109 protein-coding genes and 1 riboswitch (2 of these 110 running past the window's edge) are annotated in these 113,589 nt (G+C 71.9%); of the genes, 89 read left to right on the top strand and 20 right to left on the bottom strand.

Annotation, left to right across the window (positions count from 1 at the left end; translation table 11 throughout):
* The 4 genes in view from carB to pyrF are tightly spaced (at most 29 nt apart) and all read left to right on the top strand, a layout consistent with a single transcriptional unit that may run on beyond the window.
* Positions 1–149, top strand: the 3' portion of a protein-coding gene (gene carB, locus ACFWY5_RS07165) for a carbamoyl-phosphate synthase large subunit (RefSeq protein ID WP_379616476.1). Its footprint begins 3,139 nt before the window's first position; only the last 149 of its 3,288 coding nucleotides appear in the window; its start codon lies off the left edge, out of view; its stop codon occupies positions 147–149.
* Positions 150–172: 23 nt separating this feature from the next.
* Positions 173–1,045, top strand: coding sequence for a dihydroorotate dehydrogenase electron transfer subunit (locus ACFWY5_RS07160; RefSeq protein ID WP_379616737.1), 873 nt, complete (start codon positions 173–175; stop codon positions 1,043–1,045).
* A complete protein-coding gene (locus tag ACFWY5_RS07155; RefSeq protein ID WP_184960638.1) occupies positions 1,035–2,003 on the top strand; it encodes a dihydroorotate dehydrogenase in 969 nt (322 codons plus the stop codon). Before ACFWY5_RS07160 ends, ACFWY5_RS07155 begins: the two co-directional genes overlap by 11 nt.
* Positions 2,004–2,032: 29 nt before the next feature.
* Positions 2,033–2,725: an orotidine-5'-phosphate decarboxylase gene (gene pyrF / locus ACFWY5_RS07150; RefSeq protein WP_379630792.1), complete on the top strand. Its 693-nt coding sequence runs from the start codon at positions 2,033–2,035 to the stop codon at positions 2,723–2,725.
* A 367-nt stretch (positions 2,726–3,092) separates the two neighbouring features.
* On the opposite strand, the gene ACFWY5_RS07145 is transcribed toward pyrF, so the two are convergent.
* From ACFWY5_RS07145 to ACFWY5_RS07135, 3 genes are all read right to left on the bottom strand, one after another.
* Positions 3,093–3,527: a PIN domain-containing protein gene (locus tag ACFWY5_RS07145; protein ID WP_379630791.1), complete on the bottom strand. Its 435-nt coding sequence runs from the start codon at positions 3,525–3,527 to the stop codon at positions 3,093–3,095.
* Positions 3,524–3,745 (bottom strand): type II toxin-antitoxin system VapB family antitoxin, encoded by a 222-nt coding sequence (locus ACFWY5_RS07140; RefSeq protein WP_379630790.1) that lies wholly within the window; start codon positions 3,743–3,745, stop codon positions 3,524–3,526. Before ACFWY5_RS07140 ends, ACFWY5_RS07145 begins: the two co-directional genes overlap by 4 nt.
* A gap of 136 nt (positions 3,746–3,881) precedes the next feature.
* Positions 3,882–4,265: a VOC family protein gene (locus ACFWY5_RS07135; RefSeq protein ID WP_379618710.1), complete on the bottom strand. Its 384-nt coding sequence runs from the start codon at positions 4,263–4,265 to the stop codon at positions 3,882–3,884.
* 166 nt (positions 4,266–4,431) lie between these two features.
* Between ACFWY5_RS07135 and ACFWY5_RS07130 the strand changes: the two genes are divergently transcribed.
* The 32 genes from ACFWY5_RS07130 to ACFWY5_RS06975 all read left to right on the top strand — a co-directional run bounded on the left by ACFWY5_RS07130 (position 4,432) and on the right by ACFWY5_RS06975 (position 38,658).
* Positions 4,432–4,677 carry a hypothetical protein gene (locus ACFWY5_RS07130; RefSeq protein ID WP_379630789.1) on the top strand — a complete coding sequence of 82 codons (246 nt, stop codon included), beginning with the start codon at positions 4,432–4,434 and terminating at the stop codon, positions 4,675–4,677.
* Positions 4,678–5,212: 535 nt separating this feature from the next.
* Positions 5,213–5,536 (top strand): integration host factor, actinobacterial type, encoded by a 324-nt coding sequence (gene mihF / locus ACFWY5_RS07125; protein WP_157244637.1) that lies wholly within the window; start codon positions 5,213–5,215, stop codon positions 5,534–5,536.
* Positions 5,537–5,588: 52 nt separating this feature from the next.
* Positions 5,589–6,224, top strand: coding sequence for a guanylate kinase (gmk, locus tag ACFWY5_RS07120; RefSeq protein ID WP_379618706.1), 636 nt, complete (start codon positions 5,589–5,591; stop codon positions 6,222–6,224).
* A gap of 5 nt (positions 6,225–6,229) precedes the next feature.
* Positions 6,230–6,499, top strand: coding sequence for a DNA-directed RNA polymerase subunit omega (gene rpoZ, locus ACFWY5_RS07115; RefSeq protein ID WP_184960643.1), 270 nt, complete (start codon positions 6,230–6,232; stop codon positions 6,497–6,499).
* 138 nt (positions 6,500–6,637) lie between these two features.
* Positions 6,638–7,828 (top strand): bifunctional phosphopantothenoylcysteine decarboxylase/phosphopantothenate--cysteine ligase CoaBC, encoded by a 1,191-nt coding sequence (gene coaBC / locus ACFWY5_RS07110; RefSeq protein WP_379630788.1) that lies wholly within the window; start codon positions 6,638–6,640, stop codon positions 7,826–7,828.
* 113 nt (positions 7,829–7,941) lie between these two features.
* The gene (locus ACFWY5_RS07105) at positions 7,942–9,903 is read left to right on the top strand and encodes a TPM domain-containing protein (RefSeq protein ID WP_379618699.1); all 1,962 of its coding nucleotides are present in this window, start codon (positions 7,942–7,944) and stop codon (positions 9,901–9,903) included.
* 33 nt (positions 9,904–9,936) lie between these two features.
* Complete coding sequence (locus tag ACFWY5_RS07100; RefSeq protein ID WP_379618697.1) at positions 9,937–10,680, top strand: PspA/IM30 family protein; 744 nt, start codon at positions 9,937–9,939, stop codon at positions 10,678–10,680.
* 317 nt (positions 10,681–10,997) lie between these two features.
* Positions 10,998–11,360 carry a hypothetical protein gene (locus ACFWY5_RS07095; RefSeq protein ID WP_379618695.1) on the top strand — a complete coding sequence of 121 codons (363 nt, stop codon included), beginning with the start codon at positions 10,998–11,000 and terminating at the stop codon, positions 11,358–11,360.
* A gap of 120 nt (positions 11,361–11,480) precedes the next feature.
* Positions 11,481–12,668, top strand: coding sequence for a methionine adenosyltransferase (gene metK / locus ACFWY5_RS07090; RefSeq protein ID WP_379618693.1), 1,188 nt, complete (start codon positions 11,481–11,483; stop codon positions 12,666–12,668).
* A 562-nt stretch (positions 12,669–13,230) separates the two neighbouring features.
* Positions 13,231–15,507 (top strand): ATP-binding protein, encoded by a 2,277-nt coding sequence (locus ACFWY5_RS07085; RefSeq protein WP_379630787.1) that lies wholly within the window; start codon positions 13,231–13,233, stop codon positions 15,505–15,507.
* A 150-nt stretch (positions 15,508–15,657) separates the two neighbouring features.
* Positions 15,658–16,908, top strand: coding sequence for a LuxR C-terminal-related transcriptional regulator (locus tag ACFWY5_RS07080; protein WP_379630786.1), 1,251 nt, complete (start codon positions 15,658–15,660; stop codon positions 16,906–16,908).
* A 146-nt stretch (positions 16,909–17,054) separates the two neighbouring features.
* Positions 17,055–18,206: a globin domain-containing protein gene (locus ACFWY5_RS07075; protein WP_379630785.1), complete on the top strand. Its 1,152-nt coding sequence runs from the start codon at positions 17,055–17,057 to the stop codon at positions 18,204–18,206.
* Positions 18,207–18,215: 9 nt separating this feature from the next.
* Positions 18,216–20,294, top strand: coding sequence for a primosomal protein N' (locus ACFWY5_RS07070; RefSeq protein WP_379618685.1), 2,079 nt, complete (start codon positions 18,216–18,218; stop codon positions 20,292–20,294).
* A gap of 49 nt (positions 20,295–20,343) precedes the next feature.
* Positions 20,344–21,933, top strand: a complete 1,590-nt coding sequence (locus ACFWY5_RS07065) for a hypothetical protein (RefSeq protein ID WP_379630784.1) — start codon at positions 20,344–20,346, stop codon at positions 21,931–21,933.
* 38 nt (positions 21,934–21,971) lie between these two features.
* Positions 21,972–23,303, top strand: coding sequence for a hypothetical protein (locus ACFWY5_RS07060; RefSeq protein WP_379630783.1), 1,332 nt, complete (start codon positions 21,972–21,974; stop codon positions 23,301–23,303).
* 34 nt (positions 23,304–23,337) lie between these two features.
* On the top strand, positions 23,338–23,886 hold the full coding sequence (gene def / locus ACFWY5_RS07055) for a peptide deformylase (RefSeq protein WP_379618680.1): 549 nt from the start codon (positions 23,338–23,340) through the stop codon (positions 23,884–23,886).
* 2 nt (positions 23,887–23,888) lie between these two features.
* Positions 23,889–24,818, top strand: coding sequence for a methionyl-tRNA formyltransferase (gene fmt, locus ACFWY5_RS07050; protein ID WP_379630782.1), 930 nt, complete (start codon positions 23,889–23,891; stop codon positions 24,816–24,818).
* On the top strand, positions 24,815–26,254 hold the full coding sequence (locus tag ACFWY5_RS07045; RefSeq protein ID WP_379630781.1) for an RsmB/NOP family class I SAM-dependent RNA methyltransferase: 1,440 nt from the start codon (positions 24,815–24,817) through the stop codon (positions 26,252–26,254). The genes fmt and ACFWY5_RS07045 overlap by 4 nt, the downstream gene beginning before the upstream one ends.
* A 73-nt stretch (positions 26,255–26,327) precedes the next feature.
* A complete protein-coding gene (locus ACFWY5_RS07040) occupies positions 26,328–27,299 on the top strand; it encodes a phosphatase PAP2 family protein (RefSeq protein ID WP_379618674.1) in 972 nt (323 codons plus the stop codon).
* A 61-nt stretch (positions 27,300–27,360) separates the two neighbouring features.
* Positions 27,361–28,032 (top strand): ribulose-phosphate 3-epimerase, encoded by a 672-nt coding sequence (rpe, locus tag ACFWY5_RS07035; protein ID WP_379630780.1) that lies wholly within the window; start codon positions 27,361–27,363, stop codon positions 28,030–28,032.
* Positions 28,033–28,245: 213 nt separating this feature from the next.
* Complete coding sequence (locus tag ACFWY5_RS07030; protein ID WP_379630779.1) at positions 28,246–29,055, top strand: oxygenase MpaB family protein; 810 nt, start codon at positions 28,246–28,248, stop codon at positions 29,053–29,055.
* An 82-nt stretch (positions 29,056–29,137) separates the two neighbouring features.
* A riboswitch (FMN riboswitch) is annotated at positions 29,138–29,268 on the top strand.
* 101 nt (positions 29,269–29,369) lie between these two features.
* Complete coding sequence (gene ribD, locus ACFWY5_RS07025; protein WP_379630778.1) at positions 29,370–30,719, top strand: bifunctional diaminohydroxyphosphoribosylaminopyrimidine deaminase/5-amino-6-(5-phosphoribosylamino)uracil reductase RibD; 1,350 nt, start codon at positions 29,370–29,372, stop codon at positions 30,717–30,719.
* Positions 30,719–31,309 (top strand): riboflavin synthase, encoded by a 591-nt coding sequence (locus tag ACFWY5_RS07020; protein ID WP_379618666.1) that lies wholly within the window; start codon positions 30,719–30,721, stop codon positions 31,307–31,309. Before ribD ends, ACFWY5_RS07020 begins: the two co-directional genes overlap by 1 nt.
* Before the next feature lie 32 nt (positions 31,310–31,341).
* Positions 31,342–31,992 (top strand): nicotinamide riboside transporter PnuC, encoded by a 651-nt coding sequence (locus ACFWY5_RS07015; RefSeq protein ID WP_379618664.1) that lies wholly within the window; start codon positions 31,342–31,344, stop codon positions 31,990–31,992.
* Entirely contained in the window at positions 31,989–33,200 is a 1,212-nt protein-coding gene (locus ACFWY5_RS07010; RefSeq protein ID WP_379618662.1) for a bifunctional 3,4-dihydroxy-2-butanone-4-phosphate synthase/GTP cyclohydrolase II, read from the top strand. Before ACFWY5_RS07015 ends, ACFWY5_RS07010 begins: the two co-directional genes overlap by 4 nt.
* Positions 33,197–33,667, top strand: coding sequence for a 6,7-dimethyl-8-ribityllumazine synthase (gene ribH, locus ACFWY5_RS07005; RefSeq protein WP_379618660.1), 471 nt, complete (start codon positions 33,197–33,199; stop codon positions 33,665–33,667). Before ACFWY5_RS07010 ends, ribH begins: the two co-directional genes overlap by 4 nt.
* 119 nt (positions 33,668–33,786) lie before the next feature.
* Positions 33,787–34,239: a PH domain-containing protein gene (locus ACFWY5_RS07000; protein ID WP_379630777.1), complete on the top strand. Its 453-nt coding sequence runs from the start codon at positions 33,787–33,789 to the stop codon at positions 34,237–34,239.
* Between the two features lie 69 nt (positions 34,240–34,308).
* The gene (locus tag ACFWY5_RS06995; protein WP_379630776.1) at positions 34,309–35,046 is read left to right on the top strand and encodes a phosphodiesterase; all 738 of its coding nucleotides are present in this window, start codon (positions 34,309–34,311) and stop codon (positions 35,044–35,046) included.
* Between the two features lie 21 nt (positions 35,047–35,067).
* Positions 35,068–35,958: an AAA family ATPase gene (locus tag ACFWY5_RS06990; protein WP_379630775.1), complete on the top strand. Its 891-nt coding sequence runs from the start codon at positions 35,068–35,070 to the stop codon at positions 35,956–35,958.
* Positions 35,951–37,003 (top strand): VWA domain-containing protein, encoded by a 1,053-nt coding sequence (locus ACFWY5_RS06985; protein WP_379630774.1) that lies wholly within the window; start codon positions 35,951–35,953, stop codon positions 37,001–37,003. Before ACFWY5_RS06990 ends, ACFWY5_RS06985 begins: the two co-directional genes overlap by 8 nt.
* Entirely contained in the window at positions 36,996–38,105 is a 1,110-nt protein-coding gene (locus ACFWY5_RS06980; RefSeq protein WP_379630773.1) for an XdhC family protein, read from the top strand. Before ACFWY5_RS06985 ends, ACFWY5_RS06980 begins: the two co-directional genes overlap by 8 nt.
* Entirely contained in the window at positions 38,092–38,658 is a 567-nt protein-coding gene (locus ACFWY5_RS06975; protein ID WP_379630772.1) for an NTP transferase domain-containing protein, read from the top strand. The genes ACFWY5_RS06980 and ACFWY5_RS06975 overlap by 14 nt, the downstream gene beginning before the upstream one ends.
* Here ACFWY5_RS06975 and ACFWY5_RS06970 read toward each other — a convergent pair.
* A complete protein-coding gene (locus tag ACFWY5_RS06970; RefSeq protein WP_379630771.1) occupies positions 38,655–39,545 on the bottom strand; it encodes an endonuclease/exonuclease/phosphatase family protein in 891 nt (296 codons plus the stop codon). The genes ACFWY5_RS06975 and ACFWY5_RS06970 overlap by 4 nt on opposite strands.
* Before the next feature lie 94 nt (positions 39,546–39,639).
* Here ACFWY5_RS06970 and ACFWY5_RS06965 point away from each other — a divergent pair, with 94 nt between their 5' ends.
* From ACFWY5_RS06965 to ACFWY5_RS06955, 3 genes are all read left to right on the top strand, one after another.
* A complete protein-coding gene (locus tag ACFWY5_RS06965; RefSeq protein WP_379618644.1) occupies positions 39,640–40,680 on the top strand; it encodes an LLM class F420-dependent oxidoreductase in 1,041 nt (346 codons plus the stop codon).
* 673 nt (positions 40,681–41,353) lie between these two features.
* Positions 41,354–41,437 carry a putative leader peptide gene (locus tag ACFWY5_RS06960; RefSeq protein WP_379618716.1) on the top strand — a complete coding sequence of 28 codons (84 nt, stop codon included), beginning with the start codon at positions 41,354–41,356 and terminating at the stop codon, positions 41,435–41,437.
* 89 nt (positions 41,438–41,526) lie between these two features.
* Positions 41,527–42,822 carry a dicarboxylate/amino acid:cation symporter gene (locus ACFWY5_RS06955; RefSeq protein ID WP_379618642.1) on the top strand — a complete coding sequence of 432 codons (1,296 nt, stop codon included), beginning with the start codon at positions 41,527–41,529 and terminating at the stop codon, positions 42,820–42,822.
* Between the two features lie 61 nt (positions 42,823–42,883).
* Here ACFWY5_RS06955 and ACFWY5_RS06950 read toward each other — a convergent pair whose 3' ends face one another.
* Entirely contained in the window at positions 42,884–44,293 is a 1,410-nt protein-coding gene (locus ACFWY5_RS06950; protein WP_379630770.1) for a rhamnulokinase family protein, read from the bottom strand.
* Positions 44,290–45,264, bottom strand: coding sequence for a LacI family DNA-binding transcriptional regulator (locus ACFWY5_RS06945; RefSeq protein WP_379630769.1), 975 nt, complete (start codon positions 45,262–45,264; stop codon positions 44,290–44,292). The genes ACFWY5_RS06950 and ACFWY5_RS06945 overlap by 4 nt, the downstream gene beginning before the upstream one ends.
* 106 nt (positions 45,265–45,370) lie before the next feature.
* Between ACFWY5_RS06945 and rhaI the strand changes: the two genes are divergently transcribed.
* The 3 genes from rhaI (at position 45,371) to ACFWY5_RS06930 (ending at position 50,876) form a co-directional block, all read left to right on the top strand.
* Positions 45,371–46,507 (top strand): L-rhamnose isomerase, encoded by a 1,137-nt coding sequence (gene rhaI, locus ACFWY5_RS06940; protein ID WP_379630768.1) that lies wholly within the window; start codon positions 45,371–45,373, stop codon positions 46,505–46,507.
* Positions 46,507–48,546, top strand: coding sequence for a bifunctional aldolase/short-chain dehydrogenase (locus ACFWY5_RS06935; RefSeq protein WP_379630767.1), 2,040 nt, complete (start codon positions 46,507–46,509; stop codon positions 48,544–48,546). The genes rhaI and ACFWY5_RS06935 overlap by 1 nt, the downstream gene beginning before the upstream one ends.
* 620 nt (positions 48,547–49,166) lie before the next feature.
* Positions 49,167–50,876 (top strand): serine/threonine-protein kinase, encoded by a 1,710-nt coding sequence (locus tag ACFWY5_RS06930; protein ID WP_379630766.1) that lies wholly within the window; start codon positions 49,167–49,169, stop codon positions 50,874–50,876.
* Here the strand turns inward: ACFWY5_RS06930 and ACFWY5_RS06925 are convergent.
* A complete protein-coding gene (locus tag ACFWY5_RS06925) occupies positions 50,851–52,638 on the bottom strand; it encodes a glycoside hydrolase family 9 protein (RefSeq protein WP_379630765.1) in 1,788 nt (595 codons plus the stop codon). The genes ACFWY5_RS06930 and ACFWY5_RS06925 overlap by 26 nt on opposite strands.
* A gap of 92 nt (positions 52,639–52,730) precedes the next feature.
* On the opposite strand from ACFWY5_RS06925, the gene ACFWY5_RS06920 reads away from it, so the two are divergent.
* The 3 genes from ACFWY5_RS06920 to nusB are packed head-to-tail and all read left to right on the top strand — an operon-like array spanning position 52,731 to position 54,767.
* Entirely contained in the window at positions 52,731–53,768 is a 1,038-nt protein-coding gene (locus ACFWY5_RS06920) for a M24 family metallopeptidase (protein WP_379630764.1), read from the top strand.
* Between the two features lie 26 nt (positions 53,769–53,794).
* Positions 53,795–54,355 (top strand): elongation factor P, encoded by a 561-nt coding sequence (efp, locus tag ACFWY5_RS06915; RefSeq protein WP_379618626.1) that lies wholly within the window; start codon positions 53,795–53,797, stop codon positions 54,353–54,355.
* 1 nt (position 54,356) lies between these two features.
* Entirely contained in the window at positions 54,357–54,767 is a 411-nt protein-coding gene (gene nusB, locus ACFWY5_RS06910; protein WP_184960681.1) for a transcription antitermination factor NusB, read from the top strand.
* A 218-nt stretch (positions 54,768–54,985) separates the two neighbouring features.
* Here nusB and ACFWY5_RS06905 read toward each other — a convergent pair whose 3' ends face one another.
* Together ACFWY5_RS06905 and ACFWY5_RS06900 are read right to left on the bottom strand one after the other, a co-directional pair.
* Positions 54,986–55,909, bottom strand: coding sequence for a LysR substrate-binding domain-containing protein (locus tag ACFWY5_RS06905; RefSeq protein ID WP_379630763.1), 924 nt, complete (start codon positions 55,907–55,909; stop codon positions 54,986–54,988).
* A 19-nt stretch (positions 55,910–55,928) separates the two neighbouring features.
* Positions 55,929–57,242 carry an MFS transporter gene (locus ACFWY5_RS06900; protein WP_379630762.1) on the bottom strand — a complete coding sequence of 438 codons (1,314 nt, stop codon included), beginning with the start codon at positions 57,240–57,242 and terminating at the stop codon, positions 55,929–55,931.
* Positions 57,243–57,419: 177 nt separating this feature from the next.
* Here ACFWY5_RS06900 and ACFWY5_RS06895 point away from each other — a divergent pair, with 177 nt between their 5' ends.
* The 14 genes from ACFWY5_RS06895 to ACFWY5_RS06830 all read left to right on the top strand — a co-directional run bounded on the left by ACFWY5_RS06895 (position 57,420) and on the right by ACFWY5_RS06830 (position 68,951).
* A complete protein-coding gene (locus ACFWY5_RS06895; RefSeq protein ID WP_379618620.1) occupies positions 57,420–58,847 on the top strand; it encodes a 2-hydroxymuconic semialdehyde dehydrogenase in 1,428 nt (475 codons plus the stop codon).
* An 8-nt stretch (positions 58,848–58,855) separates the two neighbouring features.
* Positions 58,856–59,638, top strand: coding sequence for a 2-keto-4-pentenoate hydratase (locus tag ACFWY5_RS06890; protein ID WP_379618618.1), 783 nt, complete (start codon positions 58,856–58,858; stop codon positions 59,636–59,638).
* Positions 59,635–60,369 (top strand): 2-keto-4-pentenoate hydratase, encoded by a 735-nt coding sequence (locus tag ACFWY5_RS06885; RefSeq protein ID WP_379618616.1) that lies wholly within the window; start codon positions 59,635–59,637, stop codon positions 60,367–60,369. Before ACFWY5_RS06890 ends, ACFWY5_RS06885 begins: the two co-directional genes overlap by 4 nt.
* Positions 60,366–60,794 carry a RidA family protein gene (locus tag ACFWY5_RS06880; RefSeq protein WP_379618614.1) on the top strand — a complete coding sequence of 143 codons (429 nt, stop codon included), beginning with the start codon at positions 60,366–60,368 and terminating at the stop codon, positions 60,792–60,794. The genes ACFWY5_RS06885 and ACFWY5_RS06880 overlap by 4 nt, the downstream gene beginning before the upstream one ends.
* Positions 60,791–61,333 carry a 3-hydroxyanthranilate 3,4-dioxygenase gene (locus tag ACFWY5_RS06875; protein WP_379618612.1) on the top strand — a complete coding sequence of 181 codons (543 nt, stop codon included), beginning with the start codon at positions 60,791–60,793 and terminating at the stop codon, positions 61,331–61,333. Before ACFWY5_RS06880 ends, ACFWY5_RS06875 begins: the two co-directional genes overlap by 4 nt.
* On the top strand, positions 61,330–62,322 hold the full coding sequence (locus ACFWY5_RS06870) for an amidohydrolase family protein (protein ID WP_379618610.1): 993 nt from the start codon (positions 61,330–61,332) through the stop codon (positions 62,320–62,322). The genes ACFWY5_RS06875 and ACFWY5_RS06870 overlap by 4 nt, the downstream gene beginning before the upstream one ends.
* Positions 62,319–63,467, top strand: a complete 1,149-nt coding sequence (locus ACFWY5_RS06865) for an alpha/beta fold hydrolase (RefSeq protein WP_379630761.1) — start codon at positions 62,319–62,321, stop codon at positions 63,465–63,467. The genes ACFWY5_RS06870 and ACFWY5_RS06865 overlap by 4 nt, the downstream gene beginning before the upstream one ends.
* Positions 63,464–64,336 (top strand): acetaldehyde dehydrogenase (acetylating), encoded by an 873-nt coding sequence (locus ACFWY5_RS06860; protein ID WP_379630760.1) that lies wholly within the window; start codon positions 63,464–63,466, stop codon positions 64,334–64,336. The genes ACFWY5_RS06865 and ACFWY5_RS06860 overlap by 4 nt, the downstream gene beginning before the upstream one ends.
* On the top strand, positions 64,333–65,340 hold the full coding sequence (dmpG, locus tag ACFWY5_RS06855; protein ID WP_379630759.1) for a 4-hydroxy-2-oxovalerate aldolase: 1,008 nt from the start codon (positions 64,333–64,335) through the stop codon (positions 65,338–65,340). Before ACFWY5_RS06860 ends, dmpG begins: the two co-directional genes overlap by 4 nt.
* Before the next feature lie 10 nt (positions 65,341–65,350).
* Positions 65,351–65,686 (top strand): MmcQ/YjbR family DNA-binding protein, encoded by a 336-nt coding sequence (locus tag ACFWY5_RS06850; RefSeq protein ID WP_379618602.1) that lies wholly within the window; start codon positions 65,351–65,353, stop codon positions 65,684–65,686.
* 20 nt (positions 65,687–65,706) lie between these two features.
* Entirely contained in the window at positions 65,707–66,336 is a 630-nt protein-coding gene (locus ACFWY5_RS06845) for a C39 family peptidase (protein ID WP_379618600.1), read from the top strand.
* A gap of 45 nt (positions 66,337–66,381) precedes the next feature.
* Positions 66,382–67,101 carry a methyltransferase domain-containing protein gene (locus ACFWY5_RS06840; protein WP_379630758.1) on the top strand — a complete coding sequence of 240 codons (720 nt, stop codon included), beginning with the start codon at positions 66,382–66,384 and terminating at the stop codon, positions 67,099–67,101.
* Positions 67,102–67,127: 26 nt separating this feature from the next.
* Positions 67,128–68,369 carry a DNA polymerase IV gene (gene dinB, locus ACFWY5_RS06835; RefSeq protein WP_379630757.1) on the top strand — a complete coding sequence of 414 codons (1,242 nt, stop codon included), beginning with the start codon at positions 67,128–67,130 and terminating at the stop codon, positions 68,367–68,369.
* Between the two features lie 183 nt (positions 68,370–68,552).
* The gene (locus tag ACFWY5_RS06830; protein ID WP_184960696.1) at positions 68,553–68,951 is read left to right on the top strand and encodes a DUF3040 domain-containing protein; all 399 of its coding nucleotides are present in this window, start codon (positions 68,553–68,555) and stop codon (positions 68,949–68,951) included.
* 203 nt (positions 68,952–69,154) lie between these two features.
* On the opposite strand, the gene ACFWY5_RS06825 is transcribed toward ACFWY5_RS06830, so the two are convergent.
* Genes ACFWY5_RS06825 through ACFWY5_RS06815 form a run of 3 tightly spaced genes read right to left on the bottom strand, consistent with a single transcriptional unit; the run spans position 69,155 to position 73,877 of the window.
* The gene (locus ACFWY5_RS06825) at positions 69,155–71,575 is read right to left on the bottom strand and encodes a DUF3488 and DUF4129 domain-containing transglutaminase family protein (RefSeq protein WP_379630756.1); all 2,421 of its coding nucleotides are present in this window, start codon (positions 71,573–71,575) and stop codon (positions 69,155–69,157) included.
* Positions 71,572–72,831 (bottom strand): DUF58 domain-containing protein, encoded by a 1,260-nt coding sequence (locus ACFWY5_RS06820; RefSeq protein WP_379618590.1) that lies wholly within the window; start codon positions 72,829–72,831, stop codon positions 71,572–71,574. Before ACFWY5_RS06820 ends, ACFWY5_RS06825 begins: the two co-directional genes overlap by 4 nt.
* Positions 72,828–73,877, bottom strand: coding sequence for an AAA family ATPase (locus ACFWY5_RS06815; RefSeq protein WP_379618588.1), 1,050 nt, complete (start codon positions 73,875–73,877; stop codon positions 72,828–72,830). Before ACFWY5_RS06815 ends, ACFWY5_RS06820 begins: the two co-directional genes overlap by 4 nt.
* A gap of 409 nt (positions 73,878–74,286) precedes the next feature.
* Here ACFWY5_RS06815 and mraZ point away from each other — a divergent pair, with 409 nt between their 5' ends.
* The 3 genes from mraZ to ACFWY5_RS06800 all read left to right on the top strand — a co-directional run bounded on the left by mraZ (position 74,287) and on the right by ACFWY5_RS06800 (position 76,727).
* Entirely contained in the window at positions 74,287–74,718 is a 432-nt protein-coding gene (gene mraZ / locus ACFWY5_RS06810; protein WP_379630755.1) for a division/cell wall cluster transcriptional repressor MraZ, read from the top strand.
* A gap of 214 nt (positions 74,719–74,932) precedes the next feature.
* Entirely contained in the window at positions 74,933–75,892 is a 960-nt protein-coding gene (rsmH, locus tag ACFWY5_RS06805; protein ID WP_379618586.1) for a 16S rRNA (cytosine(1402)-N(4))-methyltransferase RsmH, read from the top strand.
* Positions 75,876–76,727, top strand: a complete 852-nt coding sequence (locus ACFWY5_RS06800) for a hypothetical protein (RefSeq protein WP_379630754.1) — start codon at positions 75,876–75,878, stop codon at positions 76,725–76,727. Before rsmH ends, ACFWY5_RS06800 begins: the two co-directional genes overlap by 17 nt.
* 5 nt (positions 76,728–76,732) lie before the next feature.
* Here ACFWY5_RS06800 and ACFWY5_RS06795 read toward each other — a convergent pair whose 3' ends face one another.
* Positions 76,733–77,011, bottom strand: coding sequence for a hypothetical protein (locus tag ACFWY5_RS06795; protein WP_379630753.1), 279 nt, complete (start codon positions 77,009–77,011; stop codon positions 76,733–76,735).
* 195 nt (positions 77,012–77,206) lie between these two features.
* Here ACFWY5_RS06795 and ACFWY5_RS06790 point away from each other — a divergent pair, with 195 nt between their 5' ends.
* From ACFWY5_RS06790 to ACFWY5_RS06720, 15 genes are all read left to right on the top strand, one after another.
* Positions 77,207–79,045, top strand: coding sequence for a peptidoglycan D,D-transpeptidase FtsI family protein (locus ACFWY5_RS06790; protein ID WP_379630752.1), 1,839 nt, complete (start codon positions 77,207–77,209; stop codon positions 79,043–79,045).
* 40 nt (positions 79,046–79,085) lie between these two features.
* Positions 79,086–80,606, top strand: coding sequence for a UDP-N-acetylmuramoyl-L-alanyl-D-glutamate--2,6-diaminopimelate ligase (locus ACFWY5_RS06785; RefSeq protein ID WP_379618578.1), 1,521 nt, complete (start codon positions 79,086–79,088; stop codon positions 80,604–80,606).
* Positions 80,603–82,051: a UDP-N-acetylmuramoyl-tripeptide--D-alanyl-D-alanine ligase gene (gene murF, locus ACFWY5_RS06780; protein ID WP_379618576.1), complete on the top strand. Its 1,449-nt coding sequence runs from the start codon at positions 80,603–80,605 to the stop codon at positions 82,049–82,051. Before ACFWY5_RS06785 ends, murF begins: the two co-directional genes overlap by 4 nt.
* Positions 82,048–83,106 (top strand): phospho-N-acetylmuramoyl-pentapeptide-transferase, encoded by a 1,059-nt coding sequence (gene mraY, locus ACFWY5_RS06775; protein WP_184960705.1) that lies wholly within the window; start codon positions 82,048–82,050, stop codon positions 83,104–83,106. The genes murF and mraY overlap by 4 nt, the downstream gene beginning before the upstream one ends.
* Positions 83,103–84,479, top strand: a complete 1,377-nt coding sequence (gene murD, locus ACFWY5_RS06770; RefSeq protein ID WP_379630751.1) for a UDP-N-acetylmuramoyl-L-alanine--D-glutamate ligase — start codon at positions 83,103–83,105, stop codon at positions 84,477–84,479. The genes mraY and murD overlap by 4 nt, the downstream gene beginning before the upstream one ends.
* Complete coding sequence (gene ftsW / locus ACFWY5_RS06765) at positions 84,476–85,765, top strand: putative lipid II flippase FtsW (RefSeq protein WP_379618571.1); 1,290 nt, start codon at positions 84,476–84,478, stop codon at positions 85,763–85,765. Before murD ends, ftsW begins: the two co-directional genes overlap by 4 nt.
* 13 nt (positions 85,766–85,778) lie before the next feature.
* Positions 85,779–86,855 (top strand): undecaprenyldiphospho-muramoylpentapeptide beta-N-acetylglucosaminyltransferase, encoded by a 1,077-nt coding sequence (gene murG / locus ACFWY5_RS06760; protein ID WP_379630750.1) that lies wholly within the window; start codon positions 85,779–85,781, stop codon positions 86,853–86,855.
* Entirely contained in the window at positions 86,852–88,255 is a 1,404-nt protein-coding gene (gene murC / locus ACFWY5_RS06755; RefSeq protein ID WP_379630749.1) for a UDP-N-acetylmuramate--L-alanine ligase, read from the top strand. The genes murG and murC overlap by 4 nt, the downstream gene beginning before the upstream one ends.
* Positions 88,252–88,914 (top strand): cell division protein FtsQ/DivIB, encoded by a 663-nt coding sequence (locus ACFWY5_RS06750; protein WP_379618565.1) that lies wholly within the window; start codon positions 88,252–88,254, stop codon positions 88,912–88,914. The genes murC and ACFWY5_RS06750 overlap by 4 nt, the downstream gene beginning before the upstream one ends.
* 953 nt (positions 88,915–89,867) lie before the next feature.
* A complete protein-coding gene (ftsZ, locus tag ACFWY5_RS06745) occupies positions 89,868–91,298 on the top strand; it encodes a cell division protein FtsZ (RefSeq protein WP_379630748.1) in 1,431 nt (476 codons plus the stop codon).
* Between the two features lie 335 nt (positions 91,299–91,633).
* The gene (locus ACFWY5_RS06740) at positions 91,634–92,329 is read left to right on the top strand and encodes a YggS family pyridoxal phosphate-dependent enzyme (RefSeq protein ID WP_379618561.1); all 696 of its coding nucleotides are present in this window, start codon (positions 91,634–91,636) and stop codon (positions 92,327–92,329) included.
* 117 nt (positions 92,330–92,446) lie between these two features.
* Positions 92,447–92,950 carry a cell division protein SepF gene (locus ACFWY5_RS06735; RefSeq protein ID WP_184960714.1) on the top strand — a complete coding sequence of 168 codons (504 nt, stop codon included), beginning with the start codon at positions 92,447–92,449 and terminating at the stop codon, positions 92,948–92,950.
* 83 nt (positions 92,951–93,033) lie between these two features.
* The gene (locus ACFWY5_RS06730) at positions 93,034–93,324 is read left to right on the top strand and encodes a YggT family protein (protein ID WP_184960716.1); all 291 of its coding nucleotides are present in this window, start codon (positions 93,034–93,036) and stop codon (positions 93,322–93,324) included.
* 102 nt (positions 93,325–93,426) lie between these two features.
* Positions 93,427–94,296, top strand: a complete 870-nt coding sequence (locus tag ACFWY5_RS06725) for a DivIVA domain-containing protein (RefSeq protein WP_379630747.1) — start codon at positions 93,427–93,429, stop codon at positions 94,294–94,296.
* Between the two features lie 66 nt (positions 94,297–94,362).
* The gene (locus ACFWY5_RS06720) at positions 94,363–95,970 is read left to right on the top strand and encodes a hypothetical protein (protein ID WP_379630746.1); all 1,608 of its coding nucleotides are present in this window, start codon (positions 94,363–94,365) and stop codon (positions 95,968–95,970) included.
* 177 nt (positions 95,971–96,147) lie between these two features.
* On the opposite strand, the gene ileS is transcribed toward ACFWY5_RS06720, so the two are convergent.
* A complete protein-coding gene (gene ileS, locus ACFWY5_RS06715) occupies positions 96,148–99,282 on the bottom strand; it encodes an isoleucine--tRNA ligase (RefSeq protein WP_379630745.1) in 3,135 nt (1,044 codons plus the stop codon).
* 433 nt (positions 99,283–99,715) lie between these two features.
* Between ileS and ACFWY5_RS06710 the strand changes: the two genes are divergently transcribed.
* From ACFWY5_RS06710 to ACFWY5_RS06700, 3 genes are read left to right on the top strand one after another with little or no spacing between them, the layout of a single operon-like run.
* The gene (locus ACFWY5_RS06710) at positions 99,716–100,105 is read left to right on the top strand and encodes a TraR/DksA C4-type zinc finger protein (RefSeq protein ID WP_184960723.1); all 390 of its coding nucleotides are present in this window, start codon (positions 99,716–99,718) and stop codon (positions 100,103–100,105) included.
* Positions 100,069–100,635, top strand: coding sequence for a signal peptidase II (lspA, locus tag ACFWY5_RS06705; protein WP_379630744.1), 567 nt, complete (start codon positions 100,069–100,071; stop codon positions 100,633–100,635). Before ACFWY5_RS06710 ends, lspA begins: the two co-directional genes overlap by 37 nt.
* On the top strand, positions 100,632–101,561 hold the full coding sequence (locus ACFWY5_RS06700) for an RluA family pseudouridine synthase (RefSeq protein WP_379618549.1): 930 nt from the start codon (positions 100,632–100,634) through the stop codon (positions 101,559–101,561). Before lspA ends, ACFWY5_RS06700 begins: the two co-directional genes overlap by 4 nt.
* A gap of 159 nt (positions 101,562–101,720) precedes the next feature.
* On the opposite strand, the gene ACFWY5_RS06695 is transcribed toward ACFWY5_RS06700, so the two are convergent.
* The 6 genes from ACFWY5_RS06695 to ACFWY5_RS06670 all read right to left on the bottom strand — a co-directional run bounded on the left by ACFWY5_RS06695 (position 101,721) and on the right by ACFWY5_RS06670 (position 107,249).
* Positions 101,721–103,091 carry an acetyl/propionyl/methylcrotonyl-CoA carboxylase subunit alpha gene (locus tag ACFWY5_RS06695; RefSeq protein WP_379630743.1) on the bottom strand — a complete coding sequence of 457 codons (1,371 nt, stop codon included), beginning with the start codon at positions 103,089–103,091 and terminating at the stop codon, positions 101,721–101,723.
* Entirely contained in the window at positions 103,088–103,537 is a 450-nt protein-coding gene (locus ACFWY5_RS06690) for an acetyl-CoA carboxylase biotin carboxyl carrier protein (RefSeq protein ID WP_379618545.1), read from the bottom strand. Before ACFWY5_RS06690 ends, ACFWY5_RS06695 begins: the two co-directional genes overlap by 4 nt.
* A complete protein-coding gene (locus ACFWY5_RS06685) occupies positions 103,530–105,296 on the bottom strand; it encodes an acetyl-CoA carboxylase carboxyltransferase subunit alpha (RefSeq protein WP_379630742.1) in 1,767 nt (588 codons plus the stop codon). Before ACFWY5_RS06685 ends, ACFWY5_RS06690 begins: the two co-directional genes overlap by 8 nt.
* Positions 105,293–105,631, bottom strand: coding sequence for a TcmI family type II polyketide cyclase (locus tag ACFWY5_RS06680; RefSeq protein WP_379630741.1), 339 nt, complete (start codon positions 105,629–105,631; stop codon positions 105,293–105,295). The genes ACFWY5_RS06685 and ACFWY5_RS06680 overlap by 4 nt, the downstream gene beginning before the upstream one ends.
* A gap of 161 nt (positions 105,632–105,792) precedes the next feature.
* Positions 105,793–106,458 (bottom strand): response regulator, encoded by a 666-nt coding sequence (locus ACFWY5_RS06675; RefSeq protein ID WP_379630740.1) that lies wholly within the window; start codon positions 106,456–106,458, stop codon positions 105,793–105,795.
* The gene (locus ACFWY5_RS06670) at positions 106,437–107,249 is read right to left on the bottom strand and encodes a sensor histidine kinase (protein WP_379630739.1); all 813 of its coding nucleotides are present in this window, start codon (positions 107,247–107,249) and stop codon (positions 106,437–106,439) included. The genes ACFWY5_RS06675 and ACFWY5_RS06670 overlap by 22 nt, the downstream gene beginning before the upstream one ends.
* Positions 107,250–107,602: 353 nt before the next feature.
* Here ACFWY5_RS06670 and ACFWY5_RS06665 point away from each other — a divergent pair, with 353 nt between their 5' ends.
* The 9 genes in view from ACFWY5_RS06665 to ACFWY5_RS06625 are tightly spaced (at most 10 nt apart) and all read left to right on the top strand, a layout consistent with a single transcriptional unit that may run on beyond the window.
* On the top strand, positions 107,603–107,956 hold the full coding sequence (locus ACFWY5_RS06665) for a SchA/CurD-like domain-containing protein (RefSeq protein ID WP_379618535.1): 354 nt from the start codon (positions 107,603–107,605) through the stop codon (positions 107,954–107,956).
* Positions 107,953–108,672, top strand: coding sequence for an SDR family oxidoreductase (locus ACFWY5_RS06660; RefSeq protein WP_379630738.1), 720 nt, complete (start codon positions 107,953–107,955; stop codon positions 108,670–108,672). The genes ACFWY5_RS06665 and ACFWY5_RS06660 overlap by 4 nt, the downstream gene beginning before the upstream one ends.
* Positions 108,669–108,977, top strand: a complete 309-nt coding sequence (locus ACFWY5_RS06655) for an antibiotic biosynthesis monooxygenase family protein (protein ID WP_379618531.1) — start codon at positions 108,669–108,671, stop codon at positions 108,975–108,977. The genes ACFWY5_RS06660 and ACFWY5_RS06655 overlap by 4 nt, the downstream gene beginning before the upstream one ends.
* The gene (locus tag ACFWY5_RS06650) at positions 108,974–110,140 is read left to right on the top strand and encodes an FAD-dependent oxidoreductase (protein WP_379630737.1); all 1,167 of its coding nucleotides are present in this window, start codon (positions 108,974–108,976) and stop codon (positions 110,138–110,140) included. The genes ACFWY5_RS06655 and ACFWY5_RS06650 overlap by 4 nt, the downstream gene beginning before the upstream one ends.
* Positions 110,137–110,958: an SAM-dependent methyltransferase gene (locus ACFWY5_RS06645; RefSeq protein ID WP_379630736.1), complete on the top strand. Its 822-nt coding sequence runs from the start codon at positions 110,137–110,139 to the stop codon at positions 110,956–110,958. Before ACFWY5_RS06650 ends, ACFWY5_RS06645 begins: the two co-directional genes overlap by 4 nt.
* Positions 110,959–110,968: 10 nt before the next feature.
* Complete coding sequence (locus ACFWY5_RS06640; RefSeq protein ID WP_379618525.1) at positions 110,969–111,214, top strand: acyl carrier protein; 246 nt, start codon at positions 110,969–110,971, stop codon at positions 111,212–111,214.
* Positions 111,211–112,032 carry a cupin domain-containing protein gene (locus ACFWY5_RS06635; protein WP_379618523.1) on the top strand — a complete coding sequence of 274 codons (822 nt, stop codon included), beginning with the start codon at positions 111,211–111,213 and terminating at the stop codon, positions 112,030–112,032. Before ACFWY5_RS06640 ends, ACFWY5_RS06635 begins: the two co-directional genes overlap by 4 nt.
* Entirely contained in the window at positions 112,029–113,318 is a 1,290-nt protein-coding gene (locus ACFWY5_RS06630) for a beta-ketoacyl-[acyl-carrier-protein] synthase family protein (RefSeq protein ID WP_379630735.1), read from the top strand. The genes ACFWY5_RS06635 and ACFWY5_RS06630 overlap by 4 nt, the downstream gene beginning before the upstream one ends.
* Positions 113,315–113,589 carry the 5' end (the start) of a beta-ketoacyl synthase N-terminal-like domain-containing protein gene (locus ACFWY5_RS06625; protein ID WP_379630734.1) on the top strand. It continues 928 nt past the right edge of the window, so the window shows 275 of its 1,203 coding nt (coding positions 1–275); its start codon is at positions 113,315–113,317; the stop codon falls past the right edge of the window. The genes ACFWY5_RS06630 and ACFWY5_RS06625 overlap by 4 nt, the downstream gene beginning before the upstream one ends.

Genomic DNA, 113,589 nt, shown 5'->3' with positions numbered 1-113,589 from the left:
ACATCCGCACCGCCGCGGTGCTGCGCGGCATCCCGTGCATCACCACGGTCCAAGGACTCGCCGCGGCCGCCGCGGGCATCCAGGCCAAGGTGCGGGGCGATGTTGGCGTACGGTCCCTCCAGGAGCACGCACGAGCGCTTCGGGGGTGAGCCCCCGCGGGAGGTGAGCGACACTGGCCGGCACTCCGGTGCAGGTGACGGGCACGGTGCTGACGACGCGCCGGGTCGACGCCTATCATGCGCTGACCGTGGTGGCGCCCGGCATCGCCGAGCGCTTCCGCCCCGGCCACTTCGTGTCCGTGTCGGTCGGCGGCGCGAACACCGCGATGGTGACGCGCCGCGCCTTCTACGTGCACGACGTCAAGCCGGAGTACGGCGGCACCGTCGAGCTGGTCTTCAGCGCCGGCGGGCCGGGCACCGCCTGGCTCGCCGAGCGCCGCGCCCGCGACACGATCGACCTCGTGGGACCGCTCGGGCGGCCGTTCCCGCTGCCGCGCGACCCCGTTCACTGCGTGCTCGTCGGTTCCGAGTACGGCTCCGCCGTACTGTTCCCGCTCGCCGACGCGCTGGCCGAGCGGGGCTGCCGGGTCGACTTCGTGCTCGGGGCGGCCTCGGCCGACCGGGTGTTCGGCGCGATGCGGGCCAGGCGGATGGCCGAGCGGGCCACGGTCACGCTCACCACCGAGGACGGCTCGCTGGGCGTGCGCGGCACGGTCAGCGACGCGCTGCCCGCGGTCGTGGCCGGCACCCGCGCCGACGTCGTCTACGCCTGCGGGCCGATGCAGACGCTGCGCGCGGTCACCGCCGTCGCCATGGAGGCCGACATCCCGGTGCAGGTGGCGGTGGAGGAGGCGATGGCGTGCGGGATCGGCATCTGCATGACCTGCGTGCTGCCGGTCATCGGCGACGACGGGGTGACGAGGATGACGCGGGCGTGCGCGGAGGGGCCGGTGTTCAGGGGGGAGCGCGTGCGCTTCGAGGACGTGGGAACGATCCCGTTCGACGCGTTGGGCGCGCCCGGGGGTGGAGCCCGACATGTCAGTTGATATGCGGACTTTTCTGGGACATGTCGAGCTAGCGAACCCCATCACCACCGCGGCCGGCTGCGCCGCCTCCGGGCGCGAACTCGCCCAGTTCTTCGACCTCCACCGGCTCGGCGCGCTCGTCACCCGCTCCATCACCATGGCGCCCCGCGCCGGCCGCCCCACGCCACGCATGGCCGAGACGCCCGCCGGCCTGCTCAACGCCGTCGGCCTCCAGGGCCCCGGCGTCGACGCCTTCCTGGAACGCGAACTGCCCTGGCTGGCCCAGCGCGGCATCAAGACCATCGTCTCCATCGGCGGCGGCACCGTCGCCGAGTACGCCGCCCTGGCCCGCAGGCTCGCCGACGCGCCCGGCGTCACCGCCGTCGAGGTCAACCTGTCCTGCCCCAACATCGAGGACCGCGGCCGCGTCTTCGCCCGCGAAGGCGGCGCGGCGGCCGAGGTCATCGCCTCCGTGCGCTCGGTGATGCGCTACGACGTGCCCGTCATCGCCAAGCTGGCGCCCGACGTGGCCGACATCGCCGCCGTCGCCCGCGCCTGCGTGGACGCCGGGGCCGACGCGCTTTCCATGATCAACAACCCGCTCGGGATGAGCATCGACACCGTCACGCTCAAGCCCGCCCTCGCCGCGGTGACCGGCGGGCTGTCGGGACCGGCCATCCTGCCGCTGGCCGTACGGTGCGTGTGGCAGGTCCACTCCGCGCTGCCCGGCACGCCCATCATCGGCGTCGGCGGCGTCATGACCGGCGCCGACGCCTTCCAGCTCATCCTCGCCGGAGCCTGCGCCGTCGGCGTCGGCACCGCGCTGTTCCACGACCCGTACGCGTGCCTGCGCATCGAGCGCGAACTCGAGGACCTGCTGCGCGCACGCGGCTTCCAGCGGCTGGCCGACGCCGTCGGCCTCGCCCACCGCCCGCCGGGCAGCGCCGCCCGGCACCTGCACGAAGAGAGTTCCCTTTGACGCTCGCACCCGCACGAGGAGAGACCACCGTGACGCCCGCCCCGATCGCCGTCGCCCTGGACGCGCCGGACCTCGAGACCGCCGCCCGCTGGGCCGCGATGGTCACCCCTCACGTCAGCACGGTGAAGGTCGGGCTCGAACTCTACCTCCGCTACGGGCCCGACGTGATCGACTCCGTCCGCGGGGGCAGCGGGGTGCGGGTCTTCCTGGACCTCAAACTGCACGACATCCCCAATACCGTCGCGGGGGCCGCAAAGGCCGTTTCCCGCCTCCGGCCCGCCATCCTGACCGTTCACGCCGCCGGAGGCCCGGCGATGATCCAGGCGGCCGTACAGGCCGCTCCACACACCAAGATCGCCGCGGTGACCGTGCTGACGTCGCTGTCGGAGGCCGACCTGGGCCGGATCGGGCTGTCGGGACCGGCCGACGACGCTGTGCGGCGGCTGGCCGTACTGTCGGTGGGGGCGGGCGCGACCGCGCTGGTCTGCTCACCCCACGAGGTGGCCGCCGTCCGTGCCGAAGTCGGCCCCGCGATCACACTGATCACTCCAGGTGTACGGCCGGCGGGCGCCGAAACCCAGGACCAGGCCCGCGTGGCCACCCCGGAACAGGCGATGGCCGACGGCGCGGACCTCCTGGTGATCGGCCGCCCGATCACGGGCTCGGCGGACCCGGGAGCCACGGCCGCGGCCTTGGCCGCCTCCCTGCGCCGCACCACCTAAGGGCTCGGGCCTCCGCTTTTCGGCGGGGCGCTTCGCGCTGGGGCGGCTCCGGGCTGTGTCCGAGTGGGGGCAGGGCCCCCACGCCCCACTCCAAGGGCTCGGGCCTCGGCTTGTCGGCGGGGCGCTTCGCGCTGGGGCGGCTCCGGGCTGTGTTTGAGTGGGGGCAGGGCCCCCACGCCCCACTCCAAAGGCTCGGGCCTTCAGGCTGTTCCGATTGGGGCTTCGCCCCAAACCCCGGCGAGAGGCCTCCGGCCCCTCGCGCTCCCCGAGCGTTGGCCGGTTGAGAGCCACGTCTTGGCGTTGACCGGAGAGGGGCCGGCATCTCTGCCCTCGATCTTTCGCAGGCCTCCGGCGGTTCGCCCGGCGATCACTTCGATGTGGTAAGCCGCCGCTCCTGCTGGCCGGTCACTTTGGCGATCAGCGGATAGTCCTTGTCCACGTGCAGCACGGTCGCTCCGGCCCGCTCCGCACAAGCGGCGATCATCAGGTCCGTCACAGGCCTGCGCCACTCTCCTGTCTCGGTCAGGAGTCGCTGTACTTCCATGGCCCGATCCATCACCCATGCCATGTCGGCTTCGTAGGTGTCGGTGGAAGGGTCTGGCAGCTGGGCAAGCGACGCCCACCGAAAGCGCAGCCGCTCGTAGTCCTCTGGGTTGCGGGCCGAGTAGAGGACTTCCATTGTGGCCACATGGCAGGTCGCGGTGATCGCCTCACCGGTGATCTGCGTGAAGTCGGCGCGTGCGGCCGGGTCTCGCCGGGCCCACTCCCAGGCGGACTTGTCGACGAGATATACGACGCTCACGACTCTTCTCCGGAGTAGCCCTTGTGCTCGATCTGCCAGGCATCCTCGGACAGGTCGATCTTGAGTTCGTCCAGGAGTGCGAGGGCGTGTTTGGCGGCGCGCCGGTTGGCGATCACTCTCAGCGCGGCGTTCACGGTGTCACGCTTGGTAGACGTGCCGAGCTCTTCGGCGGCGAGCACGAGAGCGTCATCGTCCAGGTCAATCATGGTCTTGGCCATAAGGCTACCTCACGAACTCAACATTGGATGTATCCACCTTCTTATTCTATCTACACTAATAGCCCTTCGGGGTATATCAACCCACCTCGTCAAGAAGTAGGCGAGCTTTGCGCGGCGACCCGGGATCGCTTCGGGATCAGGAAGGTGTCGCGGCGCGGTCGGAGTCGCTGCGCAGGACGCAGAACTCGTTGCCTTCCGGGTCGGCGAGGACGACCCAGCCCGAGCCGTCCGGGTTCCGGTGATCGGCGACCTGGGTGGCGCCGAGGCCCAGCAGCCGCTCGACCTCCTCCTCGCGTGAGGTCTCCGGGCGCAGGCACAGGTGGATCCTGTTCTTGATCGTCTTCTTCTCCGGCACCTGGTTGAAGTGCAGCACCGGGCCCTCCGGCAGCATCACCTGGGTCTCGTGGTCACCCGGCCGGTCCTCCGGATGCCGGGGCCTGCCGGTCACCTCGCTCCAGAATCCGGCCAGCTCAAAGGCATCCGCACAATCGATCGCCACGTTCTGCACTACCGAAACCATGAGGTGGAGCCTGCCTCAGCGCTCCCTCGCGCGCCACCGAATTCGGGAAGTCGTTTGCGGTTGCGGCCGTGAGCGGGCGCGAGGCGTTCGACCTGCTACGGGGTCCCGCGCCCTCGGGAGTCGGCGGCTGGCGGGATGGGCCGCCGTCCTGCTCGCCGGCGTCGTGGTGAGTACTCAGATTCCGGTGCCGGTGGCCGAACTCCTGCCCATCGTCGTGCTCGCGGTGGTCGCGGTGCGGTCGCCTGCCGGGCGGCGGGTCGTGCTCATCGTGTCGCCGCTCATGAGCGTCACCCTCGGCCGGCTGGACGATCCGGTGACCCCTCGGGCGGGGGCCGCGTGCTCGGTGGCGGTGCCGGCCGTCGCGGCGTGGCTGGCGAGAACGATCGCCAAGGAGGTTGGACTCCGTTCGTAGCCCCGGACGGGGGAGCCGTACGGCGGGCCGGATTCTCGGAAGTACCGCACGACCGAGAAACGTGCTCCGGTCGTGCGGTACTTCCCCCTCGCCTGCCCTCGCCGATCCCCACGTCGATCGCGAGTGAGACTCGCGTGCCGCCAAGCTAACCCCGGGTCAGTGCGTGATCACTCCGCCGGGCACCGGCGGGAGGAAGAACCTTCTACCGGATAGAAGAATTCTCTACCCGCAGGGGTGGCGGAGCCGTTCCGGCGAAGAGAAGATCTCGGTTTGATAACGGGTTTTCGGGTCGCGCAAAGACGGGTTTCGGGTGACGGTCAGTAGTCATGATCGTTATCGCCCCTGGCGGGCGACGATCTTCGAGAACCGGGAAGTGAGCGCGATTTGATCAGCTCATCGTAGTTTTACAAACACGGAGAGTTAAGAACTGGATTTTGTGGTGAGAGAAACCGCTCTTGGCGTTGCTTAGGTGGCGATGACCAGCTAGTTTCCCCTCTCGTCCGAGTACATCGACAGAAATTCGAGGTGACCCGGCGTGGCTCTTCCTCCGTTGACCCCCGAGCAGCGCGCCGCAGCCCTGGAGAAGGCTGCCAAGGCCCGTAAAGAGCGTGCCGAGGTCAAGAACCGGCTCAAGCATGGCGCGGTTTCTCTGGCTGAGGTGCTCAAGGATGGGCAGACCGACGACGTCATCGGCAAGATGAAGGTGTCGGCGCTTTTGGAGTCGCTCCCAGGCGTGGGCAAGGTCCGCGCCAAGCAGCTTATGGAGCGGCTCACCATCGCCGAGTCGCGCCGCGTGCGCGGCCTCGGCGCGAACCAGAGGGCCGCCCTTGAGCGCGAGTTCGGTGGCGGCGAGAGCTAATCTCGTCTTCACACGAAAGCGCAGCTTCAGCGGGGGGTAGGAAGTGACCGACATGTCTTGGTCCGACAGTTTGAGGGCCCACGACACACAGGTCGACCTCCTTCCCTCCAGGCGCCTGACGGTCCTGTCCGGGCCGTCGGGCGTGGGGAAGTCCACGGTCGTCGCCGAGATCCGGCGGTCCCACCCCGAGGTGTGGCTGTCGGTCTCGGTGACCACCAGAAAGCCCCGCCCCGGCGAGTCGCACGGCGTGCAGTACTTCTTCGCCGACGACGACGAGTTCGACCGGCTCATCGAGTCGGGCGAACTGCTCGAATGGGCCGAGTTCGCCGGCAACCGCTACGGTACGCCGCGCCGGCCCGTGCTCGACCGGCTCGCGAGCGGCGTGCCCACCCTCCTGGAGATCGACCTCCAGGGCGCCAGGCAGGTACGCAAGACGATGCCGGAGGCGCTCCTGGTCTTCCTGGCCCCGCCCACGTGGGAGGAGCTGGAACGCCGGCTGCGCGGCCGCGGCACCGAGCCGGAGGACGTCATCGAACGCCGCCTGGCCGCCGGACGCGTCGAATGCGCGGCGGAACCCGAGTTCGACATCACACTTGTGAACACGAGTGTCCAGGATGTATGTCATCGGCTGATAGCCTTGATGACAGACCCTCAGGGGGTCACGACATCCACCAACCGAGAGGTCTGACAATCGTGGCAGGCATTGCCCCGGTCGCTGAGGGAATCACCAACCCGTCGATCGACTCTCTGCTCGACATCGTCGACAGCAAGTACTCTTTGGTGATCATGGGCGCCAAGCGCGCCAGGCAGATCAACGCCTACTACTCGCAGCTCGGCGAGGGCCTGCTCGAGTACGTCGGCCCGCTGGTCGAGACCCACGCCCAGGAGAAGCCGCTGTCCATCGCGCTGCGCGAGGTCTCCGAGGGGCTGCTCAACGCCGAGCCCATCGAAGGCGCGGTCTGACCGTTCGACTCCAGCTCTCGACGCCGCCCAGGGCGGAGCCGGGAGCTGCGCCATGTCCGGACCCCGGGCGGAGCCGTACCGGCGCGAAGCTCTAGGGTTGGGGCGATTCGTGCGGAGGAGAGGGGTGGCGGCGCGCCGATGAGGGTCGTACTGGGCGTCAGCGGCGGCATCGCCGCCTACAAGGCGTGCGAGCTGCTCCGCCTGTTCACCGAGTCCGGGCACGAGGTACGCGTGGTGCCCACCCGCGACGCGCTCCGGTTCGTGGGCGAACCGACCTGGGCGGCGCTGTCCGGCAACCCGGTGACCACCGAGGTGTGGGAGAACGTGCACGAGGTGCCGCACGTGCGGATCGGGCAGAACGCCGACCTCGTGATCGTCGCCCCGGCCACCGCGGACGTCCTCGCCAAGGCCGCCCAGGGACTGACCGGCGACCTGCTCACCACCACGCTGCTGACGGCGCGCTGCCCGGTGGTGTTCGCGCCCGCGATGCACACCGAGATGTGGGACCACCCCGCCACCCGCGCCAACGTCGCCACCCTGCGCGAGCGCGGCGCCCTCGTCATCGACCCCGCCTCGGGACGCCTGACCGGCGCCGACACCGGCCCCGGACGGCTGCCCGACCCCGAGGAGATCTTCGAGGTCTGCCGCCGCGTGCTGCGCGGGGCGCCGCGCGACCTGGCCGGCCGCCGGGTGGTCGTCTCCGCGGGCGGCACCCGCGAGGCGATCGATCCGGTCCGCTTCATCGGCAACCGCTCGTCCGGCCTTCAGGGGTACGCGCTGGCGCGCACGGCCGTGGCACGCGGCGCCGAGGTGACCCTGATCGCGGCCAACGTCACGCTGCCCGATCCGGCCGGTGCCAAGATCGTGCGGGTGGAGTCGACCGAGCAGCTGCGCGAGGCGGTGCTGTCGGCCGCGGAGGACGCCGACGCGGTGGTGATGGCCGCCGCCGTGGCCGACTTCCGGCCGGTGACGCGGGCCACGTCCAAGATCAAGAAGACGTCCGGCGATCCCGAGGCCATCCGGCTGACGAAGAATCCCGACATTCTGGCTGAGCTCGGCGTGCGGCGTACCCGGGCCGGGAACGGCGCGGTGATCGTGGGGTTCGCGGCCGAGACCGATGACGTGCTGGCCAACGGCCAGGCCAAGCTGGCCCGCAAGGGGTGCGACCTCCTGGTGGTCAACCAGGTCGGCGAGCACCTCGCCTTCGGCACCCCCGACAACGCGGCCACGATCCTGGTCGCCGGGGGAGAGCCGGTCGAGGTTCCGAGGGGCCCGAAGGAAGATCTGGCCGACGCCCTCTGGTCCCTGGTCGCGCCGCGTCTGGCTTGATCGAGCCCCTGTGACCTGCCTTTCTCACTAATGGGACAAATGTGTACACGCTCCGTAATGTGGGGATGAGACGCCTCAGGGGTCAGTGAAGCTACGACTGGGGGCGGTCGGGGTTGTCAGCATTCAGGCACGTCATACGCGTACTGCTCATCACCGGCGCCCTCCTGGCCATCCCCGCGGCGGCGTCCGCCGAGGCGCCCGAGGCCGTCACCCAGACCGTCACCGACCACGCCGGCGCCCTCGGCGACCGGGCGGGCGAGGTTCAGGCCGCCATCAGCCGGCTCGAAGCCGAGCGCGGCATCCGCCTCTACGTCGTCTACGTCACCGGATTCTCCGGCTGGAACGCCACCACCTGGGCCGACCAGACCGCCGGGCTGAGCCGCCTCGGCCGTGACGACCTGCTGATGGCCGTCGCCACGCGGGAACGCCGCTACGCCGTATCAGCCGACACGAACTTCCCCCTGTCCGCCGAGCAGATGAACGCCGTCGCGCAGGACACGATCGTGCCGGCGCTGCGCAAGGACGACTGGGCGGGCGCGGCCGTCGGCGCCGCCAAGGGGTACGGCACGGCCATGGCGAACCCGGCCAACCCCGAAGGCCGCAGCGCCTGGTGGCTGGCGGGGGCGGGGGTGCTGGCCGCGGCCGGCGGGGGCGTCTACCTGTACTCGCGCCGCCGCAAGACCTCCCGCCACGCCGCCGCGGCCAAGGACCTGGAGACTCGCGCGGGACAGGCGCTCGTCCACACCGACGACGCGGTCAAGACCTCCGAGCAGGAGGTGGGCTTCGCGACGGCGCAGTTCGGCGAGGAGGCGGCCCAGCCGTTCGCCGAAGCGCTCGAATACGCCAAAGGCGAGCTCGACCAGGCCTTCCGGCTCCGCCAGCAGCTCGACGACGAGGTCCCGGAGGACGACGTGACCCGCCAGGCGATGCTGCAGGAGATCGTCAGGCGCTGCGCGGACGCCAACGCCCGGCTCGACGCCGAGTCGGAGGCCTTCGACCGGCTGCGCGACATGGAGAAGCAGGCCCCGCGCGTACTGGCCGAGGTCCGGCAGGCGCACGCCGAGCTCACACCCAAGCTCGCCGAGGTACGGCGGGCCATGGCCGCCACCGCCGAGCGCTTCGCCCACAGCGCCCTGACCCCCGTCGAGGACAACCCGGACGACGCGGCCAACCGCCTGGAGTTCGCCGGCCAGACGCTCACCGCCGCGCAGGCGTCGCTGGACGCGGGGGAGTCGGGCAAGGCGGTCGCCCAGGTGCTGGCCGCGCAGTCGGCCGTGGACCAGGCCAGGCAGCTCATGGAGGCGGTGACCAGGCGGGCCGACGACATCCACCAGGCGGCGGCCGGTCTCAAGCCCGCCCTGGAGACCGTCGCGGCCAACCTGTCGGCGGCGAAGGCGCTGGCCGCCGACCAGGCGTACGCGGCGGACCTGGCGCCCCAGATCGCGTACGCGGAGAGCACCGCGACCCAGGTGGCCGAGGACGTCGTCGCGACCCGCGTGGATCCGATCGCGCTGCTGCGCCGGGTGGAGGAGGCGCAGGCGACGCTGGACGAGGCGCTGAAGGGCGTACGCGACAAGAAGGCCCGTCAGGGGCAGGCGCGCAGCATGCTCGACCAGGCGATGCTCACGGCGCGCAGCGAGATCGCGGCCACCAGGGACTTCATCACCACCAACCGCGGCGCGGTCGGCAGCACCGCGCGCACCCGGATCGCCGAGGCGGAACGCCTGCTGGCCGAGGCGCGGGCGCGGGCGGGGGAGGACCCGTCCGCGGCGCTCGCCGCCGCCCAGCGCGCCGACCAGCTCGCCCAGGAGGCCGGGAGGGCGGCGCGGGGCGAGGTGTCGGCGTTCGGTTACGGACGTACCGGCAACGGCAGGGGCGGCGCCGACGCGATGATGGGCGCGATCCTGGGCGGCATCCTCATCGACGGGATGAGGGGCGGCATGATGTCCGGCCGCGGCGCGGGCCGCGGGGGCGGCCGCCAGACCGCGGGGACGGGCAGGCGCGGCGGCCAGGCGCCGGGCAGCTTCGGCGGCTCGGGCACACGAGGGCGGAGGGGCTCAGGGGGAGCCTTCTGACCCGGAAACGATCACATATCGGGGGAATGAGCAATGTCCAAACAGTCCATCTTCGGCCGTGTCGCCCAGCTGGCCAGGGCCAACATCAACGCGCTGCTGGACTCGGCCGAGGATCCGCAGCTCATGCTCGACCAGATGGTGCGCGACTACACCGACAACATCGCCGAGGCGGAGAAGGCCATCGCGCAGACCATCGGGTCGCTGCGGATGGTCGAGGCCGACTACCGCGAGGACGTCCAGGCGGCGGAGGAATGGGGCAAGAAGGCCATGGCCGCCAGCCAGCGCGCCGACCAGTTGCGCGCGTCGGGGCAGCGGACGGAGGGCGACAAGTTCGACGAACTCGCCAAGGTCGCCCTGGGCCGCCAGATGTCCGCCGAGCAGGAGGCGAAGGCCGCGGAGCCGGGCATCGCGGCGCAGCGGGAGGTCGTCGACAAGCTCAAGGCGGGCCTTCAGCAGATGCGGAACAAGCTTGGCGAGCTCCGGAGCAAGCGCGACGAACTCGTCTCCCGCGCCAAGACCGCCCAGGCCCAGTCACAGGTCCAGGACGCGATCAAGAGCATCGACATCCTCGACCCGACCAGCGAGGTCAGCCGCTTCGAGGAGAAGATCAAGCGGGAGGAGGCGAAGGTCATCGGACAGCAGGAGCTGGCCGCCTCGTCGCTCGACGCGCAGTTCGAGAGCCTGGAGGACGTCAGCGCCCAGGCCGAGATCGAGGCCCGCCTGGCCGCCCTCAAGATGGGCAAACCCCTCCAAATCCAATCCCCCAGCCCCAACTAATCCCATCCCGGCCGCGCCACTTTCTCCGGCGCGGCCGGGCTGTTTTTCGCGTTCCGTTCGTTGCGGCTTGTGTCCGCTGTGGGTGGGCGTCCTTCACGCCCGCCATCCGTTACGGCTCCCGCCGCCTTGCCCGCCCCGCCGTCGCGGGCGGGCGCCTGTCGAGCGCCGGTCGTGAAGGCCAACGGCCTCCCGCCGTGACGACCACGCCCTTGCCCGCTGCCGCGGTCGTCTCCTGGGTTTGGGGCGGGGGATCGGGATTTGGATGTTGCCGCGTTGCCGTACCCCTGCGGATACTTACACAAAGGGGGAGAACGCAGATGCCGGTAGGAACCGCGGTGAGGGACCGCTGCAGGACGCTGCTCGGGCCCGACGAACAGATCAGATACGTGTTTCCCGCGCTGTCGGTGGGGCCGCCGGGGATGGCCAACTTCCTCATCGTGGTCACCGACGGGGCGATCTCGGTGCTCGCCACCAGGATGCTCAGGAGCGACCGGCCGGTGTCGGTCCATGCCACGTTCCCGAGGGCGACACGCCTGGGCCCCATCATGACTGGATCGATCATCGAGCTCGGCTCGATGGCCTTCGAGTTCGATGAGGAGTACGCCGCCGTGGTGAGAGCGGCGGACGCGGAGATCTTCGCGCCCGAGACGCTTCCACCCGACCCACTGCCGGATCTCTGAATCGGCCCGCGGTTTCGCTACCTGGCCTCCCGTGGGGCTAGACTTCGGCGAGGCCCAGGCTGGTGTCCACCTGTCCGAGCCGCACATACGTCAGCAGCCGCTGCATGAGGAGCCACTGAGTTGTCACGTCGCCTGTTCACCTCCGAGTCGGTCACCGAGGGCCACCCGGACAAGATCGCCGACCAGATCAGTGACGCGATTCTCGACGCCATGCTCAAGGACGACCACAAGAGCAGGGTCGCCGTCGAGACGATGATCACTACCGGCCAGGTCCACGTCGCGGGCGAGGTGACGACCGAGACCTATGTCGACATCCCCGGCGTCATCCGCGAGAAGATCCTTGAGATCGGCTACGACGCCTCGCACAAGGGCTTCGACGGCGCGTCCTGCGGCGTCTCCGTCTCGATCGGCGCGCAGTCGCCCGACATCGCCCAGGGCGTCGACGACGCCTACGAGCACCGCGAGGAGGGCGTCGGCGACGAGCTCGACCGCCAGGGCGCCGGTGACCAGGGCCTGATGTTCGGCTACGCCTGCCGCGAGACCCCCGAGCTGATGCCGCTGCCGATCATGCTCGCGCACCGGCTCGCCCAGCGCCTGTCGGAGGTCCGCAAGTCGGGCACCGTGCCGTACCTGCGCCCCGACGGCAAGACCCAGGTCACCATCGAGTACGACGGCGACACGCCGGTCCGCCTCGACACCGTGGTCGTCTCCACGCAGCACGCGGCCGAGATCGACCTCAAGGAGATGCTCGCCCCCGACATCAAGGAGCACGTGGTCGACCCCGTGCTCGCCGGGCTCGAGATCGACATCGAGGGCTACCGCCTGCTGGTCAACCCGACCGGCCGCTTCGAGATCGGCGGCCCCATGGGCGACGCCGGCCTCACCGGCCGCAAGATCATCATTGACACGTACGGCGGCATGGCCCGCCACGGCGGCGGCGCCTTCTCCGGCAAGGACCCGTCCAAGGTCGACCGCTCGGCCGCCTACGCGATGCGCTGGGTCGCCAAGAACGTCGTCGCGGCCGGCCTGGCCGACCGCTGCGAGGTCCAGGTCGCCTACGCCATCGGCAAGGCCCAGCCGGTCGGCCTGTTCGTGGAGTGCTTCGGCACCGAGAAGGTCGAGATCGAGAAGATCCAGGCCGCCGTGCTGCAGGTCTTCGACCTCCGTCCCGCGGCCATCATCCGCGACCTCGACCTGCTGCGCCCGATCTACTCCGAGACCGCCGCCTACGGCCACTTCGGCCGCGAGGGCTTCTCCTGGGAGTCGACCGACCGCGCCGAGTCTCTCCGCACCGCCGCCGGCCTCTGACCGGCACCCGTTCCACCGCCTGAGCCCTGAGCCCCGCCACCCGGCGGCCTCAGGGCTCACGCATGCCCGGACCCAAGCACCTCGGCCCAGGCCCGGGGCTGCCCGGCCCGGGACACGGTCACGGCCGGGGGAAGAGCGGCCCAGGGGCCAGCGGCCTTGGTGCCAGCGGCTCAAAGGTCAGTGGCTCAGGGGGGCTGAGGCTCAAGGGCCAGCGGCTCTGGGACTCGGGCTCAGGGGCCGGCGGCCCAAGGCCCGGCAAGCCCAGGGCCCTGCGGTTCAGGGGGCTGCGGTTCAGGGGGCCGCGGCTCAGGGCCTCCAGGGCTGGCTCCTGTGTGACCACGGGTGTTGCGGGAGGCGGGGGCCTGCGTGCTCGGGGTGAGGGGAGCCCGTGTGTGACGCCCGCGCGGAGCGTCAGGGTGTGGCGGGACCGCGTTCGGAGTGTGCGGCAGGGCGGGGGCCGTGTGTGTCCGGTCCAAGATCCATATAACGTGTTCTCAGGGATCTTCCAGAACCGGGCCCGCCACACGGGGCCGCGGGTGCGGCTTGTTGGGGGTGCGGGACCATGCTGTCGCGGGCAGCCCTCCCCACCGCCGTCACCAGCTTCGTGGGCCGCCGTCAGGAGGTCGCCGGGGTCCGCAGGATGCTCCAGCGAAGCCGCCTGGTCACGGTCACCGGGATAGCGGGCGTGGGCAAGACACGCGTGGCCGTACGCGCCGCGCAGCTCATGCGGCGGGCCTTCACCGACGGCGTCACCTACGTCGAGCTGTCCGGCGCCACCACGGCCGAAGCGGTGGACGAGGCGATCGCCCAGGCCCTGGGCGTCAGCGCGCCCGCCGAGTCGGCGGCCCACGTGGCCGATCGGCGCATGCTCCTGGTCCTCGACACCTGCGAGCACGTCGCGGAAGCCTGTTCCCGGCTGGCCCAGGCCCTGCTGCCCGCCGCGCCCGGCCTGCACATCCTGGTCACCAGCCGCCAGGCCTTACGCGCCCCCGGTGAGCACATCGTGATCGTCCGGCCGCTGGCCGTACCGGGGCCGGAGACCGAGCCGGCGGCGGTCGCGCACGTCGAGTCCGTCGCGTTGTTCCTGGACCGGGTGGCCGCCGTGGACCCGGCGTTCGAGCTGCGGCCCGACAACGCCCCCGTCGTGGCCGAGCTGTGCCGGCGCATCCAGGGCATCCCGCTGGCCATCGAGCTGACCGCGGTACGCGCCCGGCTGCTGCCCGTCGCCAGGCTCCTGCGGCTCATGGACGCCCACGGCTCGCTGGGCCACGCGGACTCGCGCGCCCGCGGCGGGCGCCACTCGACGATGCAGGCGGCCATCGCCTGGAGCCACGATCTGTGCACCAAGGAGGAGCGGCTGCTGTGGGAGCGGCTGACCGTCTTCTCCGGCTCCTTCGACCTGGACGCCGCCGAGCGCGTCTGCTCCGACGCCGGCCTGCCCGGCACTCTCGTCTACCCGACACTGGCCGCGCTGGTCGAGAAGTCGATCGTGGTCCGCGAGCACGACGGACGGCGCACCGTGTACCGGATGCTGGACGGCCTGCGCGAGTACGCCATGGGACGCGTGCCGGAGCCCGAGGCGGAGCGGCTGCGGGTGCGCCACCGCGAGTACTACTTCGCCGTCGCCCGCCGCTTCGGCGTGGAGCGCGCCGGACGCGACCGCGTGGAGGAGGTGCTGCGGGCACGTTCCGACTGGCCGAACCTGCGGGCCGCCCTGGAGTCCTACGCCGCCGACCCCGCCGGGCGCGCCGCCGGTCTGGAGATGGGCCTGCGCCTCGGCTACCTGTGGGTGTTCGGCGGCATGGCCAGGTACGGCCGGCAGTACCTCGACCGCCTGCTCCCCGGCACCGAGGCCCCCGACTGGGTCCGTCTGGGCGCCCACCTCGAACTCGCCCACATCGCCATCGGCCAGGGCGACCTGCCCGCCGCCCGGCGCGCGCTGGACGGCGCCGCGGAGCCGGCGGCCCGGCTGGGCAGGCTCGGCGGCCTGCACCTCACGAAGATGCGCGGCACGCTGCGGTTCTGCGAGGGCGACCTGGAGGCGGCCGAGCGGCTGCTGCGCGAGAGCGTGGACGGGCTGGCGGGACACGGCGGCGTCCACCTGCTCAACGGCCTGATCGAGCTGGGGTTCACGTTGCTGACGGCGGGCCGTACCGAAGAGGCGGAACGGGTGCTGACCCGGGCGGCGCGGCTGTGCGGGCAGGCGGGTGACGGGTGCGGCGCGGCGTGGGCGGACCTGGCGCTGGCGCTGCTGCTGCGGCGGTGCGGACGGACCGGCGAGGCCGAGGGGCACGCGCGCGCGGCGCTGCGCACGCACGCGCGGGTGGAGACGACGTTCGGGCGGGCGTTCTGCGTGGAGGTGCTGGCGTGGCTGGCGGCCGACCGCGGCGCGCACGCGCGGGCCGCGCGGCTGCTGAGCGCCGCGCACCGGCTCTGGGGCGCCGAGGTACGGCCGCTGCTGGGCTCGCCGCACATGGCGGCCGAGCGCAAGCAGTACCAGGACGAGCTGGCCGAGGCCCTGGGGTCCCAGCTGGAGCGCGTCAAGGCCGCCGGACGGGCGCTGTCGGCGGAGGAGGCGATCGCCGAGGCGCTGTCCGGCGAGCCGGAGGAGAGCGAGCCGCGGGCGGTTCCGGCGTGGGCGCCGCTGACGCCGCGCGAGGCCGATGTCGCCGACCTGGTCGCCGCCGGGCTCACCAACCGGCTGATCGCCCACCGGCTCGTCGTGTCCCGGCGCACGGTTGACACGCACGTCGAGAACATCCTCGCCAAACTCGGCTTCTCCGGACGCAGCCAGATCGCCGCATGGGTGATCAGGCGCAGGCAGAGGGAGGAAGACTGAGCAGGATAGGCATAATCCCCGATGTCGCCATGGGTGATGGCGTGAATACTCAACGTGTCCGTTGTCCGGGGATGCGGGGGCGGTTCGCGCGCTGACGCGAACCTACAAGGTCCGCGGCACGGACGGCCCGCCGCCAGGAGGGAGGGGTCCATGGTCGAGCGAGGCAGGGGGAATCTCCCCGCCGAGTTCACCAGCATGATCGGCCACGCGGCCGAGGTGGCCGAGGGCCTGCGGGCGCTGGCACGCACGCGCCTGCTCGCGGTCACGGGGCCCGGAGGGGTGGGCAAGAGCCGCGTGGCGGTCAGGGTCGCCCGCCACGCCCGGCGGCGTTTCCCCGGCGGGACCTGGTACGCCGAGTTGTCGGCGGTGACCGGGGAACCGGCGCTGACCGCCCGTGTGGCGGCCGCGATCGGCCGGCCGCAGGCGCGTACCCCCGAGGGGATCGCCGCGGCGCTGCGCGAGCGCAGGGCGCTGCTCGTGCTCGACACCTGCGAGCACCTGATCGGGCCCGTCGGGCGTCTGGCGGAGGTACTGCTGCGCCGGGCGCCCCACGTCAAGATCGTGGTGGCCGGACGGCAGCCGCTCGACCTGGCAGGGCAGCGCCTGCTGTACGTGCGGCCGCTGGCGGAGGCCGACGCCGTCACGCTGTTCGCCGAGCGCGCCGCCGCCGTCGACCCCGACTTCTCCCTGTCCGGCGGCACGCGCGCCGCGGTCGCCGAGATCTGCCGGAGCCTGGACGGCCTGCCGCTGGCCGTCGAACTGGCCGCGGCGTGCCTGCGCTCGCTGACCGCCCCGGAACTGCGTGACCGGCTGCGCGACCGCTGCCCCCTGCTGGCGGCGGGGACCACCAACACGCTGCCGCGCCAGCGCGACCTGCGCGCCATGGTCGAGTGGAGCCACGCGCTGTGCGGGGTGGAGCAGCGCACGCTGTGGGCGGCGTTGTCGGTGGTGGACGGCGGCTTCGACCGGGAGACGGCCGAGGCGATCGGCGTCGAGGCGGGCCTGCCCGGGGCGCGGGTGGCCGCGGTGCTGGGCGACCTCGTCGCCGGTTCCGTGGTGCTGCGGGAGCCGGCCGGTTACCGGCTGCTGCGGCCGTACCGTCAGGTCGGGCTGGAGCTTCTCGAGGCGCGGGCGCGCAGGCGCCTGACGGCCCGCTACGGCGCCGCCACGGCCGCGCCCGTGCCCGCGCCCGGCGGCGGCCCCGAGGCCGGTGGCGTGGTCCTGAGCCCTCGCGAGCTGCAGGTCGCCAAGCTCATCGCCGAGGGCCTGACGAACCTGGAGATCGCCGGGCGGCTGGTGATCTCGAAGCGGACGGTCGACGCGCACGTCCGCAACATCCTCGCGAAGGGGCATCTCGCTTCCCGCACCCATGTCGCCGCTTGGGTGGCTTCCGGCGATTAATCGGCACTTCTCCGGATGCGGGAGGCCGGGTCGGCGACGAACTGTTGTCATGCCGGCGGGTGACCACCGGCGTCGTCCAGGGGAGGGGTCCCAGGGTCCGGCGCCCCGCGTCCATCCGCCGGCACCACAGCGACGAGGGGAAGCCGATGTCGATCGACCCCGCCCTGGTGCGGGCCAGCCTCGCCCGGGTGGAACCACACGCCGAGCGCGCGGCCGCGTACTTCTACGGGCGGCTGTTCGCGGAGGACCCCGCGCTGCGGGCGATGTTCCCGCCGGTCATGGACGTGCGCAGGGAACGGCTGTTCGTGTCGCTCGGCCAGATCGTCGCCCTCCTCGACCGGCCGCGGGACCTGCGCGAGTACCTGGGACAGCTCGGGCGCGACCACCGCAAGTACGGCGTGGCGCCCGAGCACTACACCGCGGTCGGCCGGGCCCTGATCGCGGCCGTGCGCCGGTTCAGCGGCCACTCGTGGGACAGCGCCACCGAGTCCGCCTGGGTCAGCGCCTACACCATGGCCGCCAACCACATGATCGGCGCCGCCGCCGAGACCGACGGGCCCGCCTGGACGCGGGCCGAGGTCGTGGCGCACGAGCGCAGGGGCGAGTCCATCGCCGTGCTGACGCTCCGGCCCGCGGCGCGCCTGCCGTACCGGGCCGGGCAGTACGTGAGCGTCCTGACCACGCGCCACCCCCGCATCTGGCGCACCTACTCCGTCGCCAACGCGCCCGCGCCCGACGGCCTCATCCGGCTGCACGTACGGGCGGTGCCCGGCGGGCACGTCTCCACCGCGCTGGTCAACGAGACCAGGGCGGGAGAGGAGCTGACCGTCGGGCCCGCCATGGGCACCATGGCCGCGCCGGAGGGGGAGCGGGAACTGCTGTTCGCCGCGGGCGGGACCGGCCTGGCGCCGCTGAAGGCCATCATCGAGCAGATCCTCGCCTCGGGCCGGCGGCCCGGCATCCACCTGCTGTTCGGCGCCAGGAGCGCCCAGGACCTCTACGACCTGCCCGACCTGCTCGTCCTGGCCGCCCGCCATCCCCGGCTGCGGCTGGTGCCCGTCGTCTCCCACGGCGGCCCCGCCGGAGGGCTCGCCTCCGGGGACACGCTGAGCGGCATGCTGCCCGACGCGCTGGAGCGCTTCCGCGCCTGGACCGACCACGAAGCCTACGTCTGCGGGCCGCCGGCCATGGTCGAGGCCACCGTACGCAGGCTGCTGCGCGACGGCGTGCCCCGCGCCCGCATCCACCACGACCTGGCCAGTGACCGACCGGCCTTACCGGAGGCCACGGTCTGGTAGACGTAGTGCGTGACCGAGACCGACCACGCCCTGCTGCCGCTGGATGCGGTACGCCCGGCCGCGCAGAAGGCCAAGGGCTCGGTCGTTCCCGCCCCCGAGGCGCCCGTGGCCAGGGTGGCGGTCGACAACCCGCTGCCGCACCTCGACCGGCCCTTCGACTACCTCGTGCCCGCCGCCCTGCACGACAGCGCGCTGCCGGGGGTGCGGGTCAGGGTGCGGTTCGCCGGCAAGCTCGTGGACGGGTTCCTGCTGGAGCGGACCGAGGAGAGCGAGCACCGGGGGAAGCTGGCCGCGATCGAGCGGGTGGTGTCGGCGGAGCCGGTCCTCACGGCCGAGGTGGCCGCGCTGGCCAGGGCCGTGGCCGACCGCTACGCCGGGACGCTGGCCGACGTGCTGCGGCTGGCCGTACCCCCGCGGCACGCCAAGGTCGAGGCGGAGCCGGAGCAGGCGGCCGCCACGGACGGCCCGCCGGAGCCCGGAGACGGTCAGGCCTGGGCCGGATACCCGATGGGGACGTCGTTCCTGGACGCGCTGGAGCACGGACGGGCGCCCAGGGCCGTGTGGTCGGCGCTGCCCGGGGCCGGAGGGTGGGCCGAGGCGATCGGCGAGGCGGTGCGCGCCACGCTGGCCGGCGGCCGGGGCGCGCTGGTCGTCGTGCCGGACGGCAAGGACGTGGCGCTCGCCGACGAGGTGCTTGAGCGGCTGCTCGGCGACGGCGCGCACGTCGCGCTCACCGCGGGACTGGGGCCCGCCGAGCGCTACCGGCGCTGGCTCCGGGTGCTGCGCGGGCAGGCGCGCGCGGTGGTCGGCACCCGCGCGGCCATGTTCGCGCCCGTCGCCGACCTGGGGTTCGTCGCCCTCTGGGACGACGGCGACGACCTCCACGCCGAACGGCTGGCGCCCTACCCGCACGCGCGCGAGGTGCTCGCCCTGCGCGCCCACCGCGGCGGCGCGGCCATGCTCATCGGCGGCTACGCCCGCACCGCCGAGGCCACCCAGCTCATCGCCACCGGCTGGGCCAGGCCGATCGTGGCCGCCCGCGAGACCGTGCGCGCCAAGGCCCCCAGGGTGCGCCCGGCGGGCGAGGACGCCGAACTGGCCAAGGACCAGGCCGCCCGCGCCGCCCGCCTGCCCAGCGTCGCCTGGCGGGCGCTGCGCGAGGGGCTGGAGTCCGGCCCGGTGCTGGTCCAGGTCCCGAGGCGCGGCTACCTGCCCTCGATCGCCTGCCGCCAGTGCCGCCGCCCGGCCCGCTGCGCCCTGCCGCCCACCCGTACCGCCCCCGACCAGGGCAACAGGATCGACGACGCCGTGCCGGGGAGGGCCGCCTGCCACGGGCCGCTGGCGCTGCGCAGCGGGCACACCGCGCCCTACTGCCGCTGGTGCGGCCGGGTGGACGCCGCCTGGCGCTGCGAGCACTGCGGCGGCGCGCACGTGCGCGCGGTCGTGGTCGGCGCCCGCCGCACCGCCGAGGAACTGGGGCGGGCCTTCCCCTCCGTGCCGGTCAAGACGTCCGGCAGGGACGGGGTCCTGGCGCGCGTCGGATCCGGAAAGGCGCTGGTGGTGGCCACGCCGGGCGCGGAGCCCGTGTCCGACGGCGGGTACGCCGCCGCCGTGCTCCTGGACGGCTGGGCCCTGCTGGGCCGCGCTGACCTGCGGGCGGCCGAGGAGGGCGTGCGCCGCTGGATGAACGCCGCCGCCCTGCTGCGGCCCGGCGCCGAGCTGGTGGTGCTGGCGGACATGGCGCTGCCGGCCGTACAGGCGCTGCTGCGGTGGGACCCCGTCACGCACGCCGAGCGCGAGCTCGCCGACCGCGCCGAACTCGGCTTCCCGCCCGCGGTCCGGATGGCCACGCTCACCGGTACGGCCGCCGCCGTACGCCAGATGCTCGACGAGGTCCGCCTGCCGGACGAGGCCCAGGTCCTCGGCCCGGTCCAGGTCGACGACGAGCGGGAACGCGCCATGATCCGGGTCCCGAGAGCCTCCGGCGGCGTGCTGGCCGCCGCGCTCAAAGGGGCCACCGGAGTGCGTGCGGCGCGTAAGGCGGCTGATGTCGTCCGGGTGAGTGTCGACCCTCTCGACCTGATTTAGCCGCTTTCCCCGATTCGCTCATCTGTTGGCCAGCCGTTAGCGTCTCCCTGTGTCGATCGAATGGGTGAACCGGGCCATCGACGACCTGCGCGCATGGGGGCGGGCGCGGGGCGTCGAGGTGGACGCCGACGAGGTGCGGCTGCTCTGCGACTACGCCAGCGACTATCTGGGCGTGAACGAGCTGGCCGACTTCGCTCCATCGACCTTCGACGACCTGCTGCTGTCCATCTACCCGCGCAAGGTGATCGCGCCGCCGGAGAGCGCCCCCGAGTCGATCGCCGCGGCCGGCACGCTCGTCGACTACCTCGAGTCCTCCGGCGCCGCCGGCGCCGACCGGGCGCGGGCCATGCGCGCGCGGCTGAGCGAGATCGCCGAGGAGATGCCCGCCGCCCTCGCCGACCCGGCCAACTTCGGCATGGCCAAGAGCCTGTTCAGCTCGATCGGCCCGGAATCGCTGGAGCAGGACATCGCGATCCCCTCCGCCGACGCGCCCGGGAGTGAGCTTCCCGAGATCGAGGAGGCGCCCTGCGACTGCCCGGCGTGCACGCCGCTGCCCGCCGTACGGCTGGCCTCCGCGGGCGAGCTGGAGGCCGCGCTCGGCGAGGTGGCCCTGCTGGCCGACCGCGACCGGCTGCTGGCCTGGCTGGGCGACCGGGGCAGCACCCCCACGGCCAAGGGCGCGCTGCGCGCCAAGGACGCCGCCGCCGCGCCGGTGCCCGAGCCGAGGCTGCTGTGGGCGCTGGCCGGGCACCAGGGGCTCGGCGGCTGGGCGAGTACCGTCGCCTACCTGGTCGAACACGACACCGCCGGCGCGGTCACCGGCCTGCCCGAGCTCGACGACGCCCTCTACGACCTGCTCGACCGCCTCTACCGCCTGCAGGCGCGGGTGCCGGACGAGGTGGTCGCCGACCACGTGTTCGAGCTGGCCGACGCGGACGTGGACGTCGAGGCGGTGCTCGACCGGCTGGCCTGGTGCGGGCTGGTCGAGCGCCGGCACGACGGCGCCGGGCTGAGCCCGCTGGCCGTCTGGGGGCTGCGCGAGCTCTACCTCGCCCATGGCCGCGACGCCCCCGAGGCGCCCGACCTCGCCGTCGCCGACGCGGTCGGCCTCATCGAGGGACTGCTCGACGGCATGCCGACCGAGGCGGCCGAGCACGACATCGAACGCTGGCTGGCCGGGCGCACCCCCGAGCGGGCCGCCGCCGAACTGCTGGCCGCCGCCACCGGCGCCCCGGCCGTCGCCCGCGGCATCGCGGTCACCATCGTCGACCACCTCGGCGCCGCCGCGGAACCGGCGCTGCGCGCGGTGCTCGGCGACGAGGAACTGCGCCCGCACGCCATCCACTGGCTGACCTCCAGGGGCATGCCCGCGCCGCCGCTCACCCAGGACGAGCTCCTGTGGGTCAGCGTGGACATGCTCGCGCTGGCGATGCCGGCGGCCCGCGAGGACCCCGAGATCTTCGCCGAGAACATGGCCGCCTCCGGCCCGCCCGCCCACCTCATCGAGGAGATGTGGCGGGTCGACCACCCGGACGTGGTCGAGGTGCTCGAACTGCTCGGGCGGTCCCTGCCGGGCAGCGGAGAGGCCAAGGCGGCGCGCAAGGCGGCGTTCAAAGCGCGCTCACGAGCCATCCGATGAAGTACATCCCTGTGACTCGTGTGCAGTAAGTTTCGTGGGTGGCAAACAACGTCTTCGACCTCGCCGAGCTCCGCAAGCTGATCGAGGAGCCCGCTCCAGTGGAGACGCCCGCGCCCCAGGTCAGGGAGGCATTGACGTTCCCGCCTGTCGCGCCGGCCGCCGACGCGGAGCTGGCCGCCGCGGTGCCGGGGGTGCCGCTCGTCGCCGACGCCATCAAGCTCACCTCCTGGACCGGCGAGCGCCCGGTCACCGATGAGGGGCTGCTGTCCGAGAGCGACGCCGCCGCCGCGGCCAAGGAGCTCGGCGTCTCCCCGGCCCGGCTGCGGCTGGCCTGGATCGTGGCGGTCAACACCCGCCTGCTCCAGATCGTGCGCGGCACCGCCTCGCGCGGCGCGCTGCCCCTGCGCCTGCCCGTCGAGGGCACGCTGGAGTTCTGGGACGGCGTCGTCATGGACGTACTCGACCAGGCCGAGTCCTCCCGCCTGACCGGCTCGCGCGTCATCGACGGCCACCTGGCCGAGACCCTCGCCACCATCTACTCCGTACGCTCCGGCGTCGCCATCGCCAACCTCGCCAAGGGCCTGCTGCAGTCGCACGAGGTCGCCTGCGAGCCGAGCCAGGCCGAGCTGCGCGAGCTCAGCGGCAGCCTGCCGGGCGAGCTGCTGGAGGCGCTGTCCCTGCTCACCTACTGCGGCCTGGTGCAGCAGACCGGCACCGGCCGGATCGCGCTGACCCCGCTCGGCGTCTGGGCCGTCCGCCACGACCTGCTGCGCGAGGGCCACGAGGCGCCCACGCTGGCCGAGGTCGAGGTCTTCGCCGGGCTCGACGCGGAAGCGCTGGTGGAGTCCCTGGTCAGCGGCGCGGTCACGCAGAGCGCCGTGACGACCTGGCTGGAGCGCCGCCCGCCCGAGCAGGCCGCCCGCGACCTTCTGGCCGTCGCCACGGCCGGCGGCGCCGGCCACCGCGGCGCCGTGGGCGCCATACTCGAAGAGCTCGGCCCCGAGGCCCAGTCACCGGTACGCGACTCGCTCGCCGACCCCACCATGTGGCGCTACGCCGCCTCCTGGCTGCACATCCGCGACCTCGACGCGCCGCCGCTCAGCTCCGACGACCACACCTGGATCGCCGTCGACTCCGTCGCCGCCCTGCTCCACATCTCCGGCAGCCCGGAGTCCGTCGGCGAGTTCGGCGCGCTGGAGTCCGGCGAGGACCTGGTCAGGAGCGTGGGGGAGATGGCCGGCTCCAGCCACCCCGACACCGTGGCCGTCCTCGAACTCCTGGCCTCCACCCACGGCGACGCCGCCGTCGCCAAGGCGGCGCGCAAGGCCGCGATGAAAGCAAGGTCGCTCCTGACCACTAAACTGGGCTGATCCCACCCTGCCTTCGCGGAACGGAGTTGGCCTCTTGGCGATCCAGTCGATCCGGCTGTTCGGAGACCCGGTGCTGCGCACCCCGGCGGCCCCGGTCGTCGACTTCGACAAGGAGCTGCGCAAACTGGTCAAAGACCTGACCGACACGATGATGGACGCGCCGGGCGCCGGCCTGGCCGCCCCGCAGATCGGCGTGGGCCTGCGGGTCTTCACCTACTACGTCGACGACCAGCTCGGCCACCTGATCAACCCCGACCTCGACCTGTCGGCCGACCTCGACGAGGAGGGCGAGGAAGGCTGCCTGTCCTTCCCCGGCCTGTCCTTCCCGACGCCCCGCGCCATCCGCGCCGTCGCCAAGGGACTCAACATGCACGGCGAGCCGGTCACCCTCGAAGGCACCGACCTGATGGCCCGCTGCTTCCAGCACGAGACCGACCACCTCGACGGCATCCTGTTCATCGACCGGATGGACTCCGCGCAGCGCAAGCTCGCGATGAAGGCCATCCGCGAGGCCGAGTGGAGCGGACTGACCCCGCCGGCGGTCAAGATCTCCCCGCACGCCACCGGCGGGAAGGCCCTCTGATCATGCGCCTGGTCTTCGCCGGCACGCCCGAGACGGCCCTGCCCTCGCTGCGCGCCCTCATCGACTCCCCGCGCCACGACGTCGTGGCCGTGGTCACCCGCCCCGATGCCCAGACCGGCCGCGGCCGCAAGGTGCACCCGTCGCCCGTCGCCGAGCTGGCCGAGGAGGCCGGCATCGAGGTGCTGCGCCCGGCCAAGGCCGGCGACCCCGCGTTCCTCGACCGGCTGCGCGCGCTGGAGCCCGACTGCTGCCCGGTCGTCGCCTACGGGGCGCTGCTGCCGCAGTCCGCGCTCGACGTCCCCAGCCGGGGCTGGATCAACCTGCACTTCTCGCTGCTGCCCGCCTGGCGCGGCGCCGCCCCCGTGCAGCACTCGGTGCTCCACGGCGACGAGATCACCGGCGCGGCCACCTTCCAGATCGTCAAGGAACTCGACGCCGGGCCCGTCTACGGCGTCGTCACCGAGGAGATCCGCGCCGGCGACACCAGCGGAGCGCTGCTGGAGCGCCTGTCGATCTCCGGCGCCGGACTGCTGGCCGCCACCCTCGACGGGATCGAGGACGGCACCCTGGAGCCCCGGCCCCAGCCCGCCGACGGCATCAGCTACGCACCGAAGATCAACGTGGACGACGCCAGAGCCGACTGGCAGGCGCCCGCCATGCGGATCGACCGGCTCGTGCGCGCCTGCACGCCCAACCCCGGCGCGTGGAGCGAGTTCCGCGGCCAGCGGGTCAAGCTCGGCCCGGTCCGGCCGCGGCCCGACGCCGCCCGGCTGGAGCCCGGGGTGATCGCGGCAACCAAGCATGAGGTGCTGGTCGGCACCGCCACCCATCCGGTCGAGCTGACCGAGGTGCAGGCGCAGGGCAAACGGGCGATGAGCGCGGCCGAGTGGGCCCGCGGCTCGCGCCTGGGCGAAGGGGACAAGTTCGCGTGACGGCTTCACGGGGGGACGGCGGCGCACGGGGCCGCGGTCGTGGTGACGGCGGCTACGGCCGGGGCAGGGGCGGCGGGAGCCGTACCGGGAAGGGGCCGGTGCGGGACGAGCCGCGCAACGCGGCCTTCGACGTGCTACGGGCCGTCGACGAGCGGGACGCCTACGCCAACCTGCTGATGCCGCGCCTGCTGCGCGAGCGGCGGCTGGGCGGGCGCGACGCGGCGCTCGCCACCGAACTGGCCTACGGGACGCTGCGCGGGCTCGGCACCTACGACGCGATCATCGAGTACTGCACCGACCGCGCGCCCGACCCCGACGTGCGCGACGCGCTGCGGCTCGGCGCCCACCAGCTGCTCAAGATGCGCGTGCCGCCGCACGCCGCGGTGGGCACGACCGTCGATCTGGTACGGCTGCGCGTCGGCGTCGGCGCCTCCAAGTTCGCCAACGCCGTCCTGCGCAAGGTGGCCGCCAGGTCCCTCGACGACTGGATCCCGATCGTGGCCCCCGAGGACCCGGTCGGCCACATGTCGATCGCCCACAGCCACCCGCGCTGGATCGTGTCCGCCTTCCGCGACGCGCTCGGCGGCGACGACGCGGAGACGGCCGATCTGCTGGCGGCCGACAACGTGCGCCCGCTGGTCACGCTCGTGGCCCGTCCCGGCCGCAGCTCGGTGCCCGAACTGCAGGACTCCGGCGCCGAGGCCGGCCGCTACTCGCCCTATGCCGCCTACCTGCCCGAGGGCGACCCGGGCCAGGTGCCGGCGGTGGCCGAGTACCGCGCCGCCGTGCAGGACGAGGCCAGCCAGCTCGTCGCCCTCGCCCTGGCCAGGGTGCCGGTGGAGGGCCGCGACGAGTTCTGGCTCGACATGTGCGCGGGCCCCGGCGGCAAGGCGGGCCTGCTCGACGCCATCGCCGCCTACGGCGACCCCGACGAGGGCTTCCCCGGCGGCAAGCACCTGCTGGCCGCCGACGTCCAGTACCACCGGGCCCGCCTGGTCTGGCAGACCACCCGCGAGGCCTCGGTGATCACCGCCGACGGCACCGAGCCCGCCTGGCGGTCCGGCGCCTTCGACCGGATCATGCTGGACGCGCCCTGCACCGGCCTGGGCGCGCTGCGCCGCCGTCCCGAGGCTCGGTGGCGCCGCGACCCCGCGGGCGTGCCCGGTCTCGGCGCGCTGCAGCGCGGCCTTCTGGGCACCGCCCTCGACGCGGTACGGCCCGGCGGCGTCGTCGCCTACGTCACCTGCTCGCCGCACCTGGCCGAGACCGGGATCGTGGTCTCCGACGTGCTGCGGGGCCGGGAGGACGTCGAGCAGCTGGACGCGCGCTCGTACCTGACCGAGGTGCCCGATCTCGGCGACGGCCCGCACGCGCAGTTCTGGCCGCACCGGCACGGCATGGACGCGATGTTCCTGGCCCTGCTCCGCAAGCGGTAACAAGCAAGCGTTAGGTTACGATTCGCCTTCTAAGCCTGTCCTTGCCCTGGGCCGGTGTGGTCCCATCGGCCACGTGGACATCCTCGACGGCCTGCGCGGGGCCGAACTCGGGCCGATCATCGCGCTCCAGGGGCTGCCCGGCTGGCTGGAACCGGTGATGGAGGCGGTGTCGCTGTTCGGCAGCGAGCAGACCTTCCTGTTCCTGCTGCCCGTCCTGTACTGGTGCGTCAGCCCCCGCCTCGGCCTGCGGATGGGCGTGGTCGTGCTGGGCGCGGCGGCCAGCAACGCGGTGCTCAAGCTGCTGTTCCACGCGCCGCGTCCCTACTGGGTGGACGCCCGGGTCAGGCCGCTGTCGCTGGAGGGGACGTTCGGGCTGCCGTCCGGGCACGCGCAGATCGCCACGGCCACGTGGGGCGCCCTGGCCGCGGCCGTGCGGCGGCCGTGGGCGTGGTGGGGCGCGGTGGCGGCGGTCGCGCTCATCGGGCTGTCCCGGGTCTACCTGGGGGTGCACTTCATCTCCGACGTGGTGGCGGGGGTGCTGCTGGGCGTGGCCGTCCTGGTGCTGGTGGTGAAGCTGGAGCCGCCCGCCGTACGGTGGTGGCGGGGGCTGACGCTCGGCTGGCAACTGGCCGCGTCGGCGCTGGTCTCGGTACTCCCGCTGGGGGCGGCCGCGCTGGCCAACGTGCCTCATGCCGGGTGGTCGCTGCCCGCGGCGTGGCAGCAGGCCGGGGACGTCGATCCCGCCGCGCTCGACACGCTGGTGGCGATGTGCGGGTCGGTGCTGGGGATGCTGGCGGGGGCGTCGGTGATGTACCGGCTCGGGTGGTTCTCGGTGCGCGGGACGCTCGGGCGGAAGGCGGCGCGGTGGGCGCTCGGGTCGGTGGTGGTGGCGGCGGTGTGGTTCGGGCTGCGGGAACTGCTGCCGGAGCACGATGTGCTGCGCTATCTCCGGTACGCGCTGCTGACGTTGTGGGTGCAGCTCGGGGCGCCGCTGACGTTCATCCGGCTGGGCCTGATGGACGGAGCCGGACGCAAGGTGCCGTAGAAGGTTTCCCGGGAGACGGCCGGTGCCCGGTGCGGGTCCGGGGCTTCCCTAGAATCGGAGCGTGCAGATCTCGCCCAGCATCCTGTCCGCCGACTTCGCCCGGCTCGCCGACGAGGCCGCCGCGGTGCCCAACGCCGACTGGCTCCACGTGGACGTCATGGACAACCACTTCGTGCCCAACCTCACCCTCGGGCTGCCCGTCGTCGAAGCGCTGCTCAAGGCCACGTCCACGCCGATCGACTGCCACCTCATGATCGAGGACCCGGACCGCTGGGCCCCCGCCTACGCCGAGGCCGGGGCGGGCAGCGTGACCATCCACGCGGAGGCGGCCAAGGCGCCGGTACGGACGCTGCGCCAGATCAGGGCGCTGGGGGCGCGGGCCGGTTTCGCCCTCAACCCCGCCACCGACGTCACCCCGTACGAGGACCTGCTGGGCGAGATCGACATGCTGTTGCTGATGACGGTCGAACCCGGCTTCGGCGGACAGCGCTTCCTCGACGTCGTGCTCCCCAAGGTCCGCCGCGCTCGTGAGCTGGTGGCCCGCCACGGGGGGCAGATCTGGATCCAGGTGGACGGAGGGGTGGCCGCCGACACGATCGAACGCTGCGCCGAGGCGGGCGCGGACGTGTTCGTGGCCGGCAGCGCCGTCTACGGGGCCACCGACCCACGCGCCGCCATCGACGAGCTGCGCGCCCTGGCCGAGAGCGTCCCCCGCCCAGGCGGCGCGATCTAACCCGCCCCCGGCACCGGAAGCCCGCTCTTCCGGTGCCGGCGTGCTGGACCACTGACCCCAGCGCGAAGAACGGCCCTCCGGCCCTGGGAGACCGAGTGGCTCGCCGGGGTCCGTGTTTCGGGCCGGTGGCGGGGGCTTGAGGTGGGATCCCTTGGCTCCAGGGGGCGTACTGGAACGTTTGTCTGGTTGGGGGTTATGGGTAACTGTTTACTTATGACGGACCATGGGCTGTTCGGGCCGGAATCGGTGACGTGGCGGGTGATGGGGGAGCCCATCCTTCTGGTGGGCGGGTTCCGGGCGCTGCTGATGCAGGGGTTGCACCCGAGGGCGATGCGCGGCGTCCTGCAGAACTCCGCGCTCATGCACCCCGACGAGGCATGGTCGCGGTTCATGCGGACCACCGAGTTCGTCCGGGTCCGGACCTACGGCACGCTGGCCGAGGTCGAGCGGGCCGGCAAGCGGGTGCGGAAGATCCACTCCATGCTTCGCGCCGACGACCCCGACACCGGTGAGCGCTTCCGGCTGGACGAGCCCGGTGCGCTCATGTGGGTGCACGTCGGCGAGGTGGACTCCTACCTGTCGGTGGCGCGGCGGGCGGGTGTACGGCTGTCGGCCGAGGATGCCGATCGGTTCGTCCTGGAATGGCGGCGGGCCGCGGAGGTCGTCGGCCTGAATCCCGGTGACGCCCCGGGCAGCGTCGCCGAACTGCGCGCCTACGTCGAGGCGGAGCGGCCGGGACTGCGCCTGGTGCCCGAGGCGGGGCACCCGCTGCTGCAGTCGCTGACCGCGCCATTGCCGCTACGGCTGGCGCCGCTCAAGCCCGTGCTTCCCGCCCTGACGCTGCTGGCGTTCGCCACCCTGCCCCGCTGGGCGCGCCGCCTGTACGGCCTGCCCGCCACCCCCGTCGGCGACCTGTGGGCCACCGCCACGCTGCGGACGTTGCACGCGGGTCTCGGCCTGGTGCCCGCCCAGATGCGCTACGCCCCCGACGCCCGCCGGGCACGCAAGCTCATGGCCGCTTGACCAAGCGAGCGCTTGGTTGAGAATATGGGGGCGGTCGCAGATGCCGATTCGGGCATGGCAGACTGATAGGCGAAAGAAGAGCTAGCGTGCTCCGGGGTCGGTGAAATTCCGAACCGGCGGTTACAGTCCGCGACCCGGCCGATGCCATCGGCCGGTTGACTCGGTGAAATTCCGGGACCGACGGTTAAAGTCCGGATGGGAGGAAGCGCGCAGGCGTCCGGCCGTGGCCGGGCGCCGTTGTGGTGGCGTACGCGCACCACGCACCCCCGGGGTTCGCCGTGGCTTGGAGCTACTGGCGAGTAGGAGGTCCGGGGGTGGACGAACCCTTCCGGGATGACCCCCCTTCCGATGAACGGCGCCCCGCAGCCGAGCGGCACGCCGCAGGTGAACAACGCACCGCAGATGAACGGCACGCCTCCGGTCAACGGCACGGCGCGGGCACGTGGGATGCCGCGGGGGAGTGGGATGCCGGGCACATGGCGCGGGCCGTCGAGCTGGCCGCGTTCGGTCTCGGCACGACCAGCCCCAACCCCGTCGTCGGCTGCGTCATCCTCGACGCCCACGGTGAGGTCGCGGGCGAGGGCTTTCACGCCTACGCCGGTGGCCCCCACGCCGAGGTCGTGGCCCTGCGCTCGGCCGGTGAGCGGGCCCGTGGCGGCACCGCCTACGTCACCCTCGAACCCTGCGACCACACCGGAAGCACCGGCCCGTGCACCGAGGCGCTCCTGGCCGCCGGTCTCGCCCGGGTCGTCTACGCCGTCCCCGACCCCAACCCGCTCGCGGCCGGCGGCGGCGAACGGCTGCGCGCCCACGGTGTCGAGGTCGCGCACGGTCTGCTGGGCGAGGAGGCCGAGCGGGTCAACGCCGCGTGGCTGACCTCGGTGCGGCTGGGCAGGCCGCATGTCACGTGGAAGTTCGCCGCCACCCTCGACGGGCGTTCGGCCGCCGCGGACGGCACCAGCAAGTGGATCACCTCGCCCCAGGCCAGGCAGGACGTCCACCGGCTGCGGGCCGCCTCCGACGCGATCATCGCCGGCATCGGCACCGTCCTGGCCGACGACCCGCTCCTGACCGCCCGCCCGGCGAAAGCCGTACCGGACGACGGGCTGGAGAACGGGCCGGACGGAGGGCCGGCGAGCGAGCTGGGAGACGGGCTGGACGGCAGGCTGGGACGCGGGCTGGACGGGGTGATGCGGGAGCAGCTTGCCGAGGCGCGGCGGCGGGCGCGGCCGCCGTTGCGGGTGGTGGTCGATTCGGGAGCCCGTACGCCCGCCGGAGCGCGGGTGCTCGACGGGGCGGCGCCGACCCTCGTGGCCATCGCCGACACCACGCGCACCGGTCTGACGGCCGAGCTCGCGCGGCTGCCGTACCGGCCGGACGGGCTGGATCTGCACGCGCTGCTCGCGGAGCTGCGGCGGCGCGGCGTGCTGAGTGTCTTTCTGGAGGGCGGTCCGACGCTCGCGGGCTCGTTCGTCAGGCAGGGCCTGGTCGACCGGGTCGTGGCCTACGTCGCACCCGCGCTGCTCGGCTCGGGGCGGGCGGCGCTGGGGCAGGCGGGCGTGTCCACGATCGCCGGCATCCACTCCTTCGTCTTCGAAGAGGTTTCCATGATCGGCCCGGACCTGCGGCTCACCGCGCGGCCGGGTTCCCCTAAGGAGAAGTGATGTTCACCGGAATCATCGAGGAAATGGGCGAGGTCGTCGCCCTCGAAACACGCGGGGACTCGGCCGTGCTGTCGGTACGCGGCCCGATCGTCACCTCCGACGCCCGCCACGGCGACTCCATCTCCGTCAACGGCGTCTGCCTGACCGTCGTGGAGTCGGCGGACGGGGTGTTCACCGTCGACGTGATGAAGGAGTCGCTGGAACGCACCTCGCTCGGCGGGCTCAAGGAGGGTTCGGCGGTCAACCTGGAGCGCGCGGTCCGCGCCGACCAGCGGCTCGGCGGTCACATCGTGCAGGGCCACGTGGACGGCACCGCCGTACTGCTGTCGAGGGAGCCCGGCGAGGCGTGGGACAACCTGCGCTTCAGCCTGCCCGCCCAGCTCGCCCGATATGTGGCGGAGAAGGGCTCGATCGCGATCGACGGAATCAGTCTCACGGTCACGACGGTTGACGACGACAGCTTCGGGGTGAGCCTCATCCCGACCACGCTGCGCCTGACCAACCTGGGACGGCGGGTGGCCGGGGAGCTGGTGAACCTGGAGGTCGACGTGATCGCCAAGTATGTGGAAAGGCTGGTGGCACTGCGGTGAGCTGGGCAGATGCCTCAATCAATGTGTTCGGGTTGCCGGTCAAGTGGACCGATCTGCTCGGCAACGTGTTCGCGGTGGCGACCGTGCTGTTCGCCATGCGCAAGTCCATCTGGACGTGGCCGGTGCAGTTCGTGGGGGCGGTGCTGCTGTTCATCGCCTCGGTCAGCGCGCACGTCACCGGAAACGCCCTGAAGCAGGTCCTGTTCGCCGCGCTGGCGGTCTACGGCTGGTGGAAGTGGCGCCAGGGCACCCAGGGCGGCCAGGCCCTTGAGGTGCGCCCGGCCCGGTTGGGGGAGCGCGTCGGGCTGATCGCCGCGATGCTGCTCGGTACCGCGTTGGTCGCCACGGTGTTCTACGGGGCGTGGGTGCTGTTCGAGCTGCCGCTGTCGTGGGGCGTGCACGCGCCGGGGCCGGAGAGCCTCTTCCTCGTGGCCGCCGACGCGTACATCTTCGTCGGCGGGGCCGTCGCCACCTGGGCGCAGGGGCGGGCGCTGGTCGACTTCTGGATCGTGTGGATGGCCGTCGACCTGGTCGGCGTGCCGCTGCTGTTCCGCTCCCAGCTCTACGTCTCCGGCGCCGTCTACGGACTCTTCTTCATCCTCGTCCTCATCGGCTTCGTGAAGTGGCTGCGCGAGTACCGCACACGAACCGCCGAGCTCAAGCCCATGGCGGTGGCGACATGACCATGCTGGACCAAGTCGAACGGGCCATCAACGACATCCGCGACGGCAGGCCCGTCATCGTCGTCGACGACGAGAACCGCGAGAACGAGGGCGACATCATCTTCGCCGCCGCGAAGGCCACCCCCGAGCTCCTGACCTTCACCATCCGCCACACCAGCGGCGTCATCTGCGTGCCCATGGAAGGCAAGGAGCTCGACCGGCTCGGCCTGCCGCTCATGGTGTTCCAGAACCGCGAGCGCATGCGGACCGCGTACACCATCAGCGTCGACGCGCGCGACGGCGTCACCACCGGCATCTCGGCCGCCGACCGCGCCAAGACCATCCGCGCGCTCGCCGACTCCGCCACAGAACCCAATGAGCTGGTACGGCCCGGCCACATCTTCCCGCTGCGCTACCACGACGGCGGCGTCCTGATGCGCAGGGGCCACACCGAGGCCGCCGTCGACCTGGCCCGCCTGGCCGGGCTGTCACCGGCGGGCGTCCTGGCCGAGATCGTCAACGACGACGGCACCATGGCCAGGCTGCCCGAGCTGCGCGCCTTCGCCGACGAGCACGACCTCGCCCTCATCTCCATCGAGCAGCTCGTCGAGCACCGGCGGCGTACCGAGAGCATGGTCACCCGGGTCGCCGAGACCCGCCTGCCCAACGGCCACGGCACGTGGCGCGCGTACGGCTACTCCAGCTCGCTGGACGGCGGCGAGCACCTCGCGCTCGTGCTCGGCGACCTCGGCGACGGCGAGAACGTCCTGGTCCGCGCCCACTCCGAATGCCTGACCGGCGACGTGTTCGGCTCGCTGCGCTGCGACTGCGGCGTACAGCTCGACCACGCCATGGCCGCCATCGCCGAGGAGGGCAGGGGCGTCGTCGTGTACCTGCGCGGGCACGAAGGACGTGGCATCGGCCTGCTGGCCAAGCTCAAGGCGTACAGCCTGCAGGACAACGGCAGCGACACCGTCGACGCCAACCTGGAGCTGGGGCTGCCGGTGGACGCCCGCGAGTTCTCCAACGCCGGCCAGATGCTGGCCGACCTGGGGGTCAAGTCGATCCGGCTGCTGACCAACAACCCGGCCAAGCTCAAGGGCATGGACGGCTACGGCATCAAGGTGCTGGGCCGCGAGGCCATGCCCGTGGCCGTGAACCCGCACAACGAGCGGTACCTGACGGCCAAGCGGGAACGTCTCGGCCACTTCGTGGAGGAGACCTCATGAGCGGAGAAGGACGGCCCGGGGCGTCCGTGGTGGACGCCTCCGGCCTCAAGGTCGGGATCGTCGCGGCGAGCTGGCACGCGGGCATCACCGACCGGCTGGTGGCCAGGGCCGTGCAGGCCTGCGACGACAGCGGCGCCCGCGCCACCGTGGTGAGGGTGGCCGGTTCGCTGGAGATCCCCGTGGTGGCGCAGGCGCTGGCCAGGCGATGCGACGCGGTGGTGGCGCTCGGGGCGGTGATCCGCGGTGAGACCGCCCATTTCGAGTACGTCTGCGACTCGGTGACCGCGGGACTGACCAGGATCTCGCTCGACGAGGAGACCCCGGTCGGCAACGGCGTCCTGACCTGTGAGAACCTCCAGCAGGCCGAGGACCGCTCGGGCGGGCCCGGCGCCAAGGAGGACAAGGGTTACGAGTCGGCCCTGGCGGCGCTGGAGACGGCGCTGCTGCTACGCGGGCTGACCGTCTGATCGCCGGGCGCCGGCCAGGTGGCGGGCGGCGCGGTCGCGGGCGGCCTGCCACGGAGTGTGGCCGGTGGCCGCGGCCGTCCGCTCGCCGGACCGACCCCGACGTGCGGTAAGTTTCCTGCGTGCCCGAGCCAGTCAGCCCGCCGCCGCTGCCCGTGACCTTCCGGCCGCGCCGCGGCAGAATCGTCCCGTACGGCTTCGCCGTGGTCATCCTCATCGGCGCCGTGCTGATGGCCCTGTTCATCGCCGAGCCGTTCCAGCTGGCCGACCGGATCGCCATCGTGCTGTTCGGCTGCGCGGTGGCGTACATCCTGCATCTGCTGGGCCGCGTCCGCGTGGATGCCGACGACGAGGGCATCACCCTCGTCAACGCCCTGCGCACCCACCGCTACACCTGGCCCGAGGTCCTGGACGTCACGCTGATGGTCGGCGACCCCTGGCCCAAGATCGACTTCTCTGACGGCCGCACCGTCGGCGCCATGGGCATCCAGGGCTCGGAGAAGGCCCGCGCCAAACAGGCCACGGCCGAGCTCAAGGCCCTCATCCGCACCCGGGGCGAAGCCGGCGAAGACTGAAGTGGCCTGGCGGTTCGGGGGTGAGGTGGACCTTTGCCGGTGACCACCCCGGGGCTACGCTGCACGGACATGAACGTGATCGCGCATCTCAGCGACATTCACCTCGACGCCGATCCGCGCAGCTCCGACCGCACCCGCGCCGTCATGGACTACCTGAACGACCTCCCGTACGACCTCGACCTCGTCCTGGTCACCGGTGACATCGCCGACCACGGCCTGCCGGAGGAGTACGCGCGGGCCCGTGAGCTGCTGGACTCCCGGCACCCCGTCCTGGTCTGCCCCGGCAACCACGACGACCGCGCCGCCTTCCGCGCGCACCTGCTCGGCGGCGAGGCCGCCCCAGGCCCGGTCAACCAGGTGCACCACGGCTCCGGCTTCGTCGTGGCGGCGTGCGACTCCTCGGTGCCGGGCAAGGACGAGGGGCTGCTGGAGGACGAGACGCTCCTGTGGCTGGACCAGGTCCTGGCCAGGGCGGGGGAGCGGACGGCGCTGGTCGCCTTCCATCACCCTCCCGCGCTGCTGCACGTGCCGTTCGTCGACGGCATCAGGCAGTACGGCGAGCGGCGCCTGGCCGACCTCCTGGAGCGCCACCCCCACGTGGCCGCCCTGCTGGCCGGGCACGCCCACACCCCGGCGGCCACCACGTTCGCGGGCCGGCCCCTGCTCGTGGCGCCCGGTGTCGTCTCGACGCTCCGGCTCCCCTGGGAGCTGCCCAAGGGCGTGGTGGACCTCGACCAGCCACCGTCCCTGGCCTTCCACGTGCTCGACGAGGGCCGCGTGACGACGCACTACCGAACGATCCTCTGAATGTCGGCGTAGCCTGAAGGGGTGCTGAGGCGGACCATCAGAGCGGCGGACATCGAGTCACCGGAAAAGCTGATCGAGCTGCTCGACCGGTACTCCTACCTGGCCGACGAAGGACTGGCGACGGCGGCGTTCCTGGCGCTGCGGATGGGCCGGCCGCTGTTCTTGGAAGGGGAGGCGGGGGTCGGCAAGACCGAGCTGGCCAAGACCCTGGCCGATCTGCTCAAGGCGCCGCTCATCAGGCTGCAGTGCTACGAGGGCCTCGACGCCGCCCAGGCCCTCTACGACTGGGACTTCGCCCGCCAGCTCCTCCACCTCAAGGCCGCCGAGGCGGCCGGGGTCACCGACGTGGCCCGGCTGGAGAGCGAGATCTACGACCGGCGCTTCCTCATCGCCCGGCCCTTGCTGAAGGCGGTCGAGACGCAGCCCAGCGTGCTGCTGGTGGACGAGATCGACCGGGCCGACGACGAGTTCGAGGCGTTCCTGCTGGAGGTGCTGTCCGACTTCACGATCTCCATTCCCGAGCTGGGCACGATCAAGGCGGCCACGCCGCCGGTCGTGGTCGTCACCTCCAACCGGACGCGGGAGGTGCACGACGCGCTGAAGCGGCGCTGCCTGTACCACTGGCTGGAGCACCCGGGGTTCGACCGTGAGGTGGCGATCCTGCTGCGCAGACTGCCCTCGTGCACGCAGACGCTGGCCGTACAGGTGGCGGGGGCGGCGGAGCGGCTGCGGGCGGCCGAGCTGATCAAGCCGCCCGGCGTGGCCGAGACCCTCGACTGGACCGAGGCGCTGCTGACGCTCGGCGCGCGCGAGCTCGACCCGGGGCTGGCGGCGGCCACGCTGGGCGCGGCGCTGAAGTACCGGGAGGACGTCGAGGCGGTGCTCGCGAACGGGCTGCTGCGCCATGGATGAGCTGGCCGCGACCATGACCGGGTTCGCCAGGACGCTGCGGGCGGCGGGGGTCGCGGCCGACCACGAGCGCACCCGCAACCTGCTGCTGGCGCTGGACCACCTCGACGTCGGCGACCCGGCGCGCGTGTACTGGGCCGGGCGGCTGACGCTGTGCGCGGCGCCGGACGACCTGCCCCGGTACGACCGCTGCTTCGCCGCCTACTTCGGCGGTCTGCGGGCGGCCGGCCGTACCGCGGACAAGGTCGTCACGCGGCACGTGGCGGTGGGCGAGGCGGGCGAGGACGGCGAGCAGGAGGACGCGGACGCGGCGCCCGGCACGGCCAGCCGCACCGAGATCCTGCGCCACCGCGACGTGGCCAGGATGACCGAGGCGGAACGCGGCGAAGTGCACCGGATGCTGGCGATGCGGCGCTCGCGGCGCCACCAGCCCGCCCACCGCGGCGTCCTCGACCCGCGGCGGACGATCCGCGAGGCGCTGCGCAAGGGCGAGGTGGCGCGGCTGCGCAGGAAGACGCACGCCACGCGCCCGCGCGAGGTGGTGCTGCTGGTCGACGTGAGCGGGTCGATGTCGCCGTACGCGGAGACGCTGCTGCGGTACGCGCACGCGCTGGTGCGCAGCGAACCCAGGGCGACCAGGGTGTTCTCGATCGGGACGCGGCTGACGCACGTCACCGCCGAGTTGCGCCACCGCGATCCGGGCACCGCGCTGAACGCGGCGTCGCGGGTGATACCGGACTGGAGCGGGGGCACCCGGCTGGGGGAGGAGCTCCGGAGTTTCCTGAAAAATCATGACGCGCGCGGCGCGATCGTGGTCCTCGCCTCGGACGGCTGGGAACGCGGCGACCCGGCGCTGCTCGGCGCCCAGATGGCCAGGCTCGCCCGGCAGGCGTACCGGGTGATCTGGGTGAACCCGCACAAGGGGTATGAGGGTTACGAGCCGCTCACCGGTGGGATGCGGGCGGCGTTGCCGTACATCGACGACCTCGTGGCCGGGCACAGCCTGGCCGCGTTCGAGGCGCTCAGCGAAAGGCTCGGCCATGCGTGAGGTGCTCCCGGAGATCATGCGGTGGTGGCGCTCCGGGCTGAGGTTCGGGCTGGCGACCGTGGTGAGCACGTTCAGCAGCGCGCCCCGGCCGCCCGGCGCCTCGATGGCCGTGCGCGGGGACGAGGTCGTCGGCAGCGTCTCCGGCGGCTGCGTCGAGGGCGCGGTGTTCGAACTGGCCGCCGAGACCGAGGTCCCCGTCCTGCGGCGGTACGGCGTGAGCGACGACGACGCCTTCGCGGTCGGGCTCACCTGCGGCGGCATCATCGACATCCTCGTCGAGCCGGTCTCCATCGAGACCTTCCCCGAGCTCGGCGACATCTACGCCTCGGTCCGCGCCCACGAACCCGTGGCCGTCGCCACCATCGTCGGCGGCCCTGGCCGGATGGGCGCGAGAAGGGTGATCTGGCCCGAGCGCACCGCGGGCACCCTCGGCCTCGACCGCCTCGACCAGGCCGTCGACGACGACGCCCGCGGCATGCTCGCCCAGGGCCTGACCGGCATCCGCCACTACGGCGGCCACGGCGAGCGCCGCCTGGACGACCTGGCGGTGTTCGTGCACTCCTTCGCGCCGCCGCCGCGCATGCTGGTCTTCGGCGCCATCGACTTCGCCGCCGCCGTCGCCCGGGTCGGCAAGTTCCTCGGCTACCACGTCACCGTCTGCGACGCCCGCCCGGTCTTCGCCACCCCCAAGCGCTTCCCCGAGGCCGACGAGGTCGTGGTCAAGTGGCCGCACGACTACCTGGCCACGCAGAAGGTGGACGAGCGCACGGTCATCGCCGTGCTCACCCACGACCCCAAGTTCGACGTGCCGCTGCTGGAGCTGGCACTGCGCACCGACGCCGACTACGTGGGCGCGATGGGCTCGCGCCGTACCCACGCGGACCGGCTGGAACGGCTGCGCGAGGCCGGGCTCACCGACGCCGAGCTGGGACGGCTGCGCTCGCCCATCGGCCTCGACCTGGGCGCCCGCACCCCCGAGGAGACGGCGGTGTCCATCGCCGCCGAGCTCATCCAGCTGCGGTGGGGCGGTTCCGGACGGCCGCTGAGCGAGACGCGTGGACGCATTCACGGATGGGCAGAAAAGCGGGATGAAGCGATCTAGCGTGGCGGGGCTGCTGCTCGCGGCCGGGCGCGGAGCGCGGCTGGGCACGCCCAAGGCGCTCGTGGAGTACGAGGGCGAGCGGCTGGTCGATCGCGGGGTGCGGCTGCTGGAGACCGGCGGCTGCCATCCCGTCGTCGTGGTGCTCGGGGCGGCGACCGTGCCCGTGCGCGGCGCCGTCGTCGTGCGCAACCCCGACTGGCGCACCGGGATGGGCTCCTCGCTGCGCGTCGGGCTGGCCGCGCTGCCGCCGGACGCCGCCGCCGTCGTGGTGGCGCTGGTGGACCAGCCGTTCGTGTCGCCCGCCGCGGTGGCGGCGCTGATCGCCAGCGGGGGTGAGGTGGCCGTCGCCACGTACGGCGGCGCCCGGCGCAACCCGGTGCTGTTCGGCCGGGACCACTTCGCCGAGGTGGCCGGGCTGGCCGTGGGGGACGTGGGGGCCAGGCCGTTCCTGAAGGCGTATCCGGAACTGATCACCGACGTGCCGTGCGACGGGCTGGGCAGCCCGGCCGACATCGACACGCCCGAGGACCTGGAGCTTCTGAAAGGCCTCTAGCTCATTCGTAGAGATGCGAGTGCGGCGCGGTGGTCGCTGCCGACGGCCGGGGCGACGCCCGCCTTGGTCGCGGTCATGCCCTTGTACAGGATGTGGTCGGGCCGGGTGATCGGGAACGACGACGGCCAGGTGAACCCGAACCCGTCGCCCGCCTCGCGCTGCGCGTCCCGCAGCGGCGGCGTCAGCCCGGACATGCCGCGGTCGGTGGTGGCGGTGTTGAGGTCGCCCATGAGCAGGATGCGCTTGCTGGAGTCCTTGTCGACCAGCGAGCGCGCGTGGGCCAGCGACTTGTCGCGGAAGGCGGTGTGCCCGGGGCGGGCCGAGGCCAGGTGCATCACGTACACGGTGACCTTGCCCTTCGGCGTGTCGGCCACCGCCCGCAGCGCCCTGGGCCAGCCCATGCCGACGTCGAGCTTCTGCTGCTTGCTCAGCGGGTAGCGGCTCCACAGCCCGACCGTGCCGACGGGGTACTTGTGCGGGAACATCCGGTCGAGCTGCTTGGCGGCCGGTCCGCCCGGGGTGAGTTCCTGGGCCGCGACCAGGTCGAGCCCTTCGGCGATCTTGCGCATGGCCTCGCCTGAGGCGCTGTTGGTGACGCCGACGTTGACCGTGGCCACCTTGAGGTCGCTGGCGCCGCCAGGCGGCGACTGCAGCATGGTCGAGCCGAACATCAGCGCCCACACCAGGCCGGGCACCAGGGCCGCGACCGCGGCGCCCTTCGAGCGTGACAGCGCCGCGCCGAGCAGAAGCATGGGCACCGTGAGCCCCACCCAGGGCAGCATGCTCTCCCAGATGGGTGTGAATCCACCCATGGCCGGAAAGAGCTGATGACCCGCCAAGGCCACGGCGACCAGGGCGGACACGACGATGACGACCCGACTCAGCACCCGTCCCAGGCTAGCCGGTGCGGGCTCGGGATGCGGACAGGCTAACCTGGTGCCGAATATAGTTCGGTTACTACTCGGTTCGAGGGAGCCCGGCATGCGGATCGGTATGGCGCTCAACTATTCAGGCGGCTTCAAGGAGACGGTCGCCGAACTGGCCGACTACGAGCGGGCCGGGCTCGACATCGTCTTCGTGGCCGAGGCCTACAGCTTCGACGCGGTCAGCCAGATGGGCTACATCGCCGCCAAGACCGACCGCCTCGAGATCGCCTCCGGCATCCTGCCGATCTACTCCCGCACCCCGACCCTGCTCGCGATGACCGCCGCCGGGCTCGACTACGTCTCCGACGGCCGCTTCACCCTGGGCCTCGGCGCCTCGGGCCCGCAGGTGATCGAGGGCTTCCACGGCGTGCCCTATACGGCGCCGCTGGGCCGTACCCGCGAGGTCATCGACATCTGCCGCCAGGTGTGGCGCCGCGAGAAGCTCACCTACTCCGGCAACCACTACACCCTCCCGCTCCCGCCCGAGCAGGGCACCGGACTCGGCAAAGCCCTGAAGATCATCAATCATCCGGTACGGCCGCGCATCCCGATCGTGGTCGCCGCCATCGGCCCCAAGAACGTCGAGCTGACCGCCGAGGTCGCCGAAGGCTGGGAGCCGATCTTCTACGTACCGGAGAAGGCGGCCGAGGTCTGGGGCCCGTCACTGGCCGCCGGAGCCGCCCGCCGCGACCCGGCCCTCGGCTCCTTGGACACGATCGCGCAGGCCGCCCTGGCGATCGGCGACGACGTGCAGGGGTTGCTGGAGCTGGGGCGTGGCATGGCGGCCCTGTACATCGGCGGGATGGGCGCCAAGGGGCGCAACTTCTACAACGAGCTCGCCCGGCGCTACGGCTACGAGAAGGAGGCCGAGCAGATCCAGGACCTGTACCTGGAGGGGAAGAAGCAGGAGGCGGCGGCTTTGGTGCCGCAGGAGTTGCTGGAGAAGATGTCGCTGATCGGATCGGAGGGCTTCGTCCGGGACCGGATCCAGGCTCTGCGTGAGTCGGGTGTGACGACGCTGAACGTGACGCCCCTCGCCAACACCCACGAGGAGCGCCTGCGCCTCGTGGAAAAGATGAAAGAACTGACCGCCTAACCGCCCGGCACACTTCCACCCCGGCACCCTGGTCCGCCCGCCTCCACCCCGGTCGCCCGTCCGCCCGGGGTCCGGCCTACCCCGGACCCCGCTCCACCACCCGCCTCCACCTCGGCACCCTGGTCCGCCCGCCTTCACCCCGGTCGCCGTCCGCCCGGGGTCCGGCCTGCTCCGGACCTGCCGCTTCCGTTCTCTCCACCACCGGCCTCTCCCTCCCTCCGCCACCGGTCCAACCCCCCGGCCCGGCCTCGACCCCGGCCCGGCCTCGACCCCGGCTTCGGCCCCTGGCCCGCTGCCCCCTGGCTCGCCGGCCCTTGGCCACCCGGCCCTCGGCCACCCGGCCCCCTGGTCACGGGTTGGGTTCCGGAGGCTGGGGCTGTCTTGGTCGTGGGTTGTCCGGGTCTGAGGGGGTTGCCGGGGTTTTGTGCGCCGCGCGGGCGGAAGGGGTACGGCGGGGTTCGGCGCACCCGGTGCGGTGCCCGGCGTGGGCCACGGCGGCCGGCCGGCGGATGGCTGTCGCGGCGCCCCGCCGGAGTGCGGTGGGGAGCATCGGCTGCGGCGGCGCGCTGGGGGCGGTGGGCGGTGGTTCGTGGGCGGAGCCGTAAAGGATAGTGATCTAGATCACACAGGACGACGGGAATAGCCAGAGATAAGAGTGGTGTTGTGACGGTTCGTGAGGTTTTCGGTAGTCATCGTGTGGCTCGTTGAGCGGCTGCACATCGACCTGTGCCGCGTGACGGGGACGAGCTGTCGCTGATCGCGCCATGACGCGCTAGATCGCCACTCACCCCTTTTCTCCTTTCCGGTGCGCCTTTGGCATGCCGTCATCTCCGGAGCCTTCCTCTCGTGAAGAGATTCAGCTTTTCCCTGCAACTGCTCGCCGGCCTCGTGGCCGGCATAGCCCTCGGATTCGTCGCCAAGATTTGGGACGTCTCCTGGCTGGCAGAGACCCTGACCCAAGTCGGCAAGATCTTCGTCCAGCTGCTGAAGCTGGCCGTCCCGCCGCTGGTGTTCACCGCGGTGCTGGTCAGCGTCGCCAACCTCCGCAACGTCAACGGCGCCGCCAGGTTGGCCTCGAAGACCCTGTTCTGGTTCCTGGCGACCGCCTTCATCTCGGTCGCCTTCGCCATCGGCCTCGGTCTCATCATCAACCCCGGCCAGGGCGTCACCCTCGACACCAGCACCGCCAAGCCCGTCGACACCGAGGGCGCCGGGACCTGGCTCGACTTCGTGACCGGCATCATCCCCACGAACATCGTCACCGCCTTCACCGAGCTCAACGTCCTCCAGATCGTCTTCCTCGGTGTCGTCCTCGGCGCCGCGGCCCTGGCGATCGGCGACAAGGCCGAGCCGTTCCTGAACCTCAGCCGCTCGGTCCTCGAACTCGTCCAGAAGGCCCTGTGGTGGGTCATCCGCCTGGCCCCCATCGGCACCGCGGGCCTGATCGGCAAGGCCGTGGCCACCTACGGCTGGGACCTGCTGGCGCCGCTGGCCAAGTTCTCGGCCGGCGTCTACATCGGCTGCTTCATCGTCCTGCTGGCGATCTACCCGACGCTGCTGGCCGTCTTCGGCAAGGTCAACCCGCTGAAGTTCTACCGCAACGCCTGGCCCGCCATCGAGCTCGCCTTCGTCTCCCGCTCCTCCGTCGGCACCCTGCCCCTGACCCAGCGCGTGACGGTGGAGCGCAACGGCGTCGACCGCGACTACGCCTCCTTCGCCGTGCCGTTCGGCGCCACCACCAAGATGGACGGCTGCGCCTCGGTCTACCCCGCGCTGGCCGCCATCTTCGTGGCCCAGGTCTTCAACGTCCCGCTGGGCGTGGGCGACTACCTGCTGATCGCGTTCGTCTCGGTCGTGGGCTCGGCAGCGACGGCCGGCCTGACCGGCGCCATCGTCATGCTCACCCTGACCCTGAGCACCCTGGGCCTGCCCCTGGAAGGTGTCGGCCTCCTCCTCGCCATCGACCCCATCCTGGACATGATCCGCACCGCCACCAACGTCGCGGGCCAGGCAGTGGTCCCCGTCCTGGTCGCCCGCTCGGAGGGCCGCCTCGACGAGGCCGTCTTCAACGCCCCACCCCAGCCCCTCGACAACGACGCCCCCGCGGCCAAGTCCCCCGCCAGGGAACCGGCGCTGGCATAACCGCACAATCGCGAAAGGGCGAGAGGCTCCCGGCCTCTCGCCCTTTCGCGTGCTGAAAGACTTAGGTGTGCCCCGGCGGAGCGGCAGAAGTCTTTGCGGCGGGATGCGGTTCGCTGTGAAGGTCACGCGCCAGCGTGCGGATTTCGCGGAAGCTGCCGACCATTCCGGCTGTTCGGGCCTGGACGAGGATGTTGCCCAGGGCGGTGGCCTCTACGGGGCCGGCCACCACGGGGAGGTCGCAGGCTTCGGCGGTTAGCCGGCACAGGAGGCGGTTGCGGGAGCCGCCGCCCAGCAAATGGATGACCTCCACCGGGTGACCGGACAAGGTTGTCGCGTCGGCCACCGCGTTTCTGTGGGCCAGGGCCAGGCTTTCCAGGATGCAGCGGACTGTCTCGGCGCGCGTTCTCGGGGCTGGCTGGCCGGCTGCTCGGCAGGCTTCGGCTATGCGGGTGGGCATGTCGCCGGGGGCCAGAAAGGCGGGGTCGGCGGCGTCGATCAGGGAGCGGAAAGGTTCGGCTTCCTCGGCTGACCGCAGCAAGGTGGGGAGGTCGGGTGTGCCCCAGGTGGTCAGGCATTCCTGGAGGAGCCACAGGCCCATGACGTTGCGGAGGTAGCGGGTGGTGCCGTCCAGGCCGGTCTCGTTCGTGAAATTTCCGGTACGGCTGGCCTCTGACAGCACCGGAGAAGAAAGCTCCACGCCCACCAGCGACCACGTACCGCAGGAGATGTAGGCGAAGGCGTCCGTGGTGGCCGGGACGGCGATCACGGCGGAGGCGGTGTCGTGGGAGGCCACTGTCACGACCGGGGCCGACCAGTCCGGGAAGGCGTCCCGGCAGCACGACGCGGGCGCGTGGGCGGGGGTCATGACGCCGATGGGGGCGCCGGGGTGGCGGATCGGCGGGAAGAGGTGGGTGGGGATGCCCGCTTTGCCCGCCAGGTCGTCCGACCAGGTCCGGGTGTGGATGTCCAGGAGGCCGGTGGTCGAGGCGTTGGTGACCTCCGCGCCGATCTCGCCGGTCAGCCAGTACGCGATCAGGTCGGGAATCAGGAGTATGGTCGCGGCGCCGGTCAGGTCGTCGGCCAGTAGCTGGAAGACGGTGTTGATGGGGTGGGGCTGGATGCCGGTGGCCGCGTAGAGAGCTCCGGCGCCCAGGCGGTCGATGGTGGGGGACACCACTTTTTCGGTACGGCTGTCGCGGTAGCTCACCGGGTCCCGGAGCAAGGTGCCGTCGTAGCCCAGGAGACCGTAGTCGACGCCCCACGAGTCGATGCCGATCGAGTCGACCGGTCCCGCTTTGGCCAGGCCGTACAGGATCTCGTGGAAAATGCGGTGGATGTCCCAGCGCAGGGCGCCCTCGCGCAGGGTGGCGCCGTTGGGGAAGCGGTGGACCTCGGTCAACGTCAGGGACTCGTCGCTGACGATGACGCGGCCGCTGGACGCGCCGAGGTCGATGGCGGCGAAGCGGGTCATCGGGTGGACTCCCTCACGACCAGTTCGGGCTGGAAGACGATCTGCTGGTGGGCGTGGGCGCCGGGGCGGTCGCACTCGTCGAGCAGCAGTTCCGTGGCGACCTTGCCCAACTGGTAGGTCGGCTGGCGGATGGAGGTCAGGGAGACGGCCGAGGCCGACGCGAAGTCGATGTCGTCGTAGCCCATCAGGGCCACGTCGTCCGGGATGCGGACGCCGAGTTGCGTGAGGCCGCGCAGGACGCCCAGTGCCAGCAGGTCGTTGGCGCAGAAGACGGCGTCCGGAATGCCGGAGTCCAGCAGCAGTTGGGCGGCTCTTTCTCCGGCGCGGGCGGTCATGGCGGGCATCTGGATCAGGCGCAGGGTGCCGGGGAACGTCCGGGAGGCGCCCTCGAAACGATCCTGGCACTGGCGGATGGTCAGGGGGCCGCTGACGTAGGCGACGGAGGTCGCGCCGCCGGCCAGGAGATGCTCCACGGCCAGCTTGCTGCCGACCACGTCGTTCACCGCCACCGAGCACTGGTCGGCGCGGTGGGGCGGGTGGTCGACGAGGACGACGTTGATGTTGTGGGCGCGCAGGCGGTCCAGGCGCGCGGGGTCCTCGTCGGACGGGGTGATGAGCACGCCGCGGACCCGCTGCTCGGCCAGGACGCGCAGGTTGCGTTCCTCTTTGGTACGCGAGCCCGCCGAGTTGCCCAGGATGACCGCGTACCCCAGGGCACTGGCGGTCTCCTCCACGCCGGCGGCCACGTCGGTGAAGAACGGGTTGCCGATGTCGATCACCGACAGGCCGATGGTCCGGCTGTAGCCCGCGCGCAGCGTCGAGGCCGAGGCGTGCCGGACGAAGCCGAGGTCCTCGATGGCCGCCTCCACCCGCCGGCGGGTCGTGGGGGAGACTTTCTCCGGGCGGTTCAGGACGTTCGAGACCGTGCCGGGGCTGACTCCGGCCAGTTCGGCGACCTCCTTGATGTTCACCACAGGACCTGATTAAAACGTAACAACCGAGAAACGGCAATTGACGGGAGCGAGATCGCTGTCTAGCGTCGCACACGTTGTTAAAACGATTCAAAGGATTGCCCTCATGGACATCAGAGCGCGGCTCAGGGAGCAACGGATCGAGACCCCCTCGTGGGCGTACGGGAACTCGGGCACCCGCTTCAAGGTCTTCGCCCAGCCCGGCGTCCCCCGCGACCCCTTCGAGAAGCTGGCCGACGCCGCCCAGGTGCACCGCTTCACCGGGATCGCCCCGAGCGTCGCCCTGCACATCCCCTGGGACAAGGTGGACGACTACGCCGGCCTGCGCCGCCACGCGGAGGGCCTCGGTCTGAGCATCGGGGCGATCAACGCCAACGTCTTCCAGGACGACGACTACAAGCTGGGCAGCGTCACCAACCCCGACCCGCGCGTCCGCCGCAAGGCCCTGGACCACCTGCTGGAATGCGTCGACATCATGGACGCCACCGGGTCGGACACGCTCAAGCTCTGGTTCTCCGACGGCACCAACTACCCGGGCCAGGACGACATCCGCGCCCGCCAGGACCGCCTGGCCGAGGCTCTTGAATCGGTTTACGCCCGGCTGGGGGAGGGGCAGCGGTTCCTGCTGGAGTACAAGCTGTTCGAGCCCGCCTTCTACACGACCGACGTGCCCGACTGGGGCACCGCCTACGCCCACTGCCTCAGGCTGGGCCCGAAGGCGCAGGTCGTCGTGGACACCGGCCACCACGCGCCCGGCACCAACATCGAGTTCATCGTGGCCTTCCTGCTCAGGGAGGGCAAGCTCGGCGGCTTCGACTTCAACTCGCGCTTCTACGCCGACGACGACCTGATGGTGGGGGCGGCCGACCCGTTCCAGCTGTTCCGGATCATGTACGAGGTGGCGGAGGAGCCCGGGATCGCGTTCATGCTCGACCAGTGCCACAACCTCGAGCCCAAGATCCCCGGCCAGATCCGCTCGGTGATGAACGTCCAGGAGGCCACCGCGAAGGCCCTCCTCGTCGACAAAAACGCCCTCAAATCCGCGCAGGCCGCGGGCGACGTCCTCGGCGCCAACGCCGTCCTCATGGACGCCTACAACACCGACGTACGCCCCCTGCTGGCCGACCTCCGCCAGGAGACGGGCCTCGACCCGGACCCCATGGCCGCCTACGCCAAGTCCGGATATTTCCAGGAAATCAGCGCCACCCGCGTCGGCGGCGCCCAGGCGGGTTGGGGAGCCTGATGGCCAGCACGAGCAGCACGCGCCACGACACGCCCGCGCAGGTCAGGGAACTGCTCGACCGCGCCCACGCCCTGGGCGGCGACCCCCGCAACACCAACTACGCGGGCGGCAACGCCTCCGTCAAGGCCGCCGGCCACGACCCCGTCACCGGCCAGGACGTCGATCTGATGTGGGTCAAGGGCTCCGGCGGCGACCTGGGCACGCTGAAGGAGAGCGGCCTGGCCGTCCTGCGGCTCGACCGCGTACGCGCGCTTAAAACGATCTACCCGGGCGTTGAACGCGAAGACGAGATGGTGGCGGCGTTCGACTACTGCCTGCACGGCAAGGGCGGCGCCGCGCCGTCCATCGACACCGCGATGCACGCCCTGGTCGAGGCGGCGCACGTCGACCACCTGCACCCCGACGCCGGCATCGCGATCGCCACCGCCCAGGACGGCCCCGCCCTGACCGAGCGGATCTTCGCCGGCCGCGTGGTGTGGGTGCCCTGGCGCCGTCCCGGCTTCCAGCTCGGCCTGGACATCGCCGCCATCCAGGCCGCGAACCCGCGGGCCATCGGCGTCATCCTCGGCGGCCACGGCATCACCGCCTGGGGCGCCACCTCGGAGGAGTGCCGCGCCAACTCGCTGGAGATCATCCGCACCGCCGAGCAGTACATCGCCGCCCACGGCCGCCCCGACCCCTTCGGCCCGATCGTCCACGAGACCCCCGGCGAAGAGGTACGGCTGGCCAACGCGGCCCGGCTCTTCCCCCTGCTGCGCGGCCTGGCCTCGACCGACGCGCCCATGGTCGGCCACTACACCGCCACCCCCGAGGTCCTCGACTTCCTCGCCCGCGCCGAACACCCCCGCCTGGCCGCGCTCGGCACCTCCTGCCCCGACCACTTCCTGCGCACCAAGATCGCCCCGCTCGTCCTGCCCCCGGACCCCGAAGAGGAACGCATCAGGCATCTCCACGCCGCCTACCGCGCCGATTACGCCGCGTATTACGCCCGCAATGCCGTACCGGAATCACCCCCGATGCGCGGCGCCGACCCCGCGATCGTGCTGGTACCCGGCGTCGGCATGTTCTCCTTCGGCAAGGACAAGCAGACCGCGCGCGTCGCCGGCGAGTTCTATCTCAACGCGATCAACGTCATGCGCGGCGCCGAGGCGTTGTCCGCCTATGCGCCGATCGAGGAGAGCGAGAAGTTCCGCATCGAGTACTGGGACCTGGAGGAGGCCAAGCTCCGCCGCCTGCCGCCGCCCAAGCCGCTGGCCACCCGGATCGCGCTGGTCACCGGCGGCGGTTCGGGCATCGGCGCGGCGACCGCGCGCCGCCTGGCCGCCGAGGGGGCCCTCGTGGTGGTCGCCGACCGCGACCTCGCCGCCGCCGAGAAGGTGGCCGCGCGGATCGGCACGGCGGACGCGGCGGTCGCGGTCCGCGCGGACGTGACCGACGAAGCGCAGGTCCAGGACATGGTACGGCGGGCCGTGCTGGCCTTCGGCGGCCTCGACCTGGTCGTCAACAACGCGGGACTGTCCCTGTCGCGCCCCCTGCTGGAGACCACGGCGGACGACTGGGACATCCAGCACGACGTCATGGCGAAGGGCTCGTTCCTGGTCTCCCGCGAAGCCGCCCGAGTCCTGATAAAGCAGGGCATGGGGGGAGACGTCATCTACATCTCCTCCAAGAACTCGATCTTCGCCGGTCCGAACAACGTCGCGTACGGCGCCGCCAAGGCCGACCAGGCCCACCAGGTCCGCCTGCTCGCCGCGGAACTGGGCGAACACGGTATCCGTGTCAATGGCGTCAACCCGGACGGCGTCGTCCGTGGCTCCGGCATCTTCGCCTCCGGGTGGGGCGCCAACCGCGCGGCCGTCTACGGGGTGCCGGAGGAGCGGCTCGGCGAGTTCTACGCCCAGCGCACGTTGCTGAAGCGCGAGGTCCTGCCGGAGCACGTGGCGGCCGCGGTGTTCGCCCTGACCGCCGGCGACCTGAACCTCACGACGGGCCTGCACATCCCGGTCGACGCGGGCGTCCCCGCCGCCTTCCTCCGCTAGCCCCACTCACCACCCACCACCCACCACCCACCACCCGCCACCCGCCACCCGCCCCGCCCTGCCCGCCCCGCCCTGCCTGCCCGCCCCGCCCTGCCTGCCTGCCCGCCCCGCCCTGCCTGCCCGCCCCACCCGCCCCACCCGCCCCTTCGCCCACTCGCCCCTTCGCCTGCTTAACCCGCTCCGCCCGACCTCGCCCACCCGTCGGCCCCGCCCGCTCGGCATTCCGCATCGGCTTGGCGGGACACGCGGACAGGCACGCCCGGCTTCGGCTCGGGTGGCCCGCATCCGGGCCCTTGCCCGGCGGCAGCCTGACGCGGAGGTCTGGCGGACAGCCGGCGGTGGGGCGTGGCGATATGCGTGGGCGGGGGATGCGGCGGCTCGCCTGGGCGGGGGATGCGGTGGTGTGCGTGGGCGGGGGCACGATGACTCGCGTGGTGGAGACGTGGCGGGCTGAGCGGTGTGGGGAGGAGGAGGTCGTGGCGTGGGTGTGGGCGCGGCGGTTTGCGTGGGTGGGTGATCTTCGTGGGCCTGGGGTCAGGTGGTGGAGTTCGGGGGCTTGAGGGCGGGTGAGCCCCTAAGGTTGGGGGCAAATTGCCAACCTTGAGTGCATTGGCGGGGATATGTCCGAGGAGACGCTGGTCGCGGGCCGCTACCGGCTGGACGAGCTCATCGGCCGAGGGCAGGCCGGTGAGGTGTGGCGGGCGCACGACGAGAACGCCGACTGGACCGTGGCGGTCAAGATGCTCACCGCGGGCTCCAGCGAGCTGGCGCACAAACATGCCCAGACCGTGGCCAAGGTCGTGCATCCTCATGTGGCCATGGTTCTGGACATCGGTGGCCATAACGGCGTGCCGTACCTGGTGATGGAGTTTTTGACGGGGGCGAGCCTCGGCGAGGAGCGTGTCGCGCACGGGCCGCTGGGGGTCGTCGAGGCGTGCGACCTGTTCGGACAGGCGGCGGGCGGGCTTGACGCGGCGCATCGGGCGGGGGTGGTGCACGGGCAGATCGACCCGGACTCCTTCCGCCGGGCGGGCAGCGGGGTGCTCAAGGTGGTCGGGTTCGGGATTCAGGGGGCGGATCCGGGGCCGGTGACGCCGTACCGCGCGCCTGAGCAGCTTGACGGGCCGGGCGGGCCTGCCGCCGATCTGTATGCGCTGGCTGCGGTCTGTTATGAGATGTTGTGCGGGCGGCCGCCGTTCGAGGGCGAGGGGGAGGAACTGGCCGAGCGCATCCGCACCGCCGAGCCCGAGCCGCCGACGCGCCACCGTCCCGCCGTTCCGGCCGAGCTGGAGCAGTTGTTGCTGGCGTTGCTGGCCAAGGATCCCGCCGCACGTCCTGCGGGCGGTGACACGGTACGGCGCCGCCTGGCCGGCATCGCCCGCCCCGGCGCCACCCAGCGCACCGGCCCCCTCCCCAACCTCCCGGACGCCCAGACTCCCTTCACCGGAAACACCGACGGCCAGCCATCCGCCTACGCCGGACCGGGCCCGCAGACAGGCCACGGCGGCTCACAAGCGGGCCACGGCGCGCCAGGTCACGGCGGCCCGCAAGCGGGTCATGGCGCCTCAGGTCACGGGGGTCCGCAAGCGGGCTACGGCGCCTCGGGTCTGGGTGGTCCGCAGACGGGCCAGTACAGCCCACAACCAGGCCCGCAAACCGGGTTGCACACGGCCCCAGGTGGTCAGCCGCCCTTCAAGGACGGCCACACCCAGATCTTCGAAGGCCCCATCCCGGACCCGCCCAACCAGAACCGCCGCCTGATCATCCAGATGGTCGCGGCCCTGGCCGTCATCGCTCTGGTCACGATCGGCTTCATCGTCCTGTCCGGCCGCGACCAGCCCGCCGCGACCCCCGTACCCAGCGCGACCTTCACCCCGCAACAGCCAGACCCGACACCGACGGCCACCACGGAAGAGCCAGAACCGACCTTCACCCCGGAAGAGCCGACCCCGGAACCCACAGGCCTGGTCGACACGCTGGGCCCGGCGAACCCCCTGGACACCCTCACCCCCCAGCCTCGCGACACCACCGGACTGCGGCAGACCCCGCCGGGCGGGTGGCAGAACTGGCTGGGCCGCTTCGACGAGGCGGTGCGGCTCCAGCAGCAGCTGAACGGCATCGACGGCGGGGTCGCCGCCGACGCCCGCAAGAAGATCGCCAGAGCGATGGACCGGATCAGGAAGGGCCGCGAGGACCAGGCCCGCCGCCACGCGCTGGAGGCGGCGGCCGACCTGCGCGAAGCGGCCGGCGACGGCGACATGGCCGCCACCGGCCCCCTCGCGAACTTCCTCGCCGACTGGGGCCTCAACCGCCCCGCGACATCAGCGTGAGCGCGTACAGCGCCACCGCGGCGAAGTCGTCGGCGGGTTCTGACGCCTGCCACGACCGGACGTCGTCGACGAAGCGGCTGCCGCGCCCGGTGAACGGGGCGTAGCGGTCGACTCCGTCGGCGGGGCAGGGGCTCATGCGGTCCATGTGACCCCCCAGCCCGTCGTCGAACAGCGAAGCGCTGTTCGGGCCGTTGACCACGGCGCCGGTCGGCGGCCTGCCGGTGAGGTTGGACATCTGATAGTGCGGGCAGGTGATCGCGTCGTCGCCGACCCCGGAGACGAACGACACGCCCCACGCGTTGGCTCCGAAGGCCCAGCCGCGCTGGCGGGTGCCGAAGGAGTCGTAGGAGCGGTCGCCGCTCACCGACCGGTAGAGGCGCGAGGTGGCCGCCAGCCCGAACGCGTGCGGCACCGAGTCGAACTGGTCATAACGCGCACCGGCCTGGAACGGGTCCTGGGCGGCCCGTGCGGCGCCGATCTCCAGCTGCGCCCTGAGGTCCCCGACGAGCTGCCGCTCGGTCACCGGCAGTGTGCCGCCACGAGCCTGGCGGATGGCCTTGACCAGGTCGGCGTGGCCGAGCGCGCTGACGTCGTACAGGTTGAAGGTGTCGCCGCCGGCGTCGTGCTTCAGGTACTCGCCGGCCCAGTGGGCCGCCTGCCGCAGCCATTCGCCGGCCCGCGGGTCGCGCAGGCGCTGGGCGGCCAGGGCCAGTTCGGCGCCGCCCAGCTCCATGTCGTCGCGCCAGACGCTCTCCGGGTAGAAGGCGTGGGGGAGCGAGGTGACGAGCGGGCCGACGTTCTCGGTCTTGGCCATGGCGTAGACGGAGGCGCCCTTCTCCAGCAGTTCGCGGGCGCGCCCGCGGTCGGGCTCCACCTGCGCGGCCAGGGCGAAGGCGGCGGCGGTACGGCCGGCCAGGTTGGGACTGATCGGCTGGCCGGGCGCGGCGGCGCGGAAGACGGGCCGGTCGCGGATGTACTTCTCGGTGGAGTGGTCGTCCTCCTCGGGCATGCGCCAGATGTCGTGGTCGCCGGCGAAGGTGCCCTCGGCGTTGCCGGCCCCGATGCCGACCTGGATGTAGAGGGTCTTCGACGTCTCGTCCCACATCTTGTCGAGGAACTTCAGGCCGTGGTCGGCCTCGCCGCGCAGGCGCGGGTCGATGGCGCCGTCGCGCTTGGCCGCCCACAGGAGCGTGTCGACGTAGGCGAGGATGTGGGTGAACTTCAGGTAGTCGCCCGCGTCGAACCATCCGCCCGACACGTCCACCGGGCCGCCGACCTTGGTCAGGTCGCCCTTGATCTGGTCGGTGTCCGGGCCGGTGAACTCGGGCCAGTCATAGACCGAGGCGGCCTTGTCGCCCTTGTGCCAGCGGTCGCGCTGGCCGCCGAAGAACGTCACGATCTTGGCCGCGGGCAGCGACAGGGCGATCGAGGGGGCCACGGCGAACTCGGCGGAGGTCTGCCCGCCCGCCTTGACCCGGTAGCTGCCGGGGGTACGGAGCCTGGACAGGTCCAGGCGGTAGACATGACGGTAGGTGTCGTTCCACTTGCCGAGGTCGCGGCCCGCCGTACCGCGCAGGACCACCCGCCCCCGGCGATCGACGACGGTGAAGGGGAGTGGACGGTCCGCCATGAGGTAGGCCTCTTTGGCCTCCTCCGGCGCGAAGCCCACCTGGTCGACCCTGATGAACGACGCGCTCTCGGCCATCGCTGGGCTCCCTGCGATCAGGACGGATAACGCGGTCAACGCCGCTGCCAGCTTCATGCACGCTCCTTGAAGGTTAGGAAACCTTACTAACCTTGCTGCGCACGGTAGCCGCGGAGCGTGAGGAAGGTCAAGACGCGTACATTGACGAAATGACCGACACTCACGCGCGGCGCCGAGCCGCCCTGGCCGCGCTGCTGCCCGAGCGCGCGGTCCCCGCGGTGCTCGTCTCCTCCCTGATCAACGTGAGGTACCTGACCGGGCTCGACAGCTCCAACGCCGCGGTCCTGGTGCGCGCGGACGGCAGCGCCACGCTCGCGACCGACTCCCGCTACATCGAGATGACCCGCGACCTGGGCGTCGAGGTCGTCGAGGCGCCGGACACCGCGGGCGCCCTGGCCGCGCCGGGCACGGGGATCGAGGCCGCGCACATGACGGTCGCGACGTTCCGGCGGCTGGGGGAGGGCCTGGTCCCGCTGGAGCCGCTGGTGGAGCTCCTGCGTACGGTCAAGGACGAAGAAGAGATCGAGCTCCTGCGTACGGCCTGCGCCATCTCCGACCAGGCATTCAGCGATATTTCCGAAAAAATCCGCCCCGGCGCCACCGAACGCCAGATAGCCCGCGTCCTTGAGCACCGGATGATCGAACTCGGCGCCGACAAGGTCGCCTTCGAGTCCATCGTCGCCGCGGGCGCGAACGGGGCCGTACCCCATCACACTCCCACCGACCGTGAGCTGCGCGAAGGCGACCTGGTCACCCTCGACTTCGGCGCCAACTACCGCGGCTACCACGCCGACATGACCCGCACCGTCAGCCTGGGCGAGCCCGCCGCCTGGCAGCGCGAGATCTACGACCTCGTCGCCGCCGCGCAGAAGGCCGGTCGTGAGGCCCTCGCGCCCGGCGTCACGGCCAAGGAGGTCGACTCCGCCGCGCGCGGCGTGATCGCCGGAGCGGGCCACGCCGAGCACTTCCGGCACGGCCTCGGACACGGCGTCGGCCTGGAGATCCACGAGGAGCCGTTCCTGGGCCCCGCCAGGACCGGTAGACTAGAGGATCGAGTTCCCATCACCGTCGAGCCGGGGGTCTACCTCCCGGGACAAGGCGGGGTCCGCATCGAGGACACGCTGGTCACGCGTGTGGGCGGGCCGGAACTCCTCACGAAGACGACCAAAGAGCTGCTCGTCCTTTAAGAGCGGCAACACGCGGGAGAAAACGAGTGGCGACGACCAACGACCTCAAGAACGGCATGGTGCTGAAGCTCGACGGCGGTGAGCTGTGGGCCGTTGTGGAGTTCCAGCACGTCAAGCCGGGCAAGGGCGGCGCGTTCGTGCGCACCAAACTCAAGAACGTGCTCTCCGGCAAGGTCGTCGACAAGACCTTCAACGCCGGGGTGAAAGTCGACGTGGCCAACGTCGACAAGCGCGAGATGCAGTACTCCTACAAGGACGGCGACGACTTCGTCTTCATGGACACCGAGACCTACGACATGGTCAACGTGCCCGCCAAGACCGTCGGCGACGCGGCCAGCTACATGCTCGAGAACACCATGGCCACGATCGCCTTCAACGAGGGCGCCGCGCTCTACGTCGACCTTCCGGCCGCGGTCGAGCTGCTGATCTCCAACACCGAGCCGGGCCTGCAGGGCGACCGCTCCACCGGCGGCACCAAGCCCGCCACGCTGGAGACCGGCGCCGAGATCAAGGTCCCGCTGTTCATCACCACCGGCGAGAAGGTCAAGGTCGACACCCGTAGCGGCGAATACCTCGGCCGGGCCTGAGGTGTCGGCACGCGGCAAAGCACGCAGGCGCGCCCTCGACATCCTCTTCGAGGCTGAGGCCAGGGAAGAAGACCCGCTGAAGATCCTCGCCGAGCGGGTGGAGCGGAGCGAGCCGCCGGTCAACGAGTACACCTCGGCGATCGTGGAGGGCGTGGCCCGCCACCGGGCCCGCATCGACGAGCTCATCACCACCTACTCCGAGGGCTGGACGCTGGAGCGCATGCCCGCCGTCGACCGCAACCTGCTGCGCGGCGGCACCTACGAGCTGCTGTGGATGCCCGACGTCCCCGAGGGCGTGGTCATCAGCGAGTGGGTGCACCTGGCGGGCGAGCTCTCGACCGACGAGTCGCCCAGCTTCATCAACGGCCTCCTGGCCCGTTTCAAGCAGCTCAAGCCGAGTCTGTCGCTGTAGTGGGGGCGCGCCGTGATCATCACGGCGCACTCGGGAAGGCGCGCCGTGATCTTCATGGCGCGCCTCCTTTCCGTTACGGCTCCCGCCACCCCACCCGCTCCGCCGCCATGGGCGCGCGCCCGTCGAGCGCCGCTCGTGAGGGCTCACGGGGTCCCCGCCGCGACGACTCCGCCCTTGACCCGGTAGAAAGGCCTCAAGGGTGTGTGATCTGGATGCCGTCAGGGCTCAAGGGTGGCCGACTGGGTGCGTAGATGGTCGAGCATGACCTTCGCCGCCGGAGTCAGCGCCCGTGACCCCGGCAGCGTGACGCCGACGGAGCGTTTCACCGAGGCCAGCGGCACCGGCAGGCACACGAGCTGCGGATCGGACCGGACCAGCAGCGCCGGCAGCGCGGCCACCATGTCGGTCTGCAGCAGCAGTGACCGGATCGTCAGGATCGACGTGCATTCCACGCGGTCCTCGGGCAACGGCAGGTCCTGGTTCTTGAAGACCTGTTCCAGTTCCTGCCGCAGCGACGTCTGCTCCAGCGGCAGGATCCACGGGTAGCCGAGCAGCCCGGCCAGGGTCGAGGCGGTCGAGGCGGGGTGGCCGGAGCGGGCGACCAGGAGGATGGGCTCGTCGTAGAGCGGGATCTGGCGCAGCCCGTGCCGGTCGTCGATGGGGTTGAGGCGGCCGAGGACCAGGTCGGTGTCGCCGTCGATGAGCCGGGGGACGAGCGAGTCGAACGTGCCCTCGCGCACGATGACCGTGATGCCGGGCCGTTCCGCCTTGAGCGCGGCGATCGAGCGGGGCAGCAGGACGTTCGTGGCGGCCAGCAGGGTGCCGACGGTGACGGTGCCGGTCTCGCCGTTGGCCAGGCCCGTGATGCGGTCACCGGCCCGGCGCAGCTCGGCCTGGACGGCGCGGGCGTGGTCGACGAAGGCGGTGCCGAACACGGTCGGCGTGACCCCGCGCGGCCCCCGGGTGAACAGTTCGACGCCGAGGATCTGCTCCACCTCGCGCAGGCCGCGTGTGGCGGCGGGCTGGGCGAGGCGGAGGTGTTCTGCGGCGCGCAGCACGCTGCCGTGGTCGGCGATGGCGGTGACCAGCACGAGGTGGCGGAGCTTGAGGCGGCCGCCGAGCAGGTCCAGAGCGCGGGTCATCACCATTTCAGCATAGCTTTCAGCTCTTGACGGCCCGATCGGGTATGGCTCCGGGGACGTCGCCGAAGCGTTCGGCGTCGTTGCGGGGCAGGACCAGCGCGGCCACGAGGCTGATCGCGGTCACGACCGCCAGGTACGCGGTGATCGACCACGACGAGCCGGTCGAGGCCAGCAGGGAGGCGGCCACCAGCGGGGTGATGCCGCCGCCGAGCAGCGCGGCGAGCTGGTAGGCGGCCGAGGTGCCCGAGTAGCGGATCGAGACGGGGAAGAAGCTGGCCGTCAGCGTGCCCTGCGCCGCGTGGGTCATCGCCAGCACCGCGCCCATGGCCACCATGAAGACCGTGATCAGCACGTGGTTGCCGGTGTTGACGACGGGCAGGATGGCCACGGCCCCGGCCAGCAGGACCCACGAGCCGTGGGAGAACAGGGCCCGGAGCCCGAATCGGTCGCCCAGGTGGGCCCAGAGCGGCGCGGTGGCCAGCCAGACCGTGGCGCCGCCGATCACGCAGGTCAGCAGGAAGGTGCGGGACAGGCCGATCGCGGGGGCCTGGCCGTACTGGAGGATGTAGACCATGAAGACGTAGGCGACGGCGCTGTTGCCGATGATGACCGCGATGCTGTGCACGACCCCGCGCCAGTGGCCGCGCAGGACCTCGGCGATCGGCAGCTTGACCGGCTTGCGCTGGACCACGAAGTCGGGGCTCTCCTCGATGCGCAGCCGCAGGTAGATGCCGACCACCACGAGCACGACGCTCAGCAGGAACGGCACCCGCCAGCCCCACGACATGAAGGCCTCCTCGCTCAGCGCCGAGGAGGTGCCCAGGAAGACGAGGTTGGCGCAGAGCATCCCGGCGGGCGTGCCCATCATCGGGAAGGCGCCGAACAGGCCGCGACGGCCCTTCGGCGCGTGCTCCATGGTCAGCACCACGGCCCCGCCGAGTTCGCCGCCGAGGCCGATGCCCTGGGCGATGCGCATCACGACCAGCAGCACCGCGGCCCAGATGCCGATGCTGGAGTAGGTGGGCAGCACGCCGATGAGCGTGGTCCCGATCCCCATGATCAGCAGCGAGACGACCAGCGTGTTGCGGCGGCCGAGCCGGTCGCCGAAGTGGCCGAAGACGATGCCGCCCAGCGGGCGGGCCAGGAATCCGACGGTCATGGTGCCGAAGGCGGCGATCGAGCCGGCGACGGGGTCCATGGCGGGGAAGAACTGCTTGTTGAAGACGAGCGCGGCGGCCGTGCCGTACAGGAAGAAGTCGTACCACTCGATGGTCGTGCCGATGAAGGCCGCCCACGAGACGCGGCGCGCCGCCCTGCGGCGGTCAGTGTCCATTTTGCGGCTTTACCTTTCCGATCAGGGGGTACGGATGAGGATGCACGCTGGTGCTATGTCGCGGCGAATACTGTTCTGGCCGTCGCCTATGCAAAAAACGTCATATATCGGGATTGGTATGGCTCGGCCGCGATCAGGTATTGGCCTGATATGGCGCCTCGGCCGGACAATGGCGCCATGAAGCATTACGTCAACGGGGTCTTCGAGACCACGGGGACCCCCTTCCCGCTGATCTCGCCCGTCGACGGGCGCCAGATGGGGACCGTCCCCGAGGCCCCGCGCGAGGTCGTCGACGCCGCGGTCGTCGCGGCCAGGGCGGCGCTGGCCGGTCCCTGGGGCGCCACGAGCAGCGAGGAGCGCTGCGCCTGGCTGCGGCGGATCGCCGACGGCATCGAGGCCCGGTTCGACGCGTTCGTCGCCGCCGAGGTCGCCGACACCGGCAAACCGCGCGACCTGGCCGCCACCGTGGACGTCCCCCGCGCGATCGGCAACTTCCGCGCCTACGCCGACCTGTCCTACGGCCGCCCGGAACGCGCCCACCACACCCGCGTCCCCGGCTGGAGCGGCACCGGCGAGGCTCTCAACTACACCGTGCGCCGCCCGCTCGGCGTCGTCGCCGTCATCTCACCCTGGAACCTCCCCCTGCTGCTGCTCACCTGGAAGGTCGCGCCCGCCCTGGCGGCGGGCAACGCCGTGGTGGCCAAGCCCTCGGAGGAGACGCCCTCCACCGCGACGCTGCTGGCCGAGGTCATCGACGAGGTACGGCTGCCGCCCGGCGCCTTCAACCTGATCCACGGCCACGGCGCCGGAGCGGCGGGCGAGTTCCTGACCTCCCACCCCGGCGTGGACGCCATCGCCTTCACCGGCGAGTCGGCCACGGGCTCGGCCATCATGCGCGCCGCCGCCGACCACGTCACCCCGGTCTCCTTCGAGCTCGGCGGCAAGAACCCGGCCCTGGTCTTCGCCGACGCCGACCTGGACGAGGCGGTCGAGGGCACGATCCGCTCCAGCTTCACCCACTCCGGCCAGATCTGCCTGTGCACCGAGCGCGTCTACGTCCAGCGCCCGATCTTCGACGCGTTCACCGCGAAGCTCGCCGAACGGGCCAGAGGCCTGAAGGACTACGGCCCGATGATCTCGGCCGAGCACCGCGACAAGGTGCTGTCCTACTACCGCCTGGCCGTCGAGGAGGGCGCCACGGTCGTCGCCGGGGGCGGCGCCCCGAGGTTCGGCGACGAGCGCGACGGCGGCTTCTACGTCGAGCCCACCGTCGTCACCGGCCTGCCCGAGAGCGCCAGGACCGTCCGCGAGGAGGTCTTCGGCCCGATCTGCCACGTGGCGCCCTTCGACGACGAGGCAGAGGCGATCCGGCTGGCCAACGACAGCCCGTACGGCCTGGCCGCCACCGTCTGGACCGGCGACCTGTCGCGCGCCCACCGGGTCGCGCCGAGGATCGAGGCCGGGATCGTCTGGGTGAACTGCTGGAACCTGCGCGACCTGCGCACCCCGTTCGGCGGGGTGAAGGCGTCGGGCATCGGCCGGGAGGGCGGCGAGTACTCGCTCGACTTCTTCTCCGAGCCGGTCAACGTGTGCGTGAAGATATGAGGTCATCGGTGACGAATGTTCAACAGGCCGCCGAGCGGCTGCTGGGGGCGCACGCCTCCGGCCGGCCCTGCGAGCCCGTGCGCGATCTGGTCGGCGGGGTCGAGGAGGCGTACGCCGTACAGGATTGGCTGACCGGCAGGTGGCTGGGTGAGGGACGGCGGCTGACCGGCCGCAAGATCGGCCTGACCAGCGCGGCCGTGCAGAAGCAGCTCGGCGTGGACCAGCCGGACTTCGGGGCGCTGTTCGCCGACATGGCGGTTCCCGACGGCGCCGAGATCCCGGCCGGGACCGTGCTGCAGCCGCGCGCCGAGGCCGAGGTGGCGCTGGTGCTGGAGCACGACCTGCCGCACGAGCGCCACACGGTCGCCGACGTGATCAAGGCGACCGCGTTCGCGCTGCCCGCGATCGAGGTGGTCGGCAGCCGGATCCGCGGCTGGGACATCACGCTGGCCGACACCGTCGCCGACAACGCCTCCTCCGGCCTGTACGTGCTGGGCAACCGGCCCGTCCCGCTGAAGGACCTGGACCTGCGCCTGGCCGGGATGGTCATGGAGCGCCGCGGCGAGCAGGTCTCGACCGGGATCGGCGCCGCGTGCCTGGGCCACCCGCTGCACGCCGCCGTCTGGCTGGCCGACACCCTGGCCCGCCTCGGCCGCCCGCTGCGGGCGGGCGACACCGTGCTGACCGGCGCGCTCGGGCCCGTGGTGCCGGTCGTGCCCGGCGACGTGCTGGAGGCCAGGATCGACGGGCTCGGCGACGTCCGGGCCGCCTTCGCGAAGGAGAGCGCGTGAACCGCCTGGCGCAGCGCCTGGACGAGGCGGCGCTGAGCCGTACCGCCATCGCGAAGCTGACCGAGGAGACGGCGCTCGACGTGCCCGCCGCCTACCGGGTGCAACGCGAGGTCATCGCCCGCCGCGAGGCCCGCGGCGAGAAGCTCATCGGCGTCAAGATGGGCTTCACGAGCCGGGCCAAGATGATCCAGATGGGTGTGGACGACGTCATCTGGGGCCTGCTGACCGACGCCATGCTGATCGAGTCGCACCTGGACACGGGCACGCTCATCCACCCGAGGGTCGAACCCGAGATCGCCTTCCTGCTGGAGCGCCCGGTGCGCTCGCCCGCCGACGTGGGCGCGGCCGTCGGCGGCGTGGCGGTCGGCTACGAGGTGCTCGACTCCCGCTTCGCCGACTTCTCCTTCACGCTGGAGGACGTCATCGCCGACAACGCCTCCGCCAGCGGGTTCGGCCTCGGCCCCTGGCACACGCCGCGCGCGGTCGCCAACGTCGGCCTGACCCTGGAGATCGACGGGCGGACCGTCGCCTCGGGGTCGTCGGCCGCCATCCTCGGCGACCCGATGCGCTCCCTGCACGCCGCCGCCCGCCTGGCCCAGGCCGCCGGGATCGAGCTGGAGGCGGGCTGGATCGTCCTGGCCGGGGCGGCCACCGCCGCCGTCCCGCTGCCGCCGGGCGCCCACGTGCGCGTCAGCGGCCAGGGCCTCGGCCACGCGGAGGTGACCACGTGAGCGAGGAGTCGATGCTGGTGCCGGGCAAGGCGCGCCCGCGCGGGCGCTTCCCGCACTTCAGGCGGGCCGGCGACCTGGTCTTCGTCTCCGGTACGAGCTCGCGCCGCCCCGACGGCACCTTCGCCGGGGCGAGCGCCGACGAGATGGGCACCACCAGCCTCGACATCCGCGAGCAGACCCGCGCCGTCATCGGCAACATCGCCGACATCCTCAAGGCCGCCGGAGGCGGGCTGGCCGACGTCGTCAACGTCACCACGTACCTGGTCTCCATGAACGACTTCGGCGGCTACAACGAGGTCTACGGCACGTACTTCGACGAGCACGGCCCCGCCCGCACCACCGTCGCCGTCCACCAGCTTCCCCACCCGCACCTGCTGATCGAGATCTCCTGCACCGCCCACATCCCGACGAGGAGCATCCCATGATCCCGCCGTTCAACCTCGCCACCTGGATCGACGAGCACGCCGACCAGCTCAAGCCGCCCGTGGGCAACGTCCAGATCTGGAAGGAGGCCGACCTGATGGTGACCGTCGTCGGCGGCCCCAACCAGCGCACCGACTTCCACGACGACCCGATCGAGGAGTTCTTCTACCAGCTCAAGGGCGGCATGGTGCTGCGCGTCATGGAGGAGGAGGGCAAGCCGCCGGTCGACATCCAGATCCGCGAGGGCGACGTCTTCCTGCTGCCGCCGCACGTGCGCCACTCCCCGCAGCGGCCGGTGCCCGGCTCCATCGGCCTGGTCGTCGAGTACGCCCGCCCGCAGGGCGACCTGGACGCCTTCGAGTGGTACTGCGTCAACTGCCACCGCCTCGTGCACCGCGCCGAGGTGCAGCTGGAGTCGATCGTGGACGACCTGCCGCCGGTCTTCAACGCCTTCTACGGCAGCGACCGCACCTGCCCGCACTGCGGCGCCGTACACCCGGGCAAGGACTGGCCCGACGCGCTCCGCCCGGTGGTCCAGTGATCGACATCCACGCCCACGTCTTCCCGCGGATCTCCCGCGAGGAGGCGCGCACCCTGGCGGGGGCCGGCGAGCCGTGGCTGCGCGAGGGCATGATGATGAGCGGCGACGAGGACTACCGCCCCGTCACCCCCGAGCTGTGGGACGCCGGGGCGCGCCTGGCCGCCATGGACCGCACCGGCGTGGCGGTGCAGGCCGTCTCCTCCACGCCGCTGCTGTTCGGCTACGAGGCCGAGCCCGGCCGCGCCGCCGACTGGTGCGACATGGTCAACGACCGGATCCTCGCGTACTGCTCGGCGGACCCCGCCCGGCTCGTCCCGCTGTGCCAGGTGCCGCTGCAGGACCTGGGGCGCGCCACCGAGACCCTGGCCAGGGCGAAGGCCGCCGGGCACCGGGGCGTGCACATCGGCAACCACGTCGGCCCGCGCAACCTCGACGACGCCGATCTGCTCGCCTTCCTGGAGCACTGCGCCCACCAGGACATGCCCGTCCTCGTGCACCCGTGGGACATGATGGCCGCCGACCGCATGCGCGGCTACATGCTGCCCTGGCTGGTCGGCATGGCCGCCGAGACCCAGCTCGGCATCCTCACGATGATCCTTTCCGGCGCCTTCGAGAAGCTGCCCGCCGGCCTGCGGCTGTGCTTCTGCCACGGCGGCGGCAGCTTCGCGTTCCTGCTCGGCCGGGCCGACAACGCCTGGCAGCGGCGCGACCTGGTCCGCCGCGACTCGCCCAAGCCGCCCTCCGCCTACACCGACCGCTTCTCCGTGGACTCCGCCGTCTTCGACCCGCGGGCGCTGCGCCTGCTCGTCGACGTCATGGGCGCGGAACGGGTCATGCTCGGCACCGACTTCCCCTTCCCCCTGGGCGAGGAGGACCCCGGCTCGGTCGTGCGCGCCTGCCCCGGGCTGAGCGAGGCCGAACGCGAGGCGATCCTCGGCGGCAACGCCGCCCGCTTCCTGGGCCTGACCGAGAGCGCGCCGCGCGCATGACGCTCGCCCACACCCGGCAGGGCACGCTGCGGGGGCGCGGACTCGGGGGAGCGCTGGCGTTCAAGGGCATCAGGTACGCCGCCCCCGCCCGCCGCTTCACCGCCCCCGAGCCGCCCCGCCCCTGGGAAGGGGTACGCGACGCGCTCACCCCCGGCCCACCGGCGCCGCAGCGGCCGGGGCGGATGGCGTGGGTGCCCGGCCTGGAGATCGACCCGGCCGCGGGCCGCGAGGACTGCCTGTTCCTCAACGTCTGGACCCCGGGCACCGAGGGCCGCCGCCCGGTGCTGGTGTTCCTGCACGGGGGCGCGTTCGTGTTCGGCTCGGGCGCCCAGGCCATGTACGACGGGACCGTGCTCGCGCGTGAGCACGGCCTCGTGGTGGTGACCGTCAACTACCGGTTCGGGGCCACCGGCCTGTGGTACGGCCCGGGAGTGCCGTCCAACCTGGCGTTGCGCGACCAGATGGCGGCGCTCACGTGGGTACGGAACGCCATCGACGCCTTCGGCGGCGACCCGGGCGACGTGACGCTCGCCGGGCACTCGGCGGGCGGCACCAGCGTCCTGGCCCTGCTGGCCTGCGCCCCCGGCCTGTACGCGCGGGCGGCGGCCATGAGCCCCGTCCCCTACGGCTTCGCCACCCCCGGCCAGGCGGAGGCCTGGACCAGGGCGGCCGCCGTCGCCGACCCCGCCACGGCGCCGATCGAGACGCTGTTGGCGGGGGAGGAACGGGCCGCCCGCGCGCGGCCCCCGGCGGGAGGACTGCTGCCCGTCGCCCCGGTGCTGGACGGCGACCTGCTGAAGGAACACCCCATGTCAGGAAATCTCGCGAAAGTGCCGCTGTTGGTGACCACCACCGCGCAGGAGGGGCGGCTGTTCGCCGCGGCCGGCATGGGCGAGCCGTCCACCCGCGAGATCTTCACCGAGCCCGCGCGGGAACTGGTGCGCGTCCACCCCGGCCCCGCCCGCCATCTCGTCAGCGACGCGCGTTCACCCATGACGCGCGACGGCGTCGAACTCGGCGCCTGTCACCTCGCAGACGTGCCGCTGTACTTCGGCAACCACGGCACCCCGTTCACCGGCCACAAGCCGGTGCCGGAGATGACCCAGGAGTTCGCCCGGTTCTGCCGCGGCGAGGAGGACACATGAGCAAGATCGCCATCATCGGGTCCGGCAACATCGGCACCGACCTGATGATCAAGGTGAAGCGAACGTCCGCGTCGCTGGAGGTGGCCGCGATGGCCGGGATCGACCCCGGCTCCGACGGCCTGGCCAGAGCCCGGCGGATGGGCGTGGCCACCACCCACGAGGGCGTTGCGGGCCTGCTCGCGCTGCCCTGCTTCGAGGAGGTCGCGGTGGTGCTCGACGCCACCTCGGCCGGGGCCCACCGGCACAACGCGGCGGCGCTGGCGCCGTACGGGAAGAAGGTCGTGGACCTGACGCCCGCCGCCATCGGCCCGTATGTCGTGCCCGCCGTGAACCTCGGCGAGCACCTCGGCGAGGACAACGTCAACATGGTCACCTGCGGCGGCCAGGCCACGGTGCCGATCGTCGCGGCCGTCTCCCGCGTCGCGCCCGTCCGTTACGCCGAGATCGTCGCCTCGATCGCCTCCCGCTCGGCCGGTCCGGGCACCCGCGCCAACATCGACGAGTTCACCGAGACCACCGCGCGCGCCCTGGAGAGCGTCGGCGGCGCCGAGCGCGGCAAGGCGATCATCGTGCTCAACCCTGCGGAACCACCGGTGATCATGCGCGACACCGTCTACTGCCTCGTGCCCGGCTGCGACGAGGCCGAGGTCGCCGCCTCGGTCAAGGAGATGGTGGCCGCCGTGGCCGCCTACGTGCCCGGCTACCGGCTCAAGCAGGACGTGCAGTTCCGCCCGGCCGACGGCGGCACGCTCGTCTCGGTCTTCCTGGAGGTCGAGGGCGCCGCCCACTACCTGCCCGCCTACGCCGGCAACCTGGACATCATGACGTCGGCGGCGCTGCGCGTCGCGGAGAGGATGGCGGCCCGATGAAGCTCTACATCCAGGACGTGACGCTGCGCGACGGCATGCACGCCATCCGCCACCAGTACACCGCCGACCAGGTCGCGGCCATCGCGCGCGCCCTCGACGCCGCCGGGGTGGCCGCCGTCGAGATCGCCCACGGCGACGGGCTGGCGGGAAGCAGCGTCAACTACGGGTTCGGCGCCTGCCCCGACGAGGAGTGGATCGAGGCCGCCGCCTCCGCCATGGACCGCGCGGTCCTCACCACGCTGCTGCTGCCCGGCATCGGCACCATCGCCGACCTGCGCCGCGCCCACGCGCTCGGCGTCCGCTCGGTGCGCGTGGCCACCCACTGCACCGAGGCCGACATCTCCGCCCAGCACATCGGCGTCGCCCGCGAGCTCGGCATGGACGTCTCCGGCTTCCTCATGATGTCCCACCTCGCCCCGCCCGCCGAGCTGGCCCGCCAAGCCAAGCTCATGGAGTCGTACGGCGCGCACTGCGTCTACGTCACCGACTCCGGCGGCCGGCTGACCATGGACGGCGTGAAGGAGCGCGTGCGCGCCTACCGCGAGGTCCTCGACCCCGGCACCGAGCTCGGCATCCACGCCCACCACAACCTGGGGCTCGGCGTCGCCAACTCCGTCGCCGCCGTCGAGAACGGCGTCACCCGCGTCGACGCCTCCCTGGCCGGCATGGGCGCCGGGGCGGGCAACTGCCCGCTGGAGGCGTTCGTTGCCGTCGCCGACCTGATGGGCTGGGAGCACGGCTGCGACCTGTTCGCGCTCATGGACGCCGCCGACGACCTCGTCCGCCCCCTGCAGACCCGCCCCGTCCAGGTGGACCGCGAGACCCTCACGCTCGGCTACGCGGGCGTCTACTCCAGCTTCCTGCGCCACGCCGAGGACGCCGCCGCCCGCTACGGGCTCGACACCCGCGCCATCCTCGTGGAGGTCGGCCGCCGCGGCATGGTCGGCGGCCAGGAGGACATGATCGTGGACATCGCGCTCGATCTGGCCGGCCGCCGGGGGTGACAATCGGTTCATGGTGACCGAGGAAGACGTCCGCCGGCTGGCCCTGGCCCTGCCGGAGACCGGCGAGAAGCTCATGTACGGCACGCCCGCCTTCTACGTGAAGGCCAGATGGTTCGCCCGCATCCGCGAGGAGGGTGACGTGCTGGCGCTGCCGCTGGCCGCGGAGGAGGACAAGCACGAGCTGATCGCCGCCGACCCGGACGTCTTCTTCACCCTCCCGCACTACGACGGTTACGCCGTCGTCCTGGTCCGCATGCCGGTCGTCGGGCAGCAGGAGATGGCCGAACTGCTCACCGACGCCTGGCGGCTGCGCGCGCCCGGGAAGCTGCGCCCTCTCGTCCCCTGAGCCCGCTACCCTGAGCGTTCATGCAGGTAGCCGCCTTCACGCAGTTCATGAGCGCCGACCGGATCGCCTCCTACGTCTACGGCGGCGCCGACCCGGGCGAGGACCCGTTGTGGCGGCGGTCGGGCGCGCGCACCCGCGAGGAGTACGCCCGCTGGTGCCGCCACGCGTGCGGGATGGCCTGCCTGCGCATGCTCCTGCACCACCGCGACGGACACGCGCCACCCCTGCTCGACCTCGTGTACGGCTGCCGCGCCTACGGCGGCTACCGCGAGGAGCCCGAGGGCATCAAGGGCCTCTACTACGCCCCCTTCGCCGACTACGCGCGGGCCGAGCACGGCCTGGCCGCCGAGGTCCACCCCCTGATGGACCTGGGCGAGCTCGAAGAGCTGCTGGCCGCGGGCCGGATGGTGATCGCCTCCGTCCACCCGGAGATCCGCCGCCCCGAGCGTCCCGCGCCCGGACGGGGCGGGCACCTGGTCCTGGTCACCGGGGCCGCGGACGGGACGGTGCGCTTCAACAACCCCTCCGGCCACACCGAGGACAGCAGGCGGGCCAGGCTGCCGCTGGCCCGCTTCGGCGACTTCTTCGCCGGGCGGGGCATCAGCGTTCCCGCCCCGGACACCAGGGTGGCGCCGGAGAGCGTAGGCTGACACCGGCTGGCTCGAGTGGGAGGGGAACGCGTGACGAGAAGCCCGGTGCGCACTGCCGTGGTCTGGGACGCTCTGCGGGCAGTGCTGGCCGAACGGGCCGGATCCGCCGGGCGCGGCGTGCTCGACATCGTGGACGCCGGAGGGGGCACGGGCGGCTTCGCCGTACCGCTGGCCGAGCTCGGGCACAACGTCACCGTCGTCGACCCCAGCCCCGACTCGCTGGCCGCGCTGGAGCGGCGGGCCAAGGAGAAGGGCGTCGGGGTCAGGGCGATCCAGGGCGACGCCGCCGACCTCGGCGAGTTGCTGCCCAAGGACAGCGCCGACCTGGTGCTGTGCCACAGCGTCCTGGAGTATGTCGAGGACCCCATCAGCGCGCTGACCGCCGTCTCCGGGCTGCTGCGTCACGGGGGAGCCGTCAGCGTGCTGGCCGCCAACCCGCTCGCCAGCGCCCTGCACCGGGCGCTCACCGGCCATTTCGACGAGGCGCTCGCCGTACTGGACGATCCTCAGGGGCGCTGGGGCGATCGCGACCCCACGCCGCGCCGCTTCACGCCCGCCGCGCTGTCGGAGCTGCTGGCGGCGACCGGGCTCGCGGTCGGGCCGGCGCTCGGGGTGCGGGTCTTCGCCGACCTGGTGCCCAGCAGGCTGGTCGACGGCGAGCCGGGGGCCGTGGAAGCGCTGGTGGCGCTGGAGCAGGCCGCCGCCGCCCATCCGGTCCTGCGGGAGATCGCCGCCCAGGTCCACATCCTCGCCCACAAGCCATAGAACGTCTGTTCGGATAGAATCACGGAGTGGCACGCAAGCAGATCACCGGCATCGGCCCCGCTCCCACCACCGGGGCCGACGACACCGGCTGCCCGATCCTCCACGTCGACATGGACGCCTTCTTCGCCAGCGTCGAACTGCTGGAGCGGCCCGAGCTCAGGGGCCGCCCGGTCATCGTGGGCTCGCCCGCTGGCCGCGGCGTGGTGCTCAGCGCGACCTATGAGGCCAGGGCGTTCGGCGTGCACTCGGCGATGCCCATGAGCAGGGCGCGCCGCGTGTGCCCGCAGGCCGTGATCATCCCGCCCGGACACGGGAAGTACTCCGAGGTCTCCAAGGGCGTCATGGAGATCTTCCACTCGATCACCCCGCTGGTCGAGCCGATCGCCTCCGACGAGGCCTTCCTCGACGTCGGCGGGGCGCGGCGCCGGCTGGGCTCGCCCGCGGAGATCGCGGTCCTGATCCGGGAACAGGTTCGGGAAAGATACGGCATCACCTGTTCCGTGGGCGTGGCGGCGAGCAAGTTCATCGCCAAGCTCGCCTCAAAACAGTGCAAGCCCAACGGGTTGCTGGTGGTGCCGGCCGGCGAGATCGTCGGCTTCCTCCACCCGCTGCCGGTCTCGGCGCTGTGGGGGGTGGGTGAGCGCACCGAGCAGGCCCTCGTCCGCCTCGGCATCCGTACCGTGGGCGATCTGGCCAGGGTGCCGCCCACGACGCTCCAGCGCGAGCTGGGCCCCGCCGCGGGCGGTCATCTGGCGGCGCTGGCCTGGGGACGCGACGAGCGCGCCGTGACCGTCCACACGCCCGACAAGAGCATCGGCAACGAAGAGACATTCGCCACAGACGTCGACGATCCCGAGACGATCAAGCGTGAGCTGCTTCGCCTGTCGGAGAAGGTCGCCGCGAGGATGCGTAAGAGCGGACACGTGGGCAGGACGGTGAGTGTGAAGCTGCGCCGTGCCGACTTCTCCACGATCAGCCGCTCCCGCACGCTCAGGGAGCCGACCGACGTGGCCCAGGAGATTTACGCCACGGCCTGCGACCTGTTCGACGCGGCGGGCCTGGAGCGCGTGCGGCTGCGCCTGGTGGGCGTCCGGATGGAGAACCTCGGCCCGGCGCAGGCGGCGTCCCGCCAGCTCAGCCTGGGTGCGCGGGAGACCGGCTGGCGCGAGGCCGAACAGGCGATGGACAAGGCGATCCGGCGCTTCGGGCCGGATGCGGTACTCCCGGCTTCGCTAGTTCGGGGCAGACTTGATGAAATGGAGGCATGACGCCCATGTCGCGAATGGCCCAAAATGGAGGTATGACGTCACCTCCGGTTTGGTCTGCGTTGGACGTTTCCTTTCGCCTACGTCTACAGGCTCGTATTCTGGGGATAACCGACCGCGAGGTTCGGACACCCCGTGTCGTCCGTTGCCGTCTTCCCCGTCCTGGGGCCGTCCTTGGGAGGCGCCGTGCCGCTCTCTGAGCACGAGCAGCGCTTGCTCGACCAGATCGAGCAGGCCCTCTACGCCGAGGACCCGAAGTGGGCCAACACCGTAAGGATCAGTGACCCGCGCAGCCATTACAAGCGCCGCCTGATCAAAGCCTCCATCGGCTTTGCTCTGGGCGTCGTCATCATGATGGTTGGCGTCGTCATCCAGATGATCCCGCTCGGCGTCGGCGGTTTCGTGGTCATGCTCGCCGCGTGTCTGTGGGGTCTGTCCAGCTGGAAACGTATGAACGGGTTCGGTGACTCCGGCTCTGCCCAAGGCGCTCCGGTGCCCGGCAGCAGCAAGGGAGCCAGGAAGAGCCGTGGCTCGTTCATGGAGCGCATGGAGGAGCGCTGGCGCCGTCGTCACGACGACCGCTGACCTTTCTCCATCCGTTACGGCGGTGCCGCCCCACCGCCACCCGCCGATGAGGGCTGGCCTCGATCGGGGGGATCGCTTCTCACGTCGGACGTGGTCCCCGCCGTGACGGTCACGCTCGACCGGCTGACGGGGACGATCTGACACGGGCGCACAGACGAAGGTGGCCTGCCCGGAACCGGGCAAGCCACCTTCCTTCATCCGATCTACCTGGTCGCGCTTCTCCTGAACCTGAGGTTCTCCAGGCGGTCGAAGCCGTCCAGCACGCCCTCGCCCATGGACCGCAGCCTGCGCAGCGTCGACGGGGGCAGCAGCGCCGCCCTGATCCGCCGTCCCCGCGAGAGCGTGGCCGCCAGGGCCCGCCGTACCTTGCGCAGGTCCTTGCCCAGCGGTCCGACCACGCCCGGGTCGCGCGCGAACAGCACCCGCTCGACCGTCGCGGCGATCGAGGTCATGGCCGCCGCCGACTCGGCGTCGAACTCGTAGCGCTGCGTCAGCCGCCGGGCCAGCGCCCGTGGCGTCTCGCTGGGCTCGCGGGCCATGCCGTAGTCGTACAGGATGTCGTCCAGCTCCGCCCACGCGGCGGCCACCGACGGGTGGCTGCCCGCGATCACGCGCGCGGTAAGCTCGTCGGAGGGCGCGGAGACCTTCCAGCCGAGCGCGCGCACCCGGCGGCTGCGGGTGATCTGCCGGATCGCCGCCGGGATGAGCAGGATCAGCAGCAGGATCGCGACCCCGATGCCGATCTTGGCGATCAGCGGCGTCGGCTCCTCCGCCGGCAGGCCGTTGCCGCCGAGCCTGGCCTCGCGGTCGTCGATCTCGCGCGGGTTGCGGCCGGGCTGCTGACCGGGCGGCAGCTCCTCGCCCTGCGCGGTGGCGCCGGGCGTCGGGCTGGAGGAGGTCGTGGCCGGCGTCGGCTGCGGGCGGGCGTACTCCGGGACCCGCGCGCTGCCCTGACCGGCGGAACCCGCCGGCGTCGGCTCGAACGGCAGCCAGCCGACGCCCTCGAAGTAGAGCTCCGGCCAGGAGTGGGAGTCGTCGGTGCCGACCGTCCACAGGTCGCCGGTCTTGTCGCCGCCGGTGTAGCCGATCGCGACCCGGGCCGGGATGCCGATCGCCCTGGCCAGCACCGCCATCGCGCTGGCGAACTGCTCGCAGTACCCGACCTTGCTGCTCAGCAGGAAGTCGCGCAGCGCCGAGGTGCTGCTGCCCTGCGTGCGCAGGTCGTAGGTGAAGTTGCCGGTCTTGGTGAAGAACTCCTGCAGCTTCAGCGCCGCGTCGTACTGCGTCTCGGCGCCCTTGGTCTGCTCATAGGCCAGGTCGCGCAGGTCGGAGGGGAAGTCCTCCGGCAGCCGCAGGTAGCGCGCCTCGACGTTGGGCTGCTGTGGCCGCTGGAGCGCGCGCAACTGGTCGGGCGTCGGCTTCGGCTCGCTCGTCGCCACCTGGTACTCCAGGCCGGAGGCGCTGTCGCGGGTGGAGAAGACCATGAGCGTGCTCACGTCCGCCCGCCAGTCGCCGTCCGCCCGCACCTCGCGCGGCGGGTACGGCAGCGGCAGGAACGCCAGGTTCTCGACCTCTTCGCTGATCTTGATGTCGGTCACCGCGTTCACGGTCTCGACGCCGCCGCCCAGCCCCGGAGGAGGCGGCAGCGGGCCGGCGTCGGTGCGGTTCTCCGCCGCGCCCTTCGGCTTGGTCAGGCCGAACTGGTCGCCGTCGAAGGTGTCCAGCGAGTAGATCCGCAGGTAACGCGGGACGTCGTCGTTGTTGGTGTAGGTCAGCACGGTCCGCTTCTCGGGAAGCGTCAGCTGGCCCTTCATGTTCGTGACCGGGTTGGGGATCTGGATCATGTTCCCCCTGCCCCCGGTGCCCTGGCCGCCCACGCCGAAGCTGAAGAACGACACCGGCTCCAGCGGCGGCAGGAACGCCGGCACCACCACGGCGATCGCGATCGCGGCGAACCCGATCCGCTTGCCCGACAGCCGCAGCCCCCGCGTGTCCGCGCTCTCGCCCGGCGACGGGGTGGTGGCCGCGCGGGTCCTGCGTACCAGGACCGCCCGGCCCCAGTGCCCGACCCGCTCGCGGCCGTCGGCGATCAGCAGGCCGGTGAAGCCGAGCGCGGCGATGATGAACGCCCACCAGGCGATCGGCTCCAGCAGGATCGTCGCGGGAACGGTCGCCAGCGCCAGCATCGGCAGCCCGGCCAGGGCCGCCCGCCGCATCCGGGCGGCCAGCAGGTCCACCGCGATCGCGATGATCCCCACGCCGCCGGTGGTCAGCAGCGCGATCCCCGGGTTGTCACCGGGCACCGGCGCGGCGAAGCGCTGGATGTCGTCCCAGCCGGTGGCCAGCAGCTTCAGCAGCTCGGCCGCCGAGCCCTTCGTGGGTACGAACAGCGCCCACGCCTTGTCACCGGCGAACGAGGCGGTCAGGTAGACGCCGAGCGTGGCCAGGCTGACCAGCGCCGCCGCCCACGTGGGCAGCGACAGCCGGCCGCTGATCGCGCTGGCGACCAGGATGGTCAGGACCGCGCCCAGCGAACCCCAGAACCAGGCGCCGCCCTCGAACAACGGGTGCAGCAGGATGGCCGCGCAGAACGTGGCGACGGCCGCGGCGACGGACAGCCTCATGCCGCACCTCCGGGATGGACGGCGAAGCGGCCCCGGCTGGCGGCGTCCTGCCACACCGAGGCGATGGACGTGCCGGCCGGGAGCCTGACGGTGCGCCAGCCGTACCCGGCGAGGACGGTCTGGACGGCCAGGTAGCTCTCCGAGGTGTTCGGCTGGGCGGCGTCCCAGGTGTCGACGTCGAGCAGGACGGCCACGCCGGTGATGCCGCTGTGCCTGATCCTGGCCAGGTCGCGGGCCTCCTCCGGGTCCATGGCGCCGAGCACGGCGACGACCAGGCCGTCGCCGCTGCCCTGCCGCAGCGCCGAGACGCCGATCTCCAGCGAGCGCGCCGGGCTGTTGCGGACCATCGCGAGGGTGTCGAGCAGCGACCAGCTCAGCCCGCTGTCGGTCAGGTGCTCGGCGCCCTGGTCGGTGACCAGCCGCAGGCCGAGCCCCTCGTGCGCCAGGTGCACGCCGATGGAGGCCGCGGCCGAGACCGCCACCTCGAACGACGAGCGCGGGCCCTCGCCGCGGTGCGCCGAGCGCCGGGTGTCCAGCAGGAGCGCGCCGCGGCTCTGCCACTGCTGCTCCTCGCGCCGCACCATCAGCTCGCCGTGGCGGGCGGTGGAGCGCCAGTGCACGCGCCGCAGGTCGTCGCCCTGCCGGTACTCGCGCGGCGCCACGTCGTCGTCGCCCGCCGCGGCCACACTCCTGGTACGGCTGTCGCCGCCGCCGGTCCACTCGCCCGACAGGCGTACGTGGGGCAGCGCCACGACCTGCGGCGTCACCACGAGCGTGTCGCTGATGGTGAAGGCGCGGGCCAGTTCCACCAGCCCGAACGGGTCGGCGATGCGCACCGACAGCGGCCCGATGGTGAACCGGCCGCGCAGGTCGGAGCGGACCCGGTAGTCGATCTCCCTGATGCCCTTGGCCTCCACCCGGTCCAGGACGAAGCGCGGGCGTACGCCCAGGGCGTACGGGACGGTGTCCTCGATCAGCAGCAGTCCGGTGGGCAGCCGGGTGACGTTCTCCAGCCGCAGCGTCACGGTGGCCTCGCCGCCGACCTCGGCCCGCGAGGGCGACAGGCGGCGGGCGCAGCTGAGCCGGTACCGGGTGCGCGCCACCACCATCGCGGCCAGCAGCGGCAGCGCCGTCACCAGCACGCCGATGCGCAGCAGGTCGTGCTCACCGAGCAACAGGGCCATGAGCAACGCCGCCAGCCCCGCGGCGAGGAACGACCTGCCGCGCGCGGTCAGTGCGCGCAGTCCCGTTCTCACGCCCGGGTCTCCGGTACGGGCACCCTCCTGACCAGATCGCCCACGACCTGCTCGGGCAGGCGGCGCTGGCCCTGCGCCTCGACGCTGGGCAGCAGCCGGTGGGCCAGGACCGGCACGGCCAGGTCCTGGAGGTCGTCGGGGATGACGTAGTCGCGTCCGGACAGGGCCGCGTGGGCGCGGGCGGCGCGTACGAGCTGCAGCGTGGAGCGCGGGGAGGCGCCCAGCCGCAGGTCGGGGGAGTGGCGGGTGGCGACCGCCAGGTCGATGGCGTACTTCTTGACCGGCTGCGAGACGTACACGCCGCGCACGGCCTCGATCAGCGCCCGCACCTCGGCGGTGGTGGCCACGGGCTCCAGCTTGTCCAGCGGAGGGGTGCCGCCGTGCACGTCGAGCATCTCCAGCTCGGCGGCCGGCTCGGGGTAGCCCATCGCCACGCGGGCGGTGAAGCGGTCGCGCTGGGCCTCGGGGAGGGGGTAGGTGCCCTCCATCTCGATCGGGTTCTGCGTGGCGATGACCATGAAGGGCGACTCAAGGTGGTACGTCACGCCGTCGACCGTCACCTGGTGCTCCTCCATGCACTCGAGGAGGGCGGACTGCGTCTTGGGGGAGGCGCGGTTGATCTCGTCGCCGACCACGATGTTGGCGAAGACGGGACCGGGCTTGAACTCGAACTCGCGCGTCTGCTGGTTGTAGGCGCTGACGCCGGTGATGTCGCTGGGCAGCAGGTCGGGCGTGAACTGCACGCGGCGCACCGGGCAGTCGATGGAGCGCGCCAGGGCTTTGGCGAGCATGGTCTTGCCGACTCCGGGCACGTCCTCGATGAGCAGGTGCCCCTCGGCGAGCAGCACCGTCAGGGTGAGGCGGACGGCGTCGCTCTTGCCCTCGATCACCGACTCGATGGCCTGCCGAATCCGGTGCGCGGTGGACACGAGCTCTTCCAGCCGCTGAGGGACATCATGGGTTACTGCCACCAGGCCTCCATGAGAAGTGCGACGGCTGTCCCGCTGGAGCGTGCGTTGGCGGGAGCCATGCCATTCCTTTTCCATTGTGTGTACCGACCCTACGACGCTGGGGGTTCTTGAGCGACATTTGTCGGTATTCCTCCAGTCCTGACAGTGTTCGAAGGAACCTTCGTGTTCTTGTCCCGTCGCGGTGCGAATCCCGTGACAGTCGGTGGCGCGAAGCGCTCCACTTTCCTCCACCACTGCCCCCGCGGGACCCCTCCAGGCCCCATTCCGTGGGGCGTTTCAACTCTCGACACGCCCATGAGGGTTGACCGGCCGCCCAGCCCGCTCCACCGAGCACCATCGCTCTGACCTGGGGTTTTGCAAGACGTATAGGCGGCGACCTGGGTTGTAATCAGTTGACGGTGGGGAGAAGTGGAGTATGGTGGTGCGCAGTGGAGGGCCGGTGCACCAGCGCTAGGCGCTTCATGAGGCACGGGAGGTGGGGCCGATGTTCCTCGGCACCCATCGGCCGCGTCTCGACGACAAGGGACGGCTGTTCCTGCCGGCTAAGTACCGTGAGGAGCTGGCGGAGGGTCTTGTGATTACCAAAGGCCAGGAGCGATGCCTCTACGTCTTTCCGGTGGAGGAGTTCCAGCGCATTACCGAGGCTCTCAGCACCGCCCCGGTCACCGCCAAGGCGGTGCGTGACTACAGCCGTGTCTTCTTCGCCAGCGCGTCCGACGAGACTCCGGACAAGCAGGGACGCATCACGATCCCGCAGGGCCTGCGCACGTACGCGGGCCTGGAACGTGACTGCGTGGTCATCGGGGCCAACACCCGCCTGGAGATCTGGGACGCGCAGGCCTGGGAGACCTATCTCAACGCACAGGAGCAGGCCTTCGCCGATCTCTCGGAGGAGGTGCTGCCAGGGATTCTGTAATCGTCACGGTCGATTCGACGGTGTGGTCGTTCGGCGAGGTCTCCACCCGCAACCACTGTCCGGCAGCTGATGCACCTTCCCCGGTGTCAGATGTACCGGTATCTCGAAGAGGATGCGGATGGGGACCTGGCCGGACGGGCACCGGGTGGGGACCTTTGGAAGGATCGGCCGTCGCGTCATCCGCGAGCAAGGACGCGAGAGGGGGGGTGGAGAGATGGCAGAGAGCGCTCACGTTCCGGTGATGCTCGAGCGCGTTCTGGAGTTGCTGGCGCCGGCGTTGGCCGGTGCGCACCCCGTTGTCGTCGACGCCAACCTCGGCCTCGGTGGCCATACGGAAGCCCTGCTCGCCGCCCACCCTTCACTGCACGTGATCGGGATCGACCGCGACCCGTTCGCGATCGAGTTCTCCACGCGGCGGCTCGCGCCGTACGCAGAGCGGATCTCGCTCGTCCACGCGACATCGGACGAGCTGGCCTCCGTGCTCGCGCGGCTGGGCCGTGAGAAGGTCGACGGAGTGCTGTTCGACCTGGGCGTCTCCTCGCCTCAGCTCGACGAGGCCGAGCGCGGGTTCGCCTATTCCTACGACGCTCCGCTCGACATGCGGATGGACACGAGCCAGGACCTCACGGCGGAGAAGGTGGTCAATACCTACTCGGCTGGGGAGCTAACCCGCATCCTTCGTGATTACGGAGAGGAACGGTTCGCACCGCGTGTCGCAGGCCTAATCATCAAGGAAAGGGCCAAGGAGGCCATAACGTCGACTAAGCGGCTTGCCGACATCGTCCGAGAGGCGATTCCTGCCGCTACCCGGCGCACAGGGGGAAACCCCGCCAAGAGGACTTTTCAAGCGCTGCGCATCGAGGTGAACGCGGAACTCGCCGCCCTGGAGGCGGCGCTGCCCGCCGCCCTCGACGCGCTGGTGCTGGGTGGGCGAGTCGTCGTGCTCGCCTACCACTCCCTGGAGGACCGGCTGGCCAAGCAGGTCCTCACGGCGCGAACCAGGGACACCAGCCCGCACGGGCTGCCCGTCCCGCTCCCGGCACACCAGCCGAGGTTCCGCCTGCTGACGAGGGGAGCGGAGCTCCCAAGTGAAGAAGAGGTCACCCGCAACCCGCGGGCGACCTCGGCCCGGCTGAGGGCGGCAGAGAGGATCCGTGTTGACGACGAGGACTGAGCAGGAGATCAGGAGGAGCGCGCCCGCACGCGGCGCCGGCACGCCGAAGAGTGGCGCCGGCAGGTCCGGTTCGGCGAACAAGCCCGTCCCGCCCCCGCGTCCCGCCGCCTCCACCCTTGACCATGCCGACGAGGCCCGCGACGAGCGTACCGGCGCGGCACGGCCCCGCCAGGGCGCCGAGCCCCGCGACGAGCGCACCGCCGCCACCCGCGCCCGCCGCGGCCCGACCGGCCGCGCCCGCCGCGCCGAGGACACCGACGACCGCACCCCGGCACGCGGCGCCGACCGTGACGGGCGTGCCGCCACGCGGCGTGCCGACGGCGGCGAGCGTGTCACCACGCGGCGTGCGGAGGATGGTGCCGGCGAGCGTGCCGGGGCGCTGCGGACGCGTCAGGGTGACGAGCTTCGCGATGGGCGGTCCGCTGGTTCGCCGCAGGCCGAGGGTGAGCCCGGCGTCGCTGCGCGGACACGCGGGCGGTCGGTGCGGCCCCAGGGGGCGCGGCGGCCGGCGAGCGCGCGGCGCGGCCCGGCGCGGCGGCAGCGCGGTCCGTTCATCGTGCTGGTGCTCGGGCTGCTCGGCGGCGGGCTGGTCAGTCTGCTGCTGCTCAACACCGTGCTGGCGCAGGACTCCATCCGCGCGGGCAACCTGAAGTCCGAGATCGCCCAGCTTGAGCTCGGTAACCAGCAGCTCGGGGTGGACAACGAGCGCCGCAAGCAGCCGAGCCAGATCGCCGAGGCCGGTGAGCGGCAGCACCTCCAGCCCGACTGGAAGGACCCCAACGTCATCACCCCCGCCAGCGAGGATTCCAGCAAGGTGGGCGGCGCGAACCGGTGAGGGACTCAGGCGGCCGCGGGCAGGGACCCGGTCGCGGACCAGGCGGCGCCGGCGCTCAAGGAGGGCCCGGCGCCGCTCGGCGTACGCCCCGGGGCACGGGCGGCACCGGGCGGACCGGCAGGACCGGGCGACCGGCGGCGGGCGACGACCCGTTCGACCTGCCTTTCACCGACGACCGCCGCCGCCCCGAGACCGGCGACGGGCAGCAGGACGAGCGTCCACGCCGCCGCACCTCCCAGGAGGGCGAGCGCTCGCCCCAGGAGCCGCGGGGCCGTACCTCTCAAGAGGGCCGCACGTCTCAAGAGGGCCGCACGTCTCAGGAAGGGCGTGTTTCCCGCGAACGGCGGGGCGCTCAGGACGGTGCGCGCGAGACCCGGCAGCGGCCGGGCAGGCCCGACGGGCGGGACGAGCGCGAGGCGCGTGACCCGCGGACACGGCCCGTCAGGCCCGGCGCCGACGGAGGACGGCCCAGGGGTGAGGTGCCGCGACCGCGTGGCGGGCCCGCCGACCCGGAGCGCGGCGCCCGCAGGGGCGGCATGCCGCCGCGCAGGCCGCCGATTCCGCCGCGGCCGCCCAGGCCGCCGCTGGTGCTCAGGCTGGGCAACCCGCGCCGCCGCATCAACATCGGCATGATCGTCATGACGTTCATCCTGTCGATCTTCGCCGGCCGCCTGATCCAGATGCAGGGGCTCGACTCCAAGATCTACGAGGCCAAGGCCGTGGGCCAGCGCATGATCACCGAGGTCATCCCCGCCAAGCGCGGCTCGATCACCGACGTCAACGGCCACGCCCTGGCCATGACCGTCGAGGCCCGCGAGGTGGCGATCGACCCGTCGAAGGTGCACCCGAGCGTACGCGCCAAGGTGGCCAACGTCCTGGCGGCCGAGCTCGGCAAGTCCCAGCAGGAGATCGCCGGCAAGCTCGCCAAGGACACCACCCAGTACCAGCTCCTGGCCAAGGACGTCGACCCGGTCGTGGCGAGCCGCCTGCTCAAGGCGCAGATCCCGGCGTTGACCGCGAAGAAGCAGTACAAGCGCATCTACCCGGCCGGCGACCTGGCCGGCACGCTGGTGGGCTTCGTGGGCGTGGACGGCACCGGCCTGGGCGGCCTGGAGGAGGCCAAGAACTCGCTCCTGGCCGGCCGCGACGGCAAGCAGCGGGTGGAGCAGGGCCGCGACGGCCAGCGCATCCCGATGACCCACAGCCAGCGCCAGGCGCCCCTGGAGGGCAGCGACGTGCGGCTGACGATCGACCGCGACATCCAGTGGGCGGCCCAGAAGTCGATCGCCGAGCAGGTCAAGGCAGTGGGCGCGGAGAGCGGCACGGTCATCGTCATGGACGTGAAGACCGCGCAGATCGTCGCCATGGCCAACGCCCCCGAGCTCGACCTGAACAACTGGCGTCAGGCCCCCCAGGAGAACTACATCAACCGGGCGGCGGCCGACGTGTTCGAGCCGGGCAGCACCAACAAGGTGATCACCGCGGCGGCGGCGCTGGAGAGCGGCGCGGTCAGGCCGACGACGAGCTTCCGCGTCAAGGACAACATCCGCTGCTACGACCGCACGCTGCGCGACGCCGAGCCGCACCCACCGGAGACGATGACGTTCCAGACGGCGATCGCCAAGTCCAGCAACGTCGCCACGATCATGGCCGCCCGCAAGGTGGGCTCGCAGCGGCTGCACGGCATGCTGAAGTCCTTCGGGTTCGGCGCCAAGCCGGGCGGCGGCGTGCCGGGCGAGGAGGCCGGGCTGCTACCCGACTACAAGTCCTGGTCGGGCAGCCAGAGCTGCACGATCGCCTACGGACAGGGCGTCTCGGTCACGGCCCTGCAGATGGCCAGCGTGTACCAGACGATCGCCAACGGCGGCGTCAGGGTGCCCCCGCAGATCGTCGCCGGCACCACCGGCGAGGACGGCAGGTTCAAAGCGGCCGCCGCCGGCAAGCAGACCAGGGTGGTCAGCGAACGGACGGCGACGGAGATCACCGCGATGCTGGAGAGCGCGGCCAGCGAGGAGGGCACCGGCGGCCTGGCGGCCATCCCCGGATACCGCGTGGCCGGCAAGACCGGTACCGCGAACCGCTACGATCCGAAGCTGGGCCGTTACGACGGCTACACCGCATCCTTCGTGGGCTTCGCGCCCGCCGACGCACCCCGCCTGGTGGTGCTGTCGGTGCTGCAGAACCCGCAGAAGGGCCACTTCGGCGGGCAGCTCGCGGCCCCCGTGTTCAAGCAGGTGATGACGTTCGCCATCAAGAGCAGGAAGATCCCGCCCACAAGCTCGACCGCGCCTCCGGTGCGGTTGAGCGCCGGACAGTGACCGGGGAAGGTACGCTCTCGCCGTGCGTCCCCCGTCGTCTATGCGTCCCACGACCAGCCCGCCGCGCCCGCTGACCGGCCTGGCCACCATGCTCGACGCCGATTCCGGCACGGCGCGTTCGCCGCATGCCGCGATCACCGGCGTCACCATCGACTCCCGCCAGGTGCGGCGCGGAGACCTCTACGTCGCGCTTCCCGGCAGCCACGCCCACGGGGCGAGCTTCGCCGCCGAGGCCATGGCCAACGGCGCGGTCGCCGTCCTCACCGATCCGGCCGGCCGCGACGCCGCGGTCGCGACCGGGCTGCCGGTGCTGGTCGTGCCGGAACCTCGCGCCCTGCTCGGGCAGATCTCCTCCTGGGTGTACGGCCAGCCGTCCCACGACCTGTCGGTCATCGGCGTGACCGGCACCAGCGGCAAGTCCACGACCACGTTCCTGCTGGAGGCCGGGCTGCGCGCCGCCGGCCACACGACGGGCCTGATCGGCGGCGTGGAGATCCGGGCGGGCGAGGTGCGCTTCGAGTCGCGGCTGACCACGCCGGAGGCCTCGGAGCTGCACGGGCTGTTCGCGTTCATGCGCGAGCAGGGCGTCTCCTCGGCGGTGATGGAGGTCTCCAGCCACGCGCTGGCGCTGGGCCGCATCGACGGGATCTTCTACGACGTGGCCCTGTTCACGAACCTGTCGCAGGACCATCTCGACTTCCACCGCGACCTGGACGACTACTTCGCCACGAAGGTCAGGCTGTTCCAGCCGGAGCTGAGCCGGGCCGGCGTGACGAACCTGGACGACCCCCACGGGCGCGAGCTCCTGACGGTGGCCAAGATCCCGATGACGACGTTCTCGCCCACGGGTGACCCGGAGGCCGACTGGCGGGCGCTCGACGTACGGCTGGGCGCCGACGGCAGCTCCTTCCGCGTCGTGGGCCCCGGCGGCGTCGAGGCCGACGCCCAGGTGGCGCTGCCGGGCTCGTTCAACGTCGCCAACGCGCTGGGCGCGATCGTGACGCTCGTGGAGGCGGGTGTGCCGCTGCAGGCCGCGGTGCACGGCGTGGGCACGCTGAAGGGCGTTCCCGGCCGTATGGAGCGGGTGACGACGTCCGAGGACGACTTCCAGGCCGTGGTCGACTACTCCCACAAGCCCGGCGCCGTCGAGTCGGTGCTCAATTCGCTGCGCCAGGTGACTTCTGGCAGGCTCACCATCGTGCTCGGCTGCGGCGGCGACCGCGATAGGGGCAAAAGGCCCATGATGGGAGAAGCTGCGGCGCGCCTCGCGGATGTGGCCATTTTCACCAGCGACAATCCACGCACAGAGGATCCTCTCCATATCCTTGCCGCGATGATGGAGGGGGCACTCGGCGTTCCCCGGCATGAGCGCGCTCATGTGATCATTGAGCCCGACCGCGCGGCGGCGATCGACCTGGCAGTACGCCGGGCCGGGCGCGGCGACGTGATCGTCGTGGCGGGCAAGGGCCACGAGCAGGGCCAGTACATCTCAGGCGAAGTGATCCCCTTCGACGACCGCGAGGTGGTCGCCGAAGCGATCCACAGGAAGGTTTACCAATGATCCCGTTGCCACTGGCCAGGATCGCCGAGCTCACCTCGGGCGCTCTGTCGGGCATGGCCGACCCTCGGGCCGTGGTGCGCGGCCCCGTCGTGATCGACTCGCGGCAGGTCGAGCCGGGATCGTTGTTCGCCGCCTTCCGGGGCGCCAACGTCGACGGGCACGAGTACGCCGTCCAGGCGGTGCGCGCGGGCGCGGTGGCCGTGCTGGCCAGCCGTCCGGTCGAGGCGCCCACGGTGATCGTCCCCGACGTGGCCGCGGCCCTGGCGGCCCTGGCCACCGCGGTGGCCGGCTCGCTGCCGCAGGCGACCGTGCTCGGCGTGACCGGCTCGGCCGGCAAGACCACCACCAAGGACCTGCTGGCCCGCCTGACCGGCCGCATCGGGCCGACGATCGCGCCGGTCGGCTCGTTCAACAACGAGATCGGCCACCCGCTGACCGTCCTGAAGGCCGACCTCGACACCCGCTTCCTGGTGCTGGAGCTGAGCGCCCGCGACGCCGGGCACATCGCCCACCTGGCCGCCATCGCGCCGCCGAGCATCGGCGTGGTGCTGAACGTCGGCACCGCCCACCTCGGCGTCTTCGGCGGCAAGGACGCCATCGCCAAGGCCAAGGGCGAACTGGTCGAGGCGCTGCCCGCCACCGGCGTGGCCGTGCTCAACTCCGACGACCCGCTGGTGCGCGACATGGCCGGGCGCACCGACGCCCGCGTCACGTTCTTCGGCCGCGGCGAGGAGGCCGCCATCCGCGCCGAGGAGGTGACCGTCGACGAGCGTGGCCGCGCCTCCTTCCGGCTGCGCACGCCGTCCGGCGTCGCCTACGTGCGGCTGCGGCTGTACGGCGAGCACGCCGTCGACAACGCCCTGGCCGCCGCGGCGGCGGGCTACGAGCTCGGGCTGCCGGTGGCCACGATCGCCGAGGAACTGTCGGAGGCCGAGCCCCGCAGCCGCTGGCGCATGGAGGTCACCGACCGCCACGACGGCGTGACCGTCATCAACGACGCCTACAACGCCAACCCCGACTCCATGCGGGCCGCCTTCGAGGCGCTCGGCGTGGTCGGCGCCGGGCGGCGCCGCTTCGCCGTCATCGCCGCGCTGCGCGAGCTCGGCGAGGAGAGCGCCACGCTCAACGAGGAGCTGGGCCGCCTGGCGGGAAGTGCCGGGCTGGCCGGGCTGATCGTGGCGGGGCCCGACGCCGGGCCGGTGCTGGAGGGTGCCTTCGCCGCCTCCAGCCAGGTGGCCGCGGCCCAGGGGGCGCCGCCACCGGGCGCGCCGCCGGCGGGGCCGTACCCACAGCAGGGCACGCGGATCGTGCACGTGGCCGACGCGGAGGCGGCGGCGCGGGAGCTCGCGTCGTGGCTGCTTCCCGGTGACGTGGTGCTGGTCAAGGGCCCGCGGGCGATGGGGCTCGAACGCACGGCCGAGCGTGTACTCGGGAGCGCGCGGTGACCAACATCATCATCGCCGGCGCGGTGGGATTGATCCTGTCGATGCTCGGCACCCCCCTCGCGATCCGCCTGTTCGCCAGGCGGGGCTACGGACAGGAGGTCCGCGAGGACGGCGTCCAGGCGCACCTGAGCAAGAAGGGCACGCCCACGATGGGCGGCGTGGTGTTCGTGCTGGCCTCGCTGCTGGCCTACGGCGCCTCGCACCTGGTCACGTTCGAGTCGCCGACGATCTCGGGCCTGCTGGTGCTGTTCCTGATGACCGGGCTCGGCGCGGTCGGCTTCCTCGACGACTTCATCAAGATCTACAAGCAGCGCAGCCTCGGCCTGCGCTCGGGCGCCAAGGCGCTGGGCCAGCTGATCGTCGGCGCCGTCTTCGCGGTGCTGGTGACCCAGCAGGCCAACGTGTACGGCATCACGCCCGCCGAGACCCGGCTGTCGTTCCTGCGCGACTTCGGGCCGTCGATCGGCCTGGTCGGGTTCACCATCTGGGTGCTCATCATGATCGTCGGGTTCTCCAACGCGGTGAACCTCACCGACGGCCTCGACGGCCTGGCCAGCGGCGCGACCGCCGTGGTGCTGGGCGCGTACGTGCTGATCGGCAACTGGCAGCTGCGCAACAACTGCATCGACCAGCTCGGGCCCAACTGTTACTGGGTGCGCGACCCGCTCGACCTGGCGGTGGTGGCGGCGGCGGTGCTGGGCTCGCTGATCGGGTTCCTGTGGTGGAACGCCCCGCCCGCCAAGATCTTCATGGGCGACACCGGGTCGCTGGCGCTGGGCGGCGTGCTGGCCGGTCTGGCGATCGCCACCCGCACCCAGCTCCTGCTGATCATCCTGGCCGGGCTCTGCGTGATCATCACGATGTCGGTGATCATCCAGGTCGGGTTCTTCAAGATGACCGGTAAACGGGTCTTCCGCATGGCGCCGCTGCAGCACCACTTCGAGCTGAAGGGCTGGGCGGAGACCACGATCGTGGTCCGCTTCTGGCTGATCGCCGGGTTGTGCGCGGCCGTCGGACTCGGACTGTTCTACGTGGAGTGGATGCCGCGCCCATGACGTTGACGTGTGTCGCGGGGCTCGGAGTCTCCGGTACGGCCGCCGCCCGGGTGCTGGCCGAGCGGGGCGAGCGGGTCTTGGTCCTGGAGGCGGTCGAGGAGGAGCGCCAGCGGCTCGTCGCGGCCGAACTGGCCCGCCTGGGCGTCGAGGTGCGCTTCGGCCCCATGGAACTGCCCGGGGAGACCACCCGGCTGGTCACCACCGGCTGGGCGCCCCACCACCCGCTGATCGCCGCCGCGCTCGCGGCCGGGGTCGAGGTCGTGGGCGAGGTCGAGCTGGCCTGGCGGCTGCGCCCGGAGCAGGCGGCCCCCTGGCTGGCCCTGACCGGCACCAACGGCAAGACCACCGCCGTGCGCATGCTCACCTCGATGCTGCTGGCGGCGGGGGAGAAGGCGCTGGCCGTCGGGAACGTCGGCGTGCCGGTCGTGGAGGCCGTCGCCGAGCCGTACGACGTGCTGGCCGTGGAGCTGTCCAGCTTCCAGATGCACTGGTCGGGCTCGCTGGCGCCCGAGGCGGCCGCGCTGCTCAACATCGCCCCCGACCACCTCGACTGGCACGGCTCCCTGGAGGAGTACGCCGCCGCCAAGGCCAGGATCTTCGAGCGGGCGGCGACCGTGGTCTACAACGCCGACGACCCGATCGCGGCGGAGCTGGCGGCGCCGTACCGGCGCGCGGTGGGGTTCACGCTGCGGGTGCCGAGGGCGGGCGAGATCGGCGTGGTGGAGGACCTCATCGTCGACCGGGCCTTCTGCCCCGATCCCGTGCACGCCGCCGAGGAGCTCGCGAACCTGGCCGACGTACGCCCGTTCGCACCGCACAACGTGGCCAACGCCCTGGCCGCCGCCGCGCTGGCCCGCGCGCACGGCGTACCGGCCGGGGCGGTACGGCAGGGCCTGCGCGACTTCGTGCCCGACCCGCACCGCATGTCGTTCGTCGAGCGGGTCGCCGAGGTCGACTACGTCGACGACTCCAAGGCCACCAACCCGCACGCCGCCGCCGCGGCCCTGGCCGCCTATCCGTCGGTCGTCTGGGTGGCCGGCGGCCAGCTCAAGGGCGCCGACGTCGAGGACCTCGTCCGCAAGGCGGCGCCGAGGCTGCGCGGGGCGGTGCTGATCGGCGTGGACCGCGCCAGGATCGCCGAAGCGATGTCGCGACACGCGCCGAATGTCCCCGTGGTGGACATCGCCGACCAAGACACTGGGGTGATGGACCGCGTCGTCACCGAAGCCGCAGCGCTCGCCTCCCCGGGGGACACCGTGTTGCTGGCGCCCGCGGGCGCCTCGCTGGACATGTTCGCCAACTACCCGGCGCGGGGGGAGGCCTTCGCGCGAGCCGTACACGAGCACGGTCTGCGCCGGGAGCCGCGGACGTGAGCGCGACCACGGACGAGCGGCCCCGCAAGAGCGGCGCCGTCGAGGGGCCGTCGGTGTGGGCGCGCGAGCAGATGGGCGCGCTGCGCGAGCTGCTCGGCAAGCCGCTGACCACCTACTACCTGATCATCGGCTGCAGCGCGCTGCTGCTGATCCTCGGGCTCATGATGGTGCTGTCGGCCTCCAGCATCGAGGCGCTGAACAAGACCGGCAGCCCGTTCTCGTGGTTCATCAGGCAGACGGTGTCGGCGGCGATCGGCGTGCCGCTGATGTACGTGTGCTCGCGGCTGCCGCACAAGTTCTTCCGCTGGGCGGGCTACCCGCTCATGGTGCTGTCGATCATCGCGCTGGTCATGGTGCTGTTCATCGGCTCCTCGGAGCTGGGCGCGCAGCGGTGGATCTACATCGGCCCGCTGACCGTCCAGCCGTCGGAGCCGGCCAAGCTCGGCCTGGCGCTGTGGGGCGCGGACATGCTGGCGCGCCGGGCGCGCGCCGGGCGGATCGAGTGGCGGCAGATGCTCATCCCGCTGATGCCGGGCACCGCGATCCTTGCCGTCATGGTCATGCTCGGGCGCGACCTCGGCACCACGCTCGTGCTCATGATGATCTTCCTGTCGCTGCTGTGGGTGGTGGGGGCGCCGCTGAAGCTGTTCGGCGGCATCCTCGGCGTGGCGGTGCTGGCCGCGGTCATCATGATCAAGGTCGAGCCGTACCGCATGGCCCGCATCGGCGCCTTCCTCGATCCGTGGGCCGAGGCGCAGGGCGCCGGGTACCAGGCCGTCCAGGGGCAGATCGCGATGGGCTCCGGCGGCTGGTTCGGGCTCGGGCTCGGGTCCAGCCGGCAGAAGTGGAGCTGGCTGCCGCACGGCGAGAGCGACTTCATCTTCGCCATCCTCGGCGAGGAGCTCGGCCTCATGGGCACGCTCGTCGTCGTCGCGCTGTTCGGCCTGCTCGGCTATGCCGGGCTGCGGGTGGCAGGGCGGGTCAAGGACCCGTTCATCAGGCTCTCCGCCGCCGCGGTCGTGGCCTGGATCTGCGGCCAGGCCATCGTCAACATGGGCGCGGTGATCGGCGTGCTGCCGATCACCGGCATCCCGTTGCCGCTGGTCTCCTACGGCGGCTCGGCCCTGCTGCCGACGCTGGCCGCGCTCGGGATGCTCCTGTCGTTCGCCAAACAGGAACCCGGCGCGCGCGAGGCGCTGGCCGCTCGTGGCCCCGGACCGGCCGCTCGGGCTCTAAGCTGGCTTGGCCTGGGGGGAAGAACGAGCAGGGGCCGAGCGAGACGTTAGGGAGTGACCGATCATGAGGGTGGTCCTCGCCGGTGGCGGGACGGCCGGGCACATCGAGCCCGCTCTCGCCCTAGCGGACACGCTGCGCGGGCTGGACCCGGGCATCGGCATCACCTGCATGGGCACCGACCGCGGCCTGGAGACCCGGCTGGTGCCCGCCCGGGGGTATGAGCTGGAGCTCGTGCCCGCCGTACCCCTGCCCAGGGCGATCACCCCGCAGCTGCTGACCATGCCGGGCCGCCTGGCCGGAGCGGTCAACGCCGCGGCCGCGGTCCTCGACCGGGTGCGGGCCGACGTGCTCGTGGGATTCGGCGGGTACGTGGCCACGCCCGCGTACCTGGCGGCCAAGCGGCGCGGCGTGCCCGTCGTCGTGCACGAGGCGAACCCGCGCCCCGGCCTGGCCAACCGGCTGGGCGCCAAGCTCACCGACCACGTCTTCACCGGGCACCCCGACTGCGTGCTGGCCAAGGCGGAATACATCGGCACGCCGCTGCGGCGCGAGATCGTCCAGCTCGACCGGCTGTCGATGGGCGACAAGGCGCGCTCCTGGTTCGGCCTGCAGACCGACCGGCCGACGCTGCTCGTCTTCGGCGGCTCCCAGGGCGCCCGCTCGATCAACCAGGCCGCGCTGGCCGCCTCGCCGGCCCTGCGCTCGGCGGGGGTGCAGGTGCTGCACGTCGTCGGCCCCAAGAACACCGTCGAGCGCGAGCCTCCGCCGGGCGACCCGCAGTACGTGCTGCTGCCCTACCTCGACCGCATGGACCTCGCCTACGCCGCCGCCGACCTGGCCCTGTGCCGCAGCGGCGCGCTCACCTGCGCGGAGCTGACCGCGGTCGGCCTGCCCGCGGCGTACGTGCCGCTGCCCCACGGCAACGGCGAGCAGCGGATCAACGCCGAACGCATCGCCGGGGGCGGCGGGGGGCTGCTCATCGACGATGCCGATTTGTCACCTGATTGGATCATCCGGAACGTGCTGCCCATCCTGCGGGACCCCGAACGCGTCGCCGTCATGTCCGAGGCCGCGGTCGGACTGGGACGCAAGGACGCGGACATCACGCTGGCCAGGAAAGTGTTGGAGATAGCCCAATGAGTCTCGTGAAGCTGGTCGATCCGGTCGCCGCCGAGGACCTGGGGAGGGTCCACTTCATCGGCATCGGCGGCGCCGGGATGTCGGGCATCGCCCGCATCCTGCTCAAGCGCGGCGTACGCGTGACCGGCAGCGACGCCCGCGGCTCCGACCTGGTGAACGAGCTGCGCGAGCTCGGCGCGACCGTGCACATCGGGCACGCCGCCTCCCACGTCAAGGACGCCGACACCGTCGTGGTCTCCACCGCCATCCGCGACTCCAACCCCGAGCTGGGGGAGGCGCTCAAGCGCGGGGTGCGGGTCATCCCGCGGGCCGCCGCGCTCGCCTCGGTGATGGCCGGGCGCACCGCCGTGGCCATCGCCGGCACCCACGGCAAGACCACCACCACCTCGATGCTGACCGTGGCGCTGCAGAAGAGCGGGGCCGACCCGTCCTACTGCGTGGGCGGGCAACTGGTCACCACCGGGCTCGGCGCGGACGAGGGCAACGGTGAGGTGTTCGTGGCCGAGGCCGACGAGAGCGACGGGTCGTTCCTGATGCTGGCGCCGGACATCGCGCTGGTGACGAACGTCGAGGCGGACCATCTCGACAACTACGGCGACCCGCGGGCCGTGTACGACAGCTTCAACCGCTTCGTGGAGCGGGTCGGCTCGCTGCTGGTCATCTGCGCCGACGACCCGGGGTCGGCGGCGCTGGCCGAGGTGGCCGCCAAGCGCGGGCTGCGGGTCAGGACCTACGGCACCGCGTCCGACGACTACCGCGTCAGCGGGGTGCGGCCCGACGGGTTCGGCACGCGCTTCACGATCGAGGGGCGCGGCGAGGTCAGGCTGGCCGTTCCCGGGGCGCACAACGCGCTCAACGCCACCGCGGTGGTGGCCGTGGCCGATGCCCTGGGCCTGCCGTTCGAGGAGATCAGGGACGGTCTGGCGGCCTTCACGGGGGCCAAGAGGCGCTTCGAGGCCAAGGGTGAGGCGGGCGGCGTGGCGGTCTTCGACAGCTACGCCCACCACCCCACCGAGCTGGCCGCCGACCTGCGCGCCGCCCGCGACGTGGTCGCCTCCTACTCGGGTGACGGGCGGGTCATCGCGGTCTTCCAGCCGCACCTGTACTCGCGCACCCGGTTCTTCGCCGACGAGTTCGGCGCGGCGCTCGGCCTGGCCGACCGCGCGATCGTCCTGGACGTCTACGGCGCCCGCGAGGATCCCGAGCCGGGAGTGTCGGGGGCCATGGTCGCCGAGCGGGTCACCCTGCCCGAATCCCACGTCGACTACGCGCCCGACAAGGCCGCCGTGCCCGCGCTGGTGGCGGACAAGGCGCGGCAGGGCGACATCGTCCTGACCATGGGCGCGGGCGACGTCACCGAGCTCGGGCCGCAGATCGTCGCGGAGCTGTCCACCCGGTGAGGGCACGGACCGCCTTCATCGGGCTGCTGACCGCCGGGGTCGTGGGCACGGCGGTATGGCTGGTTTTCTACTCGCCTGTCCTCGGCGTGCGAAATGTCGAGATCGTGGGGAATCTCACAGTTCCGGCCGACCAGATCGAGCAGCAGGCCGCGATCGCCGCCCTGCACCCGCTGGCCACCGTCGACCTGGCCTCGGTCGAGAGCCGCGTACTGGGCATCCGGCAGCTCGCGACCGTGAAGGCCGCGCGGGTGTGGCCGTCCACGCTGGAGATCACCGTCGCCGAGCGCGAGCCGGTCGCCGTGCTGCCCGTGGGCGGGAAGGCGGCGCTCGTCGACAAGCAGGGCGTCGTGACCGAGATCCGCGCCATCGGGCCGCCCGACCTGCCCGTGCTGCACATGGACCGGCCCAGCCCGACCGACCCCGTGACGCTGGCCGCTCTCAAGGTCGTCAGCACGCTGCCTGACACGTTGTCGGGGAAGGTGAAGACGGTGCGGGCGTCGTCGGCCGAGGGGATCACGTTCGGCCTCAACGACGGGCGGACCGTGGTGTGGGGCGGCGCCGACCGTGGCGAGGACAAGGCGGCCGTGCTGCTCTCCCTCCTGTCCCGCAAGGCTGACGTGTACGACGTCAGCTCGCCCGACGTGGTGACGCTCAAGTGATCCGGTCTTCTTGCGTGCAGCTTCCTCTCTGTTACGGCAAGCCGGGCTGACGCCACCCGCCGACGTGCGCTGGGGCAGGTCGGGGGGATCGCTTCTCACGTCGGACGTGGCCCCCGCCGTCACGGCCCCCGGTCATGGGGCCGACGGCTTGCCAGGAGCTACCCCTCCCGCCTGGCACCCGCTCCACCCCCTCGTCCGCCCCACCCGCGCCCGCCCCACCTCGCGCCCGCCCCACCCGCACCCGCTGCGCCGGGCCACCCCGCGCCAACCCGCAGTGCCCTCCGCCAGGCGACCCCCGCCGCGCTGCCCCCGCGCCAGGCCGCCCTCGCTCGCCTTGCCCGCCTTGCCCGGTGGCGTCTTTCTGGTGGCCGGTGCGCCCAGGCCGGTTGTCCGGGGCGCCATGGCGGGTGTGCGTGCTTGGGCCGGTGGTTCCGGTGTCCGCTCGCAACCCGTTGGCCGCCCGGCGCGCCTGCTCCGGAAGCGGCCGTGTGATCCGCCGGATGCCCCCTGCGCGGTGTTCTCCGCGGGGTGGGCCAGGGGCCTGCCGTACCCCTCTATGAGGGGCTTGAGCTGGGGTGGGAGTGGGTTAAGACATGGATTGCCCGGTGCGTGGTAGTTCCAGGGCAAGCCGCGGCGGCTTGGGGTGGTGAGGGTTTGGGAGGAGAATGGGTGGAGCCTGTCCGATCCGGGGGGTGGAGCGTGAGAGTCTGTATCCCGGACGGGAGCCCGGCCAGGCATGACACGGGAACGAATCGGACAGCCCGCGACACGCCGGACGTGCTTGCGGCGCGGTTAGTTGACCCGCCCGGAGCGTAACTCCTACTGTCCGTATCAATCCTCAGGTTGACATAAATCTAAATCTCAACCTGAGGTTGAGAGTTACCCGAAGTGAGAAATGGCGGAGAACAATCCGCACCGAAATGGCAAGTCAACGAGCGGAAAGGCCCCTCGTCGTGGCAGCACCGCAGAACTACCTCGCGGTCATCAAGGTCGTCGGCATCGGCGGCGGCGGAGTCAACGCCGTCAACCGGATGATCGAAGAGGGACTCAAGGGCGTCGAGTTCATCGCGATAAACACCGACGCCCAGGCGCTGCTGATGAGTGACGCCGACGTGAAATTGGACGTGGGCCGTGAGCTCACGCGCGGACTTGGCGCGGGCGCCAACCCCGATGTGGGGCGCAAGGCGGCCGAGGACCACCGTGAAGAGATCGAAGAGGTGCTCAAGGGCGCCGACATGGTCTTCGTCACGGCGGGCGAAGGCGGTGGCACCGGCACCGGTGGCGCGCCCGTGGTGGCCAACATCGCCAGGTCACTTGGCGCGCTGACGATAGGTGTGGTGACCAGGCCGTTCAGCTTCGAAGGGCGGCGCAGGGCCTCGCAGGCCGAAGCGGGCATAGAGACGCTGCGCGACGAGGTCGACACCCTGATCGTGATCCCGAACGACCGCCTGCTGTCGATCTCCGACCGCCAGGTCAGCGTGCTGGACGCCTTCAAGGCGGCCGACCAGGTGCTGCTGTCCGGTGTCCAGGGCATCACGGATCTGATCACCACGCCCGGTCTGATCAACCTGGACTTCGCGGATGTGAAATCCGTCATGTCCGGCGCCGGCTCGGCCCTCATGGGGATAGGGCATGCGCGGGGTGACGACCGTTCCGTGGCGGCGGCCGAGATGGCGGTCTCCAGCCCGCTGCTGGAAGCCTCGATCGACGGCGCCCACGGGGTGCTGCTGTCCATCGCGGGCGGCTCCGACCTGGGCCTGTTCGAGATCAACGAGGCCGCCCAGCTGGTGTCGATGGCAGCCGCGCCCGACGCCAACATCATCTTCGGCACGGTCATCGACGACGCGCTCGGCGACGAGGTACGGGTCACCGTCATCGCCGCCGGCTTCGACGAGGTGCCCAAGCTGCCTCCGGCCGCCGTACGGCCGGCCGCATCGTCGGCCACCGCAGCCCAGGCTTCGGCCCCGGTACGCCCGAGCGGCGTCCAGGCGCCGAGCGTGAAGGCCGAGCCGGTGGCGCCGCCGCGCGCGGAGCCCGCCCGCCCCGAGCCCGTACGCTCGGACTCGGTCCCCTACTCGCAGCTGCGCGCCGAGCCGATGCGCCCGGACCAGCGGCCGGAGCCCAGGCCTGAGCCCGTCCGCGCGGCCGAGCAGCACACTCCGGAACCGGCGCCCGCGCAGCCCGCGCCCGCCGCCCAGGTGGCTCCCGCGGTGGAGCCGGTCGCGGAGGAGCCGCCCGCCCCGGTCTCCATCCCCCGCCCGGCCCCCGAGCCCCCGAACCCGCCGACACCGATCAGCTCCCGGATGTCGGAGCCGGCCAAGCGCCGTCCGGTGGTCTTCGAGGAGCAGGAAGAGGAACTGGACGTCCCGGACTTCCTCAAGTAGCCACAGCTCCACTGTGCGCCCGCGCCGCAACCGGCGCGGGCGCTCTGCTGTCCACCGCCCGCCACCCCACGGCGAGAGGATCCCGCCCACCTGTGGCGTGGAACATCCTGCCGCCGGAACCTCGCCGAGCATGACGCCCGCCGCAGGACCCCGCCGATCTGTGGCGTGGATGCCCTGTCGCCGGCGTCCAGCCCTGGGCTCTCCTGCTGACGACATGCCGCCGCGGGCAAAGAGTGATCGAACTCACGTGCGAGGCCTCACCCTGCCCTGGAGTAGCGTTCTTACGGCGGGCCTCCTGGTGACGGCGGCCTGCCGTACAGGGAGAAAGGTGTGAAGTGACGCGCAAGGCGGAGATCGGCGAGCGGCTGGGCGAGGTGGAGGAGCGGATCGCGCAGGCGTGCCGCGCCGCCGGCAGGGACCGGGCGGAGGTGACGCTGATCGCGATCACCAAGACCTACCCCGCCGACGACGTGCGGATCCTCGCCGAGCTGGGCGTCCGCGACGTCGGCGAGAACCGCGACCAGGAAGCCGCCGGCAAGGCCGCCGAATGCGCCGATCTGCCGTTGACCTGGCACTTCGTGGGGCAGTTGCAGACGAACAAGGTCAGGTCGGTGGTCGGGTACGCGGACGTGATCCACTCCGTCGACCGCGAACGGCTGGCCAGGGCGATCTCCAAGGAGGCCGTCAGGGCGGGGCGCGAGGTGACGTGCCTGGTACAGGTGGCGCTCGACGACGACCCGGAACGCGGCGGCGCGCTGCCCGCCGACGTGCCCGCGCTGGCCGATGTGATCGCGGCGGCCGACGGCGTGCGGCTGGGCGGGGTGATGGCGGTGGCGCCGCTGGGGGAGGACCCGGGCAAGGCGTTCGGCAGGCTGCGGGAGATCGCGCTCGCGCTTCGGTCGCGCCATCCGGGCGCGGCCATGGTGTCCGCGGGGATGAGTGGGGATTTGTCCGAGGCTGTGGCCCACGGCGCGACACACGTGCGGGTCGGTACGGCGTTGCTCGGTCGCCGCAAGCCCTTCGTCAGGTAATGTCCCCTCAAGTGGGTCTTAGTAGAGGTCGATCTGCGGTGAGCTCCAAGGGGGTACGGCTACCGCCTCGGGTCCCCGCCCGAGCGAGTGCGACCATGAGCAGGAGGACGACGTAGTATGGCCGGCGCAATGCGCAAGATGGCGGTCTACCTCGGTCTCGTGGAGGACGACCGTTACGAGAGGTACGAGGCCTACGCGGACTACGACCCTCCGTACGAGGAGGAGTCGCCGCGGACCGGTGAGGAGCGGGCCGTCGCGGTCCAGGACCGCGATGACGAGACCGACCCCGGCGTACCCGCGCCGAGGCCCTCGACGACGGTCCTGGAGCGGCGTACCACCGACCTCGCGAGGATCACCACGCTCCATCCGCGCACGTACAACGAGGCGCGTACGATCGGAGAGCACTTCCGGGACGGCACCCCGGTCATCATGAACTTGACTGAAATGGTTGACAGCGACGCCAAGCGGCTGGTGGATTTCGCGGCAGGTCTGGTCTTTGGCCTACATGGCAGCATTGAACGTGTTACCAACAAGGTGTTCCTGTTGTCCCCTGCCAATGTCGAGGTGACCGCCGAGGACAAGGCTCGAATCGCGGAACGCGGATTCTTCAACCAGAGTTAGAGTCTCTGTATGTCTATCGGACCCAACCTGGTCTCACCGAGACCGACGGGAGGGCTCATCAGAAGTGGAGGCGCGGCCACGCCGTGGGGATCGTAGGTCAGATCTTGGTGGTTGTCCTGTCCCTCTACCTGGTGTTGCTCATCGGAAGAATGATCTTTGAGACGGTGCAGGCGTTCGCCCGCCAGTGGCGGCCCTCCGGCGTCGTGCTGGTCCTCGCAGAGGCCACATACACCGCAACCGACCCACCTCTCAAGTTTCTCCGCCGTTTCATTCCTCCCCTCCGGTTGGGTACGGTGGCCTTTGACCTAAGCTTCACAGTCCTGTTCATCGTGGTGCTGATCCTGATCCAGATCGCTGGATCACTCGCCAGGTGACGGGCCTGCGAGGTCCGGTCGAGAACCGACTCGTGTCCGCGCTGAAGTGATTCGGGTCTGCCCCCTCCGGACAGACTCCAAGCGCGCCAAGGAGACCAAAAAATGCCGCTGACGCCCGCTGACGTGCGGAACAAGCAGTTCAGTACCACCCGGCTACGGCCGGGCTACGACGAGGAAGAAGTAGACGCCTTCCTCGACGAGGTGGAAGCTGAGCTTGACCGCCTGATCCAAGAGAACGAGGAGCTTCGCGCCAAACTGGCCGAGTGCCTGCGTGGGAAGGTGCCCGGCGGCATGAACATGCCCATGGCCTCCGCCCCGGTGCAGGAGCCGAAGGCCGAGATGCAGCTGCCCCCGCAGCCGGAGCCCATGCGGGCCCCCGAGCCGCAGCCCATGCAGCCGCAGCCCCAGCCCCAGCCCGTTGCCATGAACATGCCTCCCGCCGAGGACAACATGGACACCGCGGCCCGCGTGCTCGCCCTCGCCCAGCAGACGGCCGACCAGGCCATCGCCGACGCCCGCCGCGAGGCGGACGAGACCGTCACCCGCGCCCGCCGCGAGGCCGACGACATCCTGACCAAGGCTCGCCGCCAGGCCGAGCAGGTCATCGGTGACGCCCGTGCCCGCGCCGAGACGCTGGAGCGCGACGCGCAGGAGCGCCACCGCCAGGCCATGGGCTCCCTCGTCCAGACCCGTGACGAGCTGGAGCGCAAGGTCGAGGAGCTGCGCAGCTTCGAGCGCGAGTACCGCAGCCGCCTCAAGCTCTACCTGGAGAACCAGCTCGCCGAGCTGAACGTCTCCGCGGAGGGCAGCGGCGGGTTCCCGGTTCTGCCGAACCCCGGCGCTCCGGCCATGTCGCACGCCGTACCCCAGGGTGGTCAGCAGCCGCTTCCCGGCGGTCCCAGCCCGTTCGGCGGCGAGGCTCCCCAGGGCGCCTTCCCCGGCGCCGACGGCCCGCACAACGACCGCCGGTAAAGTAGCGGGTCAACACAAGGACCCGTCACTCGAGAGAGCCCCCTAGTGATCCTTATCAGTGCTGGTTTGGTGCTCGCGGCGGTCGTACTACTGATCGCGGGCTTCGTGCTGGCAAAGCCGTTCCTGATCATGTGGTCCATCGTGGTGAGCGTGCTTTCCGCGTTGTTCCTGGTGATCGGGGCGCTGCTGCGGCGTCATGAGCTGTTCCCCGGCGGGCGTGCCGGGGCCACGGCCACCCCTCCCGAACCCGCGAAGTTCGGGTACCCGCAGCCGCCGCACTCCGACCAGGCTCCCGCGGGAGCGCCGCCGTCTCCTCCGCGTCCCCAGACGTTCCAGCAGACGGCGACCGTCCCCTCACCGGCTCCCCGCCGGCCCGCGGCACGCGGGATCTCCCCGGACGCCCTCGTCCTGGTGATCCCCGGGCGCAAGCGTTACCACGTACCGGGATGCCGTCAGCTGATCGGACGGGATCACGAGGAGCTCACCTTCGAGGAGGCGCGCGAGGAGGGCTTCACGCCCTGCACGAGCTGCCTGCCCGACGCGGCGCTCGGTGGACGGCAGCTGCCGCCTGCCGCCGACCCCGAGCCCGTCACGCCCCACCCCGCTGCCTCGCCGGAGACCAGGACCGTCTCCGCCGAGCTTCCGGCGGAACCCTCCGAGGCGACCCGCGACATCCGGCCCCAGGGCCCCGTCGCAGCGCCGAAGCCGGCCCCCGCCGCTTCCACCCCCACTCCGGAGTCCGGGCCCGACCAGCCTGGCGGCTGGTTCGCCCCCAAAGCCTCTTCCTCCGGTACGGCGAAGCCCTCCGCGGCCGGTGACGACACCCCGCCCGCCCCGGGACCGGACGACGAGTCCGACGCCGAGACCACCAACCCGCACCTCCGGCTCCCCGCCATGGAGTCCCCGTCCAAGCCGCCGACGGGCAGCCCCACGGGCCCGGCGGGCAAGCCCACGAGTGCGGCGGGCAAGCCCGCGAGCGCGGACGGCCGGCCCGCGAGCCCCGCGGCAGACAAGCCCTGGAAGGACGAGAAGCCCGGGACGGACAACAAGCCCGGGAGGGACCCCCAGCCCGGGACGGACAACAGGTCCGGGACGGACGAGAAGCCCGTGACGGGCAAGCCCGCGACAGGCAAGCCCGAGCATGTGGCTCCGACCGGGCAGAAGCCTCCGACCGGGCAGAAGCCTCAGGCCGAGGAGAAGGCCGGGCATCCGGTCACCGGCGACAACGGCGCGGGCCGGCGGCCCGAGGCGCCGGTCGCCGACGAGGGCAGGCCCACCGGCAAGAGCCCGTCAGGGCCGCGTGTGGCGCCTTATGTCGCCCCCGCGACCACCAACGGCGAGGCCAAGCCCGCGGCCCCGGAGAAGAAGCCTGAGCCCGGCTCACGGCCCACGCCCGCCGAGTCCCCGGCGGAGAGCAAGCCGGAGGCGCCGAAGCCGGAACCGAAGCCCCGGCCGGCCGCCGAGGACGACGCCGGTGACGACGCTCCCGCCAAGGACACGCGGCCGGGCACGGTCAAGGTCATCGTCGGCACGCGCCGCTACCACAGCACCGCCTGCCCGCTGATCCGCGGCGCCGGTGACACGGGCGTGGAGACCATGACGCTGGCCCAGGCCGAAGCTGCCGGGCTGACGAGCTGCTCGGTCTGCCAGAACGACCGTGAATCGGTCAGCTGACGCCACCCCGCCCAAGCTGACGCCGCCGCGCCCAAGCGCCGCCGTGCCAAGCTGACGCCGCCGTGCCCAAGCTGACCACGCCGCGCCCAAGCTGACGTCGCCCCGCGCAAGGGGCGAAGCGGCCTCGCACATGGAAAGACGCGGCCCCCAGGCGAAGGGGACCGCGTCTTCCCACCTCTAGGCGCGGCGCAGCTGGAAGGTCAGGCCCAGGTCGGCGTCGGTGAACACCGGCAGCTCGGACGAGCCCTCCGTGACCGACACGGCGAGGACCTCGTCGGCCACCAGCCCGCCGTCGGACCGCAGCGCCTCGGAAAGGTCGGGCGAGGCGGCCGTCCACCACAGGTCGATCCGGTCGGTGATCGCCAGGCCGCTCGACTTGCGGGCGTCCTGCACCAGGCGGATGACCTCGCGGATGAGCCCGGCCCTGCGCAGTTCGCCGGTCATGGCCAGGTCGAGGGCGACGGTCTCGCCGGTGCCGGTGTCGACGGCGCCGGTCTCCACCGCCCAGCCGGAGCGCGGCTGCTCGGTGACGATCACGTCGTCGGGGCCCACCTCGACCGTGCCGAGCTCGCCCGCCTCCAGCGAAGCCGTACCCCCGGAGCGCAGGGTGCGCGCCAGGGAGGCGGCGTCGGCGGCGGAGACGGCGGCGGCGACCAGCTTGGTCTGGGAGCCGAACCGCTTGCCCAGCGCGCGGAAGTTGGGCTTGACCGTGTAGGAGACGAGGTCGGCGCTGTAGCCGGACATGTCCTCCAGCGTCTGCACGTTCAGCTCGTCGGCGATGAGCTCGCGCAGCTCGTTGGGCAGGGCGGGCCAGTCGTGGGCGCCGACCAGCGCGCGGCCGAGCGGCTGGCGGGTCTTCACCCCCGAGGAGGCGCGCGCGGAGCGGCCCAGTTCGACCAGCCGCCGCACCAGGGCCATCTGCTGGGACAGCGCGGGGTCGAGCAGATCCTCCCGTACGGCCGGCCACGAGGTCAGGTGCACCGAGGCGGGGTCGCCCTCCCGGCGCAGCACGTCCCACAGGTAGTCGGTGACGAACGGGGTGATCGGCGCCATGAGCCGCGTGACGGTCTCCAGGCACTCGTACAGGGTGGCGAAGGCGTCCTGCGAGCCCTGCCAGAACCGGCGGCGCGAGCGGCGCACGTACCAGTTGGACAGGTCGTCGAGGAACTCCGCCAGCCGGCGCCCGGCCCGCACGGTGTCGTACTCGTCGAGCGCCGAGCTCACCTCGGCGACGGTGCGGTGGAGCTCGGCCAGCGCCCAGCGGTCGATGAGCGGCCGCTCGGCGGCCGGGGAGGCGTCCCGCGGCGTCCAGGACGAGGCGTTGGCGTAGAGGGTGAAGAAGGAGGCGGTGTTCCAGTAGGTCAGCAGGACCTTCCTGACGATCTCCTCCAGCGTGCCGTGGCCGACCCGGCGCGCCGCCCAGGGCGAGCCCGAGCAGGCCATGAACCAGCGCAGGGCGTCGGCGCCGTGCTGGTCCATGAGCGGGATGGGCTGGAGCACGTTGCCCAGGTGCTTGCTCATCTTGCGGCCGTCCTCGGCCAGGATGAGGCCGAGGCAGAGCACGTTCTCGTAGGAGGACTGGCCGAAGGTCAGCGTGCCGACGGCCATGAGCGAGTAGAACCAGCCGCGTGTCTGGTCGGTGGCCTCGCAGATGAACTGCGCCGGGTAGACGCCCTCGGGCTTGCCGCGGGCGCCCCACTGGGCGAACGGCATCGAGCCGGAGTCGTACCAGGCGTCGATGACGTCGGGCACGCGCCGCGCCTCGGCCGAGCAGGACGGGCAGGGGAAGGACACGTCGTCCACGAACGGGCGGTGGGGGTCGAGCGCGGACAGTTCCCGCCCGGCCAGCTCGCCCAATTCCTCCAGGGAGCCGACGCAGGTGATGTGGCTCTCGTCGGCGGTGCACACCCACAGCGGCAGCGGCGTGCCCCAGTAGCGCGAGCGCGACAGCGACCAGTCGACGTTGTTGCGCAGCCACTCGCCGAACCGGCCCCACTTGATCGTGTCGGGGAACCAGTTGGTCTTCTCGTTCTCGGCGAGCATCTGGTCCTTGACCGCGGTGGTGCGGATGTACCAGGAGGGCAGCGCGTAGTAGAGCAGCGCGGTGTGGCAGCGCCAGCAGTGGGGGTAGCTGTGCTCGAAGTGGCCGCCGCGGAACAGCAGGCCGCGGGCGCGCAGGTCCTCGGTGAGGCCCTCGTCGGCGTCCTTGAAGAACTGGCCGCCGACCATGGGCACGTCGTCGAGGAAGCGGCCGTCGGGGCCGATCGGGTTGACGACCGGCATGCCGTACTTCTTGCAGACCGTGAGGTCGTCGGCGCCGAACGCGGGCGCCTGGTGGACCAGGCCGGTGCCGTCCTCGACGGTGACGTAGTCGCCGAGCACGACGTAGTGCGCGCCCGGGATGTCGACGAGGTCGAAGGGGCGCGTGTAGGAGGTGTGCTCCAGCTCGCGGCCGGTGAAACGGGCCACCTCGGTGGCGCCGTCGCCCAGCACGCCGAGCAGCGGCTCGGCGACCACGAGCACCTCGCCGTCGGCGGTGCGCGCGGCGACGTAGGTGACGTCGGGGTGTACGGCGACCGCGGTGTTGGACACCAGCGTCCACGGAGTCGTCGTCCAGACCAGCAGCGATGCGCCGAGTTCCTGGAGGCGGCCCGAGGTGGCCGGCATGCGCACGTACACCGACGGCGACGACACGGTCTCATAGCCGCCCGGCTGACCCAACTCGTGGTCGGACAGGCCGGTGCCGCAGCGCGGGCAGTACGGGGTGATGCGGAAGTCGCGAAACAGCAGGCCCTTGTCGAAGATGACCTTCAGCGACCACCAGACCGACTCGATATAGGACGGGTCCATGGTCCGGTAGGCGGTGGACAGGTCGATCCAGTAGCCCATCCGCTCGGTGAGCTCTTCGAAGGCGTCGACGTGGCGCAGAACGGACTCGCGGCACTTGGCGTTGAACTCGGCGATGCCGTACGCCTCGATGTCCTTCTTGCCGGACAGGCCGAGTTCCTTCTCGATGCCGACCTCGACGGGCAGGCCGTGGCAGTCCCAGCCGGCCTTGCGGGGGACGCTGAAGCCGCGCATCGTCTTGTAGCGCGGGAACAGGTCCTTGAAGACGCGCGCCTCGACGTGGTGGACGCCGGGCAGGCCGTTGGCGGTGGGCGGGCCCTCGTAGAAGACCCACGACGGGTTGCCTTCGTTCTGCTCCACCGAGCGCTCGAAGATCTTCCCGTCGCGCCAGCGGTCGAGGACCTCGCGCTCGAGCGCGGGCAGGTCGACCTGCGCGGGAAGAGAGCGGAAAGAGTGGGAAGACATCTCGGGCGGGACCTCCACGCTGGTCACAAGCTGACAGGTGCGTGAAGGGACGAAGCCGGAGGGCTCCGCGGTACCACCCTTCTTGGCCCCGGAAAGGGGCCCTCTTCGTTCAGGGCTGCGGCCGGTTCTAGTGAGCTCGGAGACGAGCCGTTCTTCCGGCGGCTCCGGGGTGATATCCCTCACAGTCGGGCCCCATCAACGCCTTGCAGGCTCAAACCATAACGCAGAGTGGAGCGAAAGACTTCCCCGTTTTCCGCGGGCCGCGTCCGTGGCGGGCAAAGCGGTGGGAATGGACTCTCCAGCGGAGGAGTTGAATTCGCGGGGCGGGATAGTACGGGAGGGGTAAACCGCACGGCGGGTCGTTTGCCGATCCGTTATCGGGCACCTAAGCTGCCCGCACCATTCACCGGCCTTGATCAGCATGGAGGCAGCCATGGCGGCAGTCACGCAGACCGCAACACCGTCGATGTGGTCGGAGCAGGAGCTGGCCGAGGTACGCGAGTCCCTGCAAAGGGAGATAGACGAGCTCAACGCCGACATTCGCCGCCACGAGTCGGAGATCGCCTCGGGCGATGTGACGCAGGGCGCCGGCGACGACCAGGCGGACGCCGGAGCCAAGACCTATGAGCGCGAACGCGAGATCGCCCTTACCCTGAATGCGCGCGACCTGGTCGCGCAGAACGAACGTGCGATCGCCAGGATCGACGCAGGGACCTATGGAGTGTGCGAATCGTGCCAGAAGCCGATCGGCAAGGAGCGCCTGCAGGCGTTCCCGAGGGCGACGCTGTGCGTGACGTGCAAGCAGCGGGAGGAGCGCAGGTAAAGCGCAAGCTCCTCCTCCTGCTGGGCGCGCTCGCCTTCGTGATCTACGCGGCAGACCTGGTCACCAAGACCGTGGTGCTGCGGACGCTCGAAGGCGAGCCGCCCAACGTGATCATCCCGGGCGTGCTCCAGTTCCGGGTGATCTTCAATTCCGGCGCCGCGTTCAGCATCGGGACCGGGATGACGTTCGTGTTCACCATCATCGCCACGGGCGTGGTGGTGGCGATCATCCGCACCGCCCGCAAGCTGCGCAGCCTGCCGTGGGCGATCACGCTGGGCCTGCTGCTGGGCGGCGCGCTGGGCAACCTCACCGACCGGCTGCTGCGCTGGCCGTCCGGCATCGGCCGGTCGACCCAGCTGCAGGGGCACGTGGTCGACTTCATCGAGGTGCTGCCGGGCAACTTCCCGATCATCGACTACTTCCCGGTCTTCAACATCGCCGACTCCGCCATCGTGTGCGGCGGCATCCTGGCGGTCATCCTGGCCTGGCGCGGCCTGCAGATCGACGGCACCCGCGAGGTGAAGAAGTGAGCGAGCAGCGCAGCCTGCCCGTCCCGGACGGGCTGGAGGGGGAGCGGCTGGACGCCGCCCTCTCGCGGCTGTTCGGCTTCTCCCGTACGCGCGCCGCCGAGCTGATCGGCGCCGGCGAGGTGCTGGTCGACGGCAGCGAGGCGGCCAAGTCCGACCGGGTGCACGCGGGCGCCTGGCTGGAGGTGACGATGCCGCCCCCGGTCACCACCCCGATGCCGGTCGCCGAGCCGGTGCCCGGCATGACGATCGTGTACGAGGACGACGACATCGTCGTGGTCAACAAGCCGATCGGCGTGGCCGCCCACCCTACCGTCGGCTGGACCGGCCCCACCGTGATCGGCGGCCTGCTCGGCGCCGGGCACACCATCGCCACCAGCGGCGCGGCCGAGCGCCAGGGCATCGTGCACCGGCTCGACGCCAACACCACCGGGGCGATGGTCGTGGCCAAGAGCGAGCACGCGTACTCCCACCTCAAGCGCGCCTTCAAGGAGCGCACGGTGGACAAGCGCTACAACGCCCTCGTCCAGGGACATCCCGACCCGTTCCGCGGCACCGTGGACGCGCCGATCGACCGGCATCCGGCCGGGGACGGGCGCTGGGCGGTGGTGGCGGGCGGCAAGCCGTCGGTGACGCACTACGACACGATCGAGGCGTTCCGGGCGGCGTCGTTGCTGGACATCAAGCTGGAGACGGGACGCACGCACCAGATCCGGGTGCACATGTCCGCCCTGCGGCACCCGTGCGTGGGCGACCTCCTCTACGGCGCCGACCCGACGCTGGCGGCCCGGCTGGGCGTGACGCGCCAGTGGCTGCACGCGGTGTCCCTGGCCTTCGAGCACCCATCTTCGGGTGAGTGGATCTCCTTCACCACGGAGTATCCCGAAGACCTCCAAAAAGCCCTCGACCTGGTGCGCTCCGAGTCTTAACCCTTCTCGTGCTTCATCCGTTACGGCGAGCCGCCCTCACGCCACCCGCCGCCGCGCGCGGGCGCCGATCGTGGGGGTCGCTTCTCACGTCGGACAGACGCACCACCGTCAAGGCCCCCTTGGCCGCCTGGACCGGCCCGCTCTTTGGCCGGGAGCGTGTTAGCCGGTGGGGGCCGGGGTGCGGGAGAGGTAGTCGGTGACGAAGGCGGTCGTGTGGGTGCCGGCGGCGAACTCGGGCTGGGCCAGCAGCGCGCGCAGCAGCGGGACTGTGGTGGCCACGCCGGGACCCTCGACGGCGAACTCGGCCAGCGCCCGGTCGGCCCTGGCGATCGCCTGGGCCCGCGTCGGCGCCCACACGACGAGCTTGGCGACGAGCGAGTCGTAGTCGGGCGGCACCCGGTCGCCCTGGGCGAAGCCCGAGTCGACGCGGACGCCCGGCCCGCCCGGCGGGCGGAACACCGTGAGGAGACCCGGCGTGGGGCGGAAGCCCGTGGCCGGGTCCTCGGCGTTGACGCGGCACTCGATGGCCGCGCCGGTCAGCGTGACCTGCTCCTGCGTGAGCGAGAGCCGTTCCCCTGAGGCGGCCCTGATCTGTTCGGCGACCAGGTCCACGCCGGTGAGCAGTTCGGTGACCGGGTGCTCGACCTGGATCCTGGCGTTGATCTCCATGAAGGTGGCGTTGCCGTCGGCGTCGACCAGGAACTCCATCGTGCCGGCGCCGGTGTAGCCGACGTGCCGGGCCCCGGCCACCGCGTACGCGCCGAGCCGGCGGCGCAGGTCGTCCGGCAGCAGCGGGGAGGGCGCCTCCTCGACCAGCTTCTGGTTGCGGCGCTGCAGCGAGCAGTCGCGCTCGCCCAGGTGGATGACGCTGCCCGAGGCGTCGCCGAGCAGCTGCACCTCGACGTGCCTGGCCGCCGGGACGAACCGTTCGACGTACACCGACCCGTCGCCGAAGACCTGCTGGGCCAGCGCGGTGGTGGCGCGGTAGACCTCGCGCAGCTCGCCGGCGTCGCGGGCGACCGCGATGCCGCGCCCGCCGCCGCCCGCCGCGGCCTTGACGATCACCGGGTAGCCGATCTCGGCCCCGATCTTCTCCGCGTCGGCCGGCGAGGGCACGGCGCCGTCGCTGCCGGGCAGCACCGGCAGGCCGGCGTCGGCCATCAGCGCGCGTACCCGCGCCTTGTCGCCGACGAGGTCCATGACCTCGGGGCGCGGGCCGATGAACGTGATGCCGTGGGCGGCGCAGATCCGGGCGAAGTCGGCGTCCTCCGACAGGAACCCGTAGCCCGGGTGGATCGCGTCCGCCCCGGTCCGCAGCGCCGCCTCGATGATCGCCGGCATGTAGAGGTAGCTGCGGCGGGCCGGGGGCGGGCCGATGCTCACCGCCTCGTCGCAGGCCGCCACGTGCCTGGCCGCCCGGTCGGCGCTCGAGTACACGGCCACCGTGGGAATGCCCAGCTCCCGGCAGGTCCTGGCCACGCGGACCGCGATCTCGCCCCGGTTGGCGATGAGGATCTTGCGCGGCCTCATCCGTCCACCCTGATCCGCACCAGGTCCTGTCCGTACTCCACCGGCTCGGCGTTGCCCGCCAGCACCTCCACGACCTCGCCGGACCGCTCGGCGGCCACCGGGTTCATCAGCTTCATCGCCTCCACGATGCCGATCGTCTGGCCCGCCTCCACGCGGTCTCCCGCGCGCACGAACGGCGCCGCTCCGGGCTCGGGCGCGACGTAGAACGTGCCGACGAGCGGCGCCGTCACGACCGTCAGCGCCGGATCGGCCGCCTCCTGCGGCGCTTCCTCCCACTCAGCCTGTACGGCGGGCGCCGCCGGCACGGCCCCGGCCCACGACACCTCCAGCGAGCAGTCGCCCAGCCGTACCGAGACCGACGAGACCGGTCCGGGAACGGTCTTGACCAGGTTTCCCACTTCCTCGCGCAGCAGCCGCAGCGCCGCGTGCAGATCCTGCTCAGCCACCCTCGACCACTCCCAGCCGGCGAAACCGCTCGTACCTGTCCTTGCGCAGCTGGGCGCCGTCCATCCCGGCCAGCTCGCCCAGCGCCTCCAGCACCGCCTCGCGCAGCGCGTCCATCGCGGCGGCGGGGTTCTCCTGGGCGCCGCCGGCCGGTTCGGGCACGACGCCGTCCACGACGCCCAGCCGCAGCAGATCGGGCGCGGTGATCCGCAGCGACGACGACAGCTCCAGGGCGTGCGAGGGGTCGCCGTGCAGGATCGTGGAGCAGCTCTCCGGGCTGATCACCGAGTAGACGGCGTGGCGCAGCATCAGCACCCGGTTGGCCACGGCCAGCGCCAGCGCGCCGCCGCTGCCGCCCTCCCCGATGACGGTGGCGACCACCGGCACGGCCAGCTCCGACATCCCGGCCAGGCACTCGGCGATGGCCCACGACTGGCCGCGGTCCTCGGCGCCGACACCGGGAGCGGCGCCCTGCGTGTCCACGAAGGTCACCACGGGCAGGCCCAGGCGGTCGGCCAGGCGCATCAGGCGCAGCGCCTTGCGGTAGCCCTCGGGGTGGGCCAGGCCGAAGTTCCTGGCGACGAGCTCCTTGGTGTCGTGGCCCTTCTGGTGGGCCACGATCATCACCGGTGCGCCGCCGAGCATCGCGGGGCCGCCGACGATCGCGGGGTCGTCGGCGTGCAGGCGGTCGCCGTGCAGTTCGACGAAGTCGGTGCACAGGTGCCAGATGTAGTCCAGGGCGGTGGGTCGGGCGGTGTCGCGGGCCAGCCGTACCGTCTCATGGGGGCGCAGCGGGCCGGTCAGCTCGTCGGGATCGCGCACCACGGCGGGCGGGCGCGGGGCGGTCAGTTCGTCCCGGTCGCGCGCCACGGCGGGCGGGTGCGGGGCGGTCAGTTCGTCCGGGTCGCGCGCCACGGCGGGCGGGTGCGGGGCGGTCAGTTCGTCCGGGTCGCGCGCCACCACGGCGTGCGTGGTGGTCAGTGCGAGCAGGCGGGACAGCAGCGGGCGCAGGCCCTCGCGGGGCTCGACGCGGTCGAGCATGCCGCCGGCGAACAGGTACTCGGCGCTCTGGAAGCCCTCGGGCAGCCGCTCCCTGGTGGCCGCGGCGATGACGCGTGGGCCCGCGAAGCCGATGAGCGCGCCCCGCTCGGCGACCAGCACGTCGCCCAGCGTCGCGAACGAGGCGGTCACGCCGCCGAACGTGGGGTCGGTGAGCACGCAGACCGACAGCAGGCCCTCCTGCCGCAGGCGGCTCATGGCCTGGGCGGTCTTGCCCATCTGCATGAGCGAGAGCGTGCCCTCCTGCATGCGGGCGCCGCCGGAGGCGATGGCCAGCACCAGCGGGAGGCGGGTGCGCACGGCCAGTTCGCAGGCGCGGGTGACGGCCTCGCCGACGGCCGAGCCCATGCTGCCGCCGAGGAAGGCGAAGTCCATGGCGGCCACGACCGCGGGGCGGGCGCCGATGCTCGCGCGGCCGTAGACGATCGCGTCGTCGAGGCCGGTCCTGGCCCTGGCGCGTGCCAGGCGCTCGGTGTAGGGGAGGGTGTCGGAGAAGCCCAGCGGGTCGCCGCCCCTGACCTGGGGTACGGCCGGGCGGAAGGAGTCCTCGTCGACCAGCGTGGCGATCCGCTCCATCGCCCGCAGGCGGTGGTGGTGGCCGCACTCGGGACAGACCTGGTGGGCGCGGGCCAGGCGGGGCAGGTAGACGATGGCCGAGCAGCCGGAGCACCGGGTCCACTCGTCGGCGGCGGTGACGGTCACTGGACGCCTCCGCCGGGACTCCAGTGGTAGAAGCGGGTGGCCATGGCGTCGGCGGGGCTGCGCCAGGTGGCCGGGTCGTACGGGACGACGTGCGGGCTCAGCTCCTCGCTCAGGCCGCGGAAGTCCGCGCGGTCGCGGGCCTGTTCCATCGCCTTGCCGGCGGGGCCGTCGAAGTCGACGACGTGGAAGTACAGCTCGCGGTACTGGTACAGCTCGCGCCGCCGGACCCCGAGCGCGTGGGGGAGCTCGCCGTCGTCGGACTCGCCGAACAGGCGGGCTACCTCGGGGGCGCTGCCGGGGCTGAGCCTGGCGACGATGAGGATCCTTTCGGACACGTGACCTCCTGGGGGGAACGAGCCCTTCGCGAAATGAGCCCTTTGCGGAATGAGCGTTCGCGAAAGGGAGACGCAATGGCGTTCTCACCGTAGGAAGCGCCCCCGGCGGGTGTCGCCCACCGCATGCCTGATTGCCCGCCTCCTCCGCGCGGGGGAGAGCCCTAACGCGCGGAGGAGGGGACGAGGCCGTTCTCGTAGGCGTAGATGACGACCTGGACGCGGTCGCGCACGCCGAGCTTCTGGTAGAGGTGCTGGACGTGGGACTTGACCGTGCTGTCGCCGAGGACCAGCTCCCGGGCGATCTCGTCGTTGCTGTAGCCGCGTACCAGGAGCCGGAAGACGTCGCGCTCCCGGTCGGTGAGCTGCTGCAGGCTGCCGGTGGTCGTGCTGGCGAGCGTGGGCCGCTTGGCGAACTCGTCGATGAGCCGCCGGGTGACCGAGGGTGACAGCAGGGCGTCGCCCTCGGCGGCCTCGCGTACCGCGTCGATGACCCGCTCGGTGGGGGCGTGCTTGAGTATGAAGCCGCTGGCGCCGTTGCGCAGGGCGTCGAACAGGTGCTCGTCCTGGTCGTAGATGGTGAGGATGACGACCTTGGCCGGGCTGCGCGCGCCGATGATCTCCCTGGTCGCGGTGAGGCCGTCCATGCGCGGCATGTTGATGTCCATGAGCACGACGTCGGGGCTGAGGCGCTTGACCGCCTGGACGGCCTCGACCCCGTTGGCCGCCTCGCCCACGACGGTGATGTCGGGCACGCCGCTGAACGTGGCGTGCAGGCCGGTTCTGATGAGCGGCTGGTCGTCGACGATCAGGACGCGGATCGTTCGCACGGGCGGTCCTCCCATAAGTGGCCGCCCACCAGCGGGAGCAGCGCCCGTACGGCGAAGCCGCCCCCGGCCAGCGGGCTCGACTCCAGTACGCCGCCGTGCTCGGCCACGCGCTGGCGCAGTCCTTCGAGTCCGGTGCCGCCCCCTCCTTCGGGCGGGACCGCCTTCGGCCCGCCGCCGCCGTGGCTGATCACCTCGACGGTGAGGCAGCCGTCGATCGAGGCCGACAGCAGGATCGGGCCGTCGGCGTGCTTGAGCGCGTTGGTCAGCGCCTCCTGGGCGACCCGGAAGGCGGTGTGCTCCACGTCCGCTCCCACGTCCTTGACGCTGGACAGGTTCTCCATCACGAGCGTGAGCTGTCCCTCCGGGGCGCGGTCGGTGAGTTCGGCCAGCCGGACCGCCAGGGGGGTCGCGGATGGCGCCACGAGGCCGGGCTCTCCTCCCGGCGGTGGAGCGGGCATGGCCCGCAGGCTGCCCAGGGCGCCGCGCAGTTCGGCCAGCGTGGCCTGCGCGGTGCTGTCGATGACGTCGGCCGCGCAGCGCGCCGAAGGCAGCGCTGTGGCGAGCTGGCGGGCGTGGAAGGCGATGACGACGAGGCCGTGCCCGACTCCGTCGTGCAGGTCGCGGGCGATCCGGCTGCGCTCGCGCAGCATGGAGCCGGACTTGAGCCGGCAGTGCGCCCCGGTGACGACCAGGGCCGCGGTGGTGAGGCCGAGAAGGACGGCCAGCAGTACCTCTACCTCAAGGAGCTGGATGTCCCCAAGTAAGTGAGTATTTCCCCATTTAACCCCCATGATCGGGGAGCCTAGTTGACCCGGATACCAGTTACAAGAAAATCGTAAGAATGGTCACAGGGGCTTCACATAGAGGGTTATTCGGTTCACTGGAGCTCCGTCTGCGCAGGACATACCATGCTGACCTGCCCGGATCAAGCGCTCACAGCGTTCTCCCAGCGTTCGCTATGCCTTCTCTATGGCCGACGTAACACGGCGAAATGGTGTGCGCTTCAACAATTTACATTTGGGTTTTATTGGGGTGAATCCTTTATGTCTCATTCGAGGAGGGGAGGAGATCCCCCGAAGTGAGGGGACGCGGGTTCGCCAAAGCGGTGGAAGACACCCGGGCCCCCTCCGAACACGCTGAAGGCATGCAACGTCATGCGATCACATTCCAGATCAAGCCCGGCTCTGAGGCGGCCGTCCGCGAGCTGCTGGCCACCTACGATCCGCCCGAGTGGGACACCCCCGACGGCGCGCGGCTGGTCAGCACCTCGATCTTCATGAAGGACACCACGGTGATCCGCGTCGTCGAGATCGACGGCAGCCTGCCGAGCGTGATGGCGCACCTGTCCAGGCAGCCCAGCATCCAGAAGCTGGAGCGCGCGCTCGACCCCCACCTGGCCGTGCCCCGCGACCTGAGCACGCCCGACGGCGCCCGCGCCTTCTTCATGACCGCGATCATGGAGCACGTCACCACCCGCGTGGCGGAGCCCGTCCGATGACGGCGCCGGCGCTCATCGTCACCGGCGCCACCGGCGGCCTCGGCCCCGCCGTCGTCAGCCGGCTGGCCGGGCGCGGCGACCGCCTCCTGCTCACCGGCCGCGACAAGGCCAGGCTGGCCGAGCTGGGCAAGGAGTACGACGTCGAGACGCTGGCCACCGACGTCTCCGACCCCGCCGGCGCCCGGGAGGCGGCCGAGGCCGCCTTGGCCGCCTTCGGGCGGATCGACGGGCTGGTGCACCTGGTCGGCGGGTTCCGGGCCGGGCCGTACTTCCTCATGGACCCGGCCGCCTACGAGGGCATGCTGCGCGACAACTTCCTGTCGGCCGTCACCGCCACCCAGGCCCTGCTGCCGCACCTCACCGACGGCGGCCGGCTGGTGTACTTCAGCACGCCGCTGGCCGACGAGCCGATGCCCGCCCTGTCGGCCTACGCCGCCTCCAAGGCCGCGCTCGTCGCCTGGGTGCGTTCGATCGCCCACGAGCTCAAGCGCGGCGGCGTGCACGCCAACGTCGTGTCCATGACCATGGCCGACACGCCCCAGAAGCGTCAGGAGCGCCCCGACCTCAACACCGACCACATGGTCGCGCCCGAGCTCGTGGCCCGCGTGGTGGCGTTCCTGACCAGCGCCGAGTCCGACGGCCTGTACGGCAGCGTGGTGCCGGTGCTCGGCCGCTTCGAGTTCACCTCCGAGCTGTCGGGAAGGCCGCCCCGATGAGCGCCCGCGTCGTCTTCCTCATCCGGGTGCCCGCCGAGCGCACCGACGACTTCCTCACCGCCTACGAGAAGATCCGCTACGAGGTCGCCGGCGGCGTGCCCGGACACCTCAAGGACCAGGTCTGCCAGTCCGCCACCGACCCCGAGCAGTGGCTCATCACCAGCGAGTGGGCGAACCTGGACGCGTTCCTGGCCTGGGAGGCCGGCGAGGAGCACCGCGAGCTGGTCAAGCCCATGCGCGAGTGCATCACCGAGGCGCGCTCGCTGCGCTTCCACATCAGGCAAGAGACCAGCAGCCCGTCGTGAGCGCGCGCAGGATCGCCGTGGTCGGCGGCGGCATCGGCGGTCTCAGCGCCGCGATCGCGCTGCGCCGCGCCGGCGCCGCCGTCACCGTGCACGAGCGCGCGCCCGCGCTGCGCGCCGCCCAGTCCGGTCACGGCCTGGTGCTCTGGCACAACGCGGTACTGGCGCTGCGGCAGCTCGGCCTGGACGCGGGCAAGGCCGGCTACGAGCTGCACACCCACCACTTCCGCAACCGGCGCGACCGCACGCTGGCCACCTGGCCGATGGCCGACATGGCCCCCGTCTACGACGCGCCCGTCTACAGCGTCAGCCGTCCCGACCTGCACCAGCTTCTCGCCGAGGAGGTCGGCGGCGACCTGGTGCTCGGCTCCCGCTGCACCGGCTTCTCCGCCGGCGGTGACGGGGTCACGCTCCGCTTCGACGACGGCCGGCAGGAGCGCGCCGATCTGCTCGTCGGCGCCGACGGGCTGCGCTCGTCCGTACGGGCCGGGCTCATCCCGCACGAACCGCCCCCCAGGTACGCGGGCTTCACCGCCTTCCAAGGCGTGATCAAGCTGCCCGGCTCCGGAGTCCCCCCGCACACCTTCCTCAGCACCTGGGGGGAGGGCCGCTGGTTCGTCTGCTACCGGCTGGGCGGCGAGCACGTCTACTGGGACGGCGTGCTCAGCGACCACATCACCGCCCCGCTGGGCACGAGGATCACCGGCCTGCTGGCCGAGCAGTTCGCCGGCTGGCCCGATCCCGTGCCCGCGCTCATCGCCGCCACCCCCGAGGCGGACCTGACCCCCGTCCCCATCTACGACCGGCCGCCGGCCGCGCGCTGGAGCCACGGCCCGGTGACGCTGCTCGGGGACGCCGCCCACCCCATGACCTTCAACCTGGGCCAGGGCGCCGGGCAGGCCATCGAGGACGCCGTCGTCCTCGGCCAGGTCATGGGCGAACGGGACCTGCCCACCGCCCTCGCCCGCTACGAGGCCAGGAGGGTCGCCAGAACCGCCCGCATCGCGCGCAGGTCCCGGGCCAACGGGGCGCTGACCCGCTGGCGCAACCTGCTGGCCTGCGCGGCCCGCGACGCCTTCATGCGGCTGACCTTCGACCGCCTCGTCTTCCGCAAGACCTACGACCTCACCATGGCCGTCGACTTCGCCGAGAGGAACACACCATGACCGGGCTGCCCAGCGGCGTGAGCCGTACAGCCGTGCTGATCGCGCAGGCACGAGAGGGAGAGAGCGCGCGCCCGAGCGGCCTCTTCCACGACCCCCTCGCCCGCCCCCTGGTCGAGGCGGCCGGGCGGATCGACGGCGTCAGCGAGGCGGGACGGCGCGCCGCCGACCACTTCGTGCTGCGCACCCGCTACTTCGACGATCGCCTCACCGAGGCCGCCGCGGCCGGCATCCGCCAGGTGGTGCTGCTGGCCGCCGGGCTCGACACGCGCGCCTTCCGGCTCGGCTGGCCGGAGGACCTCGCGTTGTTCGAGGTGGACCTGCCCGATCTGGTGGCCTTCAAGGAGAAGGTGCTGGCCGACCAGGGCGCCCAGCCCCGCTGCGCGCGCAAGGCGGTCGCCGCGGACCTGCGCGGCGACTGGCCCGCGGCGCTCACCGAGGCCGGGTTCGACCCGGAGAGGCCGACCGCCTGGCTGATCGAGGGCGTGCTCATGTACCTGGCGCCCGAGGACGGCGCGCGGGTGCTGGAGCGCGTCGGCGAACTGTCGGCGCCCGGCAGCCGGCTGTCGGCCGAGCACGTCAACGAGGCCTACCTGCGCCAGCCCGCCATGAAACCCGCCATGAACCGCCTGCAGGCCACCCGTGCCGCCTGGTTGTCGTCGGTCGAGGACCCGGTCGGCTGGCTGGCCGGCTTCGGCTGGCGCGCCGAGGTCACCCACCAGGCCGACCTCGCCAGGAGCCTCGGCCGCCCCGTCCCCCCGATGGCCGACTCGTCGGTCGTCGGCGCCGCCCGTATCTGGCTTGTCACCGCCCTCAGCTGAAAGGATCATGATGGAATTCACCGATAGCACGCTGCGCGACCTGCTGGCCTCCGTGGGCCTGCCCTCCCAGGCGGGAGACGGCGCCGCCGAGCGCACCTTCGACGAACTCGGCCTCGACTCCCTGGCCCGCGTCGAGCTGGCCACCCGCATCGAGGACCGCTTCGGCGTCGACGTGGAGGACCGCATCACCGAGCACGCCACCCCCGCCGAGGTACGCGAGCTGGTCAACCAGCGCCTCACGGCGGTGACCCGATGATCGGGCACACCGACAACGCGATCGAGATCGCCGCCCCGGCCGCCTTCGTCTGGGAGCACACCAACGACGTCACCACCTGGCCGGAGCTGTTCTCCGAGTACGCCAAGGCCGAGGTGCTGGAGGAGACCGCGTCCTCCGTCACCTTCCGCCTCACCATGCACCCCGACGAGCAGGGCCGCGTCTGGAGCTGGGTCTCCGAACGCTCCTGGGACCGCGACACCTGGACCGTGCGGGCCCGCCGCGTGGAGACCGGCCCGTTCGAGTTCATGAACATCACCTGGGTGTACGAGGAACTGGCCGACGACCTCACCCGGATGCGCTGGGTCCAGGACTTCCACATGAAGCCCGGCGCCCCGATCGACACCGCCGCGATGACCGACCGGATCAACACCAACACGCTGGTCCAGATGGGGCTGATCAAGGAGAAGCTGGAGAGCCGTCGCCGCGCGGTGATCGGCTTCCACGACGTGCCCTCCAACCAGCGGCGCGGCGGTGACCTGCGTACCCTGCTCTCGCCCGCCACCTGCGGCGCCACGGCGGGCTTCAGCGGCGCGGTGCGCGTCGCGCCCGGCGAGAAGGTCGCCGAGCACTACCACCCGTACTCGGAGGAGTTCCTCTTCCTGGCCGCCGGCACGCTCAAGGTGGACCTGGACGGCGAGCCCGTCGTCCTGGAGGCCGAGCAGGCGCTGTTCGTGCCCCGCAACGTCCGCCACCGGCTGACGAACGTCGGCGAGGTCGAGGCGCTCGTCGTCTTCCAGCTCTGCCCGCTCGCGCCCCGGCCCGAGCTGGGCCACGTCGACACCGAGGAAGCGTCGTGAACTCCAGGCGTGTGGTCGTCACCGGCCTGGGCGTCATCGCGCCGGGCGGCGTGGGCCGCGAGGAGTTCTGGAACCGGATCGTGGACGGCAAGCCGGCCGTACGGCGGATCACGGCCTTCGACCCCTCGCCCTTCCGCTCCCAGATCGCCGCGGAGGTGGACTTCGACCCCGCCGCGGCGGGGCTGACGCCGCGCGAGATCAGGCGCACCGACCGGTTCGTGCAGATGGCGCTGGCCTGCGCCGACGAGGCGCTCGCCGACTCCGGGCTCGACCTGGAGGCGGCCGACCGCGACCGGATGGGCGTCTCGCTCGGCTCGGCCGTCGGCGCCACCATCACGCTGGAGGACGAGTACGTGGTCGCCAGTGACCACGGCCGCGACTGGGAGGTGGACCACCGCCACCTGCGGCCCTTCCTCTACCAGGCGCTCGTGCCCTCCAGCGCGGCCAGTGAGCTGGCCGTACGCTATGGCGCGCACGGCCCGGCCGCGGTGGTCTCCACCGGTTGCACCTCGGGCATCGACGCCATCGGCCGCGCCTTCCAGCTCATCCAGGACGGCGAGGCGGACATCATGATCACGGGAGCGGCCGACGCGCCCATCTCCCCGATCACCGTCGCCTGCTTCGACGCCATCCGCGCCACCACCCCCAGCAATGATGATCCGGAGGGCGCCTCGCGGCCCTTCGACGCCGACCGCAAGGGCTTCGTCCTCGGCGAGGGCGCCGCCGTCCTCGTCGTGGAGGAGCTCGAGCACGCCATGCGGCGCGGCGCGACGATCTACTGCGAGGTGTCGGGGTACGCCGCCCGTGCCAACGGCTTCCACATGACCGGCCTGCGGCCCGACGGGCACGAACTGGCCGAGGCGATCTCCGCAGCGCTCGCCCAGGCCAGGCTCGGCCCCGAGGCGATCGGCTACATCAGCGCCCACGGCTCCGGCACCAAGCAGAACGACCGCCACGAGACCGCCGCCTACAAGCGCGCTCTGGGCGAGCACGCCAGGCGGGTGCCGATCAGCTCGATCAAGTCGGTCGTCGGCCACTCGCTCGGCGCCATCGGCTCGATCGAGATGGCCGCCTGCGCGCTGGTGCTGAAGCGCGGCGTCGTGCCGCCCACGGCCAACCTGGCCACGCCCGACCCCGAGTGCGACCTCGACTACACGCCGCTGGTCGCCCGCGAGGTCCGGGCCGGGCACGTGCTGTCGGCGGGCAGCGGCTTCGGCGGCTTCCAGTCGGCGATGGTCTTCTCGGGTTCCGGCTCTTCCGGGGCCGTCTCTTCGGGGGCGGTGTGAGCGCCCGCCGCGCGGTCATCACCGGCCTCGGCGTGGTGGCGCCCACGGGGGTGGGCGTCACCGACCACTGGGAGGCCTCGCTCGCCGGCGAGAACCGCATCGCCGCCGTCGGCCCGGGCCCCGTGCCCCTGGCCGGTCAGGTCCGCGGCTTCGACGACAGCGAGTTCGTCGACAGCAAGCTGCGCGTCCAGACCGACCGGTGGACCTGGTTCGCGCTGGCCGCGGCCCACCTGGCGCTGGCCGACGCCGCCTTCGACCCCGGCATGGAGAA

Origin of the sequence: Nonomuraea sp. NPDC059007 (assembly GCF_042740555.1) — a bacterium.
Classification (GTDB): Bacteria; Actinomycetota; Actinomycetes; order Streptosporangiales; family Streptosporangiaceae; genus Nonomuraea.
Note: the sequence above shows the minus strand (reverse complement) of the source record. Positions and strands in the feature narration are given on the sequence as shown.

Excerpts from the sequence above, each read along its gene's own strand:
- murF (WP_379618576.1), top strand. The coding sequence starts at position 80,603 with ATGATCCCGTTGCCACTGGCCAGGATCGCCGAGCTCACCTCGGGCGCT.
- ACFWY5_RS06815 (WP_379618588.1), bottom strand. The coding sequence starts at position 73,877 with ATGGAAAAGGAATGGCATGGCTCCCGCCAACGCACGCTCCAGCGGGAC.
- ACFWY5_RS07095 (WP_379618695.1), top strand. The coding sequence starts at position 10,998 with ATGCCGGTAGGAACCGCGGTGAGGGACCGCTGCAGGACGCTGCTCGGG.
- ACFWY5_RS07140 (WP_379630790.1), bottom strand. The coding sequence starts at position 3,745 with ATGGCCAAGACCATGATTGACCTGGACGATGACGCTCTCGTGCTCGCC.
- ACFWY5_RS07135 (WP_379618710.1), bottom strand. The coding sequence starts at position 4,265 with ATGGTTTCGGTAGTGCAGAACGTGGCGATCGATTGTGCGGATGCCTTT.
- ACFWY5_RS06785 (WP_379618578.1), top strand. The coding sequence starts at position 79,086 with ATGCGTCCCACGACCAGCCCGCCGCGCCCGCTGACCGGCCTGGCCACC.
- ACFWY5_RS06845 (WP_379618600.1), top strand. The coding sequence starts at position 65,707 with ATGCAGGTAGCCGCCTTCACGCAGTTCATGAGCGCCGACCGGATCGCC.
- rsmH (WP_379618586.1), top strand. The coding sequence starts at position 74,933 with ATGGCAGAGAGCGCTCACGTTCCGGTGATGCTCGAGCGCGTTCTGGAG.
- ACFWY5_RS06995 (WP_379630776.1), top strand. The coding sequence starts at position 34,309 with ATGAACGTGATCGCGCATCTCAGCGACATTCACCTCGACGCCGATCCG.
- ACFWY5_RS06975 (WP_379630772.1), top strand. The coding sequence starts at position 38,092 with ATGAAGCGATCTAGCGTGGCGGGGCTGCTGCTCGCGGCCGGGCGCGGA.
- ACFWY5_RS07010 (WP_379618662.1), top strand. The coding sequence starts at position 31,989 with ATGACCATGCTGGACCAAGTCGAACGGGCCATCAACGACATCCGCGAC.
- ACFWY5_RS06670 (WP_379630739.1), bottom strand. The coding sequence starts at position 107,249 with ATGGGGGTTAAATGGGGAAATACTCACTTACTTGGGGACATCCAGCTC.
- ACFWY5_RS07155 (WP_184960638.1), top strand. The coding sequence starts at position 1,035 with ATGTCAGTTGATATGCGGACTTTTCTGGGACATGTCGAGCTAGCGAAC.
- ACFWY5_RS06920 (WP_379630764.1), top strand. The coding sequence starts at position 52,731 with ATGACCGACACTCACGCGCGGCGCCGAGCCGCCCTGGCCGCGCTGCTG.
- murD (WP_379630751.1), top strand. The coding sequence starts at position 83,103 with ATGACGTTGACGTGTGTCGCGGGGCTCGGAGTCTCCGGTACGGCCGCC.
- ACFWY5_RS07080 (WP_379630786.1), top strand. The coding sequence starts at position 15,658 with ATGGTCGAGCGAGGCAGGGGGAATCTCCCCGCCGAGTTCACCAGCATG.
- ACFWY5_RS06965 (WP_379618644.1), top strand. The coding sequence starts at position 39,640 with ATGCGGATCGGTATGGCGCTCAACTATTCAGGCGGCTTCAAGGAGACG.
- dmpG (WP_379630759.1), top strand. The coding sequence starts at position 64,333 with ATGAAGCTCTACATCCAGGACGTGACGCTGCGCGACGGCATGCACGCC.
- ACFWY5_RS06935 (WP_379630767.1), top strand. The coding sequence starts at position 46,507 with ATGGCCAGCACGAGCAGCACGCGCCACGACACGCCCGCGCAGGTCAGG.
- ACFWY5_RS06980 (WP_379630773.1), top strand. The coding sequence starts at position 36,996 with ATGCGTGAGGTGCTCCCGGAGATCATGCGGTGGTGGCGCTCCGGGCTG.
- gmk (WP_379618706.1), top strand. The coding sequence starts at position 5,589 with ATGTCTTGGTCCGACAGTTTGAGGGCCCACGACACACAGGTCGACCTC.
- ileS (WP_379630745.1), bottom strand. The coding sequence starts at position 99,282 with ATGTCTTCCCACTCTTTCCGCTCTCTTCCCGCGCAGGTCGACCTGCCC.
- ACFWY5_RS06850 (WP_379618602.1), top strand. The coding sequence starts at position 65,351 with ATGGTGACCGAGGAAGACGTCCGCCGGCTGGCCCTGGCCCTGCCGGAG.
- ACFWY5_RS06875 (WP_379618612.1), top strand. The coding sequence starts at position 60,791 with ATGATCCCGCCGTTCAACCTCGCCACCTGGATCGACGAGCACGCCGAC.
- coaBC (WP_379630788.1), top strand. The coding sequence starts at position 6,638 with ATGAGGGTCGTACTGGGCGTCAGCGGCGGCATCGCCGCCTACAAGGCG.
- ACFWY5_RS06985 (WP_379630774.1), top strand. The coding sequence starts at position 35,951 with ATGGATGAGCTGGCCGCGACCATGACCGGGTTCGCCAGGACGCTGCGG.
- rhaI (WP_379630768.1), top strand. The coding sequence starts at position 45,371 with ATGGACATCAGAGCGCGGCTCAGGGAGCAACGGATCGAGACCCCCTCG.
- ACFWY5_RS07075 (WP_379630785.1), top strand. The coding sequence starts at position 17,055 with ATGTCGATCGACCCCGCCCTGGTGCGGGCCAGCCTCGCCCGGGTGGAA.
- ACFWY5_RS07100 (WP_379618697.1), top strand. The coding sequence starts at position 9,937 with ATGTCCAAACAGTCCATCTTCGGCCGTGTCGCCCAGCTGGCCAGGGCC.
- ACFWY5_RS06710 (WP_184960723.1), top strand. The coding sequence starts at position 99,716 with ATGGCGGCAGTCACGCAGACCGCAACACCGTCGATGTGGTCGGAGCAG.
- ACFWY5_RS06635 (WP_379618523.1), top strand. The coding sequence starts at position 111,211 with ATGATCGGGCACACCGACAACGCGATCGAGATCGCCGCCCCGGCCGCC.
- ACFWY5_RS06825 (WP_379630756.1), bottom strand. The coding sequence starts at position 71,575 with ATGAGGCTGTCCGTCGCCGCGGCCGTCGCCACGTTCTGCGCGGCCATC.
- ACFWY5_RS06860 (WP_379630760.1), top strand. The coding sequence starts at position 63,464 with ATGAGCAAGATCGCCATCATCGGGTCCGGCAACATCGGCACCGACCTG.
- murG (WP_379630750.1), top strand. The coding sequence starts at position 85,779 with ATGAGGGTGGTCCTCGCCGGTGGCGGGACGGCCGGGCACATCGAGCCC.
- ACFWY5_RS06640 (WP_379618525.1), top strand. The coding sequence starts at position 110,969 with ATGGAATTCACCGATAGCACGCTGCGCGACCTGCTGGCCTCCGTGGGC.
- ACFWY5_RS07030 (WP_379630779.1), top strand. The coding sequence starts at position 28,246 with ATGACGGACCATGGGCTGTTCGGGCCGGAATCGGTGACGTGGCGGGTG.
- mraZ (WP_379630755.1), top strand. The coding sequence starts at position 74,287 with ATGTTCCTCGGCACCCATCGGCCGCGTCTCGACGACAAGGGACGGCTG.
- ACFWY5_RS06865 (WP_379630761.1), top strand. The coding sequence starts at position 62,319 with ATGACGCTCGCCCACACCCGGCAGGGCACGCTGCGGGGGCGCGGACTC.
- ACFWY5_RS06900 (WP_379630762.1), bottom strand. The coding sequence starts at position 57,242 with ATGGACACTGACCGCCGCAGGGCGGCGCGCCGCGTCTCGTGGGCGGCC.
- ACFWY5_RS06895 (WP_379618620.1), top strand. The coding sequence starts at position 57,420 with ATGAAGCATTACGTCAACGGGGTCTTCGAGACCACGGGGACCCCCTTC.
- ACFWY5_RS06925 (WP_379630765.1), bottom strand. The coding sequence starts at position 52,638 with ATGAAGCTGGCAGCGGCGTTGACCGCGTTATCCGTCCTGATCGCAGGG.
- ACFWY5_RS06665 (WP_379618535.1), top strand. The coding sequence starts at position 107,603 with ATGCAACGTCATGCGATCACATTCCAGATCAAGCCCGGCTCTGAGGCG.
- ACFWY5_RS06725 (WP_379630747.1), top strand. The coding sequence starts at position 93,427 with ATGCCGCTGACGCCCGCTGACGTGCGGAACAAGCAGTTCAGTACCACC.
- murC (WP_379630749.1), top strand. The coding sequence starts at position 86,852 with ATGAGTCTCGTGAAGCTGGTCGATCCGGTCGCCGCCGAGGACCTGGGG.
- ACFWY5_RS06930 (WP_379630766.1), top strand. The coding sequence starts at position 49,167 with ATGTCCGAGGAGACGCTGGTCGCGGGCCGCTACCGGCTGGACGAGCTC.
- ribH (WP_379618660.1), top strand. The coding sequence starts at position 33,197 with ATGAGCGGAGAAGGACGGCCCGGGGCGTCCGTGGTGGACGCCTCCGGC.
- ACFWY5_RS06660 (WP_379630738.1), top strand. The coding sequence starts at position 107,953 with ATGACGGCGCCGGCGCTCATCGTCACCGGCGCCACCGGCGGCCTCGGC.
- ACFWY5_RS06950 (WP_379630770.1), bottom strand. The coding sequence starts at position 44,293 with ATGACCCGCTTCGCCGCCATCGACCTCGGCGCGTCCAGCGGCCGCGTC.
- ACFWY5_RS07020 (WP_379618666.1), top strand. The coding sequence starts at position 30,719 with ATGTTCACCGGAATCATCGAGGAAATGGGCGAGGTCGTCGCCCTCGAA.
- fmt (WP_379630782.1), top strand. The coding sequence starts at position 23,889 with ATGCGCCTGGTCTTCGCCGGCACGCCCGAGACGGCCCTGCCCTCGCTG.
- ACFWY5_RS06645 (WP_379630736.1), top strand. The coding sequence starts at position 110,137 with ATGACCGGGCTGCCCAGCGGCGTGAGCCGTACAGCCGTGCTGATCGCG.
- ACFWY5_RS06655 (WP_379618531.1), top strand. The coding sequence starts at position 108,669 with ATGAGCGCCCGCGTCGTCTTCCTCATCCGGGTGCCCGCCGAGCGCACC.
- ACFWY5_RS06695 (WP_379630743.1), bottom strand. The coding sequence starts at position 103,091 with ATGAGGCCGCGCAAGATCCTCATCGCCAACCGGGGCGAGATCGCGGTC.
- ACFWY5_RS07085 (WP_379630787.1), top strand. The coding sequence starts at position 13,231 with ATGCTGTCGCGGGCAGCCCTCCCCACCGCCGTCACCAGCTTCGTGGGC.
- ACFWY5_RS06905 (WP_379630763.1), bottom strand. The coding sequence starts at position 55,909 with ATGACCCGCGCTCTGGACCTGCTCGGCGGCCGCCTCAAGCTCCGCCAC.
- ACFWY5_RS06735 (WP_184960714.1), top strand. The coding sequence starts at position 92,447 with ATGGCCGGCGCAATGCGCAAGATGGCGGTCTACCTCGGTCTCGTGGAG.